The 115,343-nt window shown below is 70.4% G+C and carries 93 protein-coding genes (2 of these 93 cut by a window edge); 51 read left to right on the forward strand and 42 right to left on the reverse strand.

Annotation, left to right across the window (positions count from 1 at the left end; translation table 11 throughout):
* On the forward strand, positions 1–1,293 hold the 3' end of the coding sequence (locus CcI49_RS18345; RefSeq protein ID WP_076828057.1) for a toll/interleukin-1 receptor domain-containing protein. The gene continues 1,611 nt to the left of window position 1, outside the view; 1,293 of the gene's 2,904 nt are visible here — the last part of the coding sequence; its start codon lies off the left edge, out of view; the stop codon is at positions 1,291–1,293.
* Positions 1,294–1,367: 74 nt separating this feature from the next.
* Here the strand turns inward: CcI49_RS18345 and CcI49_RS18350 are convergent, their stop codons facing one another.
* From CcI49_RS18350 to CcI49_RS18360, 3 genes are all read right to left on the reverse strand, one after another.
* Positions 1,368–2,582, reverse strand: coding sequence for an ABC transporter substrate-binding protein (locus tag CcI49_RS18350; RefSeq protein ID WP_054570204.1), 1,215 nt, complete (start codon positions 2,580–2,582; stop codon positions 1,368–1,370).
* 290 nt (positions 2,583–2,872) lie between these two features.
* Positions 2,873–4,099: a CaiB/BaiF CoA-transferase family protein gene (locus CcI49_RS18355; protein ID WP_054570205.1), complete on the reverse strand. Its 1,227-nt coding sequence runs from the start codon at positions 4,097–4,099 to the stop codon at positions 2,873–2,875.
* Between the two features lie 124 nt (positions 4,100–4,223).
* Entirely contained in the window at positions 4,224–5,015 is a 792-nt protein-coding gene (locus CcI49_RS18360; protein ID WP_006540696.1) for an enoyl-CoA hydratase, read from the reverse strand.
* 372 nt (positions 5,016–5,387) lie between these two features.
* On the opposite strand from CcI49_RS18360, the gene CcI49_RS18365 reads away from it, so the two are divergent.
* Positions 5,388–6,101 (forward strand): TetR/AcrR family transcriptional regulator, encoded by a 714-nt coding sequence (locus CcI49_RS18365; protein ID WP_076828059.1) that lies wholly within the window; start codon positions 5,388–5,390, stop codon positions 6,099–6,101.
* Here the strand turns inward: CcI49_RS18365 and meaB are convergent.
* Positions 6,085–7,002, reverse strand: a complete 918-nt coding sequence (gene meaB / locus CcI49_RS18370) for a methylmalonyl Co-A mutase-associated GTPase MeaB (protein ID WP_076828061.1) — start codon at positions 7,000–7,002, stop codon at positions 6,085–6,087. The genes CcI49_RS18365 and meaB overlap by 17 nt on opposite strands.
* Positions 7,003–7,205: 203 nt before the next feature.
* On the opposite strand from meaB, the gene CcI49_RS18375 reads away from it, so the two are divergent.
* Positions 7,206–7,970 (forward strand): SDR family NAD(P)-dependent oxidoreductase, encoded by a 765-nt coding sequence (locus CcI49_RS18375; RefSeq protein ID WP_054570208.1) that lies wholly within the window; start codon positions 7,206–7,208, stop codon positions 7,968–7,970.
* Positions 7,971–8,127: 157 nt separating this feature from the next.
* Here CcI49_RS18375 and CcI49_RS18380 read toward each other — a convergent pair whose 3' ends face one another.
* From CcI49_RS18380 to CcI49_RS18390, 3 genes are read right to left on the reverse strand one after another with little or no spacing between them, the layout of a single operon-like run.
* Entirely contained in the window at positions 8,128–9,216 is a 1,089-nt protein-coding gene (locus CcI49_RS18380; RefSeq protein WP_054570209.1) for an acyl-CoA dehydrogenase family protein, read from the reverse strand.
* Positions 9,203–10,147: an acyl-CoA dehydrogenase family protein gene (locus CcI49_RS18385; RefSeq protein ID WP_076828063.1), complete on the reverse strand. Its 945-nt coding sequence runs from the start codon at positions 10,145–10,147 to the stop codon at positions 9,203–9,205. The genes CcI49_RS18380 and CcI49_RS18385 overlap by 14 nt, the downstream gene beginning before the upstream one ends.
* Positions 10,125–11,573, reverse strand: a complete 1,449-nt coding sequence (locus CcI49_RS18390) for an AMP-binding protein (protein WP_076828065.1) — start codon at positions 11,571–11,573, stop codon at positions 10,125–10,127. Before CcI49_RS18390 ends, CcI49_RS18385 begins: the two co-directional genes overlap by 23 nt.
* Positions 11,574–11,727: 154 nt before the next feature.
* Here CcI49_RS18390 and CcI49_RS18395 point away from each other — a divergent pair, with 154 nt between their 5' ends.
* The 4 genes from CcI49_RS18395 to CcI49_RS18410 all read left to right on the forward strand — a co-directional run bounded on the left by CcI49_RS18395 (position 11,728) and on the right by CcI49_RS18410 (position 15,324).
* Entirely contained in the window at positions 11,728–12,756 is a 1,029-nt protein-coding gene (locus CcI49_RS18395) for a ferredoxin--NADP reductase (protein WP_076828067.1), read from the forward strand.
* 125 nt (positions 12,757–12,881) lie between these two features.
* Positions 12,882–13,562 carry a PadR family transcriptional regulator gene (locus CcI49_RS18400; protein WP_054570213.1) on the forward strand — a complete coding sequence of 227 codons (681 nt, stop codon included), beginning with the start codon at positions 12,882–12,884 and terminating at the stop codon, positions 13,560–13,562.
* 32 nt (positions 13,563–13,594) lie between these two features.
* Entirely contained in the window at positions 13,595–14,572 is a 978-nt protein-coding gene (locus tag CcI49_RS18405) for an ATP-binding cassette domain-containing protein (RefSeq protein WP_116437439.1), read from the forward strand.
* Entirely contained in the window at positions 14,572–15,324 is a 753-nt protein-coding gene (locus CcI49_RS18410) for an ABC transporter permease (protein WP_054570214.1), read from the forward strand. The genes CcI49_RS18405 and CcI49_RS18410 overlap by 1 nt, the downstream gene beginning before the upstream one ends.
* A gap of 63 nt (positions 15,325–15,387) precedes the next feature.
* On the opposite strand, the gene CcI49_RS18415 is transcribed toward CcI49_RS18410, so the two are convergent.
* Genes CcI49_RS18415 through CcI49_RS18425 form a run of 3 tightly spaced genes read right to left on the reverse strand, consistent with a single transcriptional unit; the run spans position 15,388 to position 20,550 of the window.
* Entirely contained in the window at positions 15,388–15,900 is a 513-nt protein-coding gene (locus tag CcI49_RS18415) for a toll/interleukin-1 receptor domain-containing protein (protein WP_076828069.1), read from the reverse strand.
* A complete protein-coding gene (locus CcI49_RS18420) occupies positions 15,897–19,976 on the reverse strand; it encodes a TIR domain-containing protein (RefSeq protein ID WP_076828071.1) in 4,080 nt (1,359 codons plus the stop codon). Before CcI49_RS18420 ends, CcI49_RS18415 begins: the two co-directional genes overlap by 4 nt.
* The gene (locus tag CcI49_RS18425; RefSeq protein ID WP_158230780.1) at positions 19,969–20,550 is read right to left on the reverse strand and encodes a hypothetical protein; all 582 of its coding nucleotides are present in this window, start codon (positions 20,548–20,550) and stop codon (positions 19,969–19,971) included. Before CcI49_RS18425 ends, CcI49_RS18420 begins: the two co-directional genes overlap by 8 nt.
* 305 nt (positions 20,551–20,855) lie before the next feature.
* On the opposite strand from CcI49_RS18425, the gene CcI49_RS18430 reads away from it, so the two are divergent.
* Complete coding sequence (locus tag CcI49_RS18430; protein ID WP_076828075.1) at positions 20,856–21,695, forward strand: helix-turn-helix domain-containing protein; 840 nt, start codon at positions 20,856–20,858, stop codon at positions 21,693–21,695.
* A 289-nt stretch (positions 21,696–21,984) separates the two neighbouring features.
* Entirely contained in the window at positions 21,985–23,100 is a 1,116-nt protein-coding gene (locus tag CcI49_RS18435; RefSeq protein ID WP_076828077.1) for a SpoIIE family protein phosphatase, read from the forward strand.
* 151 nt (positions 23,101–23,251) lie between these two features.
* Here the strand turns inward: CcI49_RS18435 and CcI49_RS18440 are convergent, their stop codons facing one another.
* The 7 genes from CcI49_RS18440 to CcI49_RS18470 form a co-directional block, all read right to left on the reverse strand.
* Positions 23,252–24,340: a CoA transferase gene (locus CcI49_RS18440; RefSeq protein ID WP_076828079.1), complete on the reverse strand. Its 1,089-nt coding sequence runs from the start codon at positions 24,338–24,340 to the stop codon at positions 23,252–23,254.
* A complete protein-coding gene (locus CcI49_RS18445; RefSeq protein ID WP_076828081.1) occupies positions 24,337–25,293 on the reverse strand; it encodes an LLM class F420-dependent oxidoreductase in 957 nt (318 codons plus the stop codon). The genes CcI49_RS18440 and CcI49_RS18445 overlap by 4 nt, the downstream gene beginning before the upstream one ends.
* 148 nt (positions 25,294–25,441) lie before the next feature.
* On the reverse strand, positions 25,442–25,843 hold the full coding sequence (locus CcI49_RS18450) for a cobalamin B12-binding domain-containing protein (RefSeq protein WP_076828083.1): 402 nt from the start codon (positions 25,841–25,843) through the stop codon (positions 25,442–25,444).
* Positions 25,843–27,420, reverse strand: coding sequence for a methylmalonyl-CoA mutase family protein (locus CcI49_RS18455; protein ID WP_006540681.1), 1,578 nt, complete (start codon positions 27,418–27,420; stop codon positions 25,843–25,845). Before CcI49_RS18455 ends, CcI49_RS18450 begins: the two co-directional genes overlap by 1 nt.
* A gap of 78 nt (positions 27,421–27,498) precedes the next feature.
* Positions 27,499–28,932, reverse strand: a complete 1,434-nt coding sequence (locus tag CcI49_RS18460; RefSeq protein WP_076828085.1) for a FadD3 family acyl-CoA ligase — start codon at positions 28,930–28,932, stop codon at positions 27,499–27,501.
* A complete protein-coding gene (locus CcI49_RS18465) occupies positions 28,929–30,107 on the reverse strand; it encodes an amidohydrolase family protein (RefSeq protein ID WP_076828088.1) in 1,179 nt (392 codons plus the stop codon). The genes CcI49_RS18460 and CcI49_RS18465 overlap by 4 nt, the downstream gene beginning before the upstream one ends.
* Before the next feature lie 29 nt (positions 30,108–30,136).
* Positions 30,137–31,732, reverse strand: a complete 1,596-nt coding sequence (locus tag CcI49_RS18470) for an AMP-binding protein (protein WP_054570226.1) — start codon at positions 31,730–31,732, stop codon at positions 30,137–30,139.
* A 189-nt stretch (positions 31,733–31,921) separates the two neighbouring features.
* Between CcI49_RS18470 and CcI49_RS18475 the strand changes: the two genes are divergently transcribed.
* Positions 31,922–32,665, forward strand: coding sequence for an enoyl-CoA hydratase/isomerase family protein (locus CcI49_RS18475; protein ID WP_054570227.1), 744 nt, complete (start codon positions 31,922–31,924; stop codon positions 32,663–32,665).
* 123 nt (positions 32,666–32,788) lie between these two features.
* On the opposite strand, the gene CcI49_RS18480 is transcribed toward CcI49_RS18475, so the two are convergent.
* Positions 32,789–33,994 (reverse strand): CoA transferase, encoded by a 1,206-nt coding sequence (locus CcI49_RS18480; protein ID WP_054570228.1) that lies wholly within the window; start codon positions 33,992–33,994, stop codon positions 32,789–32,791.
* Between the two features lie 178 nt (positions 33,995–34,172).
* Positions 34,173–35,210 carry a dihydrodipicolinate reductase gene (locus CcI49_RS18485; RefSeq protein WP_076828090.1) on the reverse strand — a complete coding sequence of 346 codons (1,038 nt, stop codon included), beginning with the start codon at positions 35,208–35,210 and terminating at the stop codon, positions 34,173–34,175.
* A gap of 312 nt (positions 35,211–35,522) precedes the next feature.
* Between CcI49_RS18485 and CcI49_RS18490 the strand changes: the two genes are divergently transcribed.
* From CcI49_RS18490 to CcI49_RS18515, 6 genes are all read left to right on the forward strand, one after another.
* Positions 35,523–36,287 carry an SDR family NAD(P)-dependent oxidoreductase gene (locus tag CcI49_RS18490; RefSeq protein WP_076828092.1) on the forward strand — a complete coding sequence of 255 codons (765 nt, stop codon included), beginning with the start codon at positions 35,523–35,525 and terminating at the stop codon, positions 36,285–36,287.
* A 329-nt stretch (positions 36,288–36,616) separates the two neighbouring features.
* Complete coding sequence (locus CcI49_RS18495; protein ID WP_076828094.1) at positions 36,617–37,834, forward strand: CoA transferase; 1,218 nt, start codon at positions 36,617–36,619, stop codon at positions 37,832–37,834.
* A gap of 33 nt (positions 37,835–37,867) precedes the next feature.
* Positions 37,868–38,695: an SDR family oxidoreductase gene (locus CcI49_RS18500; protein WP_054570232.1), complete on the forward strand. Its 828-nt coding sequence runs from the start codon at positions 37,868–37,870 to the stop codon at positions 38,693–38,695.
* 207 nt (positions 38,696–38,902) lie between these two features.
* Positions 38,903–39,706: a hotdog domain-containing protein gene (locus CcI49_RS18505; protein ID WP_054570233.1), complete on the forward strand. Its 804-nt coding sequence runs from the start codon at positions 38,903–38,905 to the stop codon at positions 39,704–39,706.
* A 136-nt stretch (positions 39,707–39,842) separates the two neighbouring features.
* Positions 39,843–41,474 (forward strand): OB-fold domain-containing protein, encoded by a 1,632-nt coding sequence (locus tag CcI49_RS18510; protein WP_054570234.1) that lies wholly within the window; start codon positions 39,843–39,845, stop codon positions 41,472–41,474.
* 167 nt (positions 41,475–41,641) lie between these two features.
* Complete coding sequence (locus tag CcI49_RS18515; protein ID WP_054570235.1) at positions 41,642–42,832, forward strand: cytochrome P450; 1,191 nt, start codon at positions 41,642–41,644, stop codon at positions 42,830–42,832.
* 410 nt (positions 42,833–43,242) lie between these two features.
* Here the strand turns inward: CcI49_RS18515 and CcI49_RS18520 are convergent, their stop codons facing one another.
* Positions 43,243–44,943, reverse strand: coding sequence for a DEAD/DEAH box helicase (locus tag CcI49_RS18520; protein ID WP_076828096.1), 1,701 nt, complete (start codon positions 44,941–44,943; stop codon positions 43,243–43,245).
* Positions 44,944–45,220: 277 nt separating this feature from the next.
* Here CcI49_RS18520 and CcI49_RS18525 point away from each other — a divergent pair, with 277 nt between their 5' ends.
* The gene (locus CcI49_RS18525; RefSeq protein WP_076828098.1) at positions 45,221–47,269 is read left to right on the forward strand and encodes a S8 family serine peptidase; all 2,049 of its coding nucleotides are present in this window, start codon (positions 45,221–45,223) and stop codon (positions 47,267–47,269) included.
* A 20-nt stretch (positions 47,270–47,289) separates the two neighbouring features.
* Here the strand turns inward: CcI49_RS18525 and CcI49_RS18530 are convergent, their stop codons facing one another.
* Positions 47,290–50,280 (reverse strand): EAL domain-containing protein, encoded by a 2,991-nt coding sequence (locus tag CcI49_RS18530; protein ID WP_076828100.1) that lies wholly within the window; start codon positions 50,278–50,280, stop codon positions 47,290–47,292.
* A 386-nt stretch (positions 50,281–50,666) separates the two neighbouring features.
* Here CcI49_RS18530 and CcI49_RS18535 point away from each other — a divergent pair, with 386 nt between their 5' ends.
* Positions 50,667–51,920 (forward strand): EAL domain-containing protein, encoded by a 1,254-nt coding sequence (locus CcI49_RS18535; protein ID WP_076828102.1) that lies wholly within the window; start codon positions 50,667–50,669, stop codon positions 51,918–51,920.
* A gap of 34 nt (positions 51,921–51,954) precedes the next feature.
* Here CcI49_RS18535 and CcI49_RS18540 read toward each other — a convergent pair whose 3' ends face one another.
* On the reverse strand, positions 51,955–53,046 hold the full coding sequence (locus CcI49_RS18540; protein ID WP_054570238.1) for a PP2C family protein-serine/threonine phosphatase: 1,092 nt from the start codon (positions 53,044–53,046) through the stop codon (positions 51,955–51,957).
* A 103-nt stretch (positions 53,047–53,149) separates the two neighbouring features.
* Here CcI49_RS18540 and CcI49_RS42115 point away from each other — a divergent pair, with 103 nt between their 5' ends.
* From CcI49_RS42115 to CcI49_RS18565, 6 genes are all read left to right on the forward strand, one after another.
* Positions 53,150–53,293 carry a hypothetical protein gene (locus CcI49_RS42115; protein WP_158230781.1) on the forward strand — a complete coding sequence of 48 codons (144 nt, stop codon included), beginning with the start codon at positions 53,150–53,152 and terminating at the stop codon, positions 53,291–53,293.
* Positions 53,294–53,423: 130 nt separating this feature from the next.
* On the forward strand, positions 53,424–54,026 hold the full coding sequence (locus CcI49_RS18545) for an OB-fold domain-containing protein (protein ID WP_083749584.1): 603 nt from the start codon (positions 53,424–53,426) through the stop codon (positions 54,024–54,026).
* The gene (locus tag CcI49_RS18550) at positions 54,008–55,291 is read left to right on the forward strand and encodes an amidohydrolase family protein (RefSeq protein ID WP_076828104.1); all 1,284 of its coding nucleotides are present in this window, start codon (positions 54,008–54,010) and stop codon (positions 55,289–55,291) included. Before CcI49_RS18545 ends, CcI49_RS18550 begins: the two co-directional genes overlap by 19 nt.
* Positions 55,292–55,326: 35 nt before the next feature.
* Complete coding sequence (locus tag CcI49_RS18555; RefSeq protein ID WP_076828106.1) at positions 55,327–57,924, forward strand: CoA transferase; 2,598 nt, start codon at positions 55,327–55,329, stop codon at positions 57,922–57,924.
* A gap of 183 nt (positions 57,925–58,107) precedes the next feature.
* Complete coding sequence (locus tag CcI49_RS18560; RefSeq protein ID WP_054570241.1) at positions 58,108–58,806, forward strand: PadR family transcriptional regulator; 699 nt, start codon at positions 58,108–58,110, stop codon at positions 58,804–58,806.
* Between the two features lie 66 nt (positions 58,807–58,872).
* Positions 58,873–60,036, forward strand: coding sequence for a thiolase family protein (locus CcI49_RS18565; RefSeq protein WP_054570242.1), 1,164 nt, complete (start codon positions 58,873–58,875; stop codon positions 60,034–60,036).
* A 45-nt stretch (positions 60,037–60,081) separates the two neighbouring features.
* Here CcI49_RS18565 and CcI49_RS18570 read toward each other — a convergent pair whose 3' ends face one another.
* Both CcI49_RS18570 and CcI49_RS18575 read right to left on the reverse strand, forming a co-directional pair.
* Positions 60,082–61,674, reverse strand: coding sequence for an AMP-binding protein (locus tag CcI49_RS18570; RefSeq protein WP_083749585.1), 1,593 nt, complete (start codon positions 61,672–61,674; stop codon positions 60,082–60,084).
* Positions 61,675–61,784: 110 nt separating this feature from the next.
* The gene (locus tag CcI49_RS18575) at positions 61,785–62,591 is read right to left on the reverse strand and encodes a LuxR C-terminal-related transcriptional regulator (RefSeq protein WP_131831124.1); all 807 of its coding nucleotides are present in this window, start codon (positions 62,589–62,591) and stop codon (positions 61,785–61,787) included.
* 515 nt (positions 62,592–63,106) lie between these two features.
* Between CcI49_RS18575 and CcI49_RS18580 the strand changes: the two genes are divergently transcribed.
* The 5 genes from CcI49_RS18580 (at position 63,107) to CcI49_RS39745 (ending at position 68,214) form a co-directional block, all read left to right on the forward strand.
* Entirely contained in the window at positions 63,107–64,459 is a 1,353-nt protein-coding gene (locus CcI49_RS18580) for an ABC transporter substrate-binding protein (RefSeq protein WP_076828112.1), read from the forward strand.
* Between the two features lie 278 nt (positions 64,460–64,737).
* Positions 64,738–65,688 carry an SDR family NAD(P)-dependent oxidoreductase gene (locus CcI49_RS18585; protein WP_076828225.1) on the forward strand — a complete coding sequence of 317 codons (951 nt, stop codon included), beginning with the start codon at positions 64,738–64,740 and terminating at the stop codon, positions 65,686–65,688.
* Between the two features lie 11 nt (positions 65,689–65,699).
* Entirely contained in the window at positions 65,700–66,242 is a 543-nt protein-coding gene (locus CcI49_RS18590; RefSeq protein WP_076828114.1) for a nuclear transport factor 2 family protein, read from the forward strand.
* A 39-nt stretch (positions 66,243–66,281) separates the two neighbouring features.
* Positions 66,282–67,322 carry an alcohol dehydrogenase catalytic domain-containing protein gene (locus CcI49_RS18595; protein WP_054570247.1) on the forward strand — a complete coding sequence of 347 codons (1,041 nt, stop codon included), beginning with the start codon at positions 66,282–66,284 and terminating at the stop codon, positions 67,320–67,322.
* A gap of 352 nt (positions 67,323–67,674) precedes the next feature.
* A complete protein-coding gene (locus CcI49_RS39745) occupies positions 67,675–68,214 on the forward strand; it encodes a nuclear transport factor 2 family protein (RefSeq protein ID WP_158230782.1) in 540 nt (179 codons plus the stop codon).
* 288 nt (positions 68,215–68,502) lie between these two features.
* Here CcI49_RS39745 and CcI49_RS18605 read toward each other — a convergent pair whose 3' ends face one another.
* Entirely contained in the window at positions 68,503–69,888 is a 1,386-nt protein-coding gene (locus tag CcI49_RS18605; protein WP_158230783.1) for a GGDEF domain-containing protein, read from the reverse strand.
* A 1,040-nt stretch (positions 69,889–70,928) separates the two neighbouring features.
* Between CcI49_RS18605 and CcI49_RS42120 the strand changes: the two genes are divergently transcribed.
* A complete protein-coding gene (locus CcI49_RS42120) occupies positions 70,929–71,102 on the forward strand; it encodes a hypothetical protein (protein ID WP_158230784.1) in 174 nt (57 codons plus the stop codon).
* Between the two features lie 200 nt (positions 71,103–71,302).
* Here the strand turns inward: CcI49_RS42120 and CcI49_RS18610 are convergent, their stop codons facing one another.
* The 6 genes from CcI49_RS18610 to CcI49_RS18635 form a co-directional block, all read right to left on the reverse strand.
* On the reverse strand, positions 71,303–72,793 hold the full coding sequence (locus tag CcI49_RS18610; RefSeq protein WP_054570251.1) for an aldehyde dehydrogenase family protein: 1,491 nt from the start codon (positions 72,791–72,793) through the stop codon (positions 71,303–71,305).
* 74 nt (positions 72,794–72,867) lie between these two features.
* Complete coding sequence (locus CcI49_RS18615) at positions 72,868–73,983, reverse strand: NDMA-dependent alcohol dehydrogenase (RefSeq protein ID WP_076828121.1); 1,116 nt, start codon at positions 73,981–73,983, stop codon at positions 72,868–72,870.
* Between the two features lie 157 nt (positions 73,984–74,140).
* The gene (locus CcI49_RS18620) at positions 74,141–74,929 is read right to left on the reverse strand and encodes an ABC transporter ATP-binding protein (RefSeq protein ID WP_054570253.1); all 789 of its coding nucleotides are present in this window, start codon (positions 74,927–74,929) and stop codon (positions 74,141–74,143) included.
* Positions 74,926–77,709 (reverse strand): branched-chain amino acid ABC transporter permease/ATP-binding protein, encoded by a 2,784-nt coding sequence (locus CcI49_RS18625; RefSeq protein ID WP_054570254.1) that lies wholly within the window; start codon positions 77,707–77,709, stop codon positions 74,926–74,928. Before CcI49_RS18625 ends, CcI49_RS18620 begins: the two co-directional genes overlap by 4 nt.
* Positions 77,710–77,783: 74 nt before the next feature.
* Positions 77,784–79,052, reverse strand: a complete 1,269-nt coding sequence (locus CcI49_RS18630) for an ABC transporter substrate-binding protein (RefSeq protein WP_131831125.1) — start codon at positions 79,050–79,052, stop codon at positions 77,784–77,786.
* Positions 79,053–79,350: 298 nt separating this feature from the next.
* Complete coding sequence (locus tag CcI49_RS18635) at positions 79,351–80,070, reverse strand: RraA family protein (RefSeq protein WP_083473800.1); 720 nt, start codon at positions 80,068–80,070, stop codon at positions 79,351–79,353.
* Between the two features lie 425 nt (positions 80,071–80,495).
* On the opposite strand from CcI49_RS18635, the gene CcI49_RS18640 reads away from it, so the two are divergent.
* From CcI49_RS18640 to CcI49_RS18650, 3 genes are all read left to right on the forward strand, one after another.
* Positions 80,496–81,038 carry a TetR/AcrR family transcriptional regulator gene (locus CcI49_RS18640; protein ID WP_054570257.1) on the forward strand — a complete coding sequence of 181 codons (543 nt, stop codon included), beginning with the start codon at positions 80,496–80,498 and terminating at the stop codon, positions 81,036–81,038.
* Positions 81,039–81,288: 250 nt separating this feature from the next.
* Complete coding sequence (locus tag CcI49_RS18645) at positions 81,289–82,308, forward strand: acyl-CoA dehydrogenase family protein (RefSeq protein ID WP_054570258.1); 1,020 nt, start codon at positions 81,289–81,291, stop codon at positions 82,306–82,308.
* Positions 82,308–83,435 carry an acyl-CoA dehydrogenase family protein gene (locus CcI49_RS18650; protein ID WP_076828127.1) on the forward strand — a complete coding sequence of 376 codons (1,128 nt, stop codon included), beginning with the start codon at positions 82,308–82,310 and terminating at the stop codon, positions 83,433–83,435. Before CcI49_RS18645 ends, CcI49_RS18650 begins: the two co-directional genes overlap by 1 nt.
* 309 nt (positions 83,436–83,744) lie before the next feature.
* Here the strand turns inward: CcI49_RS18650 and CcI49_RS18655 are convergent, their stop codons facing one another.
* A complete protein-coding gene (locus tag CcI49_RS18655; RefSeq protein ID WP_083473803.1) occupies positions 83,745–84,614 on the reverse strand; it encodes an IclR family transcriptional regulator C-terminal domain-containing protein in 870 nt (289 codons plus the stop codon).
* Between the two features lie 273 nt (positions 84,615–84,887).
* On the opposite strand from CcI49_RS18655, the gene CcI49_RS18660 reads away from it, so the two are divergent.
* From CcI49_RS18660 to CcI49_RS18675, 5 genes are all read left to right on the forward strand, one after another.
* Positions 84,888–86,156, forward strand: coding sequence for an amidohydrolase family protein (locus CcI49_RS18660; protein ID WP_076828130.1), 1,269 nt, complete (start codon positions 84,888–84,890; stop codon positions 86,154–86,156).
* A gap of 4 nt (positions 86,157–86,160) precedes the next feature.
* Positions 86,161–86,658, forward strand: coding sequence for a hypothetical protein (locus CcI49_RS41590; protein WP_131831127.1), 498 nt, complete (start codon positions 86,161–86,163; stop codon positions 86,656–86,658).
* 187 nt (positions 86,659–86,845) lie between these two features.
* Positions 86,846–87,244 carry a VOC family protein gene (locus CcI49_RS18665; protein ID WP_054570262.1) on the forward strand — a complete coding sequence of 133 codons (399 nt, stop codon included), beginning with the start codon at positions 86,846–86,848 and terminating at the stop codon, positions 87,242–87,244.
* 131 nt (positions 87,245–87,375) lie between these two features.
* On the forward strand, positions 87,376–87,915 hold the full coding sequence (locus CcI49_RS18670) for a hypothetical protein (protein WP_054570263.1): 540 nt from the start codon (positions 87,376–87,378) through the stop codon (positions 87,913–87,915).
* Positions 87,916–88,139: 224 nt separating this feature from the next.
* On the forward strand, positions 88,140–88,745 hold the full coding sequence (locus CcI49_RS18675) for a nuclear transport factor 2 family protein (protein WP_076828132.1): 606 nt from the start codon (positions 88,140–88,142) through the stop codon (positions 88,743–88,745).
* A 165-nt stretch (positions 88,746–88,910) separates the two neighbouring features.
* Here the strand turns inward: CcI49_RS18675 and CcI49_RS18680 are convergent, their stop codons facing one another.
* The 3 genes from CcI49_RS18680 to CcI49_RS18690 all read right to left on the reverse strand — a co-directional run bounded on the left by CcI49_RS18680 (position 88,911) and on the right by CcI49_RS18690 (position 91,624).
* Positions 88,911–89,798 (reverse strand): SDR family oxidoreductase, encoded by an 888-nt coding sequence (locus CcI49_RS18680; protein ID WP_054570265.1) that lies wholly within the window; start codon positions 89,796–89,798, stop codon positions 88,911–88,913.
* A gap of 50 nt (positions 89,799–89,848) precedes the next feature.
* Positions 89,849–90,754 carry an LLM class F420-dependent oxidoreductase gene (locus CcI49_RS18685; RefSeq protein ID WP_054570266.1) on the reverse strand — a complete coding sequence of 302 codons (906 nt, stop codon included), beginning with the start codon at positions 90,752–90,754 and terminating at the stop codon, positions 89,849–89,851.
* 159 nt (positions 90,755–90,913) lie between these two features.
* Positions 90,914–91,624 carry a response regulator gene (locus tag CcI49_RS18690; protein ID WP_054570267.1) on the reverse strand — a complete coding sequence of 237 codons (711 nt, stop codon included), beginning with the start codon at positions 91,622–91,624 and terminating at the stop codon, positions 90,914–90,916.
* 176 nt (positions 91,625–91,800) lie between these two features.
* On the opposite strand from CcI49_RS18690, the gene CcI49_RS18695 reads away from it, so the two are divergent.
* Positions 91,801–93,045, forward strand: coding sequence for a hypothetical protein (locus tag CcI49_RS18695; protein ID WP_131831128.1), 1,245 nt, complete (start codon positions 91,801–91,803; stop codon positions 93,043–93,045).
* On the opposite strand, the gene CcI49_RS18700 is transcribed toward CcI49_RS18695, so the two are convergent.
* Together CcI49_RS18700 and CcI49_RS40660 are read right to left on the reverse strand one after the other, a co-directional pair.
* Positions 92,993–94,555: an FAD-dependent monooxygenase gene (locus CcI49_RS18700; protein ID WP_054570269.1), complete on the reverse strand. Its 1,563-nt coding sequence runs from the start codon at positions 94,553–94,555 to the stop codon at positions 92,993–92,995. The two genes, CcI49_RS18695 and CcI49_RS18700, sit on opposite strands and share 53 nt — an antisense overlap.
* Positions 94,556–94,839: 284 nt before the next feature.
* Positions 94,840–95,031 carry a keywimysin-related RiPP gene (locus tag CcI49_RS40660; RefSeq protein ID WP_076828136.1) on the reverse strand — a complete coding sequence of 64 codons (192 nt, stop codon included), beginning with the start codon at positions 95,029–95,031 and terminating at the stop codon, positions 94,840–94,842.
* 353 nt (positions 95,032–95,384) lie between these two features.
* On the opposite strand from CcI49_RS40660, the gene CcI49_RS18710 reads away from it, so the two are divergent.
* Complete coding sequence (locus CcI49_RS18710; protein WP_054570270.1) at positions 95,385–96,836, forward strand: NAD(P)/FAD-dependent oxidoreductase; 1,452 nt, start codon at positions 95,385–95,387, stop codon at positions 96,834–96,836.
* Between the two features lie 153 nt (positions 96,837–96,989).
* Here the strand turns inward: CcI49_RS18710 and CcI49_RS18715 are convergent, their stop codons facing one another.
* A complete protein-coding gene (locus CcI49_RS18715) occupies positions 96,990–98,141 on the reverse strand; it encodes a glycerophosphodiester phosphodiesterase (protein ID WP_083473826.1) in 1,152 nt (383 codons plus the stop codon).
* A 295-nt stretch (positions 98,142–98,436) separates the two neighbouring features.
* Here CcI49_RS18715 and CcI49_RS18720 point away from each other — a divergent pair, with 295 nt between their 5' ends.
* From CcI49_RS18720 to CcI49_RS18745, 6 genes are all read left to right on the forward strand, one after another.
* Positions 98,437–99,576 (forward strand): hypothetical protein, encoded by a 1,140-nt coding sequence (locus CcI49_RS18720; RefSeq protein ID WP_054570271.1) that lies wholly within the window; start codon positions 98,437–98,439, stop codon positions 99,574–99,576.
* Between the two features lie 11 nt (positions 99,577–99,587).
* Positions 99,588–101,315, forward strand: coding sequence for a VWA domain-containing protein (locus tag CcI49_RS18725; protein ID WP_241840134.1), 1,728 nt, complete (start codon positions 99,588–99,590; stop codon positions 101,313–101,315).
* Between the two features lie 48 nt (positions 101,316–101,363).
* Entirely contained in the window at positions 101,364–102,365 is a 1,002-nt protein-coding gene (locus tag CcI49_RS18730) for a hypothetical protein (RefSeq protein ID WP_076828140.1), read from the forward strand.
* A gap of 345 nt (positions 102,366–102,710) precedes the next feature.
* Positions 102,711–104,426, forward strand: a complete 1,716-nt coding sequence (locus CcI49_RS18735; protein ID WP_076828142.1) for a DMT family transporter — start codon at positions 102,711–102,713, stop codon at positions 104,424–104,426.
* Positions 104,427–104,556: 130 nt separating this feature from the next.
* On the forward strand, positions 104,557–105,201 hold the full coding sequence (locus CcI49_RS18740; protein WP_076828144.1) for a MarR family transcriptional regulator: 645 nt from the start codon (positions 104,557–104,559) through the stop codon (positions 105,199–105,201).
* On the forward strand, positions 105,198–107,162 hold the full coding sequence (locus CcI49_RS18745) for an MDR family MFS transporter (RefSeq protein ID WP_076828146.1): 1,965 nt from the start codon (positions 105,198–105,200) through the stop codon (positions 107,160–107,162). Before CcI49_RS18740 ends, CcI49_RS18745 begins: the two co-directional genes overlap by 4 nt.
* Here the strand turns inward: CcI49_RS18745 and CcI49_RS18750 are convergent.
* Positions 107,141–107,851, reverse strand: coding sequence for a helix-turn-helix domain-containing protein (locus tag CcI49_RS18750; protein WP_054570277.1), 711 nt, complete (start codon positions 107,849–107,851; stop codon positions 107,141–107,143). The two genes, CcI49_RS18745 and CcI49_RS18750, sit on opposite strands and share 22 nt — an antisense overlap.
* Before the next feature lie 163 nt (positions 107,852–108,014).
* On the opposite strand from CcI49_RS18750, the gene CcI49_RS18755 reads away from it, so the two are divergent.
* Positions 108,015–108,842, forward strand: coding sequence for a class I SAM-dependent methyltransferase (locus CcI49_RS18755; protein ID WP_054570278.1), 828 nt, complete (start codon positions 108,015–108,017; stop codon positions 108,840–108,842).
* A 111-nt stretch (positions 108,843–108,953) separates the two neighbouring features.
* On the opposite strand, the gene CcI49_RS18760 is transcribed toward CcI49_RS18755, so the two are convergent.
* Entirely contained in the window at positions 108,954–109,757 is an 804-nt protein-coding gene (locus CcI49_RS18760) for a methyltransferase domain-containing protein (protein ID WP_076828148.1), read from the reverse strand.
* A gap of 145 nt (positions 109,758–109,902) precedes the next feature.
* Between CcI49_RS18760 and CcI49_RS18765 the strand changes: the two genes are divergently transcribed.
* From CcI49_RS18765 to CcI49_RS18775, 3 genes are all read left to right on the forward strand, one after another.
* The gene (locus tag CcI49_RS18765) at positions 109,903–110,340 is read left to right on the forward strand and encodes a VOC family protein (protein WP_054570369.1); all 438 of its coding nucleotides are present in this window, start codon (positions 109,903–109,905) and stop codon (positions 110,338–110,340) included.
* Between the two features lie 151 nt (positions 110,341–110,491).
* Positions 110,492–111,298 carry a methylenetetrahydrofolate reductase gene (locus CcI49_RS18770; protein ID WP_054570279.1) on the forward strand — a complete coding sequence of 269 codons (807 nt, stop codon included), beginning with the start codon at positions 110,492–110,494 and terminating at the stop codon, positions 111,296–111,298.
* 92 nt (positions 111,299–111,390) lie between these two features.
* Entirely contained in the window at positions 111,391–111,996 is a 606-nt protein-coding gene (locus CcI49_RS18775) for a TetR/AcrR family transcriptional regulator (RefSeq protein ID WP_076828151.1), read from the forward strand.
* A gap of 16 nt (positions 111,997–112,012) precedes the next feature.
* On the opposite strand, the gene CcI49_RS18780 is transcribed toward CcI49_RS18775, so the two are convergent.
* Together CcI49_RS18780 and CcI49_RS18785 are read right to left on the reverse strand one after the other, a co-directional pair.
* Complete coding sequence (locus tag CcI49_RS18780; RefSeq protein ID WP_076828153.1) at positions 112,013–113,092, reverse strand: phosphotransferase family protein; 1,080 nt, start codon at positions 113,090–113,092, stop codon at positions 112,013–112,015.
* Positions 113,093–113,191: 99 nt separating this feature from the next.
* Positions 113,192–114,490, reverse strand: coding sequence for an acyl-CoA dehydrogenase family protein (locus CcI49_RS18785; RefSeq protein ID WP_054570282.1), 1,299 nt, complete (start codon positions 114,488–114,490; stop codon positions 113,192–113,194).
* A 600-nt stretch (positions 114,491–115,090) separates the two neighbouring features.
* On the opposite strand from CcI49_RS18785, the gene CcI49_RS18790 reads away from it, so the two are divergent.
* A protein-coding gene (locus CcI49_RS18790; RefSeq protein ID WP_083473809.1) for an acyl-CoA dehydrogenase family protein crosses the window boundary here: on the forward strand, positions 115,091–115,343 show its 5' end (the start). The gene runs 941 nt beyond the window's last position; 253 of the gene's 1,194 nt are visible here — the first part of the coding sequence; it begins with the start codon at positions 115,091–115,093; its stop codon lies beyond the right edge, outside the window.

A 115,343-nucleotide genomic window follows, 5' to 3' on the forward strand; every position in this document is an offset into this window, starting at 1 on the left:
GGCGAGTCCGGACTGGGAGAACGACGCTGGAGCATGCATCCGGTCGTCCGCGGATCGGTCCGGTCCATCGCCRGCACCACCCGTTCCAAAGTCCTCGGCGCGATACGGAACGAGTTTTCCGACGCCCCCGATCCGGCCGTGGACGACGTCTATGACCTGATCGACCTCCGACCACAGATCGAGCTCTTCAACGCGTTATGCGACCTTGACATGTGCGACGAGGCGGCGCGCCTGTACCTGCGAACCCTGTCCGGGCCTCTCATGCGTCACCTGAAGGAGAACCCGCGACGGCTGCAACTGGTGGGACGTCTGTTTCCGGGTGGCTGGGGAGAGGGCACGGCCGTCAAGGATCCCACCCTTGACGTCGTCATTCTCAACGAAGCGGCGCTGACTCACCAATGGCTCGGACAGAACAAGATCGCAGCCGGTCTCCTCCGTGCCGCGATGAAGAGATCCAACGTCGACGACGCACACCTGCAGAGCAATCTGGCCTCCATCCTCATGTACACCGACGATCTTGAGGATGCCTGCCACTCCGCGGTCGTCGCACTGCGGCTCTCAGCGCAGGCCGGTGACACGCGCAGGGCGGTGATCACTCTTTACTATCTGGCCATCATTCTCCGACAGACCGGTCGGAGCTCACAGTCCGTCCTCAGGGCAATCGATCAGTTGGACCACCGTGGCCTTCCACCAGCCTGGGTTGCCCTCCGCCGGGGTGACCTGGCGCTGTGGGACGGCAGAGCAGATCTGGCCCTCGACTACGGCAGGCGTTCGCTTCAGGCGGCGACACGTCTGAAACGGCCCTACGAGCCTTCGGTGATCGAGGCATCGCGGCTGGTGGGTCAGGCGCTCGTGGCCTGTGGCCGGCCTGATCAGGCGATCCCGCTGTTGGAGGACGCCCTGCGAAGAGCCGGGCGCCTGGTCCTGATACAGGAGGAGCTCGCCGCCAGGGTCGCCCTCGCAAAGGCGGTCCAGATCAAGGATCCAAGCGGGGCCGAAAGGCTTCTCAGGGACGGCTTCGACCACCGCGACCCCCGCGAGTACAGGTGGTTCGCCGTAGACGGACTGGTTGTCCTCGGTGAGATCCGCCAGTCGGAGGGCAGGCACCGAGAATCGGCCCTGTGCCGGCAGCAGGCACGTGCGCTGGCCCGTGGACCGTCCGGGTGGGCTTACGTTCTCTGGCAGACCGACATGGCCGACGGCCGGACACAGCATGGTCCGAGCGGGTCCGATGACGGATCCGCCGTGCCGCCGGAGGTCAGCGAGGTCCTGAGGCTACTCGTTCCGCGCTGACCAGCCAGCGGGACGAACGCCGCCTTGGTGACCGGACCGCCGAGGGGTGCCGCCGGCGGCACCCCTCACACGGGTCAGCCGGTGGTGCCGTCGGCGCAGAGACGTTCTTTGGCCACGTCGAAGGCGGTGCCAGCGGGGTTGACCTTCACGAAGGCGTAGCAGCTGAGCGGGTTCTTCGCGTTGGTGCCCAGGTTGATCGGTGCGAGCAGGCCGTCGGCGTCGTAGCTGCGTTGCTGGCGCAGGCCGGTCATGAACGAGTCCCGGGTCGGGCAGTCGCCGGCGACGTCGAGGCCGCGCAGGAACATGTCGGCGAACAGGTAGCCGTACATGGCGAACTCCTGCTCGGGCTGCGTGGTCTCCGGCGAGTATCTGACCATGGCGTCGCGGTAACGATCGAGGCCGGCGCCACCGGCCTCGAAGGGCCGGAAGTACACGGGAATGGAGACCCCGGCCAGCGCGCGCCCCAGCGACGACAGGGTGGAACGGGCGTAGCCGCTGAGCGAGACGCTCGCGGCGAGGTTGAGGTTCGCCTGGCGGGCGGCGCCGATCACGGCGGCCATGTCCTCGGCGGAGGTGAAGCCCAGCAGGGAGTCGGCGCCGGCCGCGGCCAGCTGTTGGGCTGCCCGCAGCGGACTCGAGCTGGCGCTGGCGAAGGAGATGGCGTCCGTGCTGTCGAGGCCGATCTGGCGGAACGCGTCCCGGTAGAGGTTGGTGGTCGACAGGACGGAGTCCTGCGAGCCGGTGACCAGGATGCCGACCTTCTTGCCACCCGCGGCCTGGATGTAGCGGCCGACGGTCTGGGGGGAGGTCTGGTAGGCGTAGGCGAACAGGTTCTGGTAGCGGGCCCAGCTTTCCACCGCGAGGCCGACCACCGGGACGCCCTGTTTCTCCGTGTTGTCCAGCGAGCCGCCGAGCGCGATGCTGACGGACAGGATGCCGAACACCGAGTCTCCGTCGACGAGGTCGCTGACGACCTGGGCGTTGTCGCTCTGGGAGGCCTTGTCGTCCTGCCAGTCGTAGACGACCTTGCGCCCGTGCACGCCGCCCTCGGCGTTGGCGAGGCCGAGACGGGCGTCCACCCCGGCACGCGCGGAGGAGAACGCGAGGGAACCGGTGCCGGAGTCGGAGACCACGAGGCCGATCCGGACCTGGTCGGCCGTGACGCCGGGGCTGTCACAGGCGGCGGCGGTGGCCTCCGGTGCTCCCGACTGCGCGGCACAGCCCGTCACGCCCGCGAGCAGAACCGCCACCGCCGCGCATAACAGGCACCGTAAACCACCCGTGCGCATCTTTCCCCCAGGCTGGACGAGCGAGAGGGGGCGCCCGGCGATGCCACAAAGCACGGCCCCGACACTCCCCACATACGCGGATCTTCATACTCACATGACGGAGCATGATGTTAGCCACATTATGGGGCAGTCGCACAAGATGGTTTCTATTAAGTCGACCGCATTCCTGACCGCGCACCCGTCCGTACACGATCTTCCGAGTCTGGTGGTTCCTGCGGAAGTCTCCCGCAGAAGTCCGCCGCGCGGAAGTCCCCCGGCGGAGTCATCCCGAGCGCCCGCCGGGCCCGGCGTCAGACCACTCGATCCCGGCGCAGTGCGGTGATCTCCTCCGGGGCGTACCCGAGCTCGGCCAGGACGGAGTCGGTGTGCGCACCGAGCGCGGGCACGGCGCCCATCGGCGGGGCCCATTCGGCCGCGATCGGGGGTGGCAGCAGCGCGCGGGTGGGGCCGGTGGGGGTGTCGATCTCGCGCCAGCGGTCCCGCGCGGCCAGGTGTGGGTGGTCGAGGACGTCCTGCACCCCGTTGAGCCGGGCGTTGCCGAGCTCCGCGTCGTCCAGGATCTGCTGCGCGCGGTCCAGGGTGACGCCCTTCGCCCAGGCCGCGATCACCTCGTCCAGCTGGGCCCGCTCCCGGACCCGGTCGGCGTTGCCGGCGAAGGCCGGATCGTCGGCCAGGTCGGGCCGGTCGAGGACCTGGCGGGCCAGCCGCTGCCACTCGCGGTCGTTGGTGGTTCCCAGCACGACGGTCTGGCCGTCCGCCGTCAGGTAGGAGCCGTAGGGCGCGACAGCCGGCGAGCCGACCCCGGCCGGCTCCTGCTCCACGCCGGTCCCCTGGGTGTAGTTGAGCGGGTACCCCATCCACTCGGCGACGACGTCGAACAGGCTGATCGCGATCGCGGAGCCCCGCCCGGTCGCCGACCGGGCGTGCAGGGCCGCCAACACCGAGCTCAGCGCGTACATGCCGGTGGCGAGATCGACCAGCGGGATGCCCGCCTTGGCCGGGCGGCCCGGCTCACCGGTCACCGCGCAGGAGCCGCCCTCGGACTGGACCAGCAGGTCGTAGGCCCGCTTGTGGGACAGCGGGCCGCCCTCGCCGTAGCCGGAGATGTCGACCGCGATCAGCCGCGGGTGGCGGGCGCACGCCTGCTCGGCGGCGACGCCCCGGCGGCTCGCCGCACCCGGGCCGAGGTTCTGGATGAGGATGTCGGCGCGGCTCAGCAGCCGTTCCAGCACCTCGGCTCCGCGTGGGTCCGTCCAGTTGAGGCTCACCGACTCCTTGCCCCGGTTGCACCACACGAAGTGCGCCGCCATGCCGTTCAGCGCGTCGTCGTAGTGGCGCGCGAAGTCGCCGCCGCGCGGGTTCTCGACCTTCACCACCCGCGCGCCCATGTCGGCCAGGTGCCGGGTCGCGATCGGGGCCGCGACGGCCTGCTCCAGTCCGACGACAACGAGCCCTTCGAGAGGGCGCCGGCCGCCTGTCGCGGGCCCGGGCAGCTCCCGCTCGTCCGTTGCGGTCATGGCGCCTCCTCCAACTCGGCCGACGCCGTCGGATGACGCGTCGCACTGGTGCGGTGCGGGATGGAGCAGGACAGGCCGGATCGAGCCGGGCGGACCGGGCCAGGACCCAGGCCCGGGCAGGACCCTAGTTCGCCTGCTTGATCGCGGACTTCATCTGGTCGAGGTTGACCAGGACCGGCCAGCCGCTGACGCTCAGCGCGTTGCCGTGCCCGGTCTGGTGGATGTCGAACACGGACTGGATCGCCGCGTAGAAGCCCTGCACGTCGAGGGTCTGGTTGACCGCCCGCTTGGCCTGGCGCAGCCCGAAGCTCGGCATCGTGGCGATGTGCGCGGCGAGCGCCCGGGTCTGCGCGTCGAGCTCCTCGCGGGGCACCACCTTGTTCACCATGCCGATCTGCTCCGCCTCGGTGGCGGTGACCGCGCGGCCGGTGAACAGGATCTCCTTGGCCTTGCGGGGCCCCAGCTCCCAGGTGTGCCCGTGGTACTCGACGCCGCCGATGCCCATCGCCACCACCGGGTCCGAGAACAGCGCGTCCTCGGCGGCCACGATGAGGTCACAGGGCCAGGCCAGCAGCAGCCCGCCGGCGATGCACCGGCCCTGCACCGCGGCGATCGACGGCTTCGGCACGTTGCGCCACCGCAGCGAGAACTCCAGGTACCGCCGCGCCTCCACCTGGTAGATCCACTCCAGGGTGATCTTCTCCGGGCCGGGTGAGCTGGACTTCAGGTCGTGCCCCGCGGAGAAGTGCTTACCTTCCCCGCGCAGCACGATCACCGCGACGTCGTTGTCCGACGCGGCCTTCGTCCAGGCCGCGTCGAGCTCCTCCAGGAGCTCCATGTTCTGTGCGTTCGCGGCGTCGGGCCGGTTGAGGCTGATCGTCGCGATCCGGTCGGCGACTTCGTAGTTGATGTACACACCAGGCTCCTCAGTTCCGGGGCAGCCCGAGCACGCAGTTCAGGCAGCGCTCGAACCATCAAGACGACTTCGAGGTTCAGGTGAGCGTACGACCCGCCCGAACCCGGATGTACCAGGTGCGGCCAGCCTCGGCCGCCCCCGTCATCCGCTCCGTCACCCACTCCGACGCCCGCTGGACCGCCTCGGATCTCCCAACATCCCAGAGTCGGGTCGCAGGTTCCACCCAACGCCGGCCCGCCGGTAGCCAGCCCGGCCATCCCGGTGCGAGAATAACATTCTCGACATCCGAAACCAGCATCTCCCACCTCTGTGGTGCGGCTACCAGCCGCGGTTGGCCGAATGTTGTAGCGCCAGTGCAGTACGTTCTGATACATGGCCCAGAAGACGGAGCTGCCCGTGAGCACGACGAAGGAAGAGCCTGCCTGGAAGCAGCGTGCCGTCGAACGCTCGACCCGGGCCGCCAAGATCCGGGCCGAGCAGCGGGTGGTCCAGTTCCTGGACGCCGCCCAGGCGATCATCTCCGAGAAGGGCTCCCTCGACCTCACCGTCCAGGAGGTCGTCGACCGGTCCCGCCAGTCGCTGCGCAGCTTCTACCAGCACTTCAGCGGCAAGCACGAGCTTCTGCTCGCTCTGTTCGAGAACGCGCTGAGCGAGTCGGCCGAGGAGATCCGCGCCGCCACCGAGACCGAGCCCGACCCCGTCGGCCAGCTGCAGATCGCCGTCCGGCTGCTGTTCGAACAGAGCCACACCGACCAGGCCCGGCAGCGCCGGCCGCTGTTCACGGACTTCGCCCCCCAGCTGCTGGTGTCGCATCCGGCCGAGGTCCGGGTGGCGCACGCGCCGCTGCTCACCCTCATCACCGAGATGATGACCCGGGCGGCGGAAGCCGGTCAGCTGCGTACCGGCCTGCGGCCCCGCCGGGCGGCCGCGATGGTGATGCAGACCGCCATGTTCCTCTCCCAGTCCAACGGCGTCGCCGCGAGTGAGAACGCTCATCCCATCACCGTCGACGAGGCCTGGGAGTTCTGCTTCTCCGGCTTCGCCGGTCCGGGCGCGGTGACGGGCTCGGCTACGAGCCAGGCCTGAGCACACCCGCGGCGCGCGCGTCCTCGGTGCGCGCGTCCTCGGTGCCGCCCAGCAGCAGCTCGGCGGCGGTGTAGGGGTCGCGCCGGCCCTGCGCGACGTCGGCGGCCAGGGCCGCCAGGTCGGGATGCTCACGCAGGCGGCTCTGCGCCAGGGACAGGATCTGCGCGTGCGCCCGGGCCGTCCGGCGGGCCGCCGTGTCCGCCCGGTGGTGGGCGTCGATCGCGTCGAGGAGGGCGGGCAGCCCCTCCCCCCGCGAGGCGACCAGCGTCAGCACCGGCACGTCCGTCTCCTGGCGCAGCTCGCGCACGGTCTGCTCGGCACCGTCGCGGTCCGCCTTGTTGACCACGAGCAGGTCGGCGACCTCCAGCAGGCCGGCCTTGGCGGCCTGGACGGCGTCCCCCGCGCCTGGTGTCAGCACGACGAGAGTCGGGTCCGCGACCGCGGCGATCTCGATCTCGGACTGGCCCACGCCCACGGTCTCCAGCAGCACCAGGTCGTAGCCGAGTGCGGCGAGCACCCGGACCGCCGCCGGCACGGCCGCGGACAGCCCGCCCAGGTGGCCCCGGGCCGCCAGCGAACGGATCAGCACGCCGGGGTCGGTCGTGTGCGCCGCCATCCGGATGCGGTCGCCCAGCAGCGCGCCGCCGCTGTACGGCGAGGACGGGTCGACCGCGAGCACCGCCACCCGCAGCCCGCGTTCCCGGTACGCGCCGACCAGCGCGCCGATGGTGGTCGACTTGCCGGCGCCGGGCGGACCGGTCACTCCCAGCACCCGGATCGGGGCCGGTTCGAGCACCGCCAGCAGCTCGCCGCGGCCGGCGCCCTCGGCCATGCTGAGCAACCGCCCGACAGCGCGCAGTGAACCAGCGCGCGCGGCGGCGACATTCTCCAGAATGTTCATCGGGGACCGCCGGGGGATCCATCGGCCCGCCGCCTGGCACACGTGCCGTGGCCGGCTGTTCCGGCACCCCGGGTCTGATCGCCAACCCGCGTGAACCGGGGTCGGCAGCCAGCGGAAGACGCGATATTTCTGATCGGGATCGCATTCATGAGAATGTTAGTCTTCCAGAGCGAGAGCTTGACTAGCAAGAGAGGGAAACCTTAATGGAGATCAGCGGAAACTCCGCGCTCGTCGTCGGTGGGACCGGCGGCCTGGGCGAGGCCACCGTCCGCCGCCTGCACGCCGCGGGCGCGAAGGTCGTGGTGGCCGACGTCGCGGACGAGAAGGGCAAGGCCCTCGAGTCCGAGCTGGGCATTCGCTACGTCCGCACCGACGCCACCTCGGAGGAGGACATCCTCGCCGCGATCGCCGAGGCCAAGGCGCTCGGCCCGCTGCGGATCTCGGTCGACACCCACGGCGGCCCGGCCGCCGGTGGGCGCCTCGTCGGCAAGGACGGCACGCCGCACGCCCTGGACGCCTTCACCACGACCATCACGTACTACCTCACCTCGGTGTTCAACGTGACCCGGCTGGTGGCCGCGGCCATCGCACAGGAGGAGCCGCTGGAAGGCGGCGCCCGGGGCGCCATCGTCAACACCGCCTCGATCGCCGGCTTCGAGGGCCAGATCGGCCAGATCGCGTACGCCGCCGCCAAGGGCGGCGTCATCTCCATGACGCTGGTCGCCGCGCGTGACCTGTCGCCGCTGGGCATCCGGGTGAACGCGATCGCGCCGGGCACGATCAACACCCCGGCCTACGGCAAGGCCGCCGACAAGCTGGAGGCCTACTGGGGCCCGCAGGTCCCGTTCCCGAAGCGGATGGGCCAGTCGGTCGAGTACGGCTCGCTCGCCGAGCAGCTCATCACCAACGACTACCTCAACGGCGAGGTCATCCGCCTCGACGGCGCGCTGCGCTTCCCGCCCAAGTAGCAGGCACCCGGCCGAGGCCGGTCATCCCACCCGGCGGTCGCCGCCGCATCGGGATGACCGGCCTCGCCGGTTCCGCGCCGGTCCCGGCCTGGTCCAGGCCGGGACCCGCCCGGCCCGGGTCTCGCCCAGGCCGACCCAGGCCTCGCCGGGCCCGGGCTCAGACCTCGAGGCCGATGATCCGTCCCGCGATGATGTTCTTCTGGATCTGCGACGTGCCGCCCATGACGCTCTGCGCGCGGCTGTACAGATAGGTGCTCAGCAGCTCGGGGTCACGGGTGCCGCCCGAGGCGAGGCAGGCGTGCCCGACCGACTGCTCGACCCAGGTCATCAGCAGCTTGTCCAGGGATCCGTCCGGGCCGTGGCTGACCTCGTCGAGCTGCTCGGACAGCCGCCGGCGCACGTGCAGCCGGAGCATCTCGGTCTGGACCGCGGCCCAGCGCAGCTCGTCCGACGGCGGCCCGTCGAGGGTCGCCGCCAGGTTGCGGACGGTCTTGCCGTACCGCGCGGTGAAGCCGAGCGTCGAGGGCTCCCGCTCGTGCCCGACGACGGTCATCGCCAGCTTCCAGCCCTCGCCGGGCGCGCCGACCATCTGGTCGACCGGCACCGTCGCCCCGTCGAACAGGACCTGGCCGAACTCCTTGGTCACCCCGTTCATCATCGGCAGCGGGCGCTGCTCGATGCCGGGCTGGTGCATCGACACGATGAACCCGGAGATGCCCTTGTGCCGCGGCGCGGCCGGGTCGGTGCGGGCGAGCACCAGGCACCAGTCGGCCTCGTCGGAGTAGCTCGTCCAGATCTTGTGGCCGTGCAGGACGTAGTGGTCGCCCTCCAGGGTGGCCGTGGTGGTCAGCGAGGCCAGGTCGGAGCCCGCGCCCGGCTCGCTGAAGCCCTGGCACCAGCGCTCGGTGCCGTTGATCATCCCGGGCAGGAACCGCTGGCGCAGCGCCTCGCTGCCGTGCCGGCCCAGGCCGATCACCAGGTAGCCCAGGCTCGGCCGGGCCGGGGCGCCGGCGCGGGCCAGCTCCTCGTCGACGATCACGTCGTAGACGGCCGGCAGCTCCTGCCCCCCGTACACCTTCGGCCAGGTGCTCCCGAAGAACCCGGCGGCGTGCAGGGCCTGATGCCACTCCCCCGCCTTCGCCCAGTACTCGTCGCCCGAGGTGGGGAACTTCTTCGCGTTCTCGGCCAGCCACGCCTGCAGCCGCGCGCGGAACGCGGCCTCCTCCGGCGAATCACGAAAGTCCAAGGTCGATCTCCTCCAGAGAAACCGGGAACAGCGCGCCGGATGTCAGCACGCGCCGCAGGAAGACGTGGGCCAGGCACTCCCAGGTGTTGCCAATACCGCCGTGGACCTGCACGGACGTCTCGCAGATGGTCTGCGCCGCCCGGGCGGTGTAGACCTTGGCGACCTGGCCGGCGCGCACCGCCTCGGCGGGCTCCAGCTCGTCGACGGCCCACGCCGCGTAGCGCAGCACGCTCACCGAGCCCTCGATCAGCGCGAGGCTCTCGGCGAGCAGGTGGGCGATGGCCTGGAACGAGCCGATGGTGCGGCCGTACTGCGAGCGCACCTTGGCGTAGTCGCACGCCAGCGCGTACGCGCCGCGGGCCGCGCCCAGGATGTCGGCGGTCGTCACGGTGAGCGCGAGCGCCTGCCAGCGCAGCGCGGCATCCGCGGAGAGCTCGCCGACCGGCTCGAAGGGCCCGCTGGCCGCGGCGTTGGTCCGGGTCAGGTCGATCCCGAACACGGGCTCGCCGACACCGACCGTGCCGACCGTGCCGCCGACACCGCCCGTGCCGCCGTCGCCGGCCGCGCGCAGGCCGAGCGCGCCGCGCAGACCGCGGGCGTCGACCGCCTCGTCGCCGACGGCGAGCGCCACCGGCTCGGCCACCTCGGCCTCGTCCCCGAGCCGCGCGCGCAGGTCGTCGGCGAGCAGCGGCCCGAGCAGCGGGACGTCGACCAGCCCGCGGGCGAACTCCTCGACGACGAGGGCGACCTCCACCCCGGAGGCGCCGTCGGAGCGCAGCGACCGCCAGCCGGTGGCCGCGACCGCCTTCTCCAGCCGCTCGACGCGCTCGGTGTCGTCGAGATCCAGCACGGATCCGGGGCCGAGGTCGTCGGCCAGCCGCGCGGCCGCGTCCCGCAGGTCGCGTTGCTCAGTGGTCAGACGTACGTCCATAGCGCTCCTTGAGAACTCGCCGCAGTACCTTGCCGGACGGCAGGCGGGGGATGTCGTCGACGAACACGACCGTGCGTGGCCGCTTGTAGGAGGCGAGCCGCTCGCCCACCCAGGCGACGAGCGCGTCGGCGTCCACCGGGGCGCTCGTCGGCCCGGCCGCAGCTGTCCCGGCCGCAGCTGTCCCGGCCGCGACCGTCACCGCCGCGATCAGGGCCTCGCCGTCAACGGGGTCGGGGATGCCGAACACCGCGCAGTCGGCCACCGCCGGGTGGCCGTGCAGGACGCCCTCGACCTCGGCGGGGGCGACCTGGAACCCGCGGACCTTGACCATCTCCCGGACCCGGTCGGTCAGCCGCAGCCACCCGTCGGCGTCGAGCTCACCGACGTCACCGGTGCGGTACCAGCCGTCGGCGAAGGCGTCCGCGGTGGCCTCGGCGGGCAGGTAGCCGGCCATCAGCGAGTCGGAACGGGCCTGGATCTCTCCGGTCTCGCCGGGGCCGAGCACGGCGCCGGTCTCCAGGGAGACCACGCGCAGGGTCACGCCGGGGGCGGCCTTCCCGACGCTGTCGAGCCGGGCACCGGTCAGCGGGTTGCAGGCGATGACGGGCAGCTCGCTGGCCCCGTAGGCGGGCACCCAGCCGACGCCGGTGCGGCGGGTGACCGTCTCGGCGACGCTGGCGGTGACCGGGGTGGCGCCCCACATGATGTAGCGCAGCGACGACAGGTCATAGGACTCCAGCGCCGGGTGCGAGGCCATCGCCAGCGCGATCGGCGCGACCGCCATCTCCACGGTGATCCGGTCGTGCTCGATCGAGCGCAGCACCAGGTCCAGGTCGAAGCGGCGGTGCAGGCGTAACCAGGCGCCCGTCTCCAGCGCGGTGACGATGTTGAGGATGCCCAGGATGTGTGACGGCGGGGTGGTCACCTGGATGCGGTCGGCGCCGGTCAGGCCCAGCACGTCGCGCCACTGCCCGACGGCGGTGGCGAAGGATCTCGCCGTGTGCCGGACGGCCTTGGGCAGGCCGGTGGTGCCCGAGCTGAAGACCAGCAGCGCGTCCGCGTCCGGGTCGGTGGCCGGGAACGGCCCGCCGCCGGTGGGGATCGGCTCGTCCAGGTGCCACATCGGCAGCAGGTTCCCGAGCAGCTCCTGGTCACCGACGGCCAGGCGGGCACCGGTGATGGCCAGCGCGTGCTCGATCTCGGCCTGCTTCCAGGAGGGGCTCAGCGCTACGATGGCGGCTCCCAGACGCCACGCCGCCCGGACGGCGAGCACGAACTCGGGTCGGTTCGAGGCCATGAGCGCCACCCGCTCACCGGCCCGGACCCCGTGCTTCGCCAGTGCTCCCGCCATCCCGTCGGTCAGCGCCTCAAGATGTGCCAGGCTGTACTGCCGTTCCTCGAAGACGAGCGCGGCTTGATCACTCATCGCCGCTCCTTTCGAACGGTCATCACGCGGATCGAAACGAATGGTCACCACGCTGCCAGCAGCACGTCCGAGACGCCGGTGGAAGGCTCCCCTCCCACTCCCGGAAATTATATTCTCACCTCAGTAGAATCTTCATACCAGAAGGAGGCCGTAGATGCCGAGACCCCCTCTGTTCCAGAGGGCGACCGTCACCCGGATCATCCGCGAGACCGCCGACACCCGCACCTTCGTCCTCGCTCCGAGCAGCGGCCCGTTCACCTACCGTGCCGGCCAGTTCTGCACGTTCCGGGTCGAGATCGACGGCGAGGAACTGCTGCGCTCCTATTCGATGTCCAGCGCGCCCGAGACCGACACCGAGCTGATGACGACCGTCAAGCGGGTGGCCGGCGGGCGGGTCTCCAACTGGCTCATCGACAATGTCGCCGCGGGTGACGAAGTCGAGATCACCCGGCCGTTCGGCGTGTTCTGCCTGCAGGACAACGACGCCCCGCTGCTGGGATTCTGCGGCGGCAGCGGCATCACACCGGTCATCTCGCTGGCGAAAAGCGCTCTCGCCAGCACGAAGCGTGAGGTCCGGCTGCTGTGCGCCGACCGGGACGCGCCCTCGATGATTTTCGAGGCCGCCCTGGCCGACCTGGTCGCGCGGTATCCCGACCGGCTCACCGTGGTGCGTCACCTCGACAGCGACAGCGGCTATCTCGACGCCGCCGCCGTGCTGGCCTTCGTCGGCACCGACACCGACGCCGACGTCTACGTGTGCGGCCCCGAGCCGTTCATGGACCTCGTCGAGAACGCCTTTCCCGGCCCGGGCAGGGTCTTCACCGAGCGCTTCGGCGCCGCCGCGGTGATCGCCCCCGAGTCCGACGACGCTGACGGGGCTGACGGGGCGGCGAACGCCGTGCCGGAGGTTGAGGGCACCGTCACCATCATCCTGCGCAACAAGAAGATCTCGGTGCCCCGGCGGCCCGGTGAGACCTTCCTGGRGAGCGCCCGGCGCGGCGGGCTCGCCCCGCCGTTCTCCTGCGAGTCCGGCACCTGCGCCACCTGCATCGCCAAGCTGGTGGAGGGCACGGCGACCATGCGCGTCAACGAGGCCCTCACCGAGGAGGAGATCGAGGAGGGCTACGTGCTCACCTGCCAGGGTGTCCCGGACTCGGCCTCGGCGGTCGTCCGGTACGAGTGACGTCCCGCCCGGCGCAGGCGCGGAGGTCTCCGCCGACGCGCTGCGCACGGCGGTGCGCGGATGTGCGGTGGCACCCGGGTCGGACCGAGGCCCAGCACTTAGTCAAGATTGACTAGCATAGGCGGATGTCCTCAGCAACCCGTCTGCTCGTCCTCGGTGCGATCCGGATCATGCAGCCCGTGCACGGCTACCAGGTGCGCCGCGAACTGGTGACCTGGCGGCTCGAGGAGGTGGCCAACGTCCGTCCCGGCTCGGTCTACGGCGCGATCCGAACCCTGGAACGGGACGGGTGCATCGCGGTGCACGCGCGGGACAGCGAGAGCAACCGGCCGGAGCGGACGGCCTACGTCCTCACCCCGGAGGGCGAGAAGGAGTTCACCCTGCTGTTGCGGGAGGCGTGGTGGACGGTGCGCCGCCCGGCGGAACCGCTGATCCCCGCCCTGTGCCTGATGCTCTTCATGCCGCGCGACGAGCTCGTCCGGGCGTTGCAGTCGCGCGTCACCGCCCTGGAGTCGGAGCTGGCCGAGGCCGCGTTCACCCGCGGTTCCATCGTCGACGGGGCCACCGGCGCCGACGGCGGGATCCCCGAGCACGTGCGCGAGATCTTCGACTTCACCACCGGCCGGATCCGCGCCGAGATCACCTGGGCCCGCCAGTTCATCCGCAGGATCCGCGCCGGCGCGTACTGCTTCGCCGGCGATCCCGGCTTCTCCGCCCCCGGGCCCGACCGCGCCACCGGTCCGGGCCCGCTCCCCGACAGCCCGGCAACTTCCGGCAATGACGAGGCTCCATTTACTCAAGTTTGACTAATCGTCGACCCCTGTGTGATGCTGCGCCCGTGGCAGCGGATGATCTGATTCAGGCGCGGAGCCTCACCCGCACCTTCAAGACGAAGACCGGTCCCCTCGACGCCGTCCGCGGCATCGACCTCGACGTCCGCGCAGGCGAGATCGTCGGTCTGCTCGGTCCCAACGGCGCCGGCAAGACCACCACCCTGCGCATGCTCACCACGTTGCTTCTCCCGAGCTCGGGCACGGCGACGGTCGCCGGCCTGGATCTGGTCCGCCAGGCCCGGGAGGTGCGGCGGCGCATCGGCTACGTCGCGCAGGTGGGCGCGGCGCCCAGCGCGGGGCTGCGGGTCGGCGAGGAGCTCGTCACCCAGGCCCGGCTGCAGGGCATGTCCGCGGCGGATGCGCGGGACCGTGTCGCGGAGCTCGCCCCGCGGCTCGACCTCGCCGGTCTGGAGGGCCGCGCGCTGCTGGAGCTGTCCGGTGGTCAGCGGCGCCGCTTCGACGTGGCCATCGGCCTGATGCACCGGCCGCGGCTGGTCTTCCTCGACGAGCCGACTGCGGGGCTCGACCCACAGAGCCGGGCGAACCTGTGGACGCACATCCGCTCCCTGCGCGACGACGCGGGAGTGACAGTCGTTCTGACCACCCACTACCTCGACGAGGCCGACGCGCTCGCCGACCGCATCCTGGTCATGGACGGCGGCCTCATCGTCGCGAACGACACGCCGGCCGCGCTCAAGTCCCGGGTCTCCGGTGACGTCGTCCGGCTCGGCCTGCCCGACCTGCAGGCCCGCGACCGCGCCGAGGCGGTGGTGAAGGAGGCGCATCCGATCCGCGACCTGGTCGCCACCGACACCGGGCTGCACGTGACGGTCGACGACGGCACGGTCGCCGTCGCGCCGATCCTGCGCGGCCTGGACGCCGCCGGCCTGAGCCCGACCTCGATCAGCGTCGAGCGGCCGACGCTCGACGACGTCTTCCTGACCCTGACCGGCCGGACCCTGCGCGACGAGGCGGCGGCCTGATGCGAACCGAGATCTGGGTCGTCTTCCAGCGGCAGATGCGCGTCCTGCTGCGCAATCCGGTGTGGGTCTTCTTCGGCCTGACCCAGCCGATCATCTACCTGGTGCTGTTCGGCCCGCTGCTGAAGAACGTCACCGGCGGCGGTCTCGGCGGCGACGACGCCTGGCGGGTGTTCGTCCCCGGCCTGCTGCTCCAGCTGACGATCTTCGGTGCGGGTTTCGCCGGTTTCGGCATCATCCAGGAGCTGCGCGAAGGCGTGATCGAACGGCAGCGGGTCACCCCGGCCAGCCGCGCCTCCCTCATCCTCGGCCGGACCCTGAGCAACATGGTCGTGACGGCCGTCCAGGCCCTGCTGCTGGTCGTCGTCGCCCTGCCGTTCGGGCTGCGCGCCTCGTGGAGCGGCGTCGCGTCGACGCTCGTCCTCGTCTGCCTGCTGGGCCTCGGTATCTCGGCCGCGTCCTACGCGATGGGCCTGATCCTGAAGGACGAGGACGCGTTCGCCCCGTTCGTCCAGGGCGTCTCGCTGCCGCTGCTGCTGCTGTCCGGGGTGCTGCTGCCGATGTCGCTGGCGCCGGCGTGGCTGCGGCACACCTCCCAGGCCAACCCACTGAGCTACGTCGTCGACGCCAGCCGCGCGCTGTTCCGCGGCGACTTCGGCGACCAGCACGTGTGGGTGGGCACCCTGGTCACCGTGGCGCTGACAGGTCTGCTGGCGCTGTGGGGAACGCGCGTCTTCCAGCGCCAGAGCGCCTGAGCGCCGGCCGGCCGCGCCCCGACCCGCCGTACTCGCCCGGAACCGCGCGGCCACGGCCCGGACCTACCGCGGTGGCGGCTGTAGGGAGCGGATCTCACCTGCCAGGCGGTCGCAGCCTGCCTCGAGCTCGTCGTCGGCGGTGAGGTCGAGCCACATCCGGGCCCGCAGCCGCAGTTTCGGCTCGCAGGGCTCGCGCAGAACCATGATCAACCTGCGCTGCGCCGTCTCCAGGCCGAGATGCTCGGCGAGCACGTTCTCCAGCTCGGTGAAGGTGCCGTCCAGGTAGGCGGGCGTGAGGACGGCCAGGGTGCACCGGCTTTCGACCACCGCGCGCTCCATCTCCAGGACCAGCGGTGCGCCGAGGCGGAACGAGTCCACGTCGAGGCAGACCCGCAGGCCCCGCTGCCGCAGGCCGGGAACCAGCCGGTGGCGAACCCAGGACAGCGCCGGCTCTCGGTGCCGGTAGCTGACGAACACGTCGTACGGGAGGTCCGGCGCACCGGCCGCGCCCTGGACGCTCCCCGCGCTCCCTGTGCCCTCCAAGCCCTCCGGGCCCTCCGAGGTCGGCCGGGTCACCGGGTGAACCCGCAGGTCGACTCGTAGCTGAGGTTCTCGCCCACGAACTGGCTCCATTCTGTGCGGGTCAGGTCGCGGTTGGCGATCGCGCACGCGCGCCGCCGCCACGACTCGGGATCGACGTCCCACTGGCGGGCCGTCCGGTCGAAGCTCGCCGAGACGAGGGTGCGGCCGTCGGGAGCGAACGCGACGTTGGTGACCGCGCCGGTATGCCCCCGCAGCGGCTCGTCGAGGCGGTACCAGCGGCCCGTGTCGTCGCGCCGCCACAGCACGACCAGACCGTCCTCTCCGCCGGTCGCGGCGGTGCGCCCGTCGGCGCTGACGGCAACGGTGTACACCGGCCCCGCGTGCGCCGCGAGCGCGCTCTGCCGGGGCTGCCGGCGGGCCACGTCCCAGCTCCTGATGGTGCCGTGATCGTCGCCGGTCACGAGGATCCGGCCGGCCGGGTCGAAGGCGAGGCTCTGCAGGCCGGCATCACCCACCCGGCCCAACGTGCCGGCGGACCGGCCGGCGCCGACGTCCCACAGCGCGACGATGCCGTCCAGGCCGGCGGAGGCCACCATGCGCCCGTCGGGGCTGAACGCCAGCCCGGTGACCGTGCCGGTGTGCGGGGGCAGGCGCCGGCCGGCGGGGTGGGCCTCGGAGAGATCCCACAGCAGTACGGTGCGGTCGCTGGTGCCCGCCGCGAGCCAGCGGCCGTCCGGGCTGACGGCGAGGGCCGTCGTGCCCGCCGTCGTTCCCGTCGGCACCGCTCGGACCGTGTGGTCGCCCGCCACCTCCCACAGGGCGACGGCTCCGCCCTGGCCGACAGCCAGCCAGCGGCCGTCCGGCGTGAACGCGAGGGCCTGCGTCTGCCCGCTGCCGTGGAACACCGCGCGCCCACCTCCACCGCGGACGTCCCAGAGCATGACGGTGCCGTCATCGGAGGAGGTGGCGAGCAGGCGCCCGTCCGGGCTCACGGACAGGCCCCACACAGCGGCCCGGTGGCCGGTCAGTGGTGCCCGCCCGCCCGGCCGGCCGGCGAGGTCCCAGTGGATCGCGCTGCCGCCCCCGTCACCCGAGACGACGGTGCGCCCGTCCGGGCCGAAGGCGACCGACTCCAGGCCTGCCGCGTGCCCGCGCAGCGGGTCGCCGACCATGCTGCCGGTGCTGGTGTCCCAGACGACGACCGTGTGGTTCACGCCGCCGGCGGCGACGAGCCGGCCGTCGGAGCTGACCGCGACGTCCTCCACCAGGTCCAGATGGTCGGCGCGCAGCGGCAGCAGCTGCCGCCCCGCCGTGATGTCCCACATCTCGACCAGGCCGGCGTCGGTGCCAAGGGCGAGCGTCCGTCCGTCGGCCCCCAGCGCGGCCGCGGTGAAGCTTCCCGCGGGAGGCTGGACGACCCGGGTGCGGTGCGAGGTCAGGTCCCGGATGCTCGCCGCCCCGTCCAGGCCGGCCGCGCTGAGCGCGGCACCGTCGCGACTGAACGCGACGGCGGCCACCGGCGTGGCGCCGGGCAGCTCGAAGGAGTCGACCGGCACGCGCCGGGCCACATCCCAGACCGTGGCCACCCCGCCCGCGCTCTGGCCGCCCGCGCTCTGGCCGTCGCGGGCTCCGCCGCCGACCGCCAGGACGGCGCCGCCCGGGCCGAACGCGACTGCCCACACCGAGTCCTGCGCGGCACGCAGCGGCGGTCCGAGTGGGCGCCCGCCGGCCACGTCCCACAGCTGGGTCGTGCCGTCGAGGCTGCCCGAGGCGAGCGTCCGGCCGTCCGGGCTGAAGGCCAGGGCCTGGATCGCGTCTCGCTGGTCGCTCGCCGTGGCACCCGCCCGGCGCTGATGGTCGGCGTCCCACCAGGTCACCGTGCCCGTCTCGGAGCCGGTCGCCACCGTTCGCCCGTTCGGGCTGACCGCGACCGCGCGCACCGGCACACCGGCACCGACGGGTCCGGCGACGCCGGCTGATCCGCCGGCGCCGCTACCGGCGAGGACGCTGACCAGGCGTGGGTCACTGTTCTGCAGCGCGGACAGCAGCGCGCTGTGCGCCTCGGCCGTGTCGTCCACACGGGAGGCCTGGGCGGCGAGCAGGAGCGCTCGGGAGACCTGGCTGGTCTGGGCCGCGACCGCCTGGGCGGCGAGCTGGCGCGACAGCGCCGCGCGGCTCTGCACGGCGGCCAGATCGGCCTGCCTGCCAGCCCGCACCGACTGCGCGACCGCCAGCCCCGACGCGGCGATCGCCAGCGTCAGGAACGCGGCAAGTCCCCGCGCGAACCAGCGCAGCCGCCGGTTCGTGCGCCGCGCTGCCGCGAGCTCACCGGCCTGGCGGGCCTGACCGGCGTGGAGGAAGTCCCGTTCGAGCCGGTTGAGCTCCGCGCTGTTCGCCGTGGCCCAGTCCGCGGCGGCGGCGAGCCGAGCCCCCCGGTAGAGGTCGCTGTCGTCACGGCCACCGGTCGACCACTGCTCGGCGTCGCGGGCCAGCGCCCGCGCGACGAGCAGGTCCTGGCGGGCCGTGTCGATCCACTGGCGCAGCATCGGCCAGCCCGCGATGAGGGCCTCGTGCGCGAGGTCGACGCACCGCTGCGCTCCGCTGTTGTCACCGCTCGGCGTCAGCAGCCGGGCATCGAGCAGCCGGGCGAGGACGACGTCGAACACCGCCGGATCCTCGTCAACAGCCCGCAGCACGGACACCGGCTGCTGACGGCGCGTGTCGCCACGGCCGTCGCCCGGCTGGACCAGGCGCAGCAGAACCCGGCGGACGACGGCACGCTGCGCCGGGGTCAGCCCGGCCAGCACCCCGTCCGCGCGGAGGGCGAGCACGGCGGCGAGGCCCCCGCGCCCGTCGGTGCCCAGCTGATCGTAGGTGGCGAGGGTGAGCAGCCGGCGGTCCCGCTCGTCCCACAGGGTGGCCATCGTCTCCTGCACCAGCGGCAGCGAGCCCGGCTCGTCCGCCGCATCGGCGATCAGGCGTTCGACCAGGCCCCGGTCCACCTGGACGCCGACGTCGCCGGCCGGCCGAACGATCGCCTCGCGCAGCGACGCCCCTCGCAGCGGCGCGATCTCGACTCGTTCGCCCAGGTCGAGCGGCCACAGTGGGCTGGTCATCAGTTCCGGGTAGAAGTCCGCCCGCAGCGTCGCGACCACCCGGCAGGACTCGACGCCGCGCAGCTCGACGAGCGTGGCCAGGAAGGCGGCCCGGGCGTCCGCCGGCGCCTGGGCGAACACCTCCTCCAGCTGGTCGACGACGAGCAGCAGCCGGCCCGCCGGCTGCGCCTCGCCGTCGGAGGTCACCTCACCGTCGGACGGCACCCGGCCGGCAAGCAGACCTGCCACCGCCGAGGCGGCCGGCACCGACAGCTGCGCGGTTGGCCCCCGCCGCGTGAGCTCCAGCGCCCCGGTGAGGGCAGACATCGGTGCCGCGCCTGGCCGCAGCGTCCGCACCAGCCACCGGTCCGGGTCTGCGCCGAGCCGGGGCACCAGACCGGCGAGGACCAACGATGACTTACCCGAGCCGGACGGACCGACGACCAGGGTGAACGGTTGCGACCGCACCCGCCGCCGCAGGTCGGAGATCTCGCGATCACGACCGTGGAAGAACCGGGTGTGCGTCCGGCCGAACGGAGCCAGGCCCGGGTAGGGGCAGCGGATCTCCTCGGCCACCGGTGGCTCCGGCTGGGCGAGGAACGCCCGCAGCCGGGCGGCCTGTGCCTCCCAACGGCTGCGATCAGTGAAGTCGAGCCGGACCCGGAAGCCGACGCGCAGCGGGATGTCGCACGGCTCCCGCAGCACCGGGACGACCCGGGCGGCGGCCCCGCCGACGGCACCGGTGCCGTCGACGGCGATGTCCTGGTAGGAGGCCAGCAGCTCCGCGAGCAGAGCCCATCTGTCGGTCAGGTACGCCGGAGTCAGCACCACCACGGTGGCGCGACTGCCGAGTACCGCCTGTTCGAACGCGGTGACAACCGGCTCGCCCGGTGGGAACTGGTCGGCGGTGAGCACCTGGTCGGCGCGCAGCCCGAGAGCGGGCGTCAGGTAGCCGGCCACCCACTCGCGGTCGGCCTCCGCATAGCTGAGAAAGATCCGGTCCCCGTCAGCCATGCTGCGACGTCGTTGACGTCCCCGGCTCCTGGCTCGCATCGGAACCGGACGTCGACGCCTGGTCCGGGCCCGTGGTGTCCGCCGGCTCCGTGACCGGGTCCGGCTGCGCGCCGTAGCGGGCCAGCGCGGTCACATCACCGGTGATCGTGATCGTGCACGAGAGCGACCGTGTGCCCGCACAGGTGTCCCTGCCCCGCCCCGCGCCGGTGACCTCCCACCGGCCGAAGACCTCAGAGGTGGGCTCCGTCGCGACAAGTGTTATCTGCCGCCCGGACGCCACCTGGAACGTGCAGTTCGGCGGGCACCGGACCGTCCCTCGGGAGGATTCGACGAGGACCTCGCCTCCCTCGGTGCTGACCGAGAGCGTGTAGGTCCTGCCGCCGTCGCCCGAGGTGGAACCGACGCCGGAGCCAGGTCCCGGATCGGCGGAGACACCGCTGTCCGAACCGGGATCGAGAAAGGAGCTGTCGCCGCGACTGCTGTTGTCTTCGTCCGAGGAGCCACACGCGCCCAGCAGGACGAGCGCCACCGCGGCCAGGACCGCGGTCAGGCCTGTGCGCATTCGGCCCGGCATGGTTCCTCCACTCGGCATCGGCGGCCTTCCACTCACGGCCGTTCCAGAAACAGTGATCCCGGCCGAAATCACGGCGGCCGGCTGCCTGACAGACCGAGACTGGACGGAGAAGGCGACCGAGGACAGTTCCCGGTCCATTCAATGGACCGGTCATTGCACGGATATGATTCCGCCCGGCGAACCGCGCGGACGCCTTACCCGGAAAGCTGCGGATGCCGGTAGGCGCAGCCGCAGTCCTCTCCGCGGCAGCCAGCCCAGGCAGCTTGGCTCGGCGGCGACCAGAGGCCACTTGGTTCGGAGGGCGCATGACGGCGATCACGGGTGAGAACACAGCCACCGCCCAGAGAGCTCCCGCCGACCCGTCTCCCCCCTCCGCAGACACACGCCCGGCCACCCCGGCGCACCCGGCGGCGGGCTGCGACGATGGCGACCAGGAGCCAGCGGGCAAATCCGGTCAAGGCGTCCTTGAGCGCGCGTTCCAGCTGTTGGATGCCGTTTCCGGTGAGGGAACGGCCGGGCTGTCCCGGCTGGYGAGATTGGCGGATCTGCCCAAGGCGACCACGTATCGCCTGCTCGATCAGCTGGTCGCGGTGGGCGCCGTCGAGCGGGTGCATTCGGCGTACCGCGTCGGGCCAGCCGTGCATCGGATGAGGAATGTCCGGCCGTCGCACACACCGCTGCTTCGTGCGTCCCGCACACCCGTTCGCGACCTGGTTCGGGACTCCGACGCCACGGTCGTCATCGCCGTGCTCCGTGACGACCCGGACGTTGTCGTGGTCGACGCCGTCAGTGTGCTGGCCCCGGCGCATGGTGTCGTCCTCAGCCCGATCAGCTCCGCTCCGCCCGCGACCGCCACCGGGCAGGTCCTTCTCGCCGAACGGCCTGACCTCTACGGGCCGCCCCAGTTCTCGGAGGCCGAGTGGCGCCGGGCCCGCGCCGATATCCGTGACCGCGGCGTCGCCATGGACAGCCAGGTACTCGTTCACGGAATCTGCTGCGTGGCCGCCGCCATTCGCCAGCCGAACGGGCAGGCCGTCGCATCAGTCGCCGTCGTCACGGCCGCCGAGCGGGTCTCGATGCGACACACCGACCAGGTGCGACGCGCAGCGGCGAGCATCAGCCGCAACCTCGCCATGCGCGGCTGAACCCGTGTTTCGCCAGGCGGATTCCGCGCTGCCGACCAATCTCTGCGATCTTGTAAAGGGGCATGGGGGTTGGGTGGGGCCGACGCCGAAGGCGTCGAGCAGGTGGTGCTGGAGCGGTGGCGGCCAGGTTGGTCAGCAGGGCGTACCAGCCGTCGGCCGGGGCTTCGGCGTCCAGCGCTGGCTGGTCGAACGTCCATGAAGGCGGCTTTGACGGCCTGGTCGCGCCGGGTGCTTCTCCAACCCGGCTGACGTCGGCATGCCTGTGCGGGGCCGGGGTAGGGCATTTCCAATGGTGGACCGGATCGAGGCGATGGAGCCGGGTGCCGGCTGGGCGCTGGCTCACGCGAATGACATCGCGCATGCCGACGCCGAGGTCGGCATCTGGGATCGCGACATCGTCAGCGGGAAGCTGACCTGGGACCGACGCACCGCCGAGTTGCACGGCCTGCGCCTCGACGAGTTCGGCGAGACGATGACGGACTTCTACGCGACCATCCACCCTGACGACCTTCCCAGGGTGCGGGAGGCCGTGGACAGCGCCATCGCGGCCTGCGGCTCCTACCTGGCCGAGTACCGCGTGGTGTGGCGGGACGGCTCCCAGGTGTGGGTACAGGGGCTGGGCCGGATCGTGGCCAGCTCCGCCGGCGAGGCGACCCGCGTGATCGGGCTCGTCGTCGACGTCACCTGGCGGCACGCGATCGTGGACATGCTGCAGCGCGCCATCCTTCCGCAGATACTTCCAGACCTGCCCGGCATGGGCCTCGTCGCCCGCTACCTGCCGGCCACCCGCGACGCCGGCGTCGGTGGTGACTGGTACGACGCGTCCCTGCTCCCCGACGGCGCGGTCCTGCTGGTCGTCGGCGACGTCGCCGGCCACGGGCTGCCAGCCGTGGCCGCGATGGCCGAGCTGCGCCACGCGACGCGTGCCTACGCCCTCGCCGGCTACTCGCCGGCCGGCATCACCACCCAGCTGTCGACGAACCTCGCTCCCGACCCGGACGGCACCACAGCCACCGCCGTCGTGAGCCGTCTCGACCCGGCCACCCACCGGTTCACCTGGTCATGTGCCGGCCACCTGCCGCCCCTGGTGCTCACCGGCGCCGGCCCCGACTACCTCGACGACGTCCACGGCCCGATCCTCGGCGCCGCCCCGCGGCTCGCCTACGGGCAGACCGACCTGAGCCTGCCGCCGGGCGCCCAGCTCCTGCTCTACACCGACGGGCTCGTGGAACGCCGGGGTGCCTCCCTCACCGACCGGCTCGACACGCTGGCCCGCGCCGCGGCCGGCCACAGCCCCGGCGGGCTGGGCGGTCTCGCTGACCTCTGCGACGGCATCGTCACGGACCTCGCCGGGCCGGCCGGCCGGGAGGACGACCTCTGCCTCCTCGCCGTCCGGGCTCCGTAGCGGGGGCGAGCGCCCCCGCTACGGCCGATCGTCATTGAGCGTGATCGAACGCGAGACCGGCCAGGTCATTGGCCCGGCCGACAGACTGGTCCCACGGAGCGTTCCGCCCGTCACGAGCCCAGTCCGCTGCCGGCCGTGGCGGTCCGGCCGGCTACGGCTGGTCCGGCTGGCCGCCGTGCTCGCCCAGGCGCGGCGGCGGCCCGTAGTCGGGCTCGTAGCCGTGGACGAGGACCGGGCTGCCGACCAGCCGGAAGTCGCCGGCGCGCACGACCATCTCCGGTGTCGCTTCCAGCGCCTCGGGCAGCGACCGCACCTTCGCCGCCGGGACACCGAGGCGCTTCAGCCGCGTCTCCCAGCCCTGCGCGGTGTCGGCGGCGAGCGCCGCGGTGACCACGGCGAGCACCTCCTCGCGCCGGGCCGCGCGTTCGGCCATCGTCTCGAAGCCCGTCACGCCGGCCTCGGTGGAGAACTTCTTCCAGAAGCCGTCGTGGGTGACGAACAGCGCCAGGTAGCCCTCGGCGGTGGGGAACAGCTGCGCCGGCACGTAGTACGAGTGCGCGCCGAACGCCATCCGCCGCGGCTCGGTGCCCTCGTTGAGGTACGCCGAGGCGCGGTAGTTGAGCTGGGAGAGCATGACGTCGCGCAGTGAGACCTCGAGCTGCCCGCCGCGACCGGAGACGATCTGCGCGAGCAGCGCCAGCGCCGCGGTGAGGCCGGCGGAGTTGTCGGCCGAGGAGTAGCCGGGCAGCGTCGGCGGGCCGTCCGGATCGCCGGTGAGCGCGGCGACCCCGGTGGCCGCCTGGATGACGTAGTCGAACGCCGGGTCGTCGCCGGCGGACAGCCCGAAGCCCGTCAGCGCCACGCAGACGATCTTCTCGTTGTACGGGCGCAGCGCCTCGTAGGTCAGGCCGAAGTTCCGGATCGCCGACGGTTTGAGGTTGACCACGAGCGCATGCGCGTCGGCCACCAGCTCGTGCAGGCGGGCCTGGCCCGCCTCACCGGTCAGGTCGAGGCGGATGCTGCGCTTCCCGCGGTTGATGCTGGCGAAGTAGGCGTCGCTGACCTGCCGGGACAGGTCCCCGCCGGGCGGTTCGAGCTTCGTCACCTCGGCGCCGAGGTCGGCGAGCATCATCGTCGCGTACGGGCCCGCGAGGATGTGGCCGACCTCCAGGATGCGGATACCGGCCAGGGGTCCCGCGCCTGACCGAGGTTCCGGGCCTGCCTGAGGTTCCGGGCTCATCTGACCTCCGCCGCGAGGGCCGCGATCACTTCCCGGGTCCGCCGCTTGGAGGCGATCAGCTCGTCGCGGTTGTCACCGATGGGCAGCAGCCGCACCGACAGGTCGGTGCAGCCGGCGTCGGTGAACCGCCGGAAGGCCGCCAGGATGGCCGCCTCGTCGCCGACCGCGGCGATGTCCCCGACGTTGGTCGCGTCGCCCTGGTCGAGCAGGCGCTGGTAGTTCGGGGAGACCTCGGCCTCGCCGAGGATGCGGTTAGCCCGCTCCCGCGCGGTGTCCTCCTCCCCCGGCGCGCACAGGCACACCGGGATGCCGGCGACGATCCGCGGCGCCGGGCGGCCCGCCTCGGCCGCCGCCTTGGTGATCCGCGGCACCACGTGCTCGCCGACCGCGCGCTCGTCGGCGAGCCACAGCACGGTGCCGTCGGCCTGCTCGCCGGCGATGCGCAGCATCACCGGCCCGAGCGCGGCGAGGAACACCGGCAGCGGGGCGACCGGCCCGATCTCCATCGGGTTGTGGACGGTGAACGTGCCGTTCTCGACGTCCACCGGCCCCGGCCCGCTCAGCGCGGCCTTGAGGACCTCGAGGTAGTCGCGGGTGAACCCGGCCGGCCTGTCGTAGGGCAGGCCGAGCATGTCGCGGACGATCCAGTGGTGCGACGGCCCGACGCCGAGCGCGAGCCGCCCGCCGGTGGCCGCCTGCGCCGACAGGGTCTGGCGCGCGAGCGCGATCGGGTGCTGCGGCTGCAGCGGGACGACCGCCGTGCCGAGCTCGATCCGCTCGGTGCGGGCACCCATCAGGGCGACCGCGATGAGCGCGTCGAAGTCGGAGGGCACCTGGGGGATCCAGGCGGTGTCCATCCCCGCGCCCTCGGCCCACAGGACGTCGTCGATCATCCGCCCGACCTTGCGCGCGGAGTCACCCCGCTCCGGTCCGATCATCACGCCGACCCGCATTGGACCCTCCGGTTCTCGTTACGTCCCGATCTCGTCACATCGATGTCGCGCTCGCGCGCTGCCGTGAACCCGCCCCCGGCACGGCGACCCGCGCCGGGCCTGTGCCAGGCCGGTGCCGGGGCAGGGGGCGGTCGGCGCCGGATCGGCGTCAGGGCGTGGTGGCCGCCGCCGTCAGCGCCCGGACCCGGGTGACCACCTCGTCGAGCGAGGTGCCGGTCGGGAACACCGCGGCGGCGCCGACCTCCAGCAGCTTCGGGACGTCCGCCGGCGGGATGGTGCCGCCGACCACGACCGCGATGTCACCCGCGTCGGCCGCGCGCAGCGCCTCGATGGTGCGGGTCGTCAGCGCGATGTGCGCGCCGGAGAGGATGCTCAGGCCGACCAGCGCCACGTCCTCCTGCAGCGCGATCGTGACGATGTCCTCGATGCGCTGGCGGATGCCGGTGAACACGACCTCGAAACCGGCGTCCCTCAGCGTACGCGCGATGATCTTCGCGCCGCGGTCGTGCCCGTCCAGGCCGGGCTTGGCGACGAGAACCCGGGCCGGCATCAGAACACCACCGGCTGCTGGAACTCGCCCCAGACCGCCTTGAGGGCGGCGACCATCTCGCCGACCGTGCAGTAGGCGTTGGCGCAGTCGATCAGGTTGTGCATCAGGTTCCCGTCTCCCTCGGCGGCGCGGGCGAGCGCGTCGAGGCTGGCCCGCACGGCGGCGCCGTCCCGCTCGGCCTTCACCTTCGCCAGCCGCTTCAGCTGTCGTTCACGCCCGTCCGCGTCCAGCTCGTAGGTGGCCAGGTCGGGTGCCGGCTCGTCGGCGACGAACCGGTTCACCCCGACGATGGGCACCGTGCCGTCCTCGATGTCCTTGTGCAGCTGGTAGGCCTCGTCGGCGATCAGGCCCTGCAGGTAGCCGTCCTCGATGCAGCGGACCATGCCGCCGTGCGCCTCGAGGTCGTCCATGATCTCGACGATGCGGGCCTCGGTGGCGTCGGTCAGCGCCTCGACGAAGTAGGAGCCGCCGAGCGGGTCCGCGGTGCGGGTGACGCCGGTCTCCAGGGCGAGGATCTGCTGGGTGCGCAGGGCGAGGGTCGCCGACTCCTCGCTGGGCAGCGCGAACGGCTCGTCCCAGGCGGCGGTGAACATCGACTGGACGCCGCCGAGCACCGAGGCCATCGCCTCGTAGGCCACCCGCACGATGTTGTTCTGCGCCTGCGGCGCGTACAGCGAGGCACCGCCGGCGACACAGCCGAAGCGGAACATCGACGCCTTGTCGGCGGTCGCGCCGTACCGCTCGCGCACGATGGTCGCCCAGCGCCGGCGGCCGGCCCGGTACTTGGCGATCTCCTCGAAGAAGTCGCCGTGGGTGTAGAAGAAGAAGGAGACCTGCGGGGCGAACTGCTCGATCGTCAGGCGCCCGCGCTCGATCACGGTGTCGCAGTAGGTGACACCGTCGGCGAGGGTGAAGGCCATCTCCTGCACCGCGTTGGCGCCGGCGTCGCGGAAATGCGCGCCGGCGACCGAGATGGCGTTGAACCGCGGCACCTCGGCGGCGCAGAACTCGATGGTGTCGGCGATGAGGCGCAGCGACGGCGTCGGCGGCCAGATCCACGTCCCGCGGGAGGCGTACTCCTTGAGGATGTCGTTCTGGATCGTGCCGGTCAGCTTCGACCGGGGCACCCCGGAACGTTCCGCGGCGGCCACGTAGAAGGCCAGCAGGATCGCGGCGGTGCCGTTGATGGTGAAGCTGGTGCTGATCTTGTCCAGCGGGATGCCGTCGAAGAGCACCTCGGCGTCGGCGAGCGTGTCGACGGCGACGCCGACCCGGCCGACCTCCTCGGTCACCTCCGGGTCGTCGGAGTCGTACCCGCACTGGGTGGGCAGGTCGAGCGCCACCGACAGGCCCGTCCCGCCCTGGTCGAGCAGGTAGCGGTACCGGCTGTTGGACTCCTCCGCGGTGCCGAAGCCGGAGTACTGCCGGAAGGTCCATGTGCGCCCCCGGTACCCCTTGGCGTAGTTGCCGCGGGTGAAGGGGAAGCGGCCCGGCTCCGGTGGCTCGGCCCCGCGGTCGGCGGGGCCGTACACCGGACTGACCGGCAGGCCGGAATTGGTCTGGACAGAATCGCTCATCGTCGCTTCATTACTTTCTGGAGGCGGAAGACCGATACCTCGACTTGCCCTGATCGGTGCTCGGTGTTCGGTGCGGTGCTAGCGCAGCTGGTCCTTCATCACTTTTCCGGACGCGTTCAGCGGCAGGCTCTCCAGGAACTCGACGTGCCTGGGCACCTTGAAGCCGGCCATCTTCTCCCGGCTCCACGCGATCAGCTCGTCGGCGGTGACCGGGCCGCGCCGGACCACGAATGCCTTGCCGACCTCGCCGAGGCGGTCGTCGGGCACGCCGATGACCGCGGCCTGCGCGACCGCGGGATGCCCCAGCAGGTAGCCCTCGATCTCGGCCGGGTAGGCGTTGAAGCCACCGACGATGAACATGTCCTTCTTGCGGCCGATGATCCGCAGGTACCCGCGCTCGTCGAGGGTGCCCAGGTCGCCGGTGTGCAGCCAGCCGTCGGGGTCGATCGTCTCGGCGGTGGCGGCGGGGTCGTCCAGGTAGCCCTGCATCACCGTGTAGCCGCGGATCAGCACCTCGCCGTCGTCGGCGATGGAGATCTCCACGCCGTCGCAGGCCTTGCCGACGGTGGTGGCGATGTCCTCGAAGGAGTCGCCCGGCCGCGAGGCGGTGGCGGTGCCCGCCTCGGTGAGGCCGTACCCGGTCATGATCGACTGGAAGGGCAGCTCCTGCTTCATCCGCCGGATCAGCTCGACCGGGATGTCGGCCGAACCGGTGACGGCGCACCGTAACGAGGAGACGTCCGCGCTGCCCCGCGCCGCCAGTATCGAGTGGTAGAGCGTGGGCGGGCCGGGGAGCATGGTGATCCGCTCCCGCTCGATCAGCTCGAGCAGCCGGTCCATCTCCAGGACGGCCATCGGCACGATGGTCGCGCCCCGGATCAGGGCGGCGACGATCCCGGCCTTGTAGCCGAAGTTGTGGAAGAACGGGTTGACGATCAGGTACCGGTCGCCCTCCCGCAGATCCGCCTGGTAGCACCACTCCGCGTACAGCCGCAGCGTCTGGTGGTGGTTCATCATGACGCCCTTGGGCCGCCCGGTCGTCCCGGACGTGAACAGGATGTCGGCGATGTCGTCACCATCGGTGACCACCGGTGCGTCCAGCGGCGCCCCGGAGGTCAGGAAGCCCGACTTGATGTCGATGGCGGGCACAGCGGTGATACCGGCGTACGCCTGCCCGAGGAAGCCCTCCTGGACCAGGACCATCCTCGCCCCGCTGCGGGTGAGGATGTCGTTCGCCTCCTCGGCCTTGTAACGGGTGTTCACGGGCACCAGCACCCCGCCGGCGGTCAGCAGCCCGAAGGCCGCGATGATCCACTCGGCGGAGTTCGGCGCCCAGATCGCCACCCGGTCACCCTTGCCGACGCCCGCCGCCGCGAAGGAACCCGCGGCGGTGCGGACCCGGCCCACCAGCTCGGTGTAGGTGAGGCGCAGTGCCCCGTCGACGACCGCTTCGGCGTCACCGAAGCGGTCGGCGGTGCTGAGCACCATCTCCGGGATGGTCTCCCACTTCATGCGTCGATCAGCCTGGCCAGGTTGCCGCCCATGATCTTGGCCTGGTCCTCCGCGCTGAGGTCCTTGAGCACCTCGACGTAGCTCACCGGGTCGCCGAGGCCCTCGGGGTGCGGGTAGTCGGAGCCGAAGAGCACCCGCTCGACCCCGATCAGCTCGGAGAGCTTGCCCATGTCCTCCTCCCAGAAGGGGCTGACGTGGACGTTGCGCCGGACCACCTCGATCGGGTTCTCCAGGAACTGCTGCGGGTACTTCTTGTAGATGTCCTTCAGCTCGGAGAGCAGTGGGGCGACCCAGGACGCGCCGTTCTCGATGACCGCGATCTTCAGGGTCGGGAACCGGGACAGCGCACCGTGGCAGACCAGCGCGGCCACCGTGTCCTGGATGGGGCGCCACTGGCCGAACATGCGGAAGGCGTCCGGCTGGAACGGCAGGTACTCGCGGACCTTGCCCTCCCAGTCCTGGGTGTAGCGGTTGTAGCCGCTGTCCGAGGAGTGCAGGCCGACCAGGATGTTGTGGTGCACGACCCGCTCCCAGAACGGGTCGAACTCCGGCAGGCCGAAGGACCGCGAGCCGTTGAAGCCGGGCACCGGCGCCGGCCGGATCAGGATGGCCTTCGCCCCGCGCGCCACGACCCACTCCAGCTCCTCGATCGCCTTCTCGACGATCGGCAGGGTGATGACCGGCGTGGTGAAGATGCGGTTCTCGTAGTTGAACTGCCAGGTCTCGTACAGCCACTCGTTGAGGGCGTGGATGACGACGTGGGTCAGCTCCGGGTCGTCCCGCATGCGCTCCTCGATGAGGCTCGCCAGCGTCGGGAACATCAGCGTCCGCTCGAGGCCCTGCTCGTTCATCAGCTCGATCCGGGACTTCGGCTCGCGGAAGGCCGGGATCGACCGGATCGGCTTGCCGACGATCTCACGGTAGGACTTGCCCTCGGGGTTCCCGATCTTGAAGAACTCCTCCTGGGCGCCCGGGCGGGCGACGACCTCGAAGGTCGGGTTGGGGATGTAGTCGCTGATCTGGCCCCGGATCGCGATCTTCGTGCGGCCGTCCACCTGGACGTACCGGATCGCGCCCCTGTACGCCTCCGGCAGGAACTTGGTGAAGGCGTCCTCGGTCTCGTACAGGTGGTTGTCCGCGTCGAAGACGGGGTACGGCGACACTCGCGTAGGCATGAGATCCTCCCTTACTGATATGGAGAACCCTATTCTCTTCCCCGCTGTGCCGCAATGTCTGCCTGCTGCGCGGTGTCCCGACGCGCAATGACTGCTCGTAGGACCGCCTTTTGGATCTTACCGCTGGGGGTGCGCGGGAAGTCCTCGATCTCGACCAGCTCCTCGGGCCACTTCTGCCGGGCCAGCCCCGCCTGCTGGAAGTGCGCGCGCACCGCGTCCAGGGTCGGCAGCGCGGCCCCGTCCTGCAGGCGCAGCACCGCCGCGGCGTGCTCGCCGAGCCGGGCGTCGGGCGCCGCGACCACCGCGGCCTCGGCGACACCGGGCATGGTCAGCAGCACCTCCTCGACCTCCAGCGCGCTGATGTTCTCCCCGCCGCGGATGATGAAGTCGGCCTTGCGGTCGACGATCGTCAGGTACCCGTCGGCGTCGAGCACCCCGACGTCGCCGGTGCGGTACCAGCCGTCGGCGTCGAAGACCTGCGCGGTCAGCTCGTCGTCGAGGTAGCCCAGGCACAGGTCCGGGCCCCGGCTGAGGATCTCCCCGTCCGGTTCGAGCCGGATCTCCACCCCGGGCAGGACGTCCCCGTCGGTGAACAGGCGCTTGTCCGGTCCCGCGGTGTACCGGGAGCCGGTGATCGAGGGATGCTCGGTGCTGCCGTAGGAGCGGAACACCGTGATGCCGAGCTCGTCCAGCCGGGTGGTGACCGCCGCCGGCACCGACGACCCGCCGAGCCCGGCGTAGCGCATCCCGACCAGGTGCTCGGGGGTGAAGTCGGGGTGGTCCAGCAGGCTGGTCATGAAGTACGTGGCGCCGCCGCCGACGGTGAGGCCGCCGGTGCGCATCAGCTCCAGCGCCTGCGCCGGGTCCCAGACGTCGGCCAGGTTGATCGGACGTCCTTCCAGCACCGGGATGAGGAAGGCGTTCAGCATGCCGATGAAGTGCCCGATCGGCGCGGCGGTGAGCTGGCGCCCGCGGTCCGGGGGATAGAGGCCGGCGAGCTGGCGGGTCTCGAAGCCGAGCGTCCGATGGCTGTGGATGACGCCCTTGGGGTCGCGGGTGGTGCCGGAGGTGAACGCGATCACCGCCGGGGCGCCCGGGTCCGCCGCGACGGTGCCGGGCATCGGGTCGTCGGCGAGCAGGTCGTCGAACGCCAGCGGCTCGCCGCTCGGGCGCCCCACCACGCCGACGACGGGCACTCCGGCGACGAGGTCGGGCTGGAACTCCAGCCGCCCGAAGCCCTGCGCCGTGACGAAGACCTTCGGCGACGTCCGTTCCAGGATGTAGCCGACCTCCTTGCGGCCGTAGAAGTGCACCACCGGCACCACGACCGCGCCGAGTAACGCCGAGGCCCAGAAGGTCGCCGCCGCCTCCACCCAGTTCGGCAGCTGGAACACCACGACGTCGCCGGGGCCGACCCCGCGGGCGCGCAGCCCGGCCGCCAGCCGGCGCGCGACCTGCTCGACCTCGCGGAACGTGCCGTTCCACGGCCGCACCGCCGAGTGGACCCGGAACTGCGCGTCCGGCGCGGCCGCCAGGCCCGTGGCCAGGATGTCGCCCAGCGTCTCGGACGTCCACCAGCCCTCGGACTCGTACCGCCTGACCAGCTCGGGGGGAACCGTGCGCATCGCGTGAGCTCCGATCTGTGCTATTCCCGGACTCTCCCAGGACACTCGGGCAGGTTCCACAGGTACCCCGCGGGCCGCCGGCATCCGCGTGCGGCGGAAGGCCGGCAATCTCACAGGGGAACTCTGGATTTTAGGCGGGAATGTTACTCTCCATATTTAGAATTGTATTCTCAACCTGGAGTTGGGTCCATGATTGATCTTGAGCTGGACGCCGGGCTCGCCGTCATCACGATCGACCGGCCCGAGGCGCGCAACGCCATCTCCCTGGCCACCATGGGTGAGCTGGAGAAGGCCCTCGACGCCGCCGACGGCGCCGGGGCCCTGGTCATCCGGGGCGCCGGCGACCGGGCGTTCGTCTCCGGCGGCGACCTCAAGGAACTCGCCGCCCTGCGCACCGAGGACGAGGCGACAGCCATGGCCCTGCGGATGCGCGCCATCTGCGACCGGCTCGCCGCGTTTCCCGCCCCGGTGATCGCCGCCGTCAACGGGCACGCCCTGGGCGGCGGCGCCGAGGTCGCGGTGGCCGCCGACATCCGCGTCGCCGCCGACGACATCAAGATCGGATTCACCCAGTCGACGCTGGCGATCATGCCGGCGTGGGGCGGCGCCGAACGGCTGGCCGAGCTGGTCGGGCCCGGCCGCGCGCTGCTGCTCGCCGGCACCGGCCGGGTCCTGACCGCCGCCGAGGCCGAGGGGCTCGGGCTGGTCGACCAGGTCCTGCCGCGGGCCGCCTTCGACGAGGGCTGGCGGGCACTGGCCCACTCCCTCACCGGCGCGCCCGCCCGCGGCATCAAGCACGTCCTGCGCCGCGCCGCCGGTGCGCCGCTGACCGAGGCACACGCCGAGGACGCGGCCCGGACCTTCGCCCGGCTGTGGGTGGACGACGAGCACTGGGCCGCCGTCGAGCGGGCCGGCGCCAGGCGCGCCCGCTGACCGTGCCGGCCGCCCGGACCCGACCGGCCGCAGGAGCGCCCGATCGGGTCCCGGGCGCGGCCGCGGCCAGTGACACACGGTCCCGCAACGCGCGGTCCCGCTGCCCGCGGCGCGCGGCGCGGCTCAGGTGACCGCGCCGGCGGTCTTCAGCTCGATGATCCGCTCCCAGTCCAGCCCCAGCTCCAGGAGGATCTCCTCGGTCTGCGCGGCGAAGTCCGGCGCCGGGCCCAGCTCGGGCGCCTGCACGTCGAACTGGACCGGGCTGGAGACCAGTTCCAGGTCGCCGGCGGACAGCAGGTACTCGTTGGCCCGGATCTGCGGGTCGCCGCTGACCTGCAGCGAGTCCTGCACCGGCGCCCACGGGCCGGAAAGCGTGCCCAGGCGCTCCGTCCACTCGGCGAGGGTGCGCGCGGCGAACGCCTCCCGCAGGATCTCGACCGCCTCCGCCGTGTGCGCGGCGATCTGCTCGGCGGACGAGAAACGCGGGTCGTCGGCGAGCTCCGGGCGGTCGATGTGGCGGACGACGTCCGGCCAGTACCGGCCCGGCTGGAGCATGACCAGCGAGAGGAAACGGCCGTCCGAGGTGCGGTAGAGCCCGGAGAGCGGGTTGCTCGGCGAGCCGTGCGCGCCTGCCGCCGGGGCCTGCAGCGGCTCGTCGAGCAGCATGGACAGGGAGATCGTCTGGCCCATCGCCCACAGCCCGCTGCCCAGCAGGGAGACGTCGACGACCGACGGCTCGCCGGTGCGCTCACGCCGGAACAGCGCCGCGGCGATGCCCCCGGCGAGGTTCGTGCCCGAGATCGTGTCGCCGTAGGCGGGGCCGGGCGGCGGGGTGATGCCCTCGTGGCCGCTCGGGGTGATGCTGGCCGCCGACGAGGCCCGCGACCAGAAGGCCGTCATGTCGAAGCCGCCCTTGTCCGACTCCGGGCCGCGCGGCCCCAGGGCGCTGCCGCGGGCGTAGATGACCTGCGGGTTCAGCTTCCGGATGTCCTCGACGTCGATGCCGAGCTTCTGGCGCGAGCGGGGCAGGAAGCTGGTGAGGAAGACGTCCGCGCGGCGGGCCAGCTCGTCGAGGATCTCCTTGCCCTCGGGCCGGGACATGTCGAGGCCGAGGCTGCGCTTGCCGCGGTTGGCGTGCCAGATGTTCGGGTTCGGCCCGTCGCCGACCTTCAGGTTGCCGGTCTGTTTCAGGCCCCGCTGCGGGTCGCCGGTCACCGCATGCTCGATCTTGATGACCTCGGCGCCCCAGTCCGCGAGCACACCGCCCGCGGACGGCACGAAGCCGTACATCGCCACTTCGAGAACCCTGACTCCGTCGAGCGGCTTCATGCGGCACCCTTCGCGATCGCGCTGCTGTCCACGAGCTCACGGGCCCGTGAGCTCCGGAGCCCGTGAGCTCCGGAGCCCGTGAACTCCCGAGCTCACGGTCTCACGGGCCCACAGCCTCACGAGGTCCGAAAGTTACATTCTCGCGAAGTGGAAATCAACCGTCGACCTGCGGAGAACCCTAGGACCCGACGTTGCTCGCGACGATCTGCGGCAGGTCCACCGAGGTGCGGATCCCGGGCGTCGCCGCGCACACGATCGGCACCGCGTTGACCGCCCGGTTGGCGGTGTAGGCCGGTGAGATCGCCGCCATCTGCTCCAGCGGGAACGGGAACCGCAGCGCGATGTCGAGCGGGGCGTCGCCCTCCAGGTCGATGTGCCAGCCGGTGTCACGCAGGTCCCAGGCCGGTTCGAGATCACGGGTGCAGTACCAGTTCGCCCGGAAGCTCAGGACCTCGCGGCCGTCGCGGATCCCGGCGACCGTCAGCCGCTGGGCCGCCACCGTCCCGGGTTCCAGGGTTCCCGCGGCGATGTGCACCGGGCGCGGCGAGGTGGCGACCTCGCCGGACGCCTCCAGCGTGTCGATCCTGATCCCGAGCGTCTCGGCGATCAGCAGCAACGAAGGCCCGAAGCTGATCCGGCCGTGGGTCAGCCGTGCCTCGTCCACTGACGCCGGTGGCCGCCCGAAGCCCATGACGTCGAACAACAGGCCCGGGGAGTCCCGCCGGGACAGGTCCGCGAACTCCTGGATGGCGAGCCGGTCCAGGCGGCGCTGGATCGACGACAGCACCAGCGGCACGGCCTCGGTGATGAAGCCCGGGCTGCTGCCGGTGCTGTGCACCGACGTACCGCCCTGCTCACAGGCCGCCTCCACCTGCCGGCGGACCTCGGGATCCATGCCGGCCGGCCGGTGGAACTCCCCGCGGGTCGTCACGATGTTCGCGCCCGAGGCGAGGATGCGGCACACCTCGCCGACGTCGAAGTACCGCGGCATGTACAGGACGCAGTCCGCGCCGAGCGCGAGGATCAGCTCGACGTCACCCGTCGCGACGACGCCGGTCGCGCCCACGCCGCACAGGTCACCGGCATCGCGGCCGACCTTCTCGGCGCCGTGGACGAAGACGCCGGCAAGCTCCAGCTCCGGATGCGCGATCACCTCGCGCAACGCGTAGGTGCCGATGTTCCCGGTGGCCCACTGAACGACGCGCAACTTCCCCACGTGTGTCTTCCCCTCGTCGGGATCGGATCATCGCGTTCGGGTCAGTCTGGGTGGATCATCGCGGAGGCGATCGCCTGGTGCGGACATCGCGTGTGGACCGGCTGCGGCCGTCGGCGCGGGGCTCGCCCCGCCGAACTGTGGCGGGCCTGCCAGCAGAGGGCGAAAATCCACCAGATTCACATGACCCGTGTGCTGCGCGCCACAGCCTAGGCGGATCTTGACGCCGTCGTCAATATTGAGCCCTTCCCATCGTCGACCGGCGGCGCCCCTGGCCGTGCACCGTGAGATGGAGAAGGCTCATGGGAGGAAGTCATGCTGCTCAACGGAACGTCGGCCCTGGTCACCGGCGGGGCGTCCGGCCTGGGCCTCGGCACCGCACGGGTGCTGCTGGACCGTGGCGCGGCCGTCACGATCGTCGACCTGCCGTCCTCACCCGGCCGGGACGTCGCCGCCGAGCTCGGCGTGCGTTTCGTGGCCGCGGACATCACCGACACCGACCAGTTCGACGCGGCGCTCGACGCCGCCGCGGACGACGGCCCGCTGCGCGGGGTCGTGCACTGCGCCGGGCGCGGTGGTGACCGGCTGCGGGTGCTGGACCGGGCGGGCAACCCCGGTGCGCTCGACAGCTACGCCGAGATCATCAGGATCAACCTGGTCGGCACGTACAACGTGGTGCGCCTGGCCGCGGCGCGGATGGCCCGCAACGCCGAGCTCCCGGGCGGCGACCGCGGCGCGATCGTGCTGACCGCGTCGGTCGCCGCCTTCGAGGGCCAGATCGGCCAGACCGCCTACGCGAGCGCGAAGGCCGGGGTGCGCGGCCTGACCATCGTCGCCGCCCGGGATCTCGCCAGCTGGGCGATCCGGGTGAACACGATCGCGCCGGGCGTGTTCGAGACCCCGATGCTCGGCCGGCTGCGCGACGACATCCGCGACGGTCTGGCCGCCGGCGTTCCGCACCCGAAGCGCCTGGGCACGCCGGCCGACTTCGGCCGCCTCGCCGCCGACCTGCTGGAGAACGGCTACCTCAACGGTGAGGTCATCCGGCTCGACGGCGCGCTGCGGATGGCGCCCCGCTGACCTCCCCCGGGCGTGGCTGGCCTCTGCGGCTGTGACATGAGAGTGTCATCACAGATGTGGCGGTCAGGTTCGATTCGGGCGAGCGGCACCGGGGCCAGGGCGTCAGCCGGCGCTGCGCCGATGCTGCCGGCCGGCCTCCCCGTACCGATCCCCGGTCGGCAGACCTGGCCGGATGCTCCTTTTCACGATCAAGAACCGAGTCTGCCCGCCGCCGCGCCCGCAGCCACCGGAGACGCTGGACTGCGACACGCGACGCTGGTATCGACGTCGATGTTAAATTTTTCTCAGGCGGCCGGAGCCCCGGCCTTCCCATACGCAGGAGGACGGTCGTGACCTCGGTGATGCAGGGCGTCCGGATTCTCGAGGTCGCCGAGCACACATTCGTTCCCGCGGCCTCGGCCCTGCTCGCCGACCTCGGTGCCGACGTCATCAAGATCGAGCACGTCGAGCGCGGCGACGCCATGCGGGCCCTGGCCTCCTCGGGCATCGCGGTCGTCCCCAAGGACGTCCACGTCCTGCTCGAGCACTCCAACCGCGGCAAGCGCAGCCTCGGCCTCGACCTCACCTCCGAGGCGGGCCGCGACATCCTGTACCGCATCGCCGCGACGGCGGACGTCTTCCTCACCAACAAGCTGCCGAGCGTGCGCACCAAGCTGCACATCGACGTGGACGAGATCCGCGCCCACAACCCGAAGATCATCTACGTGCGGGGCACCGGCCAGGGCGAGCATGGCCCGGAGGCCGACCGCGGCTCGTACGACTCGCTGGCGTTCTGGGCCCGCTCCGGCGTCGCGACCGGCATCATGCAGCCCGAGTACGGCCACGTGCCCGTCCCGCCGGCACCCGGCTTCGGTGACTCCATCGGCGCGATGACGATCGCCGGCGGCATCATGGGCGCGCTGTTCCACCGGGAGCGCACCGGTGAGGCCTCGACCGTGGACGTCTCCCTGCTCGGCACGGCGATGTGGTCGATGGGGCAGGCGATGGCGCTGTCGCTGCTGCTCGGCGTCCCGTGGACCCCGCCGCCGGCCGACCAGCAGCGGATGAACCCGCTCACCGGCAACTACCGCACCTCGGACGGTCGCTGGGTGGCCCTGACCTGCCTGCAGGCCGGCCGGTACTGGGCGCCCATGTGCGACGTCATCGAGCGCCCGGAGCTCGCCACCGATCCCCGTTTCGCCGACCACGCGAGCCTGATGACGAACAGCGCCGAGGCGATCGCGATCCTGACCGAGACGTTCGCGGCCCGGCCGCTGGCCGAGTGGCGGGTGCGGCTGGAGAACTTCGTCGGCCAGTGGACCGTCGTCCAGGACACCCTCGAGGCCGCCGTGGACGTCCAGACGGTCGCCAACGGCTACGTCCAGGAATGCACGACCGCGGCCGGGGTCCCCTTCCAGCTCACGACCGTGCCGGTGCAGTACGACGACAAGCCGGCCGCGCCGAAGCGGGCGCCGCTGTTCAACGAGCACGGCGACGAGATCCTCGCCGAACTGGGCCTGGACACCGAAGCGGTGCTGGACCTCAAGATCCGCGGCGTCGTCGCGTAGCACTCACCTCAACGAAGAGCAGGAGAACAAGACATGACGTTGTTTGACGCCTTCCGGTTCGACGGCAAGCGGGTCGTGGTCGTCGGTGGCGCGACGGGCATGGGCGCCGCCACCGCCGAGCTGGCGCTGTCCGCCGGCGCGGAGGTCGTGGTCCTCGACTACGCCCCCGTGAAGCTGGAGGGCGTGCAGGCCATCCAGGTCAACCTCGCCGAGGCCGCCTCCATCGACGCCGCCCTGGCGCAGCTCGACGGCCCGATCCACGCGCTGGTCTCGGCCGCCGGTGTCGCCGACGGCACCCCGGGCATCGAGCGGATCAACTTCATCGGTCACCGCTACCTGATCGACAAGGTGATCGCCTCCGGGCAGCTGGGCGCCGGCTCCGCGATCGGCTTCATCTCCTCGGCCGCGGGCCTGGGCTGGGAGGCCAACCTCGAGTCGCTGAAGGAGTTCATCGCCATCACCGACTTCGACGAGGCCACCAAGTGGGCCGTCGAGAACAACAAGGCCGACTACATGAACACCAAGCAGGCGGTCTGCGCGTACGTCGCCACCCAGGCGATGCCCCTGCTCAAGAAGGGCATCCGCATCAACGCGATCTGCCCGGGCCCGACCGACACCCCACTGGCCCAGGAGAACAAGGAGATGTGGCTGGGCTTCGGCGCCGACTACCGGGCCGAGGTCGGCATCGAGGCCGCGACCTCGCTGGAGCAGGCCTACCCGCTGCTGTTTCTGGTCAGCTCCGGCGCCTCCGCGATCAACGGCATCACGCTGGTGACCGACGCCGGCTACTTCTCCGCCGGCCTCACCGAGGTCTACCCGGCCGCGACGCCGATCGTGAAGTTCCTCTCCGGCCGCTTCTAGGAAATCCGGCTGTATCCGACGGACACGGTAGTCGACAGACACCGAAGACCTTCCCGTCGTCGATGCGGACCTGCGGCCGACCGGACCGTACGTCGCGCGGCGGAAAAGGCTCACCGAGCCTTTTCCGCCCTCGGCACGACTCGTGTCATTCCTGACCGTGGACCATGCGACGAAAACAACTCCAGGCCCCTCCCCGGAACGGATCGGATGACGACAACGAGCAGTGGCGGCCAGCGCCAGGACGGCCACATTCTGCACGAGCTGGGATTCGAGACCAGCCGGGTCGGCGACGAGATTCACGGGTCCGCGGCGATCACCCCGGAAATGTTCGTGCCCGGAACGTCCAGTGTCCGCACGTCGATTCTGGCGGCCTGGACCGATGTCGTCGCGGGTTACCTGGTGCTGGAGTTCCTGGCGCCGCGGGTGCCGGTCACACTCGATCTCGACATCCACGTCCACGAGCCGTTGCGCGAGCTCGAACGGATCAGCGTGGTCGGCCGGCTGGTGAAGAAGGGTCGCTCGGTCGCGGTGATCGACGTCGACGTGACCGGCTCGGACGGGCGCAGCCTCGCCGTCGGCGTGGCGTCGTTCATGGCGGCGCCGGACCCGACCGTGCTCATGCCGCCGGAGATGACCCGGGCGGCGGCGCTGCCGGTGACTCTCCCCCGGCAGCGGCTGAGTGTGCCCTTCGCCCGGCGGGCTCGCTGCGAGATCACCCGTCCCGGGGTCGCCCGGCTCCCCCGGGCCGAGGACGCACTCAACGCGGCCGGCACCGTCAACGGCGGGCTGATCGCGCTGGCCGTCGAGGAGGCCGCGCTCTCCCTCTCCCCCGGTGCCACGCTCTCCCTGCTGGCGCTGCGCTATCTGCGGCCGGTCCGCATCGGGCCCGCCGTAGCCACCGCCACCGCGCAGGCAGGCCTGGGACGGGTGGAGGTGCGCGACGCCGGCGACGGCGACAGGCTGTCCGTGTACGCCACCACCCGGACGTTTCCGGCACCGCCGCCCGGCTGACCCACCCGGGCCCCACCCGAGCCGACCTGGCCGACCTGGCCACCCGAGCCGGCCTGGCCACCGGACCGCCCGACCCGCCCGGATCGCTCGACCCACCCGGACCGCCAAGCCAGCGACACCGACCAAGGAGCTCCCGATGCGCCCGCTTCCCGAGATCACCCCCGCCACCGAGTGGTTCTGGAAGTCGGGGGCCGACGGGAAGCTGCGCATCCAGGGCTGCGACGACTGCGGCCAGCTCGTGCACCCCCCCGTCCCCATCTGCCCGCGGTGCCGCAGCCGGGCCCACACCCCCACCGAGGTCTCCGGGCGGGCGACGGTCGTCGGGTTCACCGTGAACGTGCAGCCGTGGACGCCCGCGATCATGCCGCCCTACGTGGTCGCGAACGTGGCGCTGGTGGAGGACGCGAGCGTCCGGCTGACCACGAACATCACCGGGTGCGAGCCGGCGGACGTGCACATCGGGCAGGAGGTCGCCGTCCGCTTCGAGCAGCACGAGGACGTCTGGCTGGCGATGTTCGAGCCGACCGGCGGCACGGACCCGACCGACCGGGTCGGCGAGCCCGACCTGCCCGCCCCGCGCGCGCCGCTGAGTGACCACCGCTTCGAGCACCGGGCGGTGCTCTCCGGCATCGGCCGGTCGCGGATCGGGCGCCGGCTGATGGTCGACCCGCTCGAGCTGACGATCGACGCCTGCCTGAAGGCGGTCGCCGACGCGGGCCTGACCCTCGACGACATCGACGGCCTGTCCACCTACCCCGGCGCGGCCGGCATGGGCATGAGCGAAGGCGGGGTGACCGCCGTCGAGGAGGCGCTGCGGCTGCACCCGACCTGGACGAACGGCGGCGGCGACCTGCCCGGCCCCGGCGGCTCCGTCATCGCCGCGATGCTGGCGGTCGCCTCGGGCCTGTGCCGGCATGTGCTGTGCTTCCGGACGGTGTGGGAGTCCACCTACCGGACCCTGGGCCTGGGCATGGGCGGCGGGGGCGGCCGGCACTCGAACGCGACCACCCTGTGGCGCGCGCCGTTCGGGGCGATGTCCGCGGCGAACTGGATCGCCATGAACGCCAACCAGTACTTCCACCGCTACGGCGCCGACCGGGAGATGCTCGCCGCGATCGCCCTCAACGGCCGGGCCGGTGCGGCGCTCAACCCGAACGCGATCTACCGCGACCCGCTGACCCTCGACGACTACATGTCGGCGCGGATGGTCACGACCCCGTTCGGCCTCTACGACTGTGACGTGCCGTGCGACGCGTCCATCGCCGTCGTCGTCTCCGACGCCTCCGTCGCGGGGGACCTGCCGAAGCCGGCGATCCGGGTCGAGGCCGTCGGCACGCAGATCCTCGAGCGGGTCTCCTGGGAGCAGGGCGTCATCACCCACGAGCCGCAGGTGCTCGGCCAGGCCGCCCACCTGTGGACGAGGACCGACCTGCGCCCGTCCGACGTGGACCTGGCGCTGGTCTACGACGGCTTCACCTTCAACGCGATCTCCTGGATCGAGGGCCTCGGCTTCTGCGGCATCGGCGAGGCGCAGGACTGGCTCGACAAGGGCCGGCGGATCGCGATCGACGGCGAGCTGCCGCTCAACCCGCACGGCGGCCAGCTTTCCGAGGGCCGCACCCACGGCTACGGCTTCTTCTACGAGGCGGTCACCCAGCTGCGCCATGAAGCCGGTGAGCGCCAGGTCGCGAATGCCCGGACGGCGGTGGTCACTTCCGGTGGCGGCACACCGTCCGGTGTGTTGCTGCTGCAGCGTGACGGTTCCTGAAAACCAGCCCGAGAGTGGTGCTCCGAATGCCGGCCGGCGGCATGGAAGCGGCATGGAATGCGTGAGGATTGCCGGCTCGTTGCCGCATCTTGTCGCGCCTTGCCGCAGCCGGATCACCCCGTCGGCCCGCCCAATCAGCGCCGCCCATTCTGTGTCATAGTGGTGTCATGAGCGAGGAAATCAGCTGGAGTCCCTACGACAAAGTGCTTCATCTGGCGCCCTACGACGTGTGGCGTCGCCTTCGCGATGAGGCACCGGTCTACCGAAACGACGATCTGGATTTCTTCGCGTTGTCGCGGCACGCCGACGTCGAGGCCGCCAGCCGGGAGCCGCTGCTCTACAGCTCCGCCTACGGCACGGTCCTGGAGATCATGGGGTCGGAGCCGCTAGGCACCGGCCACATGATCTTCATTGACCCGCCGAAGCACACCGAGCTGCGCGCGCTGGTCTCCCGGGCCTTCACGCCGCGGCGGATCTCCGCGCTGGAGACGTCCATCCGGGCGCTGTGCGCCGAGATGCTCGACCCGCAGATCGGCGGCGACGGCTTCGACTACGTGCAGGACTTCGCCGCCCAGCTGCCGTCCAAGGTCATCTCCGAGCTGCTCGGTGTCGACCCCGCCGACCGCGAGGACATCCGCAAGCTCATCGACCAGACCTTCCACCAGGAGGAAGGTCAGGGCATGGTCAACGACATCTCGTTCGCCGCCCAGATCAAGATCCACGAGTACCTGACCAACATGCTGGACGAGCGCCGCAAGAACCCGCGCGACGACATGATGACCAGCCTGGTCCAGGCGGAGATCGTCAACGAGAACGGCACCCGGCGGCTGACCAACCAGGAGTGCGCCGACTTCACGAACCTGCTCGTCAGCGCGGGCACCGAGACCGTCGCCCGGCTGCTCGGCTGGGCCGGCTCCGTCCTGGCCGAGCACCCGGACCAGCGGGCCGAGCTGGCGGCCGACTCGTCGCTGCTCGGTGGCGCGGTCGAGGAGCTGCTGCGCTACGAGTCGCCGTCCCCCGTCCAGGCCCGGATGCTGACCGAGGACGTCGAGCTGCACGGCGTGCAGATGCCGGCGAAGTCCAGGGTCCTGCTGATCACCGGCTCGGCCGGGCGTGACGAGCGCAAGTATCCCGACGCCGACAAGTTCGACATCCACCGCAAGTTCGACAGCCATGTCTCCTTCGGCCTCGGGACGCACTACTGCCTGGGCGCCTCGCTGGCCCGTCTCGAAGGGCGGATCGGCATCGAGGAGACGCTCAAGCGCTTTCCGGAGTGGGGCATCGACCGCGAGAAGTCGGTCCGCTCGCACACCAGCACCGTCCGGGGCTACGAGCAGCTCCACTTCGTCCTCGGCTGACCTCTTCGGCAACGCACGCGAACCCGGCCGGCTTCGACATTCCACGAAGCCGACCGGTCCACGCTTCGCACCACAGGTGCCGTCGACCACCATCGACCGCCACGTACAACGAAGGAGCTGACGTTTCGTCAGCTCCTTCGTTGTACGTGTGGCGGACCGTGGCGCGGAAGTGCATCGCCCACGCGCGCTGCATGCGTTGCGCGCATGCACGCGACGCGTTGGTCGCGACCCCCATCCTGCCGGCGAAACTCATCTTGTCGCCGTACAGCGCAAGCACACAGGATGGGGATCGACTCCCGATGAAGTTCGGCACCTTCGTCACGATCACCCTATGGCGATCATAATTCTGCCGACCACCGCGTGCGCGCTGGTTCTGCCGCCTGTCCGGATACTCGAGGAAAGGCGTGACGTCAGACGGGGCGGCGCGGCCTGCGGGCGGAGGGGGCGGGTTTTCCTCGGCGGCTGACGCCGAGGCGCGCACCGGATTCCCGGTTCGGCCGTTCGGCGCGCAGGTTGAGGGGCTGGCCGGCGATGCGGGTGCGGCTCAACGCCTGCCGGGTTTCCTTGGTCAGGTCGGTGGGAAGTTCGACGAGGCTGTAGTCGACCCGGATGTCGATCCGCCCGAAGTCCGCCCGGTCCAGGCCGCCCTCGTTTGCGAGCGCCCCGACGATCTGGCCCGGGGTGACCCGCTGGCGATGCCCGACCCCGATCCGGTAGGTGGCATAGACCCTCCGCGGCCCGCTCGCGCCGCGGGCGGGCCTCTCGCGGGCAGGCGGAGCGGTGTCCGGCGGGAGGAGGAACTCTCCCTGTTCCTGGCGGGTCATCACGGCCAGCGCCGCGGCGATGTCGGCGAGCRGAACGTCGTGCTCGCTGGTGTAGCCAAGGACCAGGTCCCTGAACACGGCGTGGGCTGGCGCGTCGAGCGCGGCGGTGATCGCGTCGTGGAACTTCGCGACCCGCTGGGCGTTCACATTCTCCGCGGTGGGCAGTTCCATCTCGGCGAGCGGCTGGCGGGTCGCCTTCTCGATCGCGGCGAGCAGGCCCTTTTCCCTGGGGGTGACGAGCAGCAGCGCCTCACCGCTGCGCCCGGCGCGGCCGGTACGGCCGATGCGGTGGACGTACGACTCCGGGTCGGTGGGAATGTCGTAGTTGACGACGTGGGTGACCCGTTCGACGTCGAGGCCGCGGGCGGCGACGTCCGTGGCGACGAGCAGGTCGAGAGTGCCGTCGCGGAGCTGGGCGATGAGCTTCTCTCGCTGCGGCTGGCTGAGGTCGCCGTTGATCGCCTCGGTGGCGAATCCGCGGCTGCGCAGCCGCTCGGCGACGTCCTCGGTCGCCGACTTCGTCCGCACGAAAATGATCATCGCTTCGAACGGCTCGACTTCGAGGACCCGGGTGAGCGCGTCCATCTTGCGCGGCCCGGCGACGGTCAGGAACCGCTGCCGGGTGTTCGCGGCCGTGACGGTCCGCGCCCTTACCGTGATCTCCACCGGGTCGCGCAGGTACTGCCGGGAGATGCGGCGGATCGGCGCGGGCATCGTCGCGGAGAACAGCGCGACCTGCTTGGCGTCGGGGGTGTCGGCGAGGATCCGGTCGACCTCCTCCTGGAAGCCCATCCGGAGCATCTCGTCGGCCTCGTCGAGGACCAGCGTGCGCAGGCCGCCCAGATTGAGCGTCCCGCGTTCCAGGTGGTCGATAACCCGCCCGGGAGTACCGACGATGACCTGCGCGCCGCGGCGGATCCCGGCCAGCTGGGGAGCGTATGCCTGCCCTCCGTAGACGGGCAGCACATGCAGGCCGGCGAGGTGGTGGGAATACCGGCCGAACGCCTCGGCGACCTGCAGGACCAGTTCCCGGGTCGGGGCGAGCACAAGCGCCTGGGTGGAGGTGCTGCGCACGTCGATCCTGGACAGGATCGGGAGAGCGAACGCGGCGGTCTTGCCGGTCCCGGTCTGGGCGAGGCCGACGACGTCGCGGCCCGCGAGCAGGGCGGGGATCGTGCCGACCTGGATCGGCGACGGCACCTCGTAGCCGAGTTCGGTGAGGGCTCGCAGCACTGCGGTGCCAAGCCCGAGATCTTGGAACGTCTGCTGGTCTTCGGACTCGGTCACACCTGAGAATACGGTTGCGCGGCAGCCCGGTGAAACCGGCGCCCAGGCGGCCGGGGCCGCCCCCCGCGCACCACCCAGCCGTAAGGCACATGGCGCTGTTGCAGTACGGGGAAGCCGGGCATGCAGCGGGCCGAGGTGGCTGTCGAGCGCAGCCGTTTCAACCCTGGCCACCGCGTCACGTGATGTGATGGCTGGAGCACCACGTGTCCGGTTGAGTGCCAGGGGTAGCCCGCTATGGAAGGTGACGGGATAACTACTCCTGGCGAGGGGTTCGACTATGGCGCGCATAACGATCAACGGGATAACCCTGGACCCGGTCACCGAGGCAGCCGGGCTGCGATCGGTCATCCCTGATCCCGAGGACGTCGCGGACACCAAGTACGTCCTGGTGCAGGTCCGCCGGCCGGTGGCGGAGCAGGAACGGGCGCGGCTCACCGACCTCGGCGTGAAGATCCAACAGTACGTGCCCGAGAACACCTACAAGTGCCGGTACGAGCCCGACGACCTGGGACCGGTGCTCGCCGAACCGTATGTGGCGTGGGCGGGCAGGTACCTGTCCGACTTCAAGATCCCGGCGACGTTGCGTCCCACCGGCACGGCGGTGACGGCGAGCGTGGTGCCGAGCGGCGAGGGCCGCTCACCGTCCCGCAAGCCCCGCGAGGTGGACGTCGTCCTGCACGAGGACGTCGACCCGCGAGCCGACCAGGTGCTCGAGCGCATCGGCGCGGCCGCTCGGCTCGACCTGTCAGAGGTCCGTCCGGGCCGGCACAAGGTACGCCTCACCGTCGAGGAGGGGCGGCTGCCGGACCTCGCCGACCTCGACGAGATCCACCACCTCGAGCCGGTTCCGGCCCGACAGCTGCGCAACGAGGTCGCCCGCACCATCCTGCGCACCGACGCCGGCCCTCGTCCCGGCCGCTACCAGGGGGCCGACCAGGTGATCGCCGTGGCGGACACCGGGTTCGACCTCGGGACGACCAGCGACGTCCATCCGGCGTTCAGCGGCCGGGTCAGGGCACTGCACCCGCTCGGCCGGCGCCGCGCGGACGACCCCGACGGGCACGGCACCCACGTCGCCGGGTCGGTGCTCGGCGACGGTCCGTTCGCGGGCGCCACCGGCCCTGCCCCGAACGGCTCCGGCCGGGTCCGCGGCACCGCGCCCAAGGCCACCCTGGTGCTGCAGTCGTTGCTCGACGCCCACGGAGGACTCGGCGGAATCCCCGACGACCTGCACGACCTGTTCGAGCCGCCCTACGAGGACGACGGCGCCCGGGTCCACACCAACTCCTGGGGAGCGGTCGTGCCCGGCCTCCCCTACGACTCAAGCGCGTTCGAGATCGACGACACCGTCTGGAACCGACCGGACCTCGCGATCTGCTTCGCCGCCGGTAACGACGGGACCGACAGGGACGCCGACGGCACGGTGGACCGCAGCTCGATCGGCTCCGAGTCCGCGGCCAAGAACGCGATCGTCGTCGGCGCGAGCGAGAGCGACCGGCCCGAGTTCCGACCGACCTACGGGGCGTACTGGCCGACGCAGTTCCCGGCCGCGCCGATCACCACCGACCGGCAGGCCAACCGTCCGGCGGGCATGGCGGCGTTCAGCAGCCGCGGTCCGACCCGCGAGCGGCGCATCAGGCCCGATGTGGTCGCCCCCGGCACCTGCATCCTGTCGACGCGGTCACGCGCCGTCGTCAACCCGCCGACCGATTTCGGGACCTCGGCTGACGACCGGTACTTTTTCCTCTCGGGAACGAGCATGGCCACCCCGCTGGTCGCCGGGACAGTGGCCACGCTGCGCGAGGCGCTCGTCGACAACGGCTTCCCGGAGCCGAGCGCGGCGTTGCTCAAGGCAGTCCTGCTCAACGGTGCCACCGAGCTGGCCGGCCAGTACACCCCGACCGAGGTGGGGCCATCGCCGAACAACAACGCCGGATTCGGCCGGGTCGACTTCGCCGGTTCGATGGCATCCGTCCAGCCCGAGTCGGCCGCCACCGGTGGCGCCGTCGAGGGCGGACCGCTCCGGCAGGGCGAGACGAACTCCGCACGGCTCGACGTCCCCGCCGGGTCCACCCTGAAGATCACATTGGTGTGGACCGACCCGCCGGGTGAGGCACTGCAGAACGATCTCGATCTGATCGTCCGGAGTGCGGACGGCCATGAGCGGCACGGCAACATGGGGACCTCCACCGAGTTCGACCGGGTCAACAACGTCGAGCAGGTGGTCTGGCCGGAGGTCCCAGCCGGTGGTGTCGAGGTCGCCGTCACCGCGTTCCGGATCACCACGGAGGCCCAGCCGTACGCCTACGCCTGGCGAGCCTTCTGAACCCCGGCAGGAGTGCCTGACTACCGGTGGGTCGTGCGTCGGGCGGTCGACCGTAGGCGGTGGAGGGTGAAACGGGCCGACGCCGTGAACAGAGTCACCGCGCGGAGGACGATCGGGTCCACGCGTGTCAGCGGGCGGGTCCACCGCACGGCGACGAAGCCGAGCAGACCGCCTTCGTCCGGCATGGGCACGACCAGCGCGGAGCCGATTTCCAGTTGGCGTGCCCGCTCGGACGGGATGAGCGGTGTGTCGGAGGGGTCGGCGATGAAGATCGGGGCCCGCAACTGGGACAACGCGCTCAGCGCGGCCTCGTCGTCGGGACCGGCCCGGGCTCCCACCCGGGTCAGCGGCTCGGTGCCCGGGGACACCGACGTGCCGGCCGCATCGAACACCGTTGCGTACGGCATTTTCGCCAGCATCACCGCGACGGCGTCCGCGCCGGCGAGGGAGCGGACGACATCGGCGGTCAGATGTGCCGCGGCCGGAAGGTCGTCGGGGTGCCAGAGCTGGTCGAGTCGCTCGAGCGCGTCGGCGACATCGGTGTTCATCAGCCGTTCCCTGCGGGCGTCGCACAGGAGCATCGTCTGGGCCGCGAGGTGGTGCAGGGAGCGGCGCTGCCCGGGTGCGAGCTGGCGGGGCATCCGGTCGGAGACACACAGGGCACCGAGGGCGTGTCCTTCGGGTGTTCGCAGCGGCATCCCGGCGAAGAAGCGCAGTGGGAGGTTCGGATCAGCGCGGACCGCGTGCGCGAAGCGCATGTCCCGCGTCGCGTCGACGACCTCCAGGTACTCGCCGGACCAGACCGCGTGGGATGCGACGCCCACCCGGCCGGTGAATCCGGTGATCTTCAGGCCGTGCCAGGATTTGAACCACTCCCGCTCGGCGTCCACGAACGCGATATGGGCGTAGGAGCAGTCGGCCAGCTCGGCGGCCAGGGCGGCGACCTGGTCGAACTCGGGCTCCGCGGGGGTGTCCAGGAGTCGGTGGCTGCGCAGCGCGGCCAGGCGGTCGTTCTCGTCGGCGGGCGCGGGCGCGATGAGCCCACCTTGGGTCCAGCGGTCCTTGCCCTGCTGGGTGACCACAGCGTCCGCCGGCCGCCCGTTGTCGTCCTTCGCCGCCACGGCCTGCCCGGCTTGCTCCGTGTCCTTCCCCGCCGGCTGCCCGGTGATCCGATGGCCCGGCGGCGCGGGTGGCGCCGCCACCGCGGCGGCGGACACGGCGCGGTGGTCGGTGTCGCGCCGCGTCGTATCGGTGAGCAGCGGTGTGAGGTCCTGCGCCGGCAGCGGGGGCGAGAACGCAAATCCCTGGAGGAGGTCGCACCCAAGCTCGGTCAGGATCCGTTCGCTGGGCTCGTCCTCGATGCCCTCACCGACGACGCGCACCCCGAGCCGGTGGCCCAGGTCGACGACGGACCGCACGATCGCGACGTCCGGCAGGCTGCCTTGGGCGTCTGCGACGAAAGACCTGTCGATCTTGATCTCGTCGAAGGTCAGGGCCTTGAGGATCTCCATCGAGTTGTAGCCGGTCCCGAAGTCGTCCATCGACAGCTTCACGCCGGAGACCCGCAGTTCGCTGAGCATCGCGGCGGCCCGGGCCGGCTGGGAGACGAGCGCGTTCTCGGTGATCTCGAGGGTGAGGATATCGGGGGGAAGGGCGTAGGCTGCCAGCCGCTCGGCGACGACCTGCGGGAGCTCGTCAACCACCAGCAACCGGGGCGAAAGGTTCGCCGAGATGGCCACCGGTATCCCCTCGGCCCGCCAGCTCGCGCACTGGCGCAGCGCCTCATCCAGCTCCCACCAGGTCAGCTCGACAATCAGGGAGGAACGTTCGGCCATCGGCAGGAACGACCCGGGTGGCAGCAGCCCACGGGTGGGATGCCGCCACCGCATCAGCGCCTCGACGCCGACGGTCCGTCCGGTCGTCGCTTCCCGCATCGGCTGGTAGTGCAGCTCCAACTCGTCCCGTTCGATCGCGGACCGTAGCTGCGCGTGCAGTTCGAGTTCCCACGGCTTCACCGCGGCCATCCCGGTCGTCCACACCCCGACCCGCTCGCCGCAGCGCCTGGCATCGGCGAGTGCCGCATCGGCGCACCGGAGCAGATCGATGATCCGGTTCCCGCAGGACGGCGCCCCGGCGAGACCCGCCGTAGCCTCCACCTCAACATCCACCCCGTTGATCCGCAGGCGTCCGTCGACCTGCCGCAGGATTGCGCGACCGAAGTCGGCGAGCGCGAGATCCGCCGTCTTCGGTGGGCTTTCCCCGTCGCCCGCCACGGCCGCTCCAGGTATCAGCAGGGCGAACGTGTCGCCGCCGAGGCGGGCGACGAGCGTCGGGGCTGGCCTCACCGGGCAGAGGCAGTCGGCGAACCTCCTCAGCACCTCGTCGCCCGCCTCGTAGCCCAAAGCGGTGTTGATCTCCTTGAAGTGGTCGACGTCAACGACCATCAGCACGGCCTGACGCCCGGTCGCGACGATGCCGGCAACAAGCGGATCACCAGTCCGCATCAGTCCCGCGCGGCTCGCCAAAGCTGTCAGGCGATCAACGAGAGAACGGTCCCCCGCCCAGTAGAGGGACATGTGGGTCAGGAACGCGGCCGCCACAACGCCCATGCCACAGCCCGCAGCCGCGAGGGGGAACTCCGTGAACCACCCGTGCAGGCTGAACGCGCCGAGCGCGACAGCCACCACGACGGCCGCGTGCACCCCGACGGCAGCGATCCGGGACCACACGAGACCCACCTGGCTGCCCACCCACGGGAACCAGAACAGCAGCGTCAGCGCAAGCTCGGCGGACTCGGCCGCGGCCAACGCGGCCGTCACCGCCGCTACGGTCACCGATGAGGCGACCAGGGCCAGCGGACGCAGGTGCGCCGCCGCGACGACGGACATCGCCGCGACGGTCGCCACCCCGAGCCCGGCCCCCACCGCGACAGACAGGTCCAGGTGGCCCGGCGAGCCGGGAACAAACACCAGAAGCAGGAGAAAGACGGAGCCAAGGAGGGGCGGCGCCATGAAGAACCCGCGGTCGCCAGCGGCCCCGGAGCGACGCTGCCCACCCCCGCCCGTCGGGACGCCCTGACCAGGCCGCCGGACCTCCGGTGGCAGATCGCCATGGATACGGGCACGGAGGCGGCCCCCCGCGCCCAGGCACACGCTTGTCCACAGCCAGGCCATGCCTCTGCGGTACCCGCCGACAAGCCGTTGGAGCGTGTGAGGTGCCAGAAGCCGGGCCCGAGCCCGTGATCTGCGCTGATGCCCCAGTGCGGGCGGGTGGGCTGGCGCCCCCGAGTCCGCCCGGCGCCCGGTGGCTCCCGCACCGCTGACGGCACTCGCCGTTCCCGGGGTTGCCGCGTGTGGACACATGAGGACGGGTAGTTACCTTGCCGGGAGGGGAGTTGGTGTCACGTCGGCATGTCTGTCTGGGGCCGCAGAACGAGGTCCCCGAGCCGAGCGCGGCCGTCGTCGATCTACTCGGCCTGCTGCAGCGACGAACCGGCATGGACCTGGCCTGGCTCGGCCGGTTCGACGGGCAGCTGCTGGTCCTGCAGGCGATGAGCGGGAACCCGCGCCCCTTCGGCCTGTCACCCGGCTGCAGTGTGCGGTACGAGGATGTGCTGTTMGGGCAGGTCCGGAACGCGTCGCTTCCTCCGCTGATCCCGGACACCCGCCGCGACCCCCGCACCGAGTCGTCGGCCTCGGTCCGCGAACTGGGTGTCGGTGCCTACGCAGCGATGCCGGTCCTCGACGCATCCGGCCGGCTCTACGGCCTGCTCGGCTGCCTCAACCGACACCCCCGGCCGTCACTCGGCGAGCGGGACGGCCGCCTGCTGTGGCTGCTGGCGGAGTTCCTGACGGGATACGTCAGCGACCTGCGCGAGATGTGGGAGGCCCGCAGCCGTACCTGGAGCCGAATCCAGAACATGATCGACGAAGGTCATTTCACCATCGCCTACCAGCCCATCGTGGACCTGAGAACCGGGCAGCCCGTCGCGCTCGAAGCGCTGACCCGGCTCGAGAACTTCCCCCACGGCCCCGGATCCCTGTTCACCGACGCCGCGGACGTCGGCCTCGGCCCGGAACTGGAACTCGCCGCGATCCGCAGGGCACTGACCGCCCTACCGGAGCTGCCGGGCGGTGTCCGCCTCGCGGTGAACGCCTCCCCCTCGACCCTTCTCAACGGACTGGTCGGCGTCCTGCTCGAGTCCGGGGCACCCGAACGACTCGCCGTCGAGATCACCGAGAACGAGTACCTCGACGACGACCATGATCTGATCGCCTCGATCAGGACCCTGCGCGACCACGACATCCGGATCGTCGTCGACGACATGGGAACCTGCTTCGCCGGGCTTCAACTCGTGCTGCGCCTACGCCCCGACGTGATCAAAATCGACCGCTTCATCATCCAGGGGATGCCCACGGATCCCGCCCACCAGGCCGTCGCCGCGGGCGTCACCACCATTGCGCAGGCAATCGGATCCCGCGTCGTCGCAGAAGGCATCGAGACCACAGCCGAACTCACCGCGGCCCGCGACGCCGCCCTCGACTACGGGCAGGGATTCCTCCTCGCAACCCCCACCCCGAACCTACGCACCGCCTGCGCCCCGATCGCCCCGCGCCCCAGCACCGCCACGCACCGGCCACCACCTGACTGACGCCTCGACTGGAGTGTGGTGCCGCAGGCGGCCGTCAGCTGGTGCTCGCTCCCACCCTCGCGACCAGGCGTTCCATGGCGACGAGTGCGATGTCGTCACTGAGGGAACCGCCGGTCCACTCGATGAGTGCGTCGACCAGGCGGGCGGTCCCGTCGGGCAGCCGCGCGTCGGTGAAGGCGTCCCGCACGGCTGGGATGACCGGGAAGAACTCCCGTGTGCGCGGGTTGCGGGCCTCAACCAGGCCATCGGTGTAGAAGAGCACCTGGTCGGACTGGACGAGGAGGACAGGGGCCGCCCTGGGTGCGACACCGAGCCCGAGCGGCGGCTGCCGGTCCGGGACGCCGAGCGCCGTCACCCTCCCCGCCCGGACCAGCAGTGGGTCGGGATGGCCGGCGTTGAGCAGGAGCATCCGCCCGGCATGGTCGACCTGGGCGACGACCGCGGTGACGAAGTCCTCGCCGTTCCCGCGGCCAAGCTTGGCGACCTCGCTGTCGAGTGCCGCGACCAGCTCCGCGGGGTCCTCAAGCCGCCCGGCCAGAGCCCGGAAACAGCCCAGGACCCGGTTGGCGAGCCGGACCGCGTCAAGGCCTTTGCCCCGCACGTCCCCGACCAGCAGCCGCACCCCCCACCAGGTGTCCAGCACCTCATAGAGGTCTCCGCCGACAGCGGCTTCCACCGCCGCGCTGCGATACATCGCGGTGAACCGCAGACCGTCGATAACCGCCGGAACCGGGTTCAGGATGGCACGCCGCGCGGCCTCGGCCACCTGGACGAGCGCGGTCATCCGGCGCTCCCGAGCCTGGCGGACCACACTCGCGGCCACGGCAATCCCGCCACCGAGGGCGATACCGACAAGCCGGACCACCATCGCGGTCCGGTTCTCTTCCGATGGCGTTCCCACGATCTGATCCCAGATCGATACCGCACCCGCCCCGGCAAACGCCGCCATGGCGTAGATACCGGTCAACCGCGGACCGACGATGCTCGCCGCCAGCAGGGGAGCTATGACGACGAGCGCGATGACGACGAAACCGGGACCGCCAGCCACGTCGATCACACAGACCGCCACGACGATGACGAGCGGGAGCAGCGCCGCTGCCCGTGAACGGATTCGCCCGAAGGTCACACCAGACCTGGTACCCCGGTCGGAAGGATGCGAGCGCACCCCCGCCGAGAACGCACGTTCCGTAGACCCGGCGGGTCCGAACGGCACCGCCCACGTGGTGACCATGATCGTAGGAACCGTCGCGGGATTCACCTTCCCCCTCGGCCTCGGCAACGTCGCCGCGCTCGGCATCGGACGGTGCCGGGAGGGCCCCGCGTGCGCGGAGGCAACGCCCGCCGCTGACTGCGGCGCCATCCTCACTGGTTGACGAGACTATTAGTTTATCGTCTACTGGCGAGGCAGGGTGTGCCGGGCGAGCCAGCCCCGTCGACGCGCCCCGCGTCGCCATCCCGGTGGATTCCCCAGCCCGGGCCAGCCAGGACGGGAGCTGACAGCAGATGAAGGGGTCATCGGCGGGCGCTGCGGAGCCGGGTTCCGACCCGTCGTCGCGGGATGGGCAGACCCTCGATGCAGAGCGCTTATCCGCAACACACCGGGCCCAGACCGGGACTATTAGTCCCATCGGTGATCGGGATTTCGAGCTGCTTCCCGCCAAGGCGGGCATCCCGTTCGCCCCGCGTACGCCGCTGACCGAGCCGTTCTGGGCCGGCTGCGCCCGCGGCGAGCTGCTGTTCCAGCGGTGCGCCGACTGCGGGTACGCCGGCTTCCCGCCGGCGGTGGCCTGTCGGGCCTGCCTGTCCCGGGCGCTGCGCTGGGAGCGTTCGGCCGGTGGCGCCACCCTCTACAGCTGGACGGTCGTGCACCGACCGGTGAGCCGGGCGTTTCGCACTCCCTACGCCCCGGCGATCGTCACCGTGGACGAGGGCTACCAGATGATGACCTGCCTGGTCGGCCTGGGCGTCGCGGCGATCCAGGCCGGGATGCGGCTGCGGGCCGTCTTCCACGAGATCGAGCCGGGCACGAGCCTGCCGTATTTCAGCCCCTCCACCGCACCGTCACCACCATCGGAACAGGAGCCGCCATGCGTGCCGACGATCTGATTCTCATCAGTGTGGACGACCACATCGCAGAGCCCGCCTCCATGTTCGACGCACACGTCCCGGCGAAGTACCGGGAGTTCACGCCGCGCGTCGTCGAGGAGGAAAGCGGTGCGCAGCAGTGGTACTACGGCGGCCTCCGCGGCCGGAACCTCGGGCTGAACGCGGTGGCCGGCAAGCCGCCGGAGATGTTCAACATCGACGCGAGCCGGTACGACGAGATGCGCCCCGGCTGCTACGACGTGCACGAACGGGTCCGTGACATGAGCGCCGGCGGGCAGCTCGCCGGGCTCAACTTCCCGAACTGGACGGGCTTCTCCGGCCAGGTGCTCAACCAGGGGCCGGACCGGGACGTCAACCTGGTCATGATCAAGGCCTACAACGACTGGCACGTCGACGAATGGTGCGGTGCGTACCCGGAGCGTTTCATTCCCTGCGGGATTCTGCCGCTGTACGACGTCGAGGAGGYGGCGAAGGAGATCCACCGCCTCGCCGCCAAGGGGTGCCACGCGGTCACCTTCTCGGAGAACCCCGAGGCGCTGTCGATGCCGAGCATCCACACCGACTACTGGCACCCGCTGTTCCGTGCGGCCAGCGATGTCGGCACCGTGCTGTGCCTGCATGTGGGCTCGTCGTCCCGGGCGCCGCTGTTCTCCACCGACGCCCCGCCGAGCGTGAACATCGCCGCCTCGTCGATGATGTCGGCCTACTCCCTGCTGGAACTGGTCTGGGCGGAGTTCTGGGCCGACTTTCCCGACCTGCGGTTCTCCCTCACCGAGGGTGACATCGGCTGGATTCCGTACTTCCTGTGGCGGTCCGAGCACGTCCGCCGCCGGCATTCCGGGTGGGCCCGGCCGACCTTCCCGGCGGGCATGGACGGCCCGTCGGACGTCTTCCGCCGCCACATTCTGACCTGCTTCATCAGTGACCGGGTCGGCGCCCGGCTGCTCGACTGGTTCGCGCTCGACAACGTGTGCTGGGAGTCCGACTTCCCGCACTCCGACTCGAGCTGGCCGTTCGGCCCCGAGGACGTCCTGGAGAACCTCGGCGAACTGCCCGACGACACCATCGACAAGATCACGCATGAGAACGCGATGCGGCACTACCAGTTCGACCCGTTCCGGCACCGGCCGCGGGAGCGGTGCACCGCCGGCGCCCTGCGCGCCGAGGCCGCCGACGTCGACGTCGTCACCCATGTCGGGCGACTCGCCGACCAGCGCGACCGCGACGCGTGGGCGCGGATGACCGCCCCCCGGGCAAAGGCGTGACCGCGCGCGTGTCCCACCCTCAGAAGGGAACGCCCGTGGCGGGCCATCCGCTCCACGGTGTCCGGGTGCTGGAACTCGCCACCGGAATCGCCGGCCCCTACCTCGGCAAGATGTTCGCGGACGCGGGCGCCGACGTCGTCAAGATCGAGAGCCCCGCCGGGGACCCGCTGCGCGTCTGGTCCGCGTCGGGCACCCAGCAGGCCGACGGCGGCGACAGCGCGCTGTTCCGCTTCCTGAACACCTCGAAGCGTTCGGTCGTCGTCACCGACGCCGAGAGCCCGCGGATCACCGAACTGGCGGCGCAGGCGGACCTCATCGTCCTCGGCGACGGCCTCCACCACGGCGTACCACCTGCTGGCACCGGGCCTGGCTCCGGCTCCGGCTCCGACATCGGCACCGGCACCGGCACCGGCACCGGTGTTCCGGAGCTGGCCCGGCGGCTGCACGTGACGTACCCGCAGGCGGTGGTCGTCGCGATCACGCCGTTCGGGCTGACCGCGAGCAGCGCCGACGCGACTCGTCCGATGACCGAGTTCCTGCTGCAGGCGCTGAGCGGGTCGACGGCCGGCCGCGGCTCCCCCCAAGGCCCGCCGCTGCAGGCCGGCGGGCGGATCGGCGAGTGGGCGTCCGGCACCTACGCCGCGGTCGTCGCGCTCGCCGCGCTGCACGGCGCCCGCCGCGACGGCGTCGGCGACCTCGTCGACGTCTCGATGCTGGACTGCATGACGGTCATCCTCGGCGGGCTCAGCGTCGTCGGCCCCACCGTCATGGGCCGGCCGCCCGCGGCCGCGGGAGCCGCCGCCGCGGCCAGCCGCATCCCGGAGCTGCCGTCGATCGAGCCGACGAAGGACGGGCTCGTCGGGTTCTGCACGATCACCGCGCAGCAGTTCCAGGACTTCCTCCTGCTCATCGAGCGGCCCGACCTGCTCGCCGACGACGACCTGGCGAACCTCGGCAGCCGCTACGCACGCCGCGAGGAGTTCCTCGCCGCCGTGCACGCCTGGACGTCCACGCACACCTCCGAGGAGATCATCGAGCGTGCCGCCGCGCTGCGCATCCCGGTCGCCCCGATCGGCTCGCCGCGCACGGTCACCACGATCGACCAGTTCACCGCGCGGGGCGTGTTCGGGCCGAACCCGCGCGGTGGCTTCCAGCAGCCGCGGACGCCCTACCGGATCGGCGACTTCCGCGGCCGGCCGCCCGAGCCGGCCCCCACCCTCGGCGAGCACACCGACTCCGTCGCCTGGCCGGCTCGCAGGCCGCCCGCCGCCGCCACCCCGACAACCACCCCTGCCGCGGTGCCGGACGGTGGACGTCCGCTGCCGCTGTCCGGGCTGCGGGTGCTGGACCTGACCGCCTTCTGGGCGGGGCCGTCCGCGACGTTGCTGCTGGGCTCGCTCGGCGCCGATGTGATCAAGGTCGAGGGGGTGTCCCGCCCGGACGGGATGCGCTTCTCGGGCGGCAAACCGCCCTCGGAGCCGCAGTGGTGGGAATGGGGCGTGATGTTCCTGGCCACCAACCCCAACAAGCGTGGCATCAGCCTGGAACTCACCCGGCCCGAGGGCATCGACCTGGCCCGCCGGCTGATCGCGGCCAGCGACATCGTCATCGAGAACTTCTCGCCGCGGGTCCTGTCGAACCTGGGCCTGGACTGGGACTCGGTGCACGCCGCGAACCCGGCCGCGATCCTGACCCGGATGCCCGCGTTCGGCCTGGACGGACCGTGGCGCGACCGCACCGGCTTCGCGCAGACGATGGAACAGGCAAGCGGGATGGCCTGGCTGACCGGCACCGCCGACGGCCCGCCGCTGATCCCACGCGGCGCCTGCGACCCGATCGCCGGCCTGCACGCCGCCTTCGCGACGCTGGTCGCACTCGCCGCGCGGCACCGCACCGGCTCCGGCACCGTCTCGGGCTCCGGCACCGTCTCCGGCACCGTCTCCGGCTCCGGCTCCGGCACCGGCACCGGCCGTGGTGCCGGAGGCACGCTCGTCGAGGCCACCATGGTCGAGGCGGTCCTCAACGTCGCCGCGGAACTCACCATCGAGTACACGGCGAACGGCGCCGAACTCATGCGCGCCGGCAACCGCGGCCCGCTCGCCGCACCCCAGGGCGTCTACCGGTGCGCCGGCCCCGACGGCTGGGTCGCGCTCGCCGTCCTCGACGACCCGGCCTGGATCGGCCTCTGCACCCTGATCGGGCGTCCCGACCTGGCCCGGGATGCGGAGCTGGTCACCATCCATGGACGTCGCCAGGCCAGCGCCCACGACCGGATCGACGCGGCGATCACGACCTGGACGGCTGCCCGCGACCGCGACACGGCGGCAGCCGAACTGGTCGCGGCGGGCGTGCCGGCCGCCCCTGTCGTCCCGCCGGCCGACCTGCTCGACAGCTCGCTGCACGCGGACCGCGGCTTCTTCGAACCACTGCGTCACCCGGTCGTCGGCGAGCACCCCATGCCCGGCGTCGCCTTCCGCCTCGCCAGCCATCCCGGGCCGCTGCTGCGCCGTCCTGCGCCGGCCTTCGGGCAGCACGACGACGAGGTCTACGGCGATCTGCTCGGCCTGTCCGCCTCCGAGATCAACGTGCTGCGGGAAAGCGGCCTTGTCGCCGACCGCCCCGCGGGCGTCTGACCATGGCCGTCTCAGCCTGGTCGACCGGTGGGGCGCCTCGCTCGCCTGGCGGGGAGCCCGGCTCGGCGGGCGGGGTCTTCCCTTAGGGTGGCGGAGGCGCGTGGGGAGATGCCAGACGCGCCAGGGGAAGATCGCGGCGCCCTGCGGATGGGGACGGGCCGCGTGGCGAGGAGGGATGCGGCAGTGGTCCGACGGGACGCGGCCGGACTGCCGCCCACCAGCTACGCCGTGCTCGGTCTGCTCGCCGTCGCCGACCTGCCGATGTCCGCGGTCGAGCTGAAGACCAGAGCCGAGTTCAGCCTGCGTTTCTTCTACTGGGCGCCGGCCGTCAGCCACATCCGCAAGGAGTTGACCCGGCTCGCCGAACTCGGCCTGGTCACCGCCACGGAGGTACCGGCACCGCGGGTCCGGCGCACGTTGGTGCACGAGATCACCGACGCCGGCCGGACGGTGCTCCGAAACTGGCTGGACGACCTGCCCGACGACGAACCGGTGGTGCTCAAGGACCCGGTCCTGCTGCGCGTGTGGCTCGGCGCCCAGGGCGACCCGGACCGCATCGTCCGCCTGCTCGACCAGCACCTGGAACGGACCCGCGCGGCGATCGACGACCTGCAGTGGGGCCGGCGCCGGGCCCGCGAGATGGGCCTGGACAACGTGCCGCGCCTGCGCCACTCCCGTGCCGTCGGCGACTACGTCCTGCGCCGGCTGTACGCCGAGCTCGCGAACCTCACCCAGCTCCGGGACGAGATCACCTGCCGCCCGACCGAACCGCGCCCGCCGACGGCCGGCCCACCACCGCTGCACGAATACGACGACGATGACGACGACGGGGACCGGGACGGCACCAGCCGCTCCGACGAGCACACAGGCACCAGGGGCTGACCGGCCCCGCTGCTGGCGACGGGTCCGTCGCGCCTGCCCGGCCACGTCCACCATGATGGGAGCGACATGACCCGCAAGCGGAAGCCGGCAGTGATCGCCGGTGTCCACAACACCGTCCAGGCCCGCCGGCTGCCGGGCGAGACGTCCCGCACCCTGCTGCTCGACGCCGTCGCGGGCGTCCTGGCGGACGCGGGCGTGCCGCTCGCCGCGGTGGACGGCCTGTCCGCCGGTGGCGACAGCGCCGGCCTGATCTACGATCTCGGGCTCGGTCCCTGTTGGCAGGGCAGTCAGTTCGGGGTCTCGATGGTGCTCGAGGCGGCTGCCGCGATCGAAACCGGGCAGGTCGACACGGTGCTGGTAGCCGCTGCCGACGCCGGCACCTACACGGACCGGGCCGCGACCGCGCCGTGGACCCGCCCCGAGAACGAGTTCGTGGTCCCCTGGGGTCTGTTCACCGCCGCCGAGTTCGCACTTGTCGCCCGCCGACACATGATCACCTACGGGACGACGTCCGAGCAGCTCGCCAGCGTCGCGGCGACGATCCGCAACAACGGGCACGCGAACCCGGCCGCCGTGTATGCCGGGCGCGGCCCGTTCACCGCCGCCGACGTGCTCGCCTCCCGCATGGTCGCCGACCCGTTCCACCTGCTCGACTGCTCGATGACCGCCGAGGGCGGCTGCGCCCTGCTGCTCACCACCGCCGAGCGCGCGGCCGACCTGCCCCGGCCGTCCATCCAGGTTCTCGGCGGTTCCGCGGACCATTTCGGGCCCAGCTACCGCTTTCCCCCCGCCTGGGACCACAGCGGCCGTTCCGGCACCCTGGTCAACGGCGAAGTCGGCGGACGAGCCTTCGAGCGGGCACTGCGCACCAGCGGACTACACCGCGACGACATCGACGTCCTGGAGCTGTACGACCCCTTCTCGTTCGAGATCATCCGCCAGCTGGAGGCGTTCGGTTTCTGTGGCCCGGGAGAGGGCGGCCCGTTCGTCGAGGACGGCCACATCGCGATCGACGGCAGCCACCCGGTGACCACCGACGGCGGCACCCTGTCGTTCAGCCACGCCGGAGCCGCTCCGCAGATGCTGCAGCGCGTCGTCCGCGGCGTCGAGCAGCTGCGCGGCACCTGCGGCCCGCTGCAGGTGGCCGACGCACAGGTGGCCCTGTGCACCGGCGGCGGCGCCGGCGCCCTGTTCACCGCCGTCGCGCTCCTGGGCCGCGGCGTCTCCTAGAACCACAGCCTCCGCCGGGCGGTGTGCCGGCGTTCCTGGGTGTTCTCAGGCGTCCGGCGCGCCGGTCGACTGGCCCTGCCGGAGCTTGCGGCGCATCAGCTTGCCGCTGGAGGTCGTCGGAAGGGCATCGACGAAGTGGACGGCTCGGGGCACCTTGTAGGCCGCCAGCCGCGTACGGCAGTAGGCCAGCAGCTCCTCGGCGTCGGCCTCGGCCCCCATGCCGGCCGTGGTGTCCGTTCTGGCACGGGCGGCGGGCACCACGTACGCGTGTGCGACCTCGCCCTTCACCGGATCGGGCTCTCGGCCGACGGCGACCAGCGCAACCGCCGGATGGCCGATCAGCACGCGTTCGATCTCAGCGGGGTAGATGTTGTAGCCGCCGGTTACGATCATGTCCTTGAGTCGGTCGACCACGAAGAAGTGACCGAGCCCGTCGTGGGTGGCGACGTCACCGGTATGCAGCCAGCCGGCCGGGTCGATGGTCTGCCGGGTTGCCTCGGGGTTGTTGTGGTAGCCCAGCATGACGATCGGGCCGCGGACCACCAGTTCCCCCTTCTCGTTCGGGCCCGCCTCGCGGGTCGGGTCCTCCAGCGAAACGGTGCGGACCTCCACCCCGGGAAGGGAGACCCCGATCGAGCCGTGCACATTGGGTGCATGCAGGGCATGGGTGGTGCCGAGCCCGGACAGTTCTGTCATGCCCCACAGCTCCAGCAGCGGCGCGCCGCAGCGGGCCTCCCACGCCTCGATGACACTCTTCGCGATGGTCTGACCGCCCACCGTGCAGCGGCGAAGTGAGGTCAGGTCGGCTGCCGCCAGCTCCGGAAGGTCCAGCAGCATCGCGTACATCGCGGGGACGCCCTCGAGGAGGGTCGCCCGGTGCCGCTCGACGAGTCCCAGGACGGTCGCGGGATCGAACCGTTCCAGCAACACCACGGTGCCGCCGACCATCAAGGTGCCGTTGATCGCGATATTGCCGTACACGTGTGAGCATGGCAGGGGACTGACCACCACATCGGTCTCGGTGCGTCCGTGCATCGCCGCGGTGAGGGCGCAGTTGAGCACCAGCGAACGCTGCGACTGCATGGCGCCCTTCGGGCGCCCCGTCGTTCCGGAGGTGTAGGCCAGGCAGGCCAGGGAACCCGGATCGACGTCCAGCGCGGCGAAGCCGACCGACCCGGCGGCGACCAGCTCCGTGAAGGAGAGGGTGTCGAGCTCGGTCTCGTCGAAACTGATGACGTGCCGCAGCGAGGCGACGTCCCGAAGCGCGGCAGCGACGCCGGCCAGGCGTTCGGCGGAGGCGAGCAGGACCGACGCGCCGGCGTCGGCGAGCATGTAGGTCAGTTCGTCGGCCGTGAGCATGACGTTCGCCGGGATCACCACCGCACCGGCCCGCAGGATCGCATGGTAGGAGACCACCCATTCCCACCTGTTCTGGGCGAAGATCGCAATCCGGTCGCCCGGCGCCACGCCCAGGTCCGCAAGCGAGGACGCCAGGCGTCCGGCGTCCTGGTCCAGCTCGGCGAAGGTGAGGGTCCGCGTCGGGGTGACCAGTGCGACCCGGTCCGGGTAGGTGGCCGCGACCCGGGTTGACATCTGTCCCAGGCCGTCTGTCGCCGTCGGCACCGTCGCGATGGACATCGTCCCCCGCTTTCTTCAGGAAGCACAGTGATCCTGTGTCATGAAAGCGGGGTGGAGTCACCTGCGGCACCACCGAAGGGTTGTACCGCGTGATTCAGGTACCGCCCGATTCAGGCCAGCAGGCCGAAACCGCGTGCTGCTGTGATCGCCTCGACGCGGTTGCGCGCCCCGAGCTTGCCGAGGGTCGAATGCCAGTAGGACTTCACCGTGCTGACCATCAGCCCGAGGTCGGACGCGATCTCCGCGTTGGTGCTGCCGGTCGCGACCCGCCGCAGGACATCGAGCTCACGGGGAGTCAGCCCTGGAACCCCGGCACCCGCCCGGCCGACGCACGTGGCTGCCTGCTCCTCGGTGACCCGACGCCGCTCGGCCAGCATCCCCTCACGTCGCGCGATCTGCGCGACCTGTAACGACAGCGCTATCCCCTGCGCCAGGACGCGGATGCGTTCGCTGACGACCCCTCCGACGGCCCCGTTCTCCCTGCTGGCCAGGGTGAGCACCCCGAGGACGCGGGATCCGGCGACCACAGGCGCGGCGATCATCCGTACCACCCTCTCGGCGGTGATCACCGCGTCGAACTCGTGGGAGATCGTGGGCGCGCCGAGATAGCCGTCGACCCAGGCCAGCGCCTGCTCCTGGAAGACCTTGCCGGTCAGGCCCCAGCCACTGGGGATGGACAACCGATCGAGCAGGGGGGTCGTCTGGCCGTGCACATACTCGATCGTCAGCGCGCCGGACTCGGTCGTGAGCGCGACCCAGGCGACCTCGTCCCGGTCGCCGTCACCGCTGAGCAGCCCGTTGAGGGTCTGCCGGGCCGGCGAACCCGCGTCGAAGACGGATCGGGCGTCGAGGGCCGGTCGGGGATCGAGCGCTGTGTCCGCTCCGACCGCCGAGAAAGTGAGCGCATGGTCTGCCATCGGCCCCCCATCGTCCGGAACCCAACCCGCGCTCCCGTCGTCGGTGACGGTCGCGTCTGCGAGCACCGTGGGCCGGCCGGCGCGGCGATGCTGRCTGACAGTGTGCCAGAGTTCATCGGACTATTGAGCCAGTGACGGTGACCGGGCTCGTCAGGGCCGCAACCGCTGGCGAAGCCGACCCAGACGGCCCGTCACTGTCGAGTTTTCCCTTGTCATGAGCGTGGATGAGAGTACAGTCTGCGCTCAGACGCTCCCGGTCCATCGCGGGATCCGTAGCCATCCTGCTTGCGCTACGTAGGAGTCACGTAACCTTCAGCGCCTCGATGCAACCTTTTCGGAGCAGCTAGTGAGACTATTCGTCCGACTGCCGAGGTGGGATCGATCGCCATCTGCACTCACGAAGCCGCTCAGCGTGCCCGCCGGTGCGCCCGTCTGCGTCCACCCGCACCCGCCCCCGCCGCCGCGAGGCCCAGCCCAGTACGCGCGACTGCGCCCAGAAGAGGAGTTCTCACCTGATGCGAGCACCATTACGCGTGGCCGCGGTGGTCGTGGCCGCCGGTACGTTCATGAGTGGCCTGGCCGCCTGTTCGAGCGACTCATCGGACACCGGCTCCGCCCCGCTCGTCGCTGCCGACCAGGTGAAGGCCGGCCTGCCCACAGGATGGAGCAGCGGCGGCTTCGTTCCCGACAGTGCTGGATTGAAATGCGGCCAGACCGCGGACGACCCCACCCGGGGCATCACCGACACGGAGATCACCATCGGTGGTCTGGCGTATCTGACCAGCGCGAACGGTAGCTCGATGGCAGGATCCGAGCTGGGTGCGCAGGCACGGTTCGACCGGGCGAACGCGGACGGCGGTATCAACGGCCGGAAGATCCACTATGTCGGGACGCTCGACGATGGTAACGACCCGGCACGCAACATCGTTCAGGCCAAGGCGCTGGTCGAGCGGGAGAAGATCTTCGCCGCAGTGCCGGTGATGACCACCAGCGCCAATTATCTCGACACTTTCTGCGAAGAGACAGTGCCATTCTTCGGCTGGGGAACCAACCAGGGGTACTGTGGCACCTCGATTGGGTTCGGGATCACCGGATGCTCGCTCCCGGACGAAAAACTCGGGTATACGCTCACCACCTACGGCCCGCTTTTCCAGGCCATGTTCGACGGTAAGGCCAAGGGCAGGTCGATCGCCCTGATCGGTATCGACAACGATTCCGCGAGGGACGGGCTCGCGGCTGTCTCAAGAAGTATCAGCGCGGTCGGGCTCGACGTTGTCTACGAAGAGAACCCGATCCCACCCTCCGGTGCCACGGACACGACCGCGATCGTCAACGCGATCATGGGTGCGAACGACGGTGCGCCGCCGGATGTCGTCTACTACATCGCGGACTTCAACTCGACCATCAAGCTGACCGCGGCACTGGCCGCCGCCGGTTTCCAGGGCAAGAACCTCAACCCGGTCGGCTACGATCCGCGGCTCGCCGGCTTCGAGGGCCTGCAGAGCTCCTACACGGTCCTGTTGTGGCAGCCAGGCGTCGACACCAGCGTTCCAGCCATCAGGCAGATGGTGGACGATTTCGGAAAATACGCTCCGGGAACGGCGATCAGCCTGCCCGCCATGGCCGGATACTGGGCCGCGGACATGTTCGTCACCGCGGTCACCAAGGCGGGTCGCGACCTGACCATCGACTCGCTGCTCAAGCTGCTCAACAACGACTACTCGAACTACGTCGAGGGAGCGTTGCCTGAGACGAGGTGGCCGACGAATCACTACATCCAGGCACCTTGTGGATCGCTCGTGCAGATGAACGGCGACACGTACGACATCGTGAGCGATGTCGCCTGCGGAGCACTCGTGAAGGAGTAGTGGCGGGCGGTGGGCGGAAGACGACCGGCCGGGTCGTCTGCCGCCCACCCGGCCCGATGACGGGCGCATGTCGCCCCCGCCGCGCGGGACGCCTGGCCGGCCGGCTACGGCCAGCCCTCTGCCCACGGTGAGCCGCTCGAAGATCGTCGGGACCGCCGACCGCGGACACCCTTCGCGCTGGAGGCGCTCCGGAGGGTGGCGGCCCTACCGTGCACGAGGACCACTACATAGATCATCGACGGTGGCCTGAAGGCCCGATGGCAAGTGAGGGTGTGCTGATGTCTGACAGTTCTGGCAGTTCTGGCAGTTCTGGCAGTGTCGAAAAGCTGGCATTCGATGGTGGCGTTGTCATCGTCACCGGTGCTGGCGGCGGGCTGGGCAGGGAGTACGCCCACCAGCTGGCCGCCCGCGGCGCGCGGGTCGTTGTCAACGACATCGGCCGGTTGCCCGCGGGCGATGACGGCGGCCACGCCAGCTCGGCGGCCGCCGTCGTCGCCGAGATCACCGCGGCCGGGGGCGAAGCGGTCGCGGATCACACGGATCTGCGCGCTCCCGACGGGGGGGAGCACATCGTCGCGACTGCCCTCGACACCTGGGGGCGACTGGATGGCGTCGTCAACAACGCGGGTGTCGCGTCAGGTGGATCTTTCAGCGATCTCCCGGCCCCTGACTTCGACGCAGTGCTGTCCGTCAACCTGTTCGGAGCCTTGGCCGTGACGCGGGCCGCCTGGCCTCACCTCGGCCGGTCGGGTGCCGGCCGGGTGGTCAACGTGACCTCTCACTCGATTTTCGGCGCGGTGTCCGCGAGCCCTTACATCGTGTCACGCACCGCTCATCTCGGCCTCACGGCCGCGCTGGCTGCCGAGGGCGCCGAACAGGGCATCAAGGTCAACTGCGTGATGCCGGCGGCCTTCACCCGGATGACCGCGGACATCCCTGATCCCGACCTGCTCGACCTTGTCAGGACCCACTTCCCGACGGAGCGGGTCGCGCCGCTTGTGGTCCTGCTGTGTCACCCGAGTTTCCCCAACTCCGGGCAGGTGTTTCACGCCGGCGGCGGCCTGTTTGCCCGAGTGGCCATCGCTGTCGGATCGGGCCACGTCGACCCCAAAGCGACGCCCGACGACCTGCTTACCCACCTCGACTCGCTGACATCAATGTCAGACCCTGCCGTCCCCACGGACATAAACGACGTCATGAACCGCGTTTTCACCCTGGCTCTCAGCTGAGGAGTGTACCCATGAAGCTGCACCGTTCCGCGATGGTCGAATCCCTCGATGCGCGCATCGAGGTCACCGGCGATGAACGGCACCGGGCCAACCTGGCCGTCGTGCGCGAGCACATGGTCGGGGAGATCGCCGAAGACATCGACGCCCTGCTGCGGACGCTGTCGCCCGATCCCGTCTACCACACCTGGGGCGCCGCACCGGAGCTGAGCCCTCAGGGCACCGAGCGGGTTCGGCGGTTCTACGAGGAGCGGGCCGCGGCCGGCCACCTGTATTTCCAGTACGACATCGAGCACCTGGTGGTCACCGACGACATCGTCGTCACCGACGGAGTCATGACCTCGCTGGTGCCGGCCAGGGGAATGCTCCAGTACGGAATCCCCGACGACGACACCGTCTACAAGCTGGTCGTTCGGATGGCGATCTTCTGGCCGATCGACCCCGACGGTCTGGTCATCGGCGAAGAAAGCCACAGCAGCCTACTCAGCTTCGATGCAGTCGACCCGGCCGACCTGCCGACGGATTTCCCGTCACAGCCGGCCCCGGCCGGGCCCTGACTTCAGCGACATGCAGGGGCGCGGTGAAAAGGAGGCGCGATGAAGGCCGTGATCTTCACCGGCAAGGAGCGGGTCGCCGTCGAGGACGTCGACGAGCCTCGGCTCGAGGACGCGTCCTCGGCGATCGTCGAGGTGGAGCGGACCTCGATCTGCGGCTCCGACCTGCACTTCTACTGGGACGAGTTCAACATCTCGCAGGGAGTCAGGCCGGGCCACGAGTTCATCGGAACGGTGGCCGAGGTTGGATCCGAGGTCGAGTCGTTATGCGTCGGGGACAGGGTCATGGCGATGGGCCTGTACGGGTGCGGTCATTGCTCCGGATGCGCGGACGACCGCCCGACCGCGTGCACCCGCGGCTGGGTGAACTTCGGCACCACGCTGGCTGTCCCGGGCGGTCAGGCGCAGCTGGTGCGGGCTCCCCACGCCGACCATGTCCTGCGCAGGCTGCCGACGTGGATCAGCGACGACGACGCGGTACTGATGACGGATGTCCTTCCCACAGGTGCCTTCGCGGCTCGCAACGCGGGCATCGAGCCCGGCTCCACGGTTGTCGTCATCGGACTCGGACCCATCGGGCTCAGCAGCGTCGCGAACGCGTTCGCCTACCAGCCCGCTCGGGTCATCGCGTTCGACGGGCTGGCGTCCCGACGCGGCCGTGCGGCAGTGCTGGGTGCGGAGGTCTTCGATCCGGGAGAGGCCGGCGTCGTCGAGCAGGTGCTCTCGCTGACCGCCGGCGTCGGCGCGGACAGCGTCATCGAAGCGGTAGGCCGTCCCGAGACGGTCGTCGCCGCGGTCTCCGCCGCGCGGGTCGGCGGTACCGTCTCGGTCATCGGCGTGCTGACCGAGGCATTTCCCGTCCATCCTCTGACACTCGGCACCCGCAACATCACCTTGCGGGTGGGGACGACGGATGTGCCGCTGATGTGGAAGCGCCTCCTCCCTCTGCTCGAGCAGGGGCAGGTGCGGCTCGCCGACGTGTTCACGCATCGCCTGCCGCTGACCGACGCCGCCCGCGGCTACGAGATCTTCGCCAACCGCGCCGACGACGTCTTCAAGGTCGTCTTCGACGCCCAGTCCTGAGAGCTGTGACCACACGACACCTGCGGGGCCATCGGGCGCTTGTCACCGGCGGCGGAACGGGCATCGGGTTCGGCTGTGCCGAGCAACCTCTCGCCGCCGGTACCGCGGTCACCGTCGTCGTGTGTGGGTGGAGGCAGTAGCTACCGGAAGCGGATTTGCCAGTGGACGACGCGCCGCAGCACCTCGACCGTCGAGGTCGGCGTTTGTCTAGACAAATCCCAGACGACCGTCCTACTCTGACCACCGATCCAGGGTCCGTCCGGACGCTGAACCGCCCGACATGCGGGCGTCACGCGACGCGACGGGTCGAGGCGACGCCGCTGACACCAAATACGACCGAGGGAGGCACATCGTGGCCCGCAGCGAGCCTGCGCACCCAGCCGCCAGCAGAACAGACGACGCCGGTCGAACAGACGACGCCGGTCGAACGGACGCAAACGAGCGGGCTGCGGCGACGGCCAGCACACCCAACGCGGGAGGCCTCGTCACCGCTCTCGTGTCCGCCTTCGGCGACCCCGACGCGATCGCAACACTGCTCGCCGAGAACGCCACCTGGTGGATCACTCCGACCACCGGGGTGCTCGGCACTCCCGCCGTCGGCAAAGAGAAGATCATCGCAGACCTGCGGGTCATCTTCGGCTCGCTGTACGGCGACGTCCAGGTCGACATCCACCACCTGATCGAACAGGACGACCTCGCCGCCGTCCGCATAACGCTGCGCGCCAGCGCGCTGTTCGCCGAAGGCCGCCCCTACACCAACGAGTACTCGGTCTGGGCCCAGGCGCGCGACGGAAAGATCGTGCAGGTCTGGGAATACCTCGACGTCGCCCAGGCGACCGCGCAGTTCGCGCCGCCGGCGAACGCCAGCGCCCCGGGAACGGCCACGACATGACTACGCGGGACCAGACGGAAGGCGCCCTCGACGCGGCCGGCGCTGCCGACGCCACCACAGATCTGCGGTTCGACCGCCAAGCCGCGGCCATCACCGGTGCCGGAAGCGGCCTGGGCGCGGCCTACGCGACCTACCTCGCCGCCCGCGGCGCGCACGTCATCGTCAACGATGACGTCTCTGCGGGTTCCGGCCGCCGAGCTGGTGCGGTCGCTGTGCGACGCGGCCGACGGTTGTCCGGGGGTGAGACTCCCCCGGGCTACCCGGCGACTCGAACGCCGAACACACAGATTAAGAGCGCAGTTCTGGCGACAGCTCATCGAAAATCGCGTAACGACCGCCTCCGTGGCGCTTAGCCTCATACATCGCAGTGTCGGCGGCGATCATGAGTCGCCCGGAGTCACTCAGCGCCTCGCCGGACAGCGCCACACCGACGCTGGCGGTGACGGATATGACCTGCCCGTATCTGGATTTGGTGAGATTGACGGCATGGACCAAGGAGTCGGCGAGAGCTCGGATCGGGGCCATTCCAGCGACGACCGGGCGGAGGATAGCGAACTCGTCGCCCGCTATGCGGGCCACGGTGTCGCCGCGAGAGACAGTTTGGGTGAGTATCAATGCCACTTCGCAGAGCACGTCGTCGCCTGCCTGGTGGCCCAGTGTGTCGTTGACGGCCTTAAAGCCGTCGAGATCAATGAACAGGAGGCAGACCCGATCCCGGTCCTGGCCGATACCGCACATGGCCCGGCGAAGCCTGTCGAGCAGTACCTCCCGATTCGGCAAGCCAGTGAGGCCGTCGTGCCGGGCACTTCGACGGGCCTCTGCCGTCGCGATCCATTGCGCATCATCCAGACCCGCCCTGACCACCGCCGTCGAAATCTGGTTAGCCACCAGTTCAACGAAGTCGCTGCGTTCGAGGTCGGTACCGAGGCATCGACCGACCCCAGCGATGAGGAGTCCGATCGGGGGTTTCGAGCGATGACTGACGAACGGCCAGATGACAATCCCTCGCGGCGGTGGTGACGCGCATAGCCCGCCAAGAAGCGGCTCAGGGAGCCGTTCGACGACGCGTACCCGGCCAGACGCCAGCGCCGACGCGAGATCGTGCGGCGGGCTGGGATCGAACACGCCCAGTATACCGAGGGCATCGTGTGCGTCCTCCAGGCCCCACGTGGCCATGGCGCGAAGTGGCCGTCGCTGCTGAGGCTCCTGGATGAGTATTGCTCCGAACGGCAGGTCGTCGCGAAAGTGATCGAGTACGGTCGCGGCTGCCCGGCAGACCGCCCGCCGACCTCGCCTGCCCGACATTGCTGCGCCGATCTCGCGCAGACACGCGAGACGCCTTGCAGCCAGGACCGCGGGAGTCGTCTCAAGGAATGTCGCCAGGATTCCGGCAACAGCACCCCCGGCGACGGTATCGCGAATCGGGCTGAAGGAAATCGTCGCAAAGCATACTTCGGGATACCCGTACCGCTCGACGGTTAACTGCCAGTTCTCCGTCCAGGTCGCGCTATCCCCGGAAACCACTCGGGCCAGTATGGGGTGGATAGTTTCCCAGATATCTGGCCACGCCTCTCTGTAGGGAAGTCCAAGAACGTACGGATGACGTTGCCCCAGCAGTGGAATTACGGCATCGTTGTACAAGTAGATGTAGTCCGGCCCCCAGTGGACGACCATCGGGAAACGGGACTCCAGGCAGATCGCCAAAGCCGTCCGAAGGCTGGGGCTCCAGTCCGCGATCGGGCCGAGGGAGGTGGTAGACCAATCCTTCTCGGCAATTAGCGACCCCATGCGACCGGCAGAGGCTAAGATCCGGGAAAAGTCCGCGCCACAAGAGGCAGCCGAACCGTTTCGGTCACCGGACAGGGCCCAGCCGACCGGGCCAAGCTGCCCGTACGGCCCACTGAGATTATTCTGAGACTCCACCGCCCTCACTCTTCTCGGGAAGCCGCGTCGACTACGATTGATCTATAGTTAACCGCCCCTCACCCACAGGCCCCTTCCCTCTCTTGGCTTGCGCAACCGCGCGCCTCGCGTCGCGACCACTATCGGGGAGATCGCCGTCGACCCAGCGCGTGCGCCGATGACCGTCTTTCAGCCATTTGAGACCTGAAATTTGACAATGATAGCCTTTATGACCAACTTGCACCAGACCCCCCTGACGCTGATTTGCCCGAAAAGATCCGAAATGTTCTGACCCGCGAGTTACGCCAGGGCGGCCGATTTCGTACTAAATGCTGACCCGAACGTAGGTGAGGCTGCGGCGCATCGGGATTGCTTCAAGATTGGTTTGTGCCACGAGGCGCCGCGTTTCGGGTGGAGGGGGGAGACCTTCGCCCTTGGCCTGTTGCAGCAGGTTGAGGTAGCCGAGGGCAGCCCGGTACGGGTGGTGCCGGGGAGGTCGGGAACAGCCCTGCCGAAGCCAATCTGACCCGCCCTGGTCAGCAGTTCTTTTGGATGATCGTGATTGAGGCTTCCGTTTCCCCTGGTCAAGGCCTTGTGCTGTATGCGCAGCAGGTGTTGTTCACGGGGTTTGGGGGTGGCGCTGGTCGGTTGATTGCGGTGATCAGATCTCGGTTGGCAGTGCGCGCGGCGACGAGTTCGTCCTGGCAGTCCTGCGCGGCGGGCCGCGGCGAGTGGCTCGGCCGCTTTGCTGCCCATCAGGAGCTTGCCCAGTTCGAGCGGGTGGCCGGCGGGGCGATGGCCGGCATGCCGAGGTGGACGTTACGGCGGCTGCGCCGGACGACCTGGGTCGCTTCCTCGATCTGGGCGCGGTCGCCGGCGGCGAGGGTGTGCAGGTCGTCCTCGACGTCTCACGAATCCTGGTACGGATCTCGCCGACCGCGCCCAGTTCCACCACCACAGCGCCAGGGCCGACCGTGTCCCCATAGCCAGGCGATGCGCCGGGGATTTGACGGACGCCAAGACTCCCGTGGAAATCGACGTCGCGGGTTGCTTGGCCAACGAATCCCGGTCAGAACGGGCGCCTGCGCCAAGGCGGCGTGTGCTTCGACCGTCAACAGCGGCGGGTCGGGCGGAATCCACCTGCCTGGGAATTAGGAGAGGCATCGCACGAGGTGGCCCCGGACATCTACGATGCGGCTGTTTCGTCCGCTGTCGTAAGTGGCAGAAAAACGTTCTTGTGATGCACGAACTCTTCGATGCCCGCTCGGCCACCTTCCCGGCCGAAGCCGCTGTGCTTGGTTCCGCCGAACGGTGCGGACGCCGTCATCTGCGGGAATGCGTTGATCGACACGTAGCCCGCCTCGAGCTCCTCTGCGACGCGGTGAGCGCGAACGACGTTGTTGGTGTGCACATAGGCGGCGAGCCCGAAGTCCGAGTCATTAGCCTTGTCAATCGCGTCCCGCTCGTCCGAGAACGGCGTGATGGCGAGAACGGGGCCGAACACCTCTTCGCGGGCGAGGCGGCTGCGATTGTCGACGTCGGCGAAGACCGTTGGGCGAATGAAGCAGCCGTTCTCCAGGGGTCCGAGCAGCCGTTCACCGCCGACGACCAGGCGAGCTGCCGAACGGGCTTCATCGACATAGTCGAGAATGCGGCGGACCGCAGCCTCGTCGATGACTGGCCCCATCAGCACCGCAGGGTCCAGCGGATCGCCGATCGTCGGTGACTCGGCGATCGCGGTGACTCGGTCAACGACCTCCTCGTAGACACTGTCCTGAACGAGGAGGCGCGTCGGGAACAGGCAGCCCTGACCGGCGGCCATGACCGCTCCCATCATCGCCGACATCGTCGTCGCGTTGTCAAGATCGGCATCGGCGAAGATGATGTTGGCTGACTTGCCGCCAAGTTCGAGGACGACCGGCGTCAACGATTCCGCGGCCACCGCCATGACCTTTCGGGCCACAGCGGGTCCACCGGTCAACGACACCTTACGCACCAGGTCGTGTCGGATGATGTGCTCCGCCGTGGATGCGTCACCAGAAAGCAGGTTCACCACGCCTTCGGGAATGCCGGCTTCGTGAAGCAGCTCGACGAACCGGATAAGCGCAAACGGGCCTCGCTCTGGGCTCTTGATGAGGACGCAGTTGCCGGCTGCCAGCGCGGCCGCGATCTTCATCGATGCGTTGATGACCGGCCCGTTCCACGACACCAGCGTCGCCACGACTCCGTACGGAACGTACTGGACGTAGTCCAGCGCGCGGGCCGGATAGCTCGACACCAGCTCGCCGGCAAACTTGTCGCTGTACCCGGCATAGAACTCGAAGTTGTCAATCGCCATGTCCAGCGGGCTGGCCGATACCGGTGTGCCCGTTTCCAGCGCGGTCACGATGCGCAGTTCGTCCGCGTCGCGACGGAGCAGCTCGGCCACTCGCCACAACAGGCCGCGCCGCCGGTCGGCGGGAGTGTGCCGCCATGCACGTGCGGCGGCCGCCGCAGCGCGCGCGGCCGCGTCGACCTCGGCAGCGCCGGCGATCGGGAACTCGGCAAGTACCTCACCCGTTGTCGGGTCCCGGCGCGCCATGACCCCACCGCTCGCAGTCGTGACGTGCTCGCCGCCGATGATCAGGGCGGGCTCGGGCAAGATCTTGAGCACTTCGGTCCGTTGCCGCACGGCCATCTGACTCTCCCTGTCTGACTGTTGATCGGTCGTTCTCCTGCGGGCCGGAGCTGTTCCGAGGTGTTGGAGCACGGTCAGTCGAAAAGGACGACTCCGCGGATGTTGCGGCCGTTGCGCAAGTCGTCGTATCCGTCGTTGATCTGGTCGAGCCGGTACGTACGAGTGATCATCTCGTCGAGCTTGAGGACGCCGCGTCGACAGAGGTCGAGGAGCTCCGGGATCGCCGTTCGGGGATTGGCCGAGCCCCACAGGCACCCCCGAACCTGCTTTTCCCAGAAGGTGAGCTCCGCGAGGCTCATTGTCACGGTTTCCTGCCCGCGCGGGGCGGTTGACGTCACGACGACCCGGCCCCGTTTCGCGGCGAGGCCCATCGCCGGACCGATCATCTCGCCCGCGGCGAGGGAGGACGTGATCATGACGGCATCGGCCATGACTCCTCTCGTCCTGTCGACGAGATAGGCCGCGGCATTCGCGATGTTCTCGGTCGCGTGGGTCGCGCCGAACTGCAGTGCCTGGGTCCGCTTGAACTCGACTGGGTCGATCGCCACGATTTCGGTGGCGCCGGCCGCGCGAGCGCCTTGTACAGCCGATATACCGAGACCGCCGCAACCGATCACGACTACCGTCTGTCCGAGGCGGACGTCCGCGGCGTTAACGGCGGTTCCCCATCCAGTTGTCACGCCGCAGCCGACTAAAGCGGCCCTGTCCAGCGGGATATCATCGTCGATCTTGATCGCCGCAAGTTGGTTGACTACGACGTACGGACTGAACGTCCCCAACGAGGTGTACGTCGACACGTCCTGGTCCCCGACATGGACCCGGTATCCGCCGTCGGACAGCGCCCGGCCCGTCATAATGTGAGCGCCGTTGTCGCACAGATTCTGGTGTCCTGACACACAGAACGCGCAGACGCCACAGGCTGGGATGAATGTCAGGACGACATGATCCCCTTCCGTCAGCTGGTCGACTCCGGGCCCGACCGCGTCGACGACGCCTGCACCCTCGTGGCCGCCGACGATCGGATAGGGAACACCGGGAATGTCGCCGGTCACGAGATGCTCATCGGTGTGGCAAAGGCCGCTGGCGGCGAGGCGGACACGGATCTCGTTGCGTCGCGGCTCATCCAGCGTCACGTCTTCGATCTTCCACGGCTCACCGACGCCCCAGAGAACCGCTGCCTGTGTCTGCATACGAACCCCTCACCTCTTCCGCTACCGCCATAGCGTGACTTATCGCTATAGACACCGAGAAACTGTCCTGAATCTTGGTGGTGTGCACTGGCCGTGGTCCGCTCCTGATCGTGCCGATGTGTTGGCGCGGTCTACAGGTACGGGCTGGTGACAGCGCCTATTCGCCGACAGCGGCTTGGCCGGCACGTTCGTCGACTGACTGGCCGGCATGCATTCCCTGGCCGAGGTACTCCGCGACCAGCCGCGTCTCGTCCAACGTCGAGGGATGGCCGGCATGTGTGACGGTGCCCTTGCGCATCAGGTGGACTGAGTCAGCCATCGCGAGTGCGCGCTGCACGTACTGCTCGACGATAAGCAGGGACCGGCCCTCGGCGGCCAGCGCGGCGAGCGCGGCGAAGATGACATCCACGATCAGCGGCGCCAGCCCCATGGACACCTCGTCGAGCAGCACCACCGATGCCTGCGAGAGGATCGCCCGGGACAGCGCCAGCATCTGCTGCTGGCCGCCGGACATGGTGCCGGCGACCTGCCGCCGTCGGTCGGCAAGCAGTGGGAACGCCTCGTAGGCGGCATCGGGGCTGGCGGGCCGGATCCAGGGCGGGGTGCTCAGCCGCAGGTTCTCCTCGACGGTGAGCGCGCGGAAGATGCCGCGCCCCTCGGGGATCAGGCACAGCCCACGCCGGGCGCGCTCGGCGGGCGACAGCCGGGTGACGTCGTCCTCGCCGAGGTGGACTGTCCCGCCGGTCGCCGGGACCGTTCCGCTGATCGCGCGTAGCAGCGTGGTCTTGCCCGCGCCGTTCGCCCCGACCAGGGCGACGACCTCGCCCCGCCGCACGACGAGGTCCACCCCGCGCAGCACGGTGACGCCCCCGTAGCCCGCGGTCAGGCCACGGACGGTCAGGACAGGCTGCGCGGGCTCGTTCACAGGAGCGGGAGCGGCGGTCACCGCGCCTCGACCTTGACGTGGCTGTCGCTACCGGACGAGGCGTCGGCCCGGTCGGTGCCGTCCATCGGTCCCCCTGTCCCGAGATAGGCGGACCTGACCAGGTCCGACGCGGTGACCTCGGCCGGGCTTCCCGCGAACAGCGGCTTGCCGAAGTCGAGGACGAAGATGCGGTCGCAAAGATCCATCACCAGCGACATGTCGTGCTCCACGAGCAGAATGCCGACGCCGCGCGTGGCGACGACACGCCGCAGGAGCGCGCCGAACGCCTTTGTCTCGTGGGCGTCCAGGCCAGAGGACGGTTCGTCGAGCAGCATCAGGTCGAACGGTCCGGCGAGGCAGCGGGCCAGCTCGGTGAGGCGGCGTTGTCCGGTGGACAGACTGCCCACCACGCGATCGCTGAGATCAGCGATGCCGCATAGATGCAGCGCCTCCCGCGCCGCCCGGTCGATGAGGTGCCGGCTGCGGCCGGCGAAGATCTGGTTCAGCGGTCCGCGGCCGGCGAGCGCTGCCTCGCGACCGAGCCGGACGTTCTCCAGGACGGTGAGGGAATCGTAGAGCTGCATCTGCTGGAACGTCCTGCCCAGGCCGGCCGCCGCCCGCGCCGGCGGGGAGGCACCGGAGATGTCTCGGCCGTGCAGGTGGACCCGGCCCTGGGCCGCGGGATTCAGCCCGCAGATGGCGTCGAAGGTGCTGGTCTTGCCCGCGCCGTTGGGCCCGATCAGGCCGGTGATCTGACCGGCGGGTGCGGCCAGGGCGAGGTGGTCCACGGCGACCAGCCCGCCGAACCGCACCCGGAGGCTGTCGACGCGTAGTCCCTCGCCGACCGGGCGCCCCGCAGCGCCGGGCGGGCTGGGAAGATCCGTCTCATTCGGATCCGGCGTGGCGTCGGGCGCCGCGGGCACCGGCCCTGTGCCGCGCTCGCCGAGAAGCCGGGCGACGCCCGCCGCGCTGAACCGCACCCATCCCGGCACGTGCCGCGTCTGCGGCGCGAAGGCGAGCAGGACGGCGAACAGGCCGAAGACGATCTGCAGCCAGTAGCCCACGGACCCCGAGGTGACGTAGGCGGGGATCAGCATGAGGCCCGCCGCCTGCACGAGCGCGTACCATGGCGCCCCGCCGACGGCCAGCACGATCAGCGCGAGGTAGGTCAGGGACAGCGTCGGGTTGAAGGAGGTCGGGTCAACCTGGATCAGGCTGACGCCGAGCAGCGCCCCCGAGATGCCGGCAAGGAACGCCGAAATGCAGAAGACGAGTACCTGGGTGGTGGGCACGCTGGTCCCGCCCATGGACAGTGCTGTCGGCGAGTCACCGAGCGCGTTCAGCAGCCGGCCGAGCCGGGTGCGGGTGAGCGCGATGACAACGGCTGTGGCGACGGCGAGGACCGCCAGAACCACGTAGTAGAAGCCGGTGTCGGACTCCAGGTCCAGCCAGGACAGATGCGGCCGGGGCATGGGCACCCCGTAGCCGTTGAGGCCGAACATCAGACTGGTGTTGTAGAACATGTTCTGCAGCAGCAGGCCGAAGCCGAAGGTGGCAAGCGCCAGGTACAGGCCGGACAGGCGAATCGCCGGGATGGCGATGACGGCGCCAATGGGGACCACCACGAGCCCGGCGACGAGTAGCGCCAGCAACCACGGCAGGTGAGCCTCGGTCGCCAGCTTCGAGAAGGCGACCGCCCCGATCGCCCCGAATCCCGCGTGGCACAGGGAGACCTGCCCGGACGTTCTGACCAGCAATCCGAGCGACAGGAACATGATCGCTATCGCGAGGAAGCCAGCCCACTGGCCGATGTGGTCGCCGCTGAACTGCGGCACGAACGCCAGGGCGGCCAGGGCGATCAGACAGAAGAAGATCTGCGTGCGCAGCGGGGCGGTCCAGGCCGCGCGCGGCAGCGGGATGCTTTGCAGGCGGGTGGCGAGGCGCCGCCGGGGAAGCACCACCAGGACTCCGAACAGCACCACGAACGGCAGGCTGGCCGGCAGGCCGGCGAGGTATTCGCTGGACGAGGCGTACCTGGTCAGGATCGCCGACAGAACACCGACGGCGAGCCCGCCGGCGTAGGCGAGCGGAAGACTGGCGAACGCGCCGAGGGCCGCGGCGGCGAAGGCCTGGGCGACCAGCGCGGTCAGCGTCACCGGGTCGAGGTTGGTGCTCTGCGCGAGCAGGATTCCTGACATGAGCGCGCAGACGGTGCCGATCATCCAGGCGATCCGGCGAACCGTTGTGGGACGGGTTCCGGCCAGGTCGAGCAGGGCCGGGTCGTCGACGACCGCCCGCATGGCCATGCCCAGCCGAGTGCGATGAAGGAAGACGTAGAGCGCCAGCGTCAGGACCAGCGCAAGGCCCATGATGATCAACTGGCTTGCGCTGACGTACGCGTCGAAGACCTTGAAGCGGTTGTCCGGCAGGAAGGTCGGGAAGGTCTGAGACTCGGTGCCGTGGGCCAGCAGGAAGGCGCCTTCGATGACGAGCACGATGCCCAGCATCGCGACGATCCGTACCGCCAGGGCGGCACGTGAGAGGTGCCGCGCGAACAGTTCGAACACGTAGCCGAGCACGGTGCCCAGCACGACGGTCGACAGCAGCGCCGCTACGGGCCAGGGCAGGCCGTGCGAGACGTTGAGGCTGTAGAAGACGTAGGCCGCGAGCGTGCCCAGGGCCCCGAAGGCGAAGTTGAACACACCCGAGGTCTTGTAGGTGAGAACCAACCCGACGCCCGCGAGGCCGTAGGCCGACCCGCTCGTCAGGCCAAGGATGACAAATGGCAGCAGGTCGCGCATGCGGACCCCCAACTACGGCTGTGGACGGGAAACCGGCGGAGGGCGGCATGGGATGACCAGGCCGCCCCTGGTGGTCAGCCGGTGGGCAGGCAGTCGTACTTGCCGGGATTCGGCTCGACCCACGCGCCGTTGTGGACCTTGGCCGTGAAGTAGCAGCTGATCGGCGGGTTGGGGCTGCCGGCGGCGCCGAACGTCAGTGGCGGGGTCACACCGTCGACCATCCAGCCCTTGGGCAGCGCGTGGATCGCGTCGACCAGATCCTTGGAGGTGGAGCTCGGAGTCAGCTTGCCCTGCTCGGCGATCGCCTTGTACACCTCGAGCGAGGCCCAGGTCTGGGAGATGTTCGCGTTGAAGGTCTGGGACTTCGACAGATCCGGGGCGTACTGGGCGATAGCGGCCTGGAGGGTCTTCTCGACCTCGGTCTCCGTGCCGAACCAGGGGAAGTTCTGCTCTTCGACGAGGGCGCCGTCCAGGGCCGGCTCGGTCAGCCAGCTGTCGTCCGCGGACGGCCCGTAGCCGACGACCGTCGGCTTGAATCCCTGGCTTGCGCAGTCCTTCAGGATGCGAACGGTCACCGACGCGGAGTTCGCGACGTAGAGGGCGTCGACCCCGGCCTGCTTTGCCGCGAGGCACTGCGCGGTGTAGTTCGGCGCGGAGGACGCCACCGTTCCGGTGTACGCGATGGAGATCCCGTTCAGCGCCGCCGAGTACTTCGCGGTCGCCTTGGTCAGCACCTCCGTCTGGGAGGCGCAGGCCGGAGCCTCGGTGCAGTACATGACGCCGAACTTCTTGCGGCCCTGGGAGGCCGCGAGGCTCACCACGCCGGCCGGGTCGGTCGCGCCGGTCGGAAACAGCAGCGGCTCGGTCTGGTACAGGCCCGCGCCGTTCGTCTGCCCGCCGATCACCGGGATCCCGGCGGCGGTCACGAGCTTGTGCCAGCTGGCCACGGTGTTGCTGACCGGGCCGACGATCGCTGTCACCTTGTCGGACATGAGCGCCTTGGCGGCCGCTATGCCCTTCGACGGGATGCCGCCGTCGTCCTTGGCAATGATCTTCACGGGGTGGCCGTTGATGCCGCCATGAGCGTTGGTCCACTGCGCCCACGCGTCGACGAGGGGGGCCGCGCCGCCGATCGAGCTCGCGTAGGTGCCGGTCGCGGACGTGATGTTGCCGATGACGAAGGGCGTGTCCGATCCCCCTGACCCTGCGGACGACGAGCCGTCGGAAGACGAGCAAGCCGCCGCTAACACGGCAGCCGCGAGTAAGGGAAGGCCGAGGCGGGAACGGCCCGCCCGCCGCCAGGGGCGCGCGGAGTCTGTGGTGGCACGGCGGTCTTGGGGCATGGAAGTCAACTCCTGGTTCCTCGACGTGTGGTAGATCGTTGAGCGGGGCGCGCCGGCTGCCCGCAGGCGGTCCGGCCCGCGCCGTGTGGTGACGGCCGGCGGCCGCAGCACGGTCCTGCCTGGCTGCACTCGTTCCCGGCGCCCGATCAGGCTGGGCCGAGCGGTTGGCACCGGCAGCTGGCCGGCTCCGGCTCCATCACCCGCCACGTGGCGGGTGGGGCTGTTGCACCGACACCGACACGTTCGACTAGGCGCGCCAGTACAAGCCGTCGCCGCCGGTTCCCCGGTTCAGATCGGTTCAATATGACCTGGCGGTCCATGCCGCGGCGTAGCCGGGCAGCGAGAAGGCGGACGAGCGACACAGGTCGATCACATTGCGCTCTTTCGCCTCATGTCCGCGTATCGCGTCAGGCAGCGCCTCGACCAGTTCCAGCGGGACCTTCACGACACCGTGGCCGTCACCGTGTAGCAGGTCTCCGGTCGCGACAGCGACACCGCCGATCTCGACGGGTTGCCCGGTCTCGAGGACCTTCACGAAGCCTCCGCCGACGTCGACGCCGCCAGCGTAGGTCTGGAACCCTACCTCCTGCATTTCGTCGATGTCACGCACCGGGCCGTTGGTGATGCCCGCGGTACAGTCGAGCGCCTTGTAGAGATTGGCTGCGACTTCTCCCCAGATACAGACACGGCCCCGCCAGTCACCGACGTTCTCGGCGACGAGGATACGCGGCCCGGGTACCGCGAGGATGTGATCGTCGTGAGCCCCGGGAATATCCAAGGCCGTCAGGCCGCTCGACTCGGGGTTGTCTCGGCCGGTCCATACCTTCCGGGTGGCAGCGAAACCGACTCGTCGGCCGAGCCCCGGCGAGATGCAGCGGACCACGTTGCGGTCGAGGCTCTCCAGCTCGGACGGGTGCTTACCCAGTCGCTTGAGTCCGTTCAGCACTGACGGCGTGCTGAACGCCAGAAGTGCCTCGACAGCCTCTCGGTCTGGAATTCCCACAGTCATGTCAGCCATTCCGATGTGTGCACGGTGGGTCCTGCCTCGTCGTTGTCTCCGGCTGTGAAGGACGCCTGGTCGTCGAGCGGGCGCATGGACTACGACCGGACCGCGCCCCCATCCGTTCCTGATCCGGGCGGGCGGCCCCAAAAACCGAACGCGGTTCGGAAGGTAGCCCCGCGACAGGCGCCCGTCAAGAGGCGCCGCTGCCCGGACGTGACCACGAGCACCAGCTCCTTGCGCGACCGAACCGCGTTCGGTAGTCTCGGCGGACCGGTTTCGCCGCGCTCCGACCGGCAGACCACTCCTCGTCGAGTTCCCCCGGAAGAAAGGTGGATCTATTTGTGCCCAACGGAGCCGGGCGTTCCTCGCGTCCACCAAAGGCAAGGAGGCAGGAAAAGGGTCGGACGAACGAGGAGCGGAGCGCCCAGTCGAAGCAGGCGATGCTCGATTCGGCGCGCCAGCTGTTCGCCGAAAAAGGATACGCGGCGACGTCCATCATCGACATCGCCGAGCGCTCCGGCATCAGCGTCGGCGGCCTCTATCATCACTTCGGGAGCAAGAAGCAGATATTCCTCGCGCTGTGGGCTGAATACCAGCGCGCCCAGGAAGAACATACGCGATCGGCGGTGGCCGCGGCGCGCAAGGCCGATGCCACCGGCAAGGAACTGCTCCTGGCGGGAGTCGAGTCCTACCTTCAGGGAGCGTGGCTGGCGCGGGACTTCGAGCCGATGGTGGTGCTCGGCACCGACGCGCCTCCCGGTTTCGACGGGATCCTGGCCGAGGCCGACCGTCAGTGGGCTCGGCAGAACCGGGCGCTGTTGTCGGAGTACGATCCCCAGTTGGTGAACGCCGCCACGGTGATGTTGGCCGGCGCACTGAAATCGCTCTGCCTCGAATTCCCTCACTGCCGCAGCGACGCAGAAGGCAAGCGCCTGATAGACGACGCGCTGAAGCTGTTTTCCAGCATGCTGGCACTCCTGTAGAAGATGGTTGGCGACGGTCCGCGAGYGGCCTGCCTGTCGCCGCGGCTGTGTCGGCCGGACAGTGCCACACCGGACCGCTCGCCCGGCATGTCCATGGCGCGCTCGATCCGCTGGTGGCTGGGCGGTCTTCGAACCGGCGCGCTGGCAGACGTCATCGCGACGGGCGGCGGTGTTGATGCGGGTCCGCCGCTTTGGGCGGTGGCCGAGATGACACTGAATTTCGTTCAGTATGGAGAGGGATGGTTGTCCGGTGCTTGCGCTGCTGAACAAGGAGCAGGAGCTGCTCGCCATGACCATCAGGTCCATGCGCCCCGTCCTCGGAGTGTCGGGGCCAAGAGATCTCGACGACTTCGACCACCGGCGTGCCTGGGACTCGCTGGTGGAGGCGGGCCTGCTCGGCCTGCGCCTCCGCTCGGACGACGCACCGCTGGGCAGCGGGGTGGACGCGATGATCGTCGCCCGCGGCCTGGGCGAGATGCTGTGCCCCGCTCCGTTCGTCCCGGCGCTTCTGGCGACCGAGCTGCTGCTGCTGGGTGGTGAAGCAGGCGAGCTCGCCGAAGCGGTCGCCGCCGGTGACGTGACAGCAGCCGTACTGCTGCGCCGCGACCTCGGAGGCCTGGCGACTGCCGACGACCTCGAGGGCGCGGTCCGCTGGGGAGACGGGGAGGTCGGGCTGTGCATCGGTTCGCCCGGGACTTTGGCGAGAGTCACCCTGTCACCGGTCGAGCGCCACGGTTCGACCGGTGACATGCTCTTCCCGCTCGAATCGCTGCCCCCCGACGGAGCGATCGAGCGGAGTGGGCGCATCAGTGCCTCGGACCACGACCGTTGGATGTCGCTGGCCATCTCCCTGGTCTGCGCCGACGCCCTCGGTTCGATGCGCGCGGCGGTCGACGGGGCGATCGAATACTCAAAGACACGTGTCGCGTTCGGCGCGCCCATCGGTTCCTTCCAGGCCATCCAGCACATGTGCGCTGACGCGGTGGTCGTCTGCGAGGCGACCGATGCCGCGATCAGCTACGCCGCCTGGGCCGCCGACGAACTCGACGCCCCGGACGCGCGACTGGCCGCGTCGACCGCCAAGGCGTGGCTCGGACACACGGGTCGAGAGGTGACAGAGATCGTCATGCAGGTTCTCGGTGGCGTCGGCCAGACGTGGGAGCACCCGGCCCACCTGTACACGCGGCGTGTGATCGCCGGAAGCTCCCTGCTGGGCGACGCCGATGGCCATCTCGACCACGTCTACGACGCGAGGGTGAGGCAGCGCTAGTGGACTTCCGTGACACGCCGGCCGAAGCGGAGTACCGGCGCGCCTTGGCCGACTGGCTGCGCGCCTTCGTCGCGAACCACGACGCGGCACCGAGCAGCCGTGAGTGGCAGCATGCGCTGTACGAGGCGGGATACATAGCGCAGACCTGGCCCGAGGAACAGGGCGGCAAGGGTCTCTCGCCGGTCTACGACGTGATCCTCAACGAGGAGGTGGCCCGGGCCGGCGCCCAGGCCATACCGCCCAACGTCAACTATCTGTGCCGCGCGATTCTCGAGTTCGGCACAGAGCAGCAGCGGGACCGCTTTCTCCTACCCACGCTGCGCGGCGACATCCAGTGGTGCCAGGGCTTCAGCGAGCCGGGCGCGGGGTCGGATCTCGCGGCCCTCACCACCTCTGGCCGCTGGAACGGCGACGCGTGGGTCGTCAACGGGCAAAAACTGTGGACCAGCGGGGCGAGCGATGCCGACTGGTGCCTGCTGCTCGCCCGGTCCGAGCCCGATGCCCCGAAGCACCAGGGCATCTCCGCGTTTCTCATCGACATGACGAGCCCCGGGGTATCCGTCCGTCCGGTCATGACCGCCGATGGCGAAGCCGACACCTGCGAGACCTTCTGGGACGACGTCGTGGTACCGGCCGACTGCCTGCTGGGCAGTCAGGGCGACGGTTGGCCCATCGCCATGTGGGCGCTGCAACTCGAGCGTGGTCCCGCCGACCTCGGCGTGGTTCCCAACCTGCTCAACAGTCTTGAGGACCTCGAACGGATCGTCACGTCGAGTGGGCTGGACCGGCACGAGCGGATCCGGCGTACGCTCTCACGGGCCTACATAGATGTCCAGATTCTCCACCTGTACTCCATTCGGCAGGTCTCGCTTCGCGCGGCCGATCGGGCTGAGGGACCCTCCGGGCCCGCGGCCAAGCTGCTGTGGGCACGCRCCGCGCAGGCGGTCGGGCACGCCTGGCTGGACGCGCTGGGGGGTCTGGCAGTCACCGGCGCCGAGTCGGACCGAGCGGTCCGGGAGTACTTCCACTCACGGCCTACGAGCGTCTACGGGGGGTCCGCACAGATCCAGCGCAACCTGCTCGCCCAGCGGGTACTGGGGATGCCTCGAGCAGACGCCCGGCGTTGAGCGATCGTCCCGCACCACGCCAATCGGCGGTTTCAGCAGTGGTCGCGGGCGGGCTGGGTGTGGCCGAAGCTGCACCGAGACGGACGAACGCCTCGTGCGCCGTGCCAGGCAATCCCCAGCGTTGCGGCGATCCGCGTGACCGGGACGAGCCAGTCCCCGCATAGACGGCCGATCGTCCCGCGGCCCGGCGGGACATTCCCGGCGCACGGGAGCGACACCCAGTCACCACGGCGCGTCATGATCTGAAGGCGCACCGACACGGTTTCCAGTGAACTGTGCGGAGCCRGTTTTCATGGCCCATTTCAGCACTTATCCGGGAACTGACTGCGTAAGCGTGTTCCGGCCAGGAGTGGCTCGGACCGGCTTGTCGCCGCTGGCGTCAGCGGCGGCAAGCCGCAGCGCCGCCACCAACTTGGACCCATTTTCCTGGAACCGCGAAGAGGGTACAGCCAACGTCACCGCGGCCACCACTCCGTCATTCTCCAGAATTGGCACGCTGGCGCAGGTCAGACCGACGACATATTCGTCCCTGCCCACCGAGACCCGGTCCCGCCGGATCCGCTCGAGGTCACGGTTCAACTCGGACCGGCTCGTGATCGTCGCCCGCGTCAGCCGACGCAGCTTCAGCCCGTCGAGTCGCCGCTCCTGTACCTGCGGATCCGCGAACGCAAGCAGGAGTCGAGCGCTCGTGCGCGCGTGCAGATTCTGCGAGTAGCCCACGACGAGCCCTGAGACGCGCATGACATGGCTTCCTTCGACCACCTCCAGGATCCGTACCTCGCCCTCCTTCCAGGCACTCAGATACGTGGTCTCGCCGGTTGACTCCGCCAGCTCGCGCATCGTCGCTATGTAACGTTCCGGGCCGCGGGCTCCGCGCCTGATGCCGTCGGCGACAATCCCAGCCATTGGACCGAGCACGTACCGCGATCCTTCCTTCGTGAGGATTCCCTCGACGGCCAGCGAGTTGAGTAAGTGGTACGCGGTCGGGAGCGAGAGCGAGAACTGCGCCGCAGCGTCACGAGCTGACAGCCCTCCGTTCATCGCAACGGCGACCAGCAGCCGCGTCGCGCGTCGGGCGGACTGGATCGTCGTAGCTGCGCCCCGACTGGCCAGAGAGCTGGGATCGACAACCGCCGCCAGGGGCTCGGCGGGTTCCGGGTGGGCCGATAAGATTGTCATAATATGAAACTCTACTTCAGCTGTTGACTCCGACGCAAGCTGCCAGCATGCTGCAAACCAGAGCCTGTTAGCTGAGYAGACGGCGCGGGAAACCTACTTCTCAAGCTCGCCAAAAAAGTCGACGAGGGCCGTGCTGGAAACGGAACGGGCATTGGCGATAATCGACTTCGACCTGTCCGCGTGCGGCACCAAGAACAACAGTTTCTGCATGCCCTTGTGGTCCCGCTGCCAGGCAGGGGATCCCTGGGGTCGACAGCAAGGAGACGACGACGGATGGCTGAATCAACGAACTCCGCAGCAGTCGAGATTCCGCCGATCATCTCGGTTGATGACCATGTCGTCGAGCCCCGGGATTTGTGGCAGAGGTGGCTGCCGGCCCGTTGGCGGGACGCAGGTCCAAAGATCGTCCGAGGGCCGTACGAGATGGTCCCGGAGGGCGAGATCTCTCGAGCGGCACGATCGGGCTGGAGCGCGTTCCGGCCGGCTGCGACGGGGCCGGAGACAGACTGGTGGCTCTTCGAGGGCGACATTTCGGCGACCCTGCTCGGCAACGCCGCGGCAGGTCTGCCGTCGGAGGAGGTCGTTCCGGGGCCGATCAGCTACGACCGGATGAGGCCCGGGTTCTACTCGGTCAAGGAACGTCTCGAGGACATGAGCATCAACCACATAGAGCGGTCGATGTGTTTCCCGACCTACCCACGGTTCGCCGGGCAGCGTTTCCTCGACGCCAAGGACAAGGATCTCGGCCTGGCATGTGTTCGCGCCTACAACGACTGGATGGTCGATGAATGGTGCGGGGACAGCGGCGGTCGACTCATCCCGCTGTGCATCGTGCCGCTGTGGGACGCAGAGCTGGCCGCGATGGAGGTAAGGCGGAACGCGGAGCGCGGCGTCCGTGCGGTCGTGTTCACCGAACTTCCGTCGGCTCAGGGCCTGCCTAGCATCCACGACGCCAACGGATACTGGGATCCGTTCTTCACCGCGTGCAACGAGACCGGGACGGTGATCTGCATCCACATCGGATCGTCCGGACAGGGACAGATGACCTCCGACGATGCCCCGTTGTGCGTGCCGATCGCACTGACGACCACGGCGTCGCAGTTTGCCATGGCCGACTGGCTGTTGTCGGGCAACCTCGTGAGGTTCCCCAATCTCAGGATCGCCTTCTCGGAGAGCCAGATCGGCTGGATGCCGTTCCTCTGGGAGCGCCTCGACAACCTCTGGCACAAGAAGAACTATCATGACGACTGGAGCCCGCTGATCACCCAGCCGCCCAGCAGCTACGTCCCCGGCCACATCTGGGGCTGCTTCTTCGAGGACGCGTTCGGGATCAAGGCCAGGCAGGACATCGGCATCGACATGATCACGTTCGAGTGCGACTACCCACATCAGGATTCCAGCTGGCCGAACACGAAGACCTACGCGGAGAAGGTGCTTGCAGGCCTGAACCCGACGGAGATCTTCAAGATCGTCCGTGGCAACGCGATTGAGATGTTGCAGCTCGAGCCCCACCTCACGGACGTCCAGGTGAAGAAGCATTAGCGCCATGGGTGTCGGATATCGCGTCCGCCGCCGTCCGATCCCGCCGATAGAGGCGAACACAACCTGGTTTGACGCGGGACCGCTGCGAATCGGCGTCGAGAGCCGCCATCTCGATGACGAGGTGCTTCGACAGGCGTACGGGAATGGGCCTTCAGACATTCACGTGGATGACTGGGGAATCTCGATCCACGTCTGCGGTTCCGTTTCCGGAAGCGAATATCTTCGGTTTGACTGTTTCGAGGACGAGCCGCACTATCATTACATTCACCCGACGGATGACTTTCAGGTCTGGGTGCCCTTCGACGAGGGGCCAAACGGCCCGATGCTGGACTGGGCCCTCGGCTGCCTGGCGAACCGCACGCAGGAAATGCTCAGGCGCTCCGGCGGAGCATACCTTGCAGATTTCGTTGATCTGACACGACTGGGCGAGACATGCGCAGCCGTTGCGCGACTCGCTCGCTCCCTGAACAACGCGAAGGTGAGACCGGAAGTAGCTGCATGAGTGGCCTGCGCGATGGCGTGGATGGCAGTTCAGATCTTTCCTTTGGGCCACAGGACTGTCATCCGCGAGATACGGAAGGGGGCAACAGTCTTAGATGGTTGACCCGCTGCCGGCGAACCTGCTTGCTTGTACCAATTGAAAGACTGTTCGGGACTGTTCTGGAGTTAGTCGAGATCGGAGATTGCAGATGGCCAGGCTTCGACACGTCGCGATCAAATGCGACGATCTGCACTGGGCTTCGAAGTTCTACTCCGCTTTGTTCGAGATGGAGGAGGTGGGCCGCGCCGGCGACGTCGACAAGTCGGGCGCCATCTATCTGAGTGACGGCACGGTCAACGTCGCGCTCATCAAGGTCGATGATGACTATGTAAACGGCAAGCCCGAGGGTCTCAACCATATCGGCCTTGTCGTCTCCGACATGGACTCCGCTGTCCAGCGAGCGAGGAGCCTCGGAGTGGAGATGCTCGTGGATCCGGAATCCGAGAACGCTGGCGTCACCTGGGAGATGAAGATGCGGACGCCCGACGGCGTCTACTTTGACTTCTCGACCCATGGCTGGCCCGGAATCTCCGGGATCGACGACTGAGCTCGGCCGTCGGCGACGATTTCGGCGAACTCGGCTCAGGCCTGGATCTTCGAGCGGGCGCCCCGCGGTGGCACTGCATCCACCGTCTTCAACAGATTTCAGACGTTGCCATGCGATGAAGGAGGACGCTCGTGGTCGGCATGGTGTACAGCCTTCCGCCACAACCACCTGTCGCCGAGAACACGCACCTGCATCCGGCCGGGGCACTCACGATCGGCGTCGAGTATCGCAATGTCGACCCGGCGGCGCTCGAGGAGACCTACGCCGACAACGAGGCCCTCCTCACGGAGCTTCGGGAGGCATCGCCGGACGGCGGATTCACCGATGAGGGTGTGTCCATCCATGTGTGCGGTACGGACGACGGCTATGAATACCTGCGCTTCGACCTGTTCGATGACAAGCCGCACTACCACTATATCCGCCGGGATACCGAAGGGTCGGAGATCTCCAACCGGGTCGTCGAGTTCGACACGGTGGCGGGTGGCAGCATGCTTCCTTGGGCCGTTGAAAGAATCAGGACGCGCTTGGCGCCGATGCTCATTGAAGCTGGCGGTGGTTACCTTGTCCCGTTGCTGGACGAGACCCTGATCGCCTCGGCGCTGGACAACGTGTACCAGGAGGCAGACGCCGTCCAGCGCGCCAGAGCCCGGCAGGGCCGATCGGCAGGCTGAACATCGGCTCCGGCCCATCGATCATATTGCATGCGGCCCGAACGGCGCGGGAACGCTCGACTTCCCGTTCCCGGCGATATCCTGCCTTCGGTGCAATTAACAGGCGATCCTTGCGGCTTTGGGTAGGCACCCTGCTCCAACGCCCGCCAGATGAATTGTTGCATTTCGAGAAACACTCAGTTTTTCATGTTCGGCCTCTGGAAGGTCGRCAGGGAGGTTTTGGCGTGTCCGAGTCCAGCGTCGACGGCTACGAGAAGCGGATCGCGGACCTCGAGGCTCGGCTTCAGGAGCTCGAGGACGTGCGGGAGATCAACGAGGTGTTCCGCCGCTGGCATCATGCATGTACAGGTGGGTTCAATGGCATCCAGGCGGGACGTATGGAAGCCCTGGAAGTTCTCACCGATGACGCGACGATCGAGATCCAGGCCCTGCATGAACCAGGGAAGGGCCCGAAGGGTCGCGAGGAGTACACCAGGTACTGGGACTTCTACTTCGGCGACCCCGGTCCGCTGCCGTATGTGTTCCAGACCAGCCTCGACCAGCGCATCGAGGTCCACGGCGATACCGCGGTGCAGTACTCGAACCAGCTCGGGATCTTCCAGTCCCGCGGGGCCGCGCCGATGCTTAGTCTCTCGCGACGGGTGAACTACCTTCGTAGGACCGACGGCGGATGGAAGATCTACAAGACGACCGGTGACAGCGCGTTCGCCACCACGCTGGCCGACCTCAACGGTCCCCTCAATCCGCTCCCCCCCGAGGAACAGCGGGTGCAGTGGACCTACGGCGGCCGGGCCGAGGTCGATCCGATGGCGCCGCTCAAGAACCACTGAGAGGCTGAGGACGCTGGCCCAGCATTCTGACCGTATACGGATGGTGCTGTGTTCTGGGACGCGTCCTCTGGGCGCGATCCCGTGGCCGTCGGCTTCGGCACCGTCGGCCACGGGCTTCCTGGTTGGGCCAGTGCCCGGCAGGTTTGCGCGCGACCTGTCGCGAACCTATGGGGCCGGATCGGCGGAGGCGGTGGCGGGCTGTTGCAGGGAGGCCAGGACCGGGGACGGGGCGTGGTTCGCCCAGCCGGTGCCGGGCCAGTTCAGCCAGCCGGAGGAGGCGTAGGTGCCGCCGTCGGGGTGCAGGGTCGTGCCGGTGAGGTAGGACGACAGGCCCGAGGCGAGGAACACGACGCAGCCGGAGACGTCCGTCGGCACACCGGCGCGGCCCATCGGGATGCCCACCTGCAGGCCGGTGGGTGTCGAGTAGGCGCCGTCGCCGCCGACCATCCGGCGCATGTTCGGGGTCGGGGTGAAGTCCGGGGCGACGTTGTTGACCCGGATGCCGTCCGGGGCGACCTCCACGGCCAGGGTGCGGCCGAACTGCTCGACAGCCGCCTTGGCCGCCGAGTAGACCGCGAAACCGGGGGCGGCCCGGTGCGCCTCGATGGTCGTCAGGTTCACGATGCTGCCGCCGCGACCGCCGGCCTGCATCCGGGGGACGGCCAGCGAGCAGGCGTGCAGGACGTGCATGAGGTTCAGCCGCAGCAGGGCGTCCCAGCCCTTGGCCCGGGTCTCGACGAACGGGGCGCGGAACGTGCCGCCGACGACGTTGACCAGGGTGTCCACCCGGCCCCAGGTCTCGTCGACGGCGGCGAACAGCCTGTCGAGCTCAGCGGGGTCGCGGGAGTCGCCGTGGTGGACGATCGCGTCGGCGCCCTGGGCGGCGAGGGAGTCGCGCAGGGCCTCGACCCCGGCCGGGTCGATGTCCAGCACAGCTACCCGCACTCCGTTGGCGGCCAGATCGGCGGTGATGGCACCGCCGAGGCCGCCCGCTCCACCGCTGATGACGGCGACACTGCCCGCCAGACCACTGCGTTCCTCGAACCAGCCCACGCCGGGTTCGCCTCCGTTCGGATTCTGGATCTCGACACCTGCCGGGTGGTTCAGGGGATCAGGGTCTCGCCGAAGGTCTCGATGAAGCTGATGGTCTCGGCCGCCGACCGGGTGTGGGAGGAGATCACGACCCAGGTCACGCCGGCCTTCTCGATCTCGGCGAGGGCCTCGCGGTGCCGGTCGGCCTCGGCGGTGATGCTGGTTTCGGACGGCACCCCGGAGTAGGAGTACGAGACGTCGATCAGGTCGGTCCGGCCGTTCGCCGCGGCGGTGTCGCGTATCTCGCGGATCATGCCGGCGAGGTTGTCGAGGGAGCCGATGGACACCGTCCGGGCGGTCGTCGACAGCTCCGGCCCACCGGACATCGCCATCCAGCCCTGGGCGCGGGCCGCGACGCGACGCCGGCTCAGTTTGGAGTTCCCGCCGATCCAGACCGGAATCGGGTCCTGGACCGGCCGCGGGCGGGCGATGACGTTGCGGGCGTCGAAATGCAGGCCCTGGTAGCTGAACGGCTCGCCTTTCCAGTGCAGCGGCAGGACGTCCAGGATTTCGTCGAACAGCGCGTTGCGCTCCTCGAAGTTCACGCCGAGGGCGTAGAACTCGGACTTCTGGTACCCGGCACCGATACCCAGGGTGAAACGGCCGTCGGAGATCTTGTCGACGGTGGCCGCGGCCTTGGCGAGCAGGAACGGATTGCGGTAGGGCGCGACCGACAGGTGGGTGAGCAGCCGCAGCCGTTCGGTCGCGGCGGCGACATAGCCGAGGCCGACGAACGGGTCGAGGCTCTGGTGGCCGCCGTTCTCCAGCCAGCGGGCGCCGGGAACCGGGTGCTCGGTGAGGGAGAGCGCGTCGAAGCCGGCTCGCTCGGCGGCCTGGGCGACGTCCCGCAGCGGCCCGGGATCGAGCATGTCGCCGTCGGTACCTGACGTCTCCGGGTAATGAAAGATGAAGCGCATCGTTGTCGTCACCCTGTTCATGCGTCCCGCGCGGGCCGGACCTGGGCCGGCGTCTCAAACCTGTCTACCAGAAGGTAGACACGACAGTCAGAAATCCGGCTGGGGTACCCCTTCCGCAGCGGCCCTCCCGGGCCATACTCGCTGGTGGAGCGCCCTGGATCAGGGCTGGAAGCGGTAGCCCATACCCGGCTCGGTGGTCAGATGGCGGGGGCGGGTCGGATCCGGCTCGAGCTTGCGACGCAGCCGGTTGATGTAGAGCCGCAGCGACGACGTGTCGTCGGAGTAGGTCGGGCCCCAGACCCCGCTGACGAGCGCGCGGCTGCTGACGAGCTTGCCCGCGTCGCGTACCAGCGCCTCGAGCAGCCGCCATTCGGTCGGCGTCAGGTGCACCGGCGGCGCTCCGTCCTCCCGGGCGGTGACGGACCTGGCCGCGAGGTCGACCCGGTAGTGGCCGACGTCCACCGCCGGCCCGGCCTCGCTCGTGGAGGCGCGCCGTGCCACGGCTCGCATGCGGGCGAGCAGTTCCTCGACGGAGAACGGCTTGGTGATGTAGTCGTCGGCGCCGGCGTCCAGGGCCGCGATCTTCTCCGGCCCGGACGTCCGGCCGGACAGGACGATGATCGGCACCCTGGTCCAGCCGCGCAGGCCGCGGATCACGTCGAGACCGTCCAGGTCCGGCAGGCCGAGGTCGAGAACGATGATGTCCGGCGGATGGGCCGCGGCCTGACCGAGAGCGTCCCCGCCGTCGACGGCCGTGCGGACGTCGTACCCCTTGGCACGCAGCGTGATCCGCATGGCCCGCAGCAGCTGCGGCTCGTCGTCCACGAACAGCACCCGAACCCGCGCCCGCGGCTCGGACCCGTCGCCCATCCATCAGCTCCCGTCACGTGCCAGTTCGCCACAGCATGCCAGGTTGGCGACCCGGCCGGCGGCGGTCACCCATCTGACAGGCGGCGCTGGACGGCACTGGACGGCACTGGTCCCGGCACCGCCTACCATCCCAGAAAAACTACTGATAGTAGTCATCCATATTCGGGGAGGATCTGGTGGAGGTCACGACAAGAGCGCGGGCGCGCATGCGCCTGCGGACGACGGGGTTCGGCGTGCTCGCCGCGTTCTGTTCCCTCAGCGCGCTCGATCCGCTCGCCGTGGCGCGGGCCGATCCGGGCGCGAGCTACTTCGGGGACCACTTCGAGCTGGTGGCGCTGGCGCTGCCCGCCGGCCTCTCCGCCGGCAACGCCAGCGTGGTGAACAACGACGGCCTGATCGTCGGGCTGGCCTGGGCCGACAACGGGAGCCCGCAGGGCGTCGTCTGGCGCGACCGGGTGCCCGTCGTGATCCCGGACAGCCTGCCCGTCACCGTCAACGACGCCGGCCAGGTCGCGGGAAACCAGTTTCCGTCGGACGCGCCCAGCCGGGGCTTCCTGTGGGCGAACGGGCAGCTCACCATGCTGGCACCGACCTCGCCCGGCCCCGGCCGGTTCAGCACGGTCAGCGCCCTGGCCCCGGACGGGACCGCGATCGGTGTGAGCGGCTCGGACCTGGCGGGGTCGGAGATACCGGGCCCGAACACCCGGGCGACGGTCTGGTACGGCGGCGTGGCGACGGACCTGGGAACCCTGGGCGGCACGTGGAGCAGCGCGGACCTGATCAACGACCGCGGCCAGGTCGCCGGGGTCAGCGCCACGGCGACCGGCGATCAGCATGCCTTCCTGTCCGCGCCCGGGGGCCTGCGTGACCTCGGTACCCTCGGCGGGCGGTACAGCTACCCGATCGCGATCAACAACCGCGGCCAGGTCGTCGGCATGAGTGACACCCCCGACGGGCACGGTCACGCGGTCCTCTGGGAGGACGGGCAGATCATCGATCTCGGCGTGGCACCCGGCTTCGGCGACAGCGCGGCGATCGGCCTGAACGACCGCGGCCAGGTGCTCGTGGAGAACTACGGGACGGCGGGCACCGGCGTGGACAGCCAGGCCCCGGCGTTCCCGGCGAGCACACCGTCGGCGTACGTGTGGACGGCCGGGCAGCGCCAGTACCTCACCGGCTTCGGTGGTGACACGATCTCGCCCCTCGAGATCAACGAGGACGGCGCCGTCATCGGCTCGGCCACCACCCCGGACGGCGTCGCGCGGCCCTACCTGTGGTCCGACGGGGTCGCGCGCGACATCGGCGGTCCGGGGACACTGGCGTCGGGCGTCGTCAGCAGCCGCAACCGGCTGGGTCAGCTCGTCGGCTTCACGACCCCGCAGAGCGGGCGCCAGGTCCCCCTGTTCTGGCAGGCTGACTGACCTTTTCGTAGCCGCGGTTTCCGCCGCTTCCGCCGTCCCCGCCGGCGCTGCCGGCCGCTGACCCGGCCGGCGCCGGCTCGCCCCCGGGACCACGCCCCGCGTCGGTGCGCTCCGCACGGACGCGGACCTGGGCGTCGGGGTTCGTCCGGGTGACGGCGCGGGCCTCGGCACGGGTGGCGGAGTCGGCACGGGTGGCCGAGTCCGCAAGGGTGGCCGAGTCCGCACGGGTGGCGGGCGGGCCGAAGGGGCCCGCGGCGAGGCGGGCCGGCTCACCGCGGCGGCGGGCCAGGTACCACCGCACCGACGTGTCGAGCCAGCGGCGGGCCCGTCGCAGCGCCGGGACCTGCATCGCCCGATGCGCCTGGTAGCTCCACGGCGGCTGGTCGCTCTGGCGGGTCGCCATCGCGTACGCGAACTCGACCGGGTCGGCCCCCGTCGCACCCACCGCCTCCCGGTCGAGCAGCGCGTCCACCCGTTCGAACCAGGACATGCTGGTCCGCGCCCTGGCCTGCAGCGGTTCGAGGGCCGCGTGGCCCTCGTGGTCGAACTGCGCGAGCGCCGGGGCGACCGCGCCGTGCTCGTGGAGCATCTGCGCGAGCATGACCCCGTCGATCATCGCCAGCGTCGTGCCCGAGCCGAGGGTGAAATGCGTCGTGTGCGCGGCATCGCCCAGGAGCACCGTGTTGCCCACCGACCAGTGCTGGTTCCTGACCTGCGTGAACCGCTGCCAGCGTGCCGGCCGGCGCGGGTTGTCAGTCAGGCCGTGCCCGGCGAGCGGCACCGCGAAGATGTCGCTCAGGGTCCGCAGCATCTCCGGGCCCGACGAGATCGCGAACCCGAGCCGTTCCCAGGTCCTCGGCGAGCACTCGACGATGCAGGTGCTCACGTCCGCGCCGGAGGGGTAGGCGTGGAACCACACCCAGCCGGACGGGGTGCGTTCGAACGCGAACGTGAACCGGTCGAAGTGTCGGCGCGTGCCAAGCCAGATGTACTGGTTCGCCCCGACGTCCGTCGAGGTGCCGAACCGGCCGTCGAACATCGATCGCACCCGGCTGTTCGCACCGTCCGCGCCGACGACGAGATCAGGGGCGGGGCGCGGCTCGTCCCCGGGCCGCGTGCCGGCTCCCCCGCGCCAGCCCAGCGCCGCCAGGTCGGCCAGGTCGGTGATGTCACGGCCGTGCTCGACGTGGATCCCCAGCTCGATCGCCCGCCGGGTGAGGATGTCGAGCAGGGCCGCGCGCTGCACGCTGAACCCGTAACCGGCGAACTGCGCGACCCGGCCGGGCCCCAGGCTGATGTCCTGCTCCTGCCACAGGGTCGACGCCGCGCGGATCTCCCGCGCGCTCACCGGGTCGTTGCGGAACAGGACGTCGAGCAGGTTGTCCCAGTAGACGACCCCCCAGCCGTAGGTGGCACCCGGCGGGTCCCGGTCGATGACGGTGATCTCGTGGCCGGCGTCGCGACGTTTCGCGGAGATCGCGAAGTACAGCCCGGCCGGCCCCCCACCCACACAGACGATCCTCACACGGTCCCCCTGCCCTAGACGTGGACGACTCCCCCAAAGCTGTCCCGGAACGACGACTGCCCGGAACAACGAATGCCCCGAGAACGACAACAGCCCCGAGAACAACGACAGCCCCGGGAACGACAAGGGTCGTGCAGCTCGGAGGAAGGTCCACCGACCTGCACGACCAGGAGCGGGTTACCCGGGCTGGGACCCGCCGCGGGGCTCAGTGGCCCCGGGACTCACTCACTTCCTCGGGCGAGTGGCGGTCACGGTTGCGGATTCGGAGCTCACCAGCCCCAGCCACCGCCCCAGCCCCAACCGCCACCCCAGCCCCAACCCCAGCCACCGCCCCAGCCCCAACCCCAGCTGCGGCCCCAGCCCCAACCACCGCCGCCACCGACGAACACGAAGACTCCCCGGGTGACGTCCCGGAACGAGCCCTGAGGTGCAATCGCGGGCGCTTCGTACCTGGCCTTCATGACCTACCCCTTCCGTCCGAGCTCTCGTGCGTCCGGCCCTGTTGGTCCGGCTGCCGAGTCGATCCGGCTGCCGGCCTGGTCCGGCTGTCCGAGCGCGCCTCGTCCGGCGCGGATCTGCCGGACAATCCGTCCGCCCGCCTGGCTCATCGGCGTCAGGCGAGTGGGAGCACCCGTCCGAGCTTCATCGTGCCCCGCACCGGTTCAGTGACGGTTCAGCCACCATGCGCTCATCACACGTCCGCCGCGGCCCGGTTGGGAGGGACCGCGTAGCGGTACGCCGGACTACACGACCCGTGCCCTTGCCATGCCCGCGTCGGCGYCGCTGCGGTGGCCGCGGGGTCAGGAGTACGCAGATGAAGAACTCGCCGACCATCGCCCGCCTCGTCCGCCGGACCGAGCAGTGGCGCCACGCCGGTCCCGAGAACGCGCCGCCCAAGGAGGCGCCGGTGCTGCGTCCGAGGGCGTTGACGTCGGCCGACCTGATCGGGGACGGACGGCGACGGCCCAAGGTGATCGTGGTCGGCAGCGGATACGCCGGGCTCGGCGTGCTGCAGTACCTGGAGGCGCGGCTCCCGGCCCACGCCGCGGACCTCGCGCTCGTCTCCCCCGTGGACCATCTGCTCTACACGTCGCTGCTTCCGCAGGTGGCCGCCGGCGACATCGAGCCACGCCACCTCGCGGTCTCCGTCCGCGGGACGTTGCGCCGCACCGTGTCGCATCTGGGGCATGTGACCGAGATCGATCCCACCGCGCGCAACGTCACCGTCCTGAGCCGAGCCGGTGTCCCGTTCACCCTGGCCTGGGACAGGCTGGTCCTCGCGCCCGGGGCGCACACGCGGACGTTCGACATCCCCGGCCTGGCCGAGTTCGGGCTGGGGATGAAGAACCTCGCGGAGGCGGTCTTCCTTCGTGACCACGTGCTGCGCCAGATGGCCTACGCCGACGCGGCCGTGCACGAGGCCGAACGCCGGGCGCACTGCACCTTCGTCGTCGTCGGCGCCGGGTACACCGGCACGGAGCTCGCGGCGCAGATGCGGCGGTTCACCATGAAGGCGCTGGCGCAGTTCCCGCGGCTGCGGTCCGACCAGGTCCGCTGGCTGTTGCTCGACCTCGCCCCGAAGGTGCTGCCCGAGCTGGACGAACACCTCGGTATCGGGGCGTCCCGGGTGCTGCGGGAGCGGGGGGTGGAAGTCCGGCTGAAGACGTCGGTCCAGCAGGTGCGCCCCGACTCCGTCACGCTCACCAGCGGCGAGGCCATCCCGACCCACACCCTGGTCTGGTGCGCGGGTGTGACCCCGAACCCGCTGGTGAGTTCGTTCGGCGCGGAGACCGTGCGGGGGCGGCTGGTCGTCGACGAACGGTTCCGGGTGCCGGGCCACGCCGGTGTGTTCGCCCTGGGCGACGCGGCGGCCGTACCCGACTCGACCCGGGGCGGTGTCCCCGCGGGACAGACCGCGCAGAACGCCGTGCGGCAGGGCACGGCAGCGGGCCGCAACATCGCGGCGTCACTGGGCTACGGGGCGATGCGTCCCTACCATCACCGTGACCTGGGATTCGTCGTCGACCTCGGCGGGGCCGACGCGGTCGCCAACCCGCTGGGCCTGCGTCTTTCGGGCGTGCCGGCGGCGGTGGTCACCCGCGCCTACCACCTGCTCGCGCTGAAGGCGGGTACCAACCGGGCCTACGTCGCCGCGGACTGGATCCTCGGTGCCCTGATGAAACCGCGGACGGTCCAGCTCGGTTTCCTGCCGCCGCCGCACGCGACGATCGCCCAGGTCGAGCAGACCGAGCTGTACCAGGCCTGACCCGACATACCAGGTCTGACCCGATATACCAGGCCGGACCGCGCATGTCGGCCGGACCGCGGGCCCGGATGACGGGCGGCAGGCGCAGGATGCCGGCGGCGGACCGGTCCCGGCCCGCCGCCGGCTCACACCGGCTCACACCGGCGAACCCGATCAGGCCTTGGCGGCCTCGGCGCGGGCCAGCACACCGACGTCGGACTGGTCGGTGAACAGCCCGTCGATGCCGGCCTTCAGGTAGGCCACCTGCTCGTCGATGCCGCGGCCGAAGTCGCTCACGACGGTGCCCGAGCGCAGCTCGGCCGGCAGGAAGGAGTTCTCGGCCCGGAAGGTGTAGGGGTGCAGCAGCAGCCCCACCGCGTGCGCGTTCTTCACGAGCGCGGTCGGGGTGCCGAGCTTCCCGTCCACGACCGGGATGACCATGGACTTCTCCGGCCCGATCCCGTTGGCGTAACCCGCGATCTTCTTCAGGCCGTCCGGGGTGATCAGGTCCGCGTAGGTGCGCGGGTCACCGGCGGCGACCAGGTCGTAGGGGGCACCGCTGGCGCTCAGCAGCTGAACGGCGTTCGTCCGCAGCCCCTTGCGGCGCAGCTCCTGCAGGTTCGTCGTCTCGAAGGACTGGACGAACACCGGCGCGGTGCGCGAGTTCAGGCCGTTGCGGCTGAGCAGGTCCAGCAGCCGCTGCTCCAGGGGCAGCCCGGCCTTCTGGAAGTAGGTCGGGTGCTTGGTCTCCGGGTAGATGCCGATCTCCCGGTGCAGCTCCGCGGACAGGCGCTTACGCAGCTCGATGACCTCGGCGAGGGTCGGGATCTCGAAGCGCCCGTCGTACATCGTGTTCTCCTGCCGGATCGCTGGCAGGCGCTCCTTCGCGCGCAGCGTCTTGAGCTCGGCGAGGGTGAAGTCCTCCGTGAACCACCCGGTGACGGAGACGCCGTCCAGCAGCTTCGTCACGCGCCGGGAGGCGAACTCGGGGTGGTCCGCGACGTTCGTGGTGCCGCCGATCTCCGGCTCGTGCCGGCAGACCAGGTGACCGTCCTTGGTCGGCACCAGGTCGGGCTCGACGAAGTCGGCGCCCATCCGCGCGGCGAGCTCGTAGGAAGCCAGCGTGTGCTCCGGCCGGTAGCCCGACGCACCGCGGTGCCCGATCACCAGGATCCGGTTCCGGCTCGGCGACTGCCCGCCCGACGACGAACCGCCACCCGACCCGGAGGACCCGGCCGAGGCGGCCGACGCCGAGGCCACGACCAGGGGCGCGGCGGCGAGACCGGCGATGAGGCCACGACGGCCCACGCCACGCCGGGGTTCCACCGACGGCTCGCCGGACCCGTCCGTGCCGGCAGCATCCAGCCCGCGAGGCTCCACAAATCCTCCAACGCGGCACCGGCGTCCGTCGCCGGCGGCGCGCCACCCAGCGAAGCAATCAGGGAAGACGAGGGAACGGATCAGACGTTTCTTTTCGTGGTCGGGCGGACGTCCAGTGCGCTAACCGATGCCGACGCACGGACAACGTGCTAACCCGGGGCGCCCGGAAAGCAATGATCAGGCGACGTTCCGGTGAACACCCGGCGCGCTGTCGCGGGGCCGACATCGAGCCCTTCGCCCGATGTATGACGATCACGCCGTGCGCCTGACCCGCGTGACCCGTGTGATCGGACCCGCGCTGGCGGTCCTGCTGCTGGCGGGCGTCGCCGCGCTCGCGATCGTGCCGCGGCTGCGCCCGGCCGGCGACGACAAGCTCGTGACCGTCCACGCACTGGTCGGGTCGGAGAAGCGGTCGTTCCTGACCGACCCCGAGGTGGTCTCGGTGCTGGCCAGGGCCGGCTACCGGCTGGTCGTCGACACCGCCGGCAGCCGGGAGATCACGACCCGGACCGACCTCGACAACTACGACCTCGTGTTCCCGGCGAACACCCCGCAGGCCGACCGCATCAAGCAGGCCCGGGGCCTGACCCGGTCGTACTCGCCGTTCTACTCGCCGATGGCGATCGCGACCTTCCGCCCGATCGCCGACCTGCTCGCCCGCGCCGGCGTGGTCCACACCGACGGCCCGGTGGCCACCTTCGACATGCACGCCTACCTGAAGCTGGTCCGCGACCACACCCGGTGGTCCGACCTGCCGGGAGCCGACGCCGTGTACCCCACGGACCGCTCGGTGCTGATCGCCTCGACGGACGTCCGCACCTCGAACTCGGCGGCGCTCTACCTGGCCCTCGTCAGCTACGTGGCGAACGGCGACGAGGTGGTCACCGACCGCGCCGCCGCCGAGCGGCAGGCCGAGTTCGCGGCGGGCCTGTTCGAACGCCAGGGCTACCTCGACAACTCGACCGCCGAGCCGTTCGACGAGTTCCTCGCCATGGGCATGGGGAAGGCGCCGATGGTGATGATCTACGAAGCGCAGTTCCTGGAACGGGTCCGGGCCGCCGACGGCTCGATCCGCCCCGACATGCTGCTGCTCTACCCCGAGCCGACCATCTTCGCCCGGCACACCGTCGTACCGCTGACCGACACCGGTGACGCGGTCGGGAAGCTCCTCTCCACCAGTCCGGACCTGGTCCGGCTGGCCATCCGCCACGGGTTCCGCCCCAGTGACCCGGCAGCCGCCGCGCAGGCGCGCGGGCAGGGCGCCGCGAACGCGGCCTCGGCGCCGCCCGAGCTGGTGAACACCGCGGAACCACCCAGCCAGGAGATCTCCGACCTGATGATCGAGCTCATCGCGGACGCCTACCGGACCGGCACCGGATGAAGCGGCCCCGCATGATCCGGCACCGTCTGAGCCGGCACCGTCTGAGCCGGCACCGTCTGAGCCGCCGCCGGCCGCGCGGCACACTCGCCCTGCTGATGGTCATCCTCACCACCGCGGCCGCCGCACTCGGCGCCTGCTCGGGCTCCGCCGGCAAGGACGGCGGTGATCCCGACCTTCGCGGCGGCACGCTGCGCATCCTCGCCGGCTCCGAGCTGCGTGACCTCGACGGGCTGCTGGACGACTTCCGCCGCCAGACGGGCATCGAGGTCACCCTGGAGTACACCGGCACCCTCGACGCCGTCGACCGCATCACCGCCGGGACGACGGACGCCGACGCCGCCTGGCTCGCCTCCGACCGCTACCTGCGCCTGGCCCTCGGGGACGCCCCGGACCGGAGCCGCACCATCGTCGACCGCGCGACCACGATGATGTCCCCGGTGGTGCTCGGGGTCCGCAGCGAGCTCGCGCGCCGCTTCGGCTGGGTCGACAACAAGGCGGTGACCTGGGCGGACGTCGCGCGGAAGGTCGCCACGGGCGAGTTCACCTATGCGATGACCAGTCCGTCGTCGTCCAACTCGGGGTTCTCCGCGCTCGTCGGCGTCGCCGCCGCGCTCGCCGGCACGTCCGACGCGCTGACCCTGGACGACATCCACCCGGTCGCGCTGACGTCGTTCTTCGCCGGCCAGGTGCTCACCGCCGGAAGCTCCGGATGGCTGACCGACGCGTTCGTCCGCTCGGCGACCCCGATCGGCGGGATGATCAACTACGAGTCGGAGATCCTCGCGCTGAACGCCGGGGCGCTGCGCGACGACCCACTCACGATCGTCTATCCCCGCGACGGCGTCATCACCGCCGACTACCCGCTGCAGCTCCTGCACGGCGACGCCGCCCACCGCGGCGCCTACGACCGGCTGGTCAGCTGGCTGCGCGCACCCGACGTCCAGCGCCGGATCGCCACCACGACCTACCGGCGCCCGGCGACACCCGGTGTGCGCCTCGACCCGGCTCCCTGGCCGGCCCCCGACCTGCCCGCCCAGCTGCCGTTCCCCGCCACCAGCGAGATCGCCGACCATCTGCTCGCCGCGTACCAGGACGAGTACCGCCGCCCCGCCCACGCGATCTTCGTCCTGGACGTCTCCCCCTCCATGCGGGGTGAGCGGCTGGAGCTGCTGCGCTCCACCCTGCGCGAGCTCGCCGGCACCGGAACGGGCTCCGGCACCGGCACCGGCACCGGCACCGACGACACCCTGGAGCAGCGGTTCGCCCGCTTCCGCGAACGTGAACGGGTCACCCTGATCACCTTCAGCGGGACGGTGCACGACACCCTGGAGTTCACCGTCAACGACCCGCAACCCGGATCGGCCGACCTCGCCGCCATCTCCGCCGCCGCCGACGGCCTGACGCTGGGTTCGGGCACCGCGATCTACTCGGCGCTGGAGGCCGCCTACCGCTACGTCGCGGACAGCGCGGCCGCCCCGGCCGACGGCGTGGCCCCCCTCACCTCGATCGTGCTGATGACCGACGGGGAGAACAACCAGGGCACCACGGCCGACGCCTTCCACTCCTCCTATCTGGCCCTGCCGGATGCCGCCCGTTCGGTGCGGACCTTCACCGTGGTGTTCGGGGACGCCCGCGTCGACGAGATGCGGACCATCGCGGACTGGACCGGCGGCGCGATGTTCGACGCGCGGACGTCCTCACTCTCCGAGGCATTTCGGGAAATACGTGGCTATCAGTGAGCCTGTTCCATCGTCGGCTCGGACCTGCCGTATCCCCGGTGGCGCCCCGTGAGATGGAAAAGCCTCGGTAGGCGGGCACTGGCCTGGCTCGGCTCGACCCGCAACACCGTCGGCTGTGTGGCGGCGCTGGGCGGCGTCACACTCGGCGCCACCGGCGTGCTGCCCGCCGGGCTGTGGCCGCTCGCGACCGCGGCCCTCTACATCGCCGGCGCCCTGGCGATCCCCACCCGCGGACGTCCACAGCCGCCCCCCGAAGCGCACTCCACGTCCGAGACACACCCGGCGCCCGGTGCGCTCACCACGCAAGAACCATTCACCACGCTAGAACCGTTCACCACGTCAGAACTGCTCACCACGTCAGAACCGTTCACCGCAGAGGTCCACAGCGCGCCCGAAACGCACACGGTCCCGGAAACGCACACCGCGACAGAGGCGCACACCTCACCCGAACGGAACCCCACGCCCGAACCGAACCCGTCGCCGGCGGGGCCGCTCGGTGCCGGCGCCCCGGCCCACCCGGCCCACCTGCGGGTGGTCCTGGGCGAGCGGATCGCGGCGATGTCCGGGCAGGCCGTTCCCGTCGAAGCGGACCTGATCTACGCGGTCCGCGTTCTCGCGGACGCTGTCGAAGCCTTCCTCGGGCTGCCGGAACCGGACCGTCGGCCCAGCCCGCACCGCACCCGCGCGAGCCGTACCGTCGAGCGCGTCGTTCTCGATCATCTACCGCGGGTGCTCGACGAGTACCTCGCGCTGCCCCGCCTCTACGCGACCCTGGGCCGGCGCGCCGACGGCCGCACGCCCCACCAGGCCGCACTCGACCAGGTCACGCTGCTGTCGTCCGCGGTCCGCGCGATCACCGCGGCCGCCCGAAGCGGCGATGCGCACCCGGGCGGCCTGGCGGGCGTCGTCGCCGCCCAGGAGCGCCTGCTGGCCGGCGAGCGCTCAGATCCGGGGCACGGTTCAGGTCCGGGGCACGGTTCAGCTCCGGGTCCCGGTTCGGGTTCGGGTTCGGATTCGGCCCCGGATGGCCCGGTTCGCCCCGCCGGCTGACCCCGAACCCGGCCCACCGGTGCCGCCACGCGTGCATCGCCCGGGCGGCGGCCTCCGCCGTGGGGCATGCTCCGAGTCGATGGCCACCGCAGTCGACACCAGCGCACCGGACCACGGACCGGTCCGTGCCGTGGTCGGCGCGCGGGTCAACGCATCCGGTTCCCGCACCCCGGCGAGGAGGCGCGAACCGACATCGTGGATGATCACGGCACAAACACGCCTCAACCAACACGGCGCGGGTGGCGACAACCCCCCGACGCATCATTCTGGGACGGTGCCGGTGCGGATCCGTGATCGGGCAGGATGGTCACAGACAGTGCCGATCGGCGCGGGACGTGACCAAACATGCTGATGACCTACCTGTTGGGCCTGGGTTCCGCGGTCTGCTTCGGAGTCGCCGCGGTCATCCAGCAGCGCGTCGCCTTCCACGCACCTCCCGAGGACGTCCTGCGGCTTCGGCTGCTGCTGTGGCTCGTACGACGTCCGCTGTGGGACGCCGGTGTGCTCCTGTCCGCGGTCGGGACGTTCGCGGCGGCCGCGGCGTTGGCCCGGTCCACGGTCGCGTTCGTCGCGCCGCTGCAGGTCTGCCAGTTGCTCTTCGCACTGCCCCTGGCGGCGGTGTGGGCCCGCCGGCGGGTGCCGCGGCGGGACTGGGCGGCCGCGATCGCCACGGCGCTGGGGCTGGGCACCTTCCTGTTCGCCGGGGATCCGCACCAGGGCGAGGTGGAGGCCGCGACCACCGTCGGCTGGCTGCTGACCGGCCTGTCGATCGGTGGCCTCGCGACCTGGGCGGTGCTGGGCACCCGCCGGCTGGACCCGGCGCGCCGTGCCACCATGCTGGCCGGCGGCGCGGGCCTGCTGTCCGCCCTGCAGAGCGCCCTCGTGAGCGGTGTCGGCCGCCGCGTGGAGACCTCCGGTGTCGGTTCGATCTTCGGGTCCTGGGAGCTGTACGCGGTCGTCGTGGTCGCGCTGACCAGTGGCCTGCTGCTGCAGAGCGCCTACGAGATGGCCCCGCTGCCGGCGTCGCTGCCGGCGGCGGTGACGCTGGAGCCCCTCGGCGGTGTCGCCATCGGCGTGTTCCTGCTCGGTGGCATGCTCCGTGTCAGCCCGCTCGCGGTGGTGGGTGAGATCGCGGGCCTGGCCATCATGATTGTCGGCGTCCGCGTCCTGGCCAGCTCGCCGCTGGTCACCGGGCAGATGTCCCGGCTGCGCGCGCGGACGTCGCAGGGCCAGCTCTCACGGCTCGAGGATCTGCTGCACCGCGACCTGGAGGTGCTGCGCGACGACCTCGCGCGCGGGCGGCGCGCCAGCACCGACCGCGCCCAGCGTCGCCAGTACCGCCGCCTGCACCACGACCTCGACCGCATCCACTGCGAGCTGGCCCGGCTGGTCGACGACCGGGACCACCTCGATGCCCGCATCAACACGATGCGGGCGGCCAGTGTCGGTATCGGTGCCGGCCGCCGTGCCCCCGGCACCACGGCCGCCGCCGACACGCGCATCGCCGGCGGCACCGCCCCGGGCAGCACCGCCGGTGGCACCGCGGCCGGCGCGCTGCGTTCGGTGACGTCCTCGTCCCGGAACGGAACCAACGGGCAGGTCCCACGCTCGACGACCAGCCGACGCCCGACGGCCGGCCGCCCCTCCACCCGCGTGCCGCACGGTACCGGGCCGGGCCTCGGCCCGGTACCGCCACCCGGCGCCGGGACCGGTCCGGTGCCGATGCCGACACCGGTGCCCGCCGGATCGGTGTCCTCGCTGCCACCGGCCGGCCGCTCGCGGGCACGCGGCGGCGACGACGAACGGACCCGCGCGCGGGCACGCAACGGGGACGGACGCGCCAGGGACCACACTCCCGGCCACCCGGCTCCCGGCCACCCGGCGGGACCGGACCACCGTGCCAACGGGCGCCGCGACGGCGACGACCATGCGGACGTCATCAGCGATCACGAGCTGGCGGCGTCCCAGCGCGCCCTCGACGCGCGGGCGGACGCGCTCCTGGCCCAGGCCGAGGTGCTGTCGGCGAAGGCGGAGACGATGCTGCGCTCGCTCGCGTCGTAACGTCGCTCCCCTACCAGGGACACGCTCTGACCTCAGTCGACGCAACACAGAAGACTAATTGTATGATGCACCCAACTTGCTGGCGCCGGGCTTCAGGCACGCCAGTCGACCACAGGAAGAGCACCGCCCCATGGACGAAAAGACAGCCGCGGCCCCCACGGCGAACACCGGACGAGCCCCGGCGATCAGGACCACGGCGCAGGAGACCCCGTCGGACCGCGGGCACCAGGTCGCGCAGCTCGCCGACGACGTCGCCCGGCTGATCCGCGGGCTCGCCCGCGCCCGCAGCCAGTTCCTCGCCCGGGCCCGGGATGACATGGAGTGGGCGGCCCAGATCCTGATCTCGTATCTGGCCGCCGGTGGCCCGATGCGCCTCGGCGCCCTCGCCGCCGCCGTGCAGTCGGATCCGTCCACGGTCAGCCGGCAGGTCGCCGCCCTGGTCCGGGACGGCTTCGTGGAGCGACGCGCCGACCCGGCCGACGGGCGGGCCGTGGTCCTGGATGTCACCGAGGCCGGCCGGCAGGTCCACCGGGACCACATCAGAGTGCGCAACGAGCGCTACGAGGAGATGCTCGCTGCCTGGAGCAGCGAGGACCTCGCCACCTTCGCCGCCCTGTTGCACCGCTTCGGCGACGCGATGGAGATCCACCAGCCCAGCTGGTCGGCCAGGCCACACCGGTCCGACGCCGACCCCGACCCCGCCACCGACACCGACACCGACACCGACATCGACGCCTCGCCAAGACCGGACAAGGAACAGGACGACCGATCATGAGCTCAGCCGGCGCGACCTCCACCTCGGCCGTGCCCGCCACGCCAGGCGGGCCGAACGGGCCAGGGGGGCCCGCCGCGCCGGCACCGGGGGCGCTCACCCATCGACAGATCATGACCATCGTCACGGCACTGCTGCTGGGCACGTTCCTCGCCGCGCTCGACCAGACGGTGGTCTCGACGGCCATCCGCAGCATCGGCGACGACCTGCACGGCCTGTCCGCCCAGGCCTGGGTGACCACCGCGTTCCTCATCACCTCGACGATCACCACACCGCTCTACGGCAAGCTCTCGGACATCTACGGCCGCAAGCCGCTGTTCCTGCTCGCGATCTCGATCTTCGTCGTCGGCTCCGTCCTGTGCGGGATGGCGTCGAGCATGTACGTGCTGGCCGGGTTCCGCGCCCTGCAGGGGCTCGGGGCCGGTGGCCTGTTCTCGCTCGCGATGTCGATCATGGCCGACATCCTGTCGCCGCAGCAGCGCCCGAAGTACATGGCGTACTTCATGGCGACGTTCGCGACGTCCAGCGTCGCCGGGCCGGTCATCGGCGGGTTCCTGGCCGGTCAGGACAGCGTGGCCGGGCTGGCCGGCTGGCGCTGGATCTTCTGGATCAACGTCCCGATCGGCCTGATCGCGCTGGTCGTCGTCAACCGGGTCCTGCGCGGGGGCGGGAAGCGGGGCAGCACCCGCATCGACTGGTGGGGCACCGTCGCGATCATCGCGGCGGTCGTGCCCCTCCTGCTCGTCGCCGAACGGGGCCGGGAATGGGGCTGGGGCTCGGCCGTCTCCATCACCTGTTACGTTGTCGGCGCCATCGGCCTGGCCGGGTTCGTCGTCGCCGAGCGGCACATGGGCGACGACGCGCTGATCCCCCTGCGGCTGTTCGGTGGCCGGACGTTCTCCGTCGGCACGGTGCTCTCGATCATCGTCGGTATCGGCATGTTCGGCGGGCTCGCCGTCGTCCCGCTCTACCTCCAGATCATCAAGGGCGCGTCCCCCACCGAGGCCGGCCTGCTGCTGCTGCCCATGATGCTCGGCGTCATGATCGCGTCGATGACCTCCGGGCGCGTGATCGCGAGGACCGGCCGCTACCGCGTCTACCCGCTCGTCGGCTTCTCGTGCATGGTCGCCGCACTCGGCCTGCTGTCGTTCGTCGGCGCGGACACACCGCTGTGGCGGACGGAGCTCGCCATGCTGCTGTTCGGCCTCGGGCTGGGCCAGACCATGCAGACCCTCGTCGTGGCGATGCAGAACAGCGTCGCCCCGCGTGACATCGGCGTCGCGACCTCGTCGGCCACCTTCTTCCGGCAGATCGGCGGAACGCTCGGCACCGCGGTGTTCCTGTCGATCCTGTTCGGCGCGGCGCCCGAGCGGATCACCGACGCCTACCAGGCCGCCGCTGGCACCACCGCGTTCGGCGCGGCCGCCGCCGCGCACCCCGACCAGCTTCGCCAGGTGACGTCGAGCGGCTCACTGGACGACTCCGGCTTCCTCCAGCACATCGAGCAGGCCATCGCACACCCGTTCATGGTCGGCTTCTCCGATGCGATGGACCTGGTCTTCCTGGTCGGCGCCGCGACCGTGGTGATCGGCGTGCTGCTCGCGCTGTTCCTGCCCGAGGTGCCGCTGCGCACCATGTCGGGCCTGGAGGCCGCCCGAGCCGATGCCGCTACCGCCGACGCGGCGACACCGGCCACCCCCGTCGCCGCCCCCGACACCGCGAGCGTGGAGATCATGATCCCCGAGCCGGCCGCCGGCAACCCGCGGGAGGCGGCCACCGACGACGCCACTGCCAGCGCTGCTGCCAGCGCCACCGACCCCGCCCCGGCCGGCGCCCAGGTCGAGGCGGAACCCCAGGTCGAGGCTGAGCCCCGGGACGAGGCCGAGCCCCAAGACAAGGCCGACGACGAGGCCCCAGACCACCCCCGGACCGAGTCTCAGGCTCAGGCCGGGACGGCTTCCTGATCCTGGCGCTGCCTCGCCCGCCCCAGGCTCTCCGCGAACATCGACGTGATGAACCAGTCCGGGAACTGGCGGACGAGACCGGCCGGACCGGTCAGCCGCACCTGCCCGCTCATCCGCAGCTCCCGGAAGGTGGCGACGCTCATCAGCCACCGGAGCATGGCCGAGGTCGGCGCCTCGATCACGAGGTCGGGCTCACGCGCGGGCTCCTCCTGGCACACGGTGACCCCGCCGTCGGCGATGTCCAACCAGCCCTGGGCCGCGCCGGGGCCGGTGAGCACCAGGTGGACCACGGTCCGCTCGGCTGGCAGCGCCCCGGGATTCACGCACTGGTGCAACCGCCACATGAGCGTCAGCCCGTCGCATTCCTCGTCCGTGGGATCGCCGAACGTCCACTCGGCCGCCCACTGACCAAGGGACCACACCACAGACGACAACGCCGCGCCTGAGGCGGTCAGCGAGTAGCGCACCTGCTGGCCCCGGGGCGCCGGTTCCTTCCAAACAAGCCCGCGGCGCTCCAGCATGCGCAGCCGCTGGGACAGCAGCGTCCGGCTCAGTCTGGGCAGGCCACGGGCAATCTCGTTGAATCCGGTCGCCCCAACGCTCAGTTCACGGATGACCAGCGGCGTCCACCGGTCACCAAGGATCTCCACTCCGACCGCGATCGGGCAGTACTCAACGTGGCCAGTCATACTCGGATGGTCCCATTACAACGACGTCAACGGGGACGTCGATCCGGTTCCCGACAGCGCCACCAGTACGAGATCGATACTCGTCGACCCGCTCCCCCGCGACGCATGCTTACCCCTGTCGCCGCAGCCCGCACGCATGGCGACCATCCGAGGGGAGCACAGCATGTCCACCACCCAGACCTCACCGGACCTGGCCGCGATCACCGCACGTCAGCAGAAGACGTGGTCCAGCGGAAACTTCGCGAAAATCGCCTCCCGCATCGTGCTCTCGAGCGAGCTGCTGGCCGACGCCGCCGACCTCCGCGCCGGCTGGCATGTCCTCGATGTGGCCTCCGGAACGGGAAACGCGGCCATCGCCGCGGCCCGGTCGGGTGCCCGGGTCATCGGCACCGACTACGTTCCCGAGCTGCTGCGGGAGGCCGACGTCCGCGCCCGCGCGGAGGGTCTCGACGTCGAGTTCCGGGTCGCCGACGCCCAGCACCTGCCGTTCGCGGACGACAGCTTCGACGCCACGCTGAGCGTGTTCGGCTCGATGTTCGCCCCCGACCATCGCCGCACCGCCGCCGAGATGGTGCGGGTCACCCGCCCCGCGGGCACCATCGGCCTCGCGTCCTGGACGCCCGACGGCTTCATCGGCGACGTGTTCCGGGTCATCTCCGCGCACGTCCCGCCGCCGGCGGGCGTCGCGTCCCCGCTGCTGTGGGGCACTCGCGAGCATCTGAACGACCTTTTCGGCGGCGCGATCGGAAAGGCCGAGTCGGTCGAGCAGACCTGCACGTTCCGCTTCACCTCCGCCGAGGACTTCGTCGTGTTCTTCCGCCGCTGGTACGGGCCGACCCTGAAGGCGTTCGAAGCGCTCGACGAGGCCGGCCGTGACCAGCTCGCCGCCGAGCTGGTCGACCTGGCCCGTCGCTGGGACCGGTACCGCGGCGCCGAGAGTGCCGTCGCCCTGCCGTCGACCTACCTGCAGACGGTGCTCACGCTCCGCTAGCCGACGGCAGCACCACCGCGTCGGGGCACCGGTCAGTGCCCCGGCAGACGCGGCACCAGCACGACGAGCCGGGCAGGCGGGACGCCATCGCCCGCCAGCTGCGGACGCATTTCAGAATCCATCGGCTAAACCGGACAGATTTGCTGGCCTTGTCGCCATCACGACAAAGGCGGTCTCGCTGAAGAAGAAGGTCCCTGCGGCTTCGGCGGCGCGTAGCTGTTCCCGCCATGAGGCGATCTCCTCGACGGCGACGCGCCCCCTGCCCGCCTGCGCACAACGGCGAACCGCTTCGGTCACCTCCCCGAGACGCAGTTCCGTCGCCTCGGACAATGTGGTGCGCACGGTGGTGACCGCACGCACCGATTCAAGGTGCAGCCCGCTGTTGCGGACGAGCCCGGCCAGCCGTCGCCCCATCCAGGGGTCGGCAGCGGCCATGTTGGCGTAGAGAACCGGCAGCTCCGCGTATGTGAGCAGGAAACGGCGGGCGAGATCACGGTTCTCGATCGCCACCACAATCGTCTCGAAGTCCGTGTGGGCGACAACCGCCCGTCCCCCCGGCCGCAGGATGCGGGCGACCTCACGGAGCAGCGCGGCCGGCTCGACCAGACATTCCAACGTGTTGTGGGAGACGGCGACGTCGAACGCACCGTCCGCGAAGGGCAGCGGCCTGCTGAGGTCATGCCGGAGAACGCGGACGGCAGGTAGCCGAGCGGCCAGCGCGGCCAGTGCGTCCTCGTCGACATCGACGGCGGTCGGGGAACATCCGCCCGGCGGGACGCGGGCACCGATCTCGACCAGCGTGTCGCCCGTTCCGGCCCCCAGGTCGACCACAGTGCCCGCGTTCCAGCCAGACACGAGATCCGCGACAAGGCTGTGCACCGTGGTCTCCCCGACAGCGGTCCGCTCCTCGCGCACAGCGCCCTACCCCCTGAAGAACCAGCTGACGGAGCCCGCTGCCCGCCACCGATGACTTCCGCCGGCCCGCCTGGTCTACCAGGACGTACCCGTCGCGCTATCGACCTGGAGACCCATCGTGACCACTCCCGCACACCCGGGCCGCATGCTGTTCGTAAGCATCCCCGTCGCGGACCTCGAGCGCAGCAAGGAGTTCTTCGCGAAGCTCGGGTTCGCCTTCAACCCGAGCTTCACCGACGAGACCGGCGCCTGCATGCTGGTCGGCGAGCAGGCCAGCGTGATGCTGGTCAGCCACCAGAAGTTCGCGGAGCTCTCGAAGCTGCCGATGGCCGATCCCGCCACGCACACGCTGGCGCTCTACTGCTTCAGCGTGTCGTCCCGCGAGGAGGTCGACACGGTCGCCGAGGCCGCGCTGGCCGCGGGTGGCGTCGAGGCGGACGGCCTGGAGGACTACGGCTTCATGTGCTCGCGCAGCTTCTTCGACCTCGACGGCCACGGCTGGCAGGTCATGTGGATGGATCCGGCCGCCGTGCAGAAGGGCCCCGAGGAGTTCGCGACCTCGGCGCAGGACGCCCCGGCCTGACCTGACACCGGCGCAGGCCGGCACCGCCCGCGCCTCTCCGGAAAGCGGTGCGGCGCCGGCCTGTCTCCGTCCGGGCCGCCGACGGACCACGGTGGGCGGAGCGGCGTGGCCACACCGCGGTCGCGAGTCGCCGTCGTCCTATCCTGTGCGGATGCGGGAGTCCACGACGAGCAACGAACAGCCAGCGCGCGGCTTCGAGCTGATCTGCGAGATCGAGCCGCCGACCCGGCCGGACCTGACTCACGCGCGCCATCAGATCGGTGTGCTGAGCCCCGTCGCCGACGCCTTCCTCATCCCCGACAACCACATCGGGCGGGCGACCGTGTCGAGCATCGCTGTCGCCCACGAGGTGCAGACGATGGGGGGACGCAGCATCGCGTGCGTGAACTCCCGTGACCGCAACCTGCTGGGCCTGCGCCGCGACCTGCTCACCGCGGCGGCCTACGGCGTCGAGGAGTTCCTGTTCGTCCGCGGCGACAAGCCCAGCGCCGGGAACCGGACGGGCGACCTGACGGTGCGCGCGATGATCGATGAGGCCCGCGCGGCCGGCGAGGATCCCGTCTTCGCGGACATGCCGGCGTTCCGGGTCGGAGCCGCGGCCGGTCTGCGGCCGTTGCCCGCTTGGAAACAGGCTGCCGACTTTCTGTTCGTGCAGGTCAGCTACTCGGTGGACGCCCTGCTGCGCTGGCGCGACGCCCACCCGGTCGAACTGCCGGTCTACGCCGGCGTGATGGTCCTCGCGAGCGCGGGGATGGCCCGCCGCCTCGCCGCGACGATTCCCGACATCGACATCCCCGACGACCTCGTCCAGGCCGTCGAACGGGACCGGGCGGCCGGGGTCGAAGCGGCCTGCGACCAGGTGCTGCGGCTACGCGACAGCGGCGCCTTCGCCGGTGCGCACCTCGTACCGGTCAGCCGCTACCGCCAGGTCGCCGCCCGGCTTGAAGATCTTCTCTGACTCCCGGACGCCGGTTGGATCAGTCGGCGGCCTTCGCTCCCCCGACACCTCGTGACGCGGGCGCGGATCGCGATGTCGGGCAGAATGCCCCCATGGCCACCCCGCGCCGTACCGGCACCGAGAGCTCGGCGACCCGGGCGTTCCTGCTCGACGTCACTGAGCGCATCATGCGCGAGGATGGCTACGCCGCGGTCAGCTCACGGACCGTGGCGAAGAGCGCCGGGGTCACTCCCGCACTGATCCACTACTACTTCCCGACACTCGACGATCTGTTCGTCGCGCTGTTCCGGCGTGGCGCTGAGCGCAACCTCGAGCGGCAGGAGGTCCTGCTGGCCTCGTCACAGCCGCTGCATGAGGTCTGGGCGCTCGTCACCGATGCCGCCCGTACCGCCCTGTTGACCGAGTTCATGGCACTGGGAAACCACCGAAAGATCATCCGTGACGAGATCGCCGAATACTCGCAGCGCTCCCGGCGGCAGCTGACGGACCTGCTGACGAGCCGGATGGCGCAGTACGGGCCCGGCCTTGCGGAGATCCCGCCGCCCGCGCTGATCTTTCTGATCGGCGCTGTGAGTCGTGCGTTCGTCTCGGAGCAGGCCATCGGTGTCTCCGAGGGCCACGCCGAGATGCTGGCACTCGTGGAGCGGCTGCTCGCACGGCTCGAACCCCGCCAGCCGACCGCTTCCGACGGTTCCTGACCTCGGCTCACCGCAGTCAGCCCGCGTGCAGGATCCGCAGGGCGCGGGCGGAGAGCATCGCGGCGCTTCTGCCGCGTGACGCCATCCGCTCGTCGGTGGACTCCCCACGGGCGTAGCGGGCGTAGAGCTGCTGGCGGATGATCGCGATCCGCCAGCAGGCGAACGCCTCGTACCAGGCGACGGCGGCGAGGTCGAGGTCGCTGTGCGCCGCGTAGCGGTCGACCACCTCATCGCGGGTCGGTAGTCCCAGCGTTTCCATGCCGGGGTCGTGCGCGGCGTGGTCGTCATCCGTGTCGGCGGGGTCGGGCCAGTAGTTCAGCAGGGTGCCCAGGTCGACCAGCGGGTCGGCGAGGGTGGTCATGTCCCAGTCGAAGACGGACGCGACCCGTTCCGGGTGGCCCGGGAGGAACTGGCAGTTGTTGATTTTGAAGTCGTTGTGCACGAGGGCCGAGGCCTGGCTCACCGGCAGGCGCCCGGCGAGCAGTTCGGCCGCGGCCGTCATCGCGGCGTCATGCGCCCGGTCGGCCCACGGCGCGACGCGCCCCCAACGGTCACGCCACCCGGCCAGCTGCCGTTCGAGGAATCCGTCCGGGCGTCCGAGCCGGTCCAGGCCGCAGGCGACCGGGTCGACCGTGTGCAGGTCCGCGAGGGCATCCACGGTGGCGAGGCCGAGGTGGTGGGCCACGGCGTGCCCGCCGAGCTCATCGGGAATCACGCCCCACACCACGATGCCGGAGCGATACTGCGAGACCATGAACTCGCTGCCGGCGACCTCGGTGTCGTCGCAGAACAGGAACGCGCGCGGCGCGCGGTCATAGGCCTGCCACAGCTGGGACAGCACCCGGTACTCACGCCGCATGTCGTGGGCCCCGGGCGCGATCACGCCGAACGGCGGGCGGCGCAGGACGAACCGGTGGTCACCGAAGCGCACCAGGTAGGTGAGGTTCGCCGCCCCGTTCGGGAACTGCAGCACATCCATCGGCCCGTCCACACCGAGTCGCGGGGCGAGGTGGTCCCTGATCCGTCCCCAGGGCAGATCCTGGCCGGGACGGACCGGTGCGACCTCGGGCGGGATGCCGGCGGCGGGGCCGGTCATCGGTCCGCCTCCCGGGAACCCCCGCACCCGGACCGGCGCGGGGTACCCGGCCCAGTCAGCAGGGACGGCCCAGTTGGCAGGGAGAACCTGGTCGAGGACCTAACCGGCATGGACGGCCCGTTCGATCCGCTCGGCGAACTGCTCGCGCGCGGCGGCACGGCGGGCGGGCAGGTGACCGGACGGGAACAGCCCCGCCGCCGGCTGGTACCCCGCCAGCAGCGAACGCGCCAGGTTCGTCTTGTGGATCTCGGTGGCGCCGTCGGCGAGGCCCATCTGGAAGCTCTCCAGCACCCAGGCCCCGAACGGCATCTCGGCGGAGACACCCAGCGAGCCATGGATCTGCAGAGCCCGCGCGGCGACGTCGTGAAGAACCTTGGGCATCGCCGCCTTGACCGCCGAGATGTCGGCACGCACCCGCTCGTAGTCGTCGTAACGGTCGATCCGCCAGGCGGTACGCAACACGAGCAGACGGAACTGCTCGATCTCGATCCACGAGTCGGCGATCATCTCCTGCACCAGTTGCTTGCGGGCCAGCGGCTCGCCCTTGGTGACACGGCTCAGCGCCCGCTCGCACATCATCGCGAACGCCTCACGCACCAGCCCGACGGTCCGCATCGCGTGGTGGATCCGGCCACCACCCAGCCGGGTCTGCGCCACCGCGAACCCCTGCCCACGCCCGCCGAGCAGGTGATCGGCAGGAACCCGCACGTCCTCGTAACGGATGTAGGCATGTGCCCCGCTCTCGGCATCCTGGCCGGCGACGGCCACGTTGCGCACGATCGTGATGCCTGGCGTGTCCGCCGGGACGACGAACATCGACTGGCGTCGGTGTGGCCCGGCGTCCGGTTCGGTCACCGCCAGCACGATCAGGAACGACGCGTACCGGGCATGGCTGGAGAACCACTTCTCACCGTTGATCACCCACTCGTCGCCGTGCAGCTCCGCGCGGGTGACGAACTGGGTCGGATCGCTGCCCCCCTGCGGCTCGGTCATGGAGAACGCCGACACGATCCGGCCGTCGACCAGCGGCTCGAGATAGCGATTCCGGAGCATGTCGGTACCGAAGCGGGCGAGGATCTCCGCGTTGCCGGAATCGGGTGACTGGCAGCCGAAGACCACCGGCGCCGTGTGCGACCGGCCGAGGATCTCGTTCATCAGCGCGAGTTTGAGCTGGCCGTACCCCAGGCCGCCGAGTTCCGGGCCGAGGTGGCAGGCCCACAGCCCGCGCTCGCGCACCTTGGCCTGCAGGGGTGGGATCAGCTCCGCCCGCAGCGGGTCCCGGATGTCACGCGCGTTCGAGACCAGCATGTCGACCGGCTGTACCTCGGCGCGCACAAACGAGTCGATCCAGTCGAGCTCGGCCTGAAAATCGGGATCCGTCTCAAAGTCCCAGCCCATGCACACTCCCCCGTACCGGACGGCGCCCACCGGTCGGCGAACGAAGCCGAGTCGATGCTAATCGACCGTTCAGCAAGATGCGCGGATTCGCCTCCCGGTCAGGCCGGAGGCTTGACGGGTGCGAGGCCTGAGCGGTCGGCGACCTCGCATCCCACGCAGGCCCGATCCCGCCTCGGCGCGCTCGCAGGCCCGGCGCCGAGGCGCCACCAGGAGAATTCTCGGCGCCAAGACCACGAACGCACGGAAAGCCTTGACCGTTCGACAGACAGCTGCTAAACCATCGTTCAGCACAGTAGGTCGCAGCAGTCCCTGCGCTGGAGCAGCGGAGCCGATCAATGGCTCTTTTCAGTAGGCGCGGAACAGCCCCTCCAGACCGGGTCGGGTTGACACCGGGGCCATTTCCCACACCGCGGTCAAGATCGTATTTGGAGGAGGGACTGCCTTGGCTCGGCGTGTCGTCACACAGGGCCTGTTCGACCGGCCGTCGCAGGCGCCCCGGCGCATCGGATCGACAGGCCAGGCCTGCGTGGCCATGACATTCGTTCGGCGCAACGGCGGGCCCAGCCACAGCGTCCCGCACGTCATCGAGCGGATCGGCCGATGAGCGCGACAGGGCGGTCCGCGGTGGCGCTGGTGCCCGAGGGGTTCGTCCCACCGGTCGATGCCGAGACCGTGACCGTCGAGGAGTTCCGGGCCGCGGCCGGCGCCTGGCTCGACGAGCACGCCACCGAACTGGCCAAGCCCGTGAACGACCACTCCCTCGACGCGGAGATCACCCAGCTGGGCAGGGTCCGCCGCGCGCTCTACGACGCGGGCTGGATGCGCTACGGCTGGCCGGTCGAGGCCGGCGGCC

Origin of the sequence: Frankia sp. CcI49 (assembly GCF_001983215.1) — a bacterium.
Lineage (GTDB): Bacteria > Actinomycetota > Actinomycetes > Frankiales > Frankiaceae > Parafrankia > Parafrankia irregularis.

Bases quoted from the DNA above. Each gene is read 5' to 3' on its own strand.
- CcI49_RS18350 (WP_054570204.1), bottom strand. From the start codon at position 2,582: ATGCGCACGGGTGGTTTACGGTGCCTGTTATGCGCGGCGGTGGCGGTT.
- CcI49_RS18355 (WP_054570205.1), bottom strand. From the start codon at position 4,099: ATGACCGCAACGGACGAGCGGGAGCTGCCCGGGCCCGCGACAGGCGGC.
- CcI49_RS18365 (WP_076828059.1), top strand. From the start codon at position 5,388: ATGGCCCAGAAGACGGAGCTGCCCGTGAGCACGACGAAGGAAGAGCCT.
- meaB (WP_076828061.1), bottom strand. From the start codon at position 7,002: ATGAACATTCTGGAGAATGTCGCCGCCGCGCGCGCTGGTTCACTGCGC.
- CcI49_RS18375 (WP_054570208.1), top strand. From the start codon at position 7,206: ATGGAGATCAGCGGAAACTCCGCGCTCGTCGTCGGTGGGACCGGCGGC.
- CcI49_RS18385 (WP_076828063.1), bottom strand. From the start codon at position 10,147: ATGGACGTACGTCTGACCACTGAGCAACGCGACCTGCGGGACGCGGCC.
- CcI49_RS18390 (WP_076828065.1), bottom strand. From the start codon at position 11,573: ATGAGTGATCAAGCCGCGCTCGTCTTCGAGGAACGGCAGTACAGCCTG.
- CcI49_RS18400 (WP_054570213.1), top strand. From the start codon at position 12,882: ATGTCCTCAGCAACCCGTCTGCTCGTCCTCGGTGCGATCCGGATCATG.
- CcI49_RS18410 (WP_054570214.1), top strand. From the start codon at position 14,572: ATGCGAACCGAGATCTGGGTCGTCTTCCAGCGGCAGATGCGCGTCCTG.
- CcI49_RS18420 (WP_076828071.1), bottom strand. From the start codon at position 19,976: ATGGCTGACGGGGACCGGATCTTTCTCAGCTATGCGGAGGCCGACCGC.
- CcI49_RS18425 (WP_158230780.1), bottom strand. From the start codon at position 20,550: ATGCCGGGCCGAATGCGCACAGGCCTGACCGCGGTCCTGGCCGCGGTG.
- CcI49_RS18435 (WP_076828077.1), top strand. From the start codon at position 21,985: ATGGTGGACCGGATCGAGGCGATGGAGCCGGGTGCCGGCTGGGCGCTG.
- CcI49_RS18440 (WP_076828079.1), bottom strand. From the start codon at position 24,340: ATGAGCCCGGAACCTCAGGCAGGCCCGGAACCTCGGTCAGGCGCGGGA.
- CcI49_RS18445 (WP_076828081.1), bottom strand. From the start codon at position 25,293: ATGCGGGTCGGCGTGATGATCGGACCGGAGCGGGGTGACTCCGCGCGC.
- CcI49_RS18450 (WP_076828083.1), bottom strand. From the start codon at position 25,843: ATGCCGGCCCGGGTTCTCGTCGCCAAGCCCGGCCTGGACGGGCACGAC.
- CcI49_RS18455 (WP_006540681.1), bottom strand. From the start codon at position 27,420: ATGAGCGATTCTGTCCAGACCAATTCCGGCCTGCCGGTCAGTCCGGTG.
- CcI49_RS18460 (WP_076828085.1), bottom strand. From the start codon at position 28,932: ATGAAGTGGGAGACCATCCCGGAGATGGTGCTCAGCACCGCCGACCGC.
- CcI49_RS18465 (WP_076828088.1), bottom strand. From the start codon at position 30,107: ATGCCTACGCGAGTGTCGCCGTACCCCGTCTTCGACGCGGACAACCAC.
- CcI49_RS18470 (WP_054570226.1), bottom strand. From the start codon at position 31,732: ATGCGCACGGTTCCCCCCGAGCTGGTCAGGCGGTACGAGTCCGAGGGC.
- CcI49_RS18475 (WP_054570227.1), top strand. From the start codon at position 31,922: ATGATTGATCTTGAGCTGGACGCCGGGCTCGCCGTCATCACGATCGAC.
- CcI49_RS18480 (WP_054570228.1), bottom strand. From the start codon at position 33,994: ATGAAGCCGCTCGACGGAGTCAGGGTTCTCGAAGTGGCGATGTACGGC.
- CcI49_RS18490 (WP_076828092.1), top strand. From the start codon at position 35,523: ATGCTGCTCAACGGAACGTCGGCCCTGGTCACCGGCGGGGCGTCCGGC.
- CcI49_RS18500 (WP_054570232.1), top strand. From the start codon at position 37,868: ATGACGTTGTTTGACGCCTTCCGGTTCGACGGCAAGCGGGTCGTGGTC.
- CcI49_RS18505 (WP_054570233.1), top strand. From the start codon at position 38,903: ATGACGACAACGAGCAGTGGCGGCCAGCGCCAGGACGGCCACATTCTG.
- CcI49_RS18510 (WP_054570234.1), top strand. From the start codon at position 39,843: ATGCGCCCGCTTCCCGAGATCACCCCCGCCACCGAGTGGTTCTGGAAG.
- CcI49_RS18515 (WP_054570235.1), top strand. From the start codon at position 41,642: ATGAGCGAGGAAATCAGCTGGAGTCCCTACGACAAAGTGCTTCATCTG.
- CcI49_RS18525 (WP_076828098.1), top strand. From the start codon at position 45,221: ATGGCGCGCATAACGATCAACGGGATAACCCTGGACCCGGTCACCGAG.
- CcI49_RS18530 (WP_076828100.1), bottom strand. From the start codon at position 50,280: ATGGCGCCGCCCCTCCTTGGCTCCGTCTTTCTCCTGCTTCTGGTGTTT.
- CcI49_RS42115 (WP_158230781.1), top strand. From the start codon at position 53,150: ATGATCGTAGGAACCGTCGCGGGATTCACCTTCCCCCTCGGCCTCGGC.
- CcI49_RS18545 (WP_083749584.1), top strand. From the start codon at position 53,424: ATGAAGGGGTCATCGGCGGGCGCTGCGGAGCCGGGTTCCGACCCGTCG.
- CcI49_RS18565 (WP_054570242.1), top strand. From the start codon at position 58,873: ATGACCCGCAAGCGGAAGCCGGCAGTGATCGCCGGTGTCCACAACACC.
- CcI49_RS18570 (WP_083749585.1), bottom strand. From the start codon at position 61,674: ATGTCCATCGCGACGGTGCCGACGGCGACAGACGGCCTGGGACAGATG.
- CcI49_RS18575 (WP_131831124.1), bottom strand. From the start codon at position 62,591: ATGGCAGACCATGCGCTCACTTTCTCGGCGGTCGGAGCGGACACAGCG.
- CcI49_RS18580 (WP_076828112.1), top strand. From the start codon at position 63,107: ATGCGAGCACCATTACGCGTGGCCGCGGTGGTCGTGGCCGCCGGTACG.
- CcI49_RS18585 (WP_076828225.1), top strand. From the start codon at position 64,738: ATGTCTGACAGTTCTGGCAGTTCTGGCAGTTCTGGCAGTGTCGAAAAG.
- CcI49_RS18590 (WP_076828114.1), top strand. From the start codon at position 65,700: ATGAAGCTGCACCGTTCCGCGATGGTCGAATCCCTCGATGCGCGCATC.
- CcI49_RS18595 (WP_054570247.1), top strand. From the start codon at position 66,282: ATGAAGGCCGTGATCTTCACCGGCAAGGAGCGGGTCGCCGTCGAGGAC.
- CcI49_RS18605 (WP_158230783.1), bottom strand. From the start codon at position 69,888: ATGGTCGTCCACTGGGGGCCGGACTACATCTACTTGTACAACGATGCC.
- CcI49_RS18610 (WP_054570251.1), bottom strand. From the start codon at position 72,793: ATGGCCGTGCGGCAACGGACCGAAGTGCTCAAGATCTTGCCCGAGCCC.
- CcI49_RS18615 (WP_076828121.1), bottom strand. From the start codon at position 73,983: ATGCAGACACAGGCAGCGGTTCTCTGGGGCGTCGGTGAGCCGTGGAAG.
- CcI49_RS18625 (WP_054570254.1), bottom strand. From the start codon at position 77,709: ATGCGCGACCTGCTGCCATTTGTCATCCTTGGCCTGACGAGCGGGTCG.
- CcI49_RS18630 (WP_131831125.1), bottom strand. From the start codon at position 79,052: ATGCCCCAAGACCGCCGTGCCACCACAGACTCCGCGCGCCCCTGGCGG.
- CcI49_RS18635 (WP_083473800.1), bottom strand. From the start codon at position 80,070: ATGGCTGACATGACTGTGGGAATTCCAGACCGAGAGGCTGTCGAGGCA.
- CcI49_RS18640 (WP_054570257.1), top strand. From the start codon at position 80,496: ATGCTCGATTCGGCGCGCCAGCTGTTCGCCGAAAAAGGATACGCGGCG.
- CcI49_RS18655 (WP_083473803.1), bottom strand. From the start codon at position 84,614: ATGACAATCTTATCGGCCCACCCGGAACCCGCCGAGCCCCTGGCGGCG.
- CcI49_RS18660 (WP_076828130.1), top strand. From the start codon at position 84,888: ATGGCTGAATCAACGAACTCCGCAGCAGTCGAGATTCCGCCGATCATC.
- CcI49_RS41590 (WP_131831127.1), top strand. From the start codon at position 86,161: ATGGGTGTCGGATATCGCGTCCGCCGCCGTCCGATCCCGCCGATAGAG.
- CcI49_RS18665 (WP_054570262.1), top strand. From the start codon at position 86,846: ATGGCCAGGCTTCGACACGTCGCGATCAAATGCGACGATCTGCACTGG.
- CcI49_RS18685 (WP_054570266.1), bottom strand. From the start codon at position 90,754: ATGCGCTTCATCTTTCATTACCCGGAGACGTCAGGTACCGACGGCGAC.
- CcI49_RS18690 (WP_054570267.1), bottom strand. From the start codon at position 91,624: ATGGGCGACGGGTCCGAGCCGCGGGCGCGGGTTCGGGTGCTGTTCGTG.
- CcI49_RS40660 (WP_076828136.1), bottom strand. From the start codon at position 95,031: ATGAAGGCCAGGTACGAAGCGCCCGCGATTGCACCTCAGGGCTCGTTC.
- CcI49_RS18710 (WP_054570270.1), top strand. From the start codon at position 95,385: ATGAAGAACTCGCCGACCATCGCCCGCCTCGTCCGCCGGACCGAGCAG.
- CcI49_RS18720 (WP_054570271.1), top strand. From the start codon at position 98,437: ATGTATGACGATCACGCCGTGCGCCTGACCCGCGTGACCCGTGTGATC.
- CcI49_RS18725 (WP_241840134.1), top strand. From the start codon at position 99,588: ATGATCCGGCACCGTCTGAGCCGGCACCGTCTGAGCCGGCACCGTCTG.
- CcI49_RS18735 (WP_076828142.1), top strand. From the start codon at position 102,711: ATGCTGATGACCTACCTGTTGGGCCTGGGTTCCGCGGTCTGCTTCGGA.
- CcI49_RS18740 (WP_076828144.1), top strand. From the start codon at position 104,557: ATGGACGAAAAGACAGCCGCGGCCCCCACGGCGAACACCGGACGAGCC.
- CcI49_RS18745 (WP_076828146.1), top strand. From the start codon at position 105,198: ATGAGCTCAGCCGGCGCGACCTCCACCTCGGCCGTGCCCGCCACGCCA.
- CcI49_RS18750 (WP_054570277.1), bottom strand. From the start codon at position 107,851: ATGACTGGCCACGTTGAGTACTGCCCGATCGCGGTCGGAGTGGAGATC.
- CcI49_RS18755 (WP_054570278.1), top strand. From the start codon at position 108,015: ATGTCCACCACCCAGACCTCACCGGACCTGGCCGCGATCACCGCACGT.
- CcI49_RS18765 (WP_054570369.1), top strand. From the start codon at position 109,903: ATGCTGTTCGTAAGCATCCCCGTCGCGGACCTCGAGCGCAGCAAGGAG.
- CcI49_RS18770 (WP_054570279.1), top strand. From the start codon at position 110,492: ATGCGGGAGTCCACGACGAGCAACGAACAGCCAGCGCGCGGCTTCGAG.
- CcI49_RS18775 (WP_076828151.1), top strand. From the start codon at position 111,391: ATGGCCACCCCGCGCCGTACCGGCACCGAGAGCTCGGCGACCCGGGCG.
- CcI49_RS18780 (WP_076828153.1), bottom strand. From the start codon at position 113,092: ATGACCGGCCCCGCCGCCGGCATCCCGCCCGAGGTCGCACCGGTCCGT.
- CcI49_RS18785 (WP_054570282.1), bottom strand. From the start codon at position 114,490: ATGGGCTGGGACTTTGAGACGGATCCCGATTTTCAGGCCGAGCTCGAC.